The organism is Thioalkalicoccus limnaeus (assembly GCF_041197575.1).
Lineage (GTDB): Bacteria > Pseudomonadota > Gammaproteobacteria > Chromatiales > Chromatiaceae > Thioalkalicoccus > Thioalkalicoccus limnaeus.
Map to the genome: position 1 here is coordinate 1 of NZ_JBDKXB010000010.1, position 115,343 is coordinate 115,343.

The 115,343-nt window shown below is 66.4% G+C and carries 96 protein-coding genes and 2 tRNA genes (1 of these 98 running past the window's edge); 60 read left to right on the forward strand and 38 right to left on the reverse strand.

Translation table 11 applies throughout. From position 1 onward, the window contains the following. Together ABC977_RS09245 and ABC977_RS09250 are read right to left on the reverse strand one after the other, a co-directional pair. The coding region (locus ABC977_RS09245) for a type II toxin-antitoxin system ParD family antitoxin (RefSeq protein ID WP_369666967.1) at window positions 1-238 on the reverse strand (238 nt) is incomplete at its 3' end. Window positions 239-335: 97 nt separating this feature from the next. Then, a complete protein-coding gene (locus ABC977_RS09250) occupies window positions 336-1,166 on the reverse strand; it encodes a type I restriction-modification system subunit M N-terminal domain-containing protein (RefSeq protein ID WP_369666968.1) in 831 nt (276 codons plus the stop codon). A gap of 240 nt (window positions 1,167-1,406) precedes the next feature. Between ABC977_RS09250 and ABC977_RS09255 the strand changes: the two genes are divergently transcribed. From ABC977_RS09255 to rsgA, 6 genes are all read left to right on the forward strand, one after another. After that, complete coding sequence (locus tag ABC977_RS09255; RefSeq protein ID WP_369666969.1) at window positions 1,407-2,105, forward strand: GntR family transcriptional regulator; 699 nt, start codon at window positions 1,407-1,409, stop codon at window positions 2,103-2,105. Then, window positions 2,102-2,986, forward strand: a complete 885-nt coding sequence (prpB, locus tag ABC977_RS09260; protein WP_369666970.1) for a methylisocitrate lyase — start codon at window positions 2,102-2,104, stop codon at window positions 2,984-2,986. The genes ABC977_RS09255 and prpB overlap by 4 nt, the downstream gene beginning before the upstream one ends. A 124-nt stretch (window positions 2,987-3,110) precedes the next feature. Continuing rightward, a complete protein-coding gene (gene prpC, locus ABC977_RS09265) occupies window positions 3,111-4,265 on the forward strand; it encodes a bifunctional 2-methylcitrate synthase/citrate synthase (RefSeq protein WP_369666971.1) in 1,155 nt (384 codons plus the stop codon). Between the two features lie 158 nt (window positions 4,266-4,423). Next, the gene (locus ABC977_RS09270; RefSeq protein WP_369666972.1) at window positions 4,424-5,872 is read left to right on the forward strand and encodes a bifunctional 2-methylcitrate dehydratase/aconitate hydratase; all 1,449 of its coding nucleotides are present in this window, start codon (window positions 4,424-4,426) and stop codon (window positions 5,870-5,872) included. Window positions 5,873-6,092: 220 nt separating this feature from the next. After that, window positions 6,093-6,764: a riboflavin synthase gene (locus ABC977_RS09275; protein ID WP_369666973.1), complete on the forward strand. Its 672-nt coding sequence runs from the start codon at window positions 6,093-6,095 to the stop codon at window positions 6,762-6,764. Between the two features lie 28 nt (window positions 6,765-6,792). Continuing rightward, complete coding sequence (gene rsgA, locus ABC977_RS09280) at window positions 6,793-7,800, forward strand: ribosome small subunit-dependent GTPase A (protein WP_369666974.1); 1,008 nt, start codon at window positions 6,793-6,795, stop codon at window positions 7,798-7,800. A gap of 82 nt (window positions 7,801-7,882) precedes the next feature. On the opposite strand, the gene ABC977_RS09285 is transcribed toward rsgA, so the two are convergent. Then, window positions 7,883-8,887 (reverse strand): SRPBCC family protein, encoded by a 1,005-nt coding sequence (locus ABC977_RS09285; protein WP_369666975.1) that lies wholly within the window; start codon window positions 8,885-8,887, stop codon window positions 7,883-7,885. 220 nt (window positions 8,888-9,107) lie between these two features. On the opposite strand from ABC977_RS09285, the gene ABC977_RS09290 reads away from it, so the two are divergent. From ABC977_RS09290 to ubiD, 3 genes are all read left to right on the forward strand, one after another. Then, window positions 9,108-9,680 carry a CNP1-like family protein gene (locus ABC977_RS09290; protein WP_369666976.1) on the forward strand — a complete coding sequence of 191 codons (573 nt, stop codon included), beginning with the start codon at window positions 9,108-9,110 and terminating at the stop codon, window positions 9,678-9,680. Window positions 9,681-9,836: 156 nt separating this feature from the next. After that, window positions 9,837-11,867 (forward strand): oligopeptidase A, encoded by a 2,031-nt coding sequence (gene prlC / locus ABC977_RS09295; protein WP_369666977.1) that lies wholly within the window; start codon window positions 9,837-9,839, stop codon window positions 11,865-11,867. A gap of 15 nt (window positions 11,868-11,882) precedes the next feature. Continuing rightward, a complete protein-coding gene (gene ubiD / locus ABC977_RS09300; RefSeq protein WP_369666978.1) occupies window positions 11,883-13,346 on the forward strand; it encodes a 4-hydroxy-3-polyprenylbenzoate decarboxylase in 1,464 nt (487 codons plus the stop codon). 54 nt (window positions 13,347-13,400) lie between these two features. Here the strand turns inward: ubiD and ABC977_RS09305 are convergent, their stop codons facing one another. Continuing rightward, entirely contained in the window at window positions 13,401-14,456 is a 1,056-nt protein-coding gene (locus ABC977_RS09305; RefSeq protein WP_369666979.1) for an AI-2E family transporter, read from the reverse strand. 215 nt (window positions 14,457-14,671) lie between these two features. Continuing rightward, window positions 14,672-15,385 carry an N-acetylmuramate alpha-1-phosphate uridylyltransferase MurU gene (gene murU, locus ABC977_RS09310; RefSeq protein ID WP_369666980.1) on the reverse strand — a complete coding sequence of 238 codons (714 nt, stop codon included), beginning with the start codon at window positions 15,383-15,385 and terminating at the stop codon, window positions 14,672-14,674. A gap of 319 nt (window positions 15,386-15,704) precedes the next feature. On the opposite strand from murU, the gene ABC977_RS09315 reads away from it, so the two are divergent. From ABC977_RS09315 to pmbA, 3 genes are all read left to right on the forward strand, one after another. Next, window positions 15,705-16,535, forward strand: coding sequence for a carbon-nitrogen hydrolase family protein (locus tag ABC977_RS09315; protein ID WP_369666981.1), 831 nt, complete (start codon window positions 15,705-15,707; stop codon window positions 16,533-16,535). A 105-nt stretch (window positions 16,536-16,640) separates the two neighbouring features. Then, window positions 16,641-18,083, forward strand: coding sequence for a metalloprotease TldD (tldD, locus tag ABC977_RS09320; RefSeq protein WP_369666982.1), 1,443 nt, complete (start codon window positions 16,641-16,643; stop codon window positions 18,081-18,083). A 94-nt stretch (window positions 18,084-18,177) separates the two neighbouring features. Continuing rightward, window positions 18,178-19,527: a metalloprotease PmbA gene (pmbA, locus tag ABC977_RS09325; protein WP_369666983.1), complete on the forward strand. Its 1,350-nt coding sequence runs from the start codon at window positions 18,178-18,180 to the stop codon at window positions 19,525-19,527. Between the two features lie 156 nt (window positions 19,528-19,683). Here the strand turns inward: pmbA and ABC977_RS09330 are convergent, their stop codons facing one another. The 4 genes from ABC977_RS09330 to ABC977_RS09345 form a co-directional block, all read right to left on the reverse strand. Next, a complete protein-coding gene (locus ABC977_RS09330; protein WP_369666984.1) occupies window positions 19,684-20,097 on the reverse strand; it encodes a CBS domain-containing protein in 414 nt (137 codons plus the stop codon). Window positions 20,098-20,181: 84 nt separating this feature from the next. Further along, on the reverse strand, window positions 20,182-20,529 hold the full coding sequence (locus tag ABC977_RS09335; protein WP_369666985.1) for a P-II family nitrogen regulator: 348 nt from the start codon (window positions 20,527-20,529) through the stop codon (window positions 20,182-20,184). Beyond that, a complete protein-coding gene (locus ABC977_RS09340) occupies window positions 20,526-22,040 on the reverse strand; it encodes a DUF1538 domain-containing protein (RefSeq protein WP_369666986.1) in 1,515 nt (504 codons plus the stop codon). The genes ABC977_RS09335 and ABC977_RS09340 overlap by 4 nt, the downstream gene beginning before the upstream one ends. 58 nt (window positions 22,041-22,098) lie before the next feature. After that, entirely contained in the window at window positions 22,099-22,452 is a 354-nt protein-coding gene (locus ABC977_RS09345; RefSeq protein WP_369666987.1) for a hypothetical protein, read from the reverse strand. 332 nt (window positions 22,453-22,784) lie between these two features. Here ABC977_RS09345 and ABC977_RS09350 point away from each other — a divergent pair, with 332 nt between their 5' ends. After that, complete coding sequence (locus ABC977_RS09350; protein WP_369666988.1) at window positions 22,785-23,060, forward strand: toxin-antitoxin system TumE family protein; 276 nt, start codon at window positions 22,785-22,787, stop codon at window positions 23,058-23,060. A gap of 9 nt (window positions 23,061-23,069) precedes the next feature. Next, window positions 23,070-23,414 (forward strand): HVO_A0114 family putative DNA-binding protein, encoded by a 345-nt coding sequence (locus tag ABC977_RS09355; protein WP_369666989.1) that lies wholly within the window; start codon window positions 23,070-23,072, stop codon window positions 23,412-23,414. Between the two features lie 157 nt (window positions 23,415-23,571). On the opposite strand, the gene ABC977_RS09360 is transcribed toward ABC977_RS09355, so the two are convergent. The 8 genes from ABC977_RS09360 to ABC977_RS09395 all read right to left on the reverse strand — a co-directional run bounded on the left by ABC977_RS09360 (window position 23,572) and on the right by ABC977_RS09395 (window position 30,021). Continuing rightward, window positions 23,572-24,159 carry a DUF3299 domain-containing protein gene (locus ABC977_RS09360; protein WP_369666990.1) on the reverse strand — a complete coding sequence of 196 codons (588 nt, stop codon included), beginning with the start codon at window positions 24,157-24,159 and terminating at the stop codon, window positions 23,572-23,574. 14 nt (window positions 24,160-24,173) lie between these two features. Then, complete coding sequence (locus tag ABC977_RS09365) at window positions 24,174-25,433, reverse strand: ABC transporter permease (RefSeq protein ID WP_369666991.1); 1,260 nt, start codon at window positions 25,431-25,433, stop codon at window positions 24,174-24,176. Window positions 25,434-25,450: 17 nt separating this feature from the next. Next, on the reverse strand, window positions 25,451-26,179 hold the full coding sequence (locus ABC977_RS09370; protein WP_369666992.1) for an ABC transporter ATP-binding protein: 729 nt from the start codon (window positions 26,177-26,179) through the stop codon (window positions 25,451-25,453). 20 nt (window positions 26,180-26,199) lie between these two features. Further along, on the reverse strand, window positions 26,200-26,823 hold the full coding sequence (locus ABC977_RS09375; RefSeq protein ID WP_369666993.1) for a DUF2796 domain-containing protein: 624 nt from the start codon (window positions 26,821-26,823) through the stop codon (window positions 26,200-26,202). A 126-nt stretch (window positions 26,824-26,949) separates the two neighbouring features. Further along, window positions 26,950-27,447 (reverse strand): Fur family transcriptional regulator, encoded by a 498-nt coding sequence (locus tag ABC977_RS09380; protein ID WP_369666994.1) that lies wholly within the window; start codon window positions 27,445-27,447, stop codon window positions 26,950-26,952. Window position 27,448: 1 nt separating this feature from the next. After that, window positions 27,449-28,312 (reverse strand): metal ABC transporter permease, encoded by an 864-nt coding sequence (locus ABC977_RS09385; RefSeq protein ID WP_369667066.1) that lies wholly within the window; start codon window positions 28,310-28,312, stop codon window positions 27,449-27,451. A gap of 6 nt (window positions 28,313-28,318) precedes the next feature. After that, window positions 28,319-29,065: a metal ABC transporter ATP-binding protein gene (locus tag ABC977_RS09390; protein WP_369666995.1), complete on the reverse strand. Its 747-nt coding sequence runs from the start codon at window positions 29,063-29,065 to the stop codon at window positions 28,319-28,321. After that, the gene (locus ABC977_RS09395; protein WP_369666996.1) at window positions 29,062-30,021 is read right to left on the reverse strand and encodes a metal ABC transporter solute-binding protein, Zn/Mn family; all 960 of its coding nucleotides are present in this window, start codon (window positions 30,019-30,021) and stop codon (window positions 29,062-29,064) included. The genes ABC977_RS09390 and ABC977_RS09395 overlap by 4 nt, the downstream gene beginning before the upstream one ends. Before the next feature lie 305 nt (window positions 30,022-30,326). On the opposite strand from ABC977_RS09395, the gene hisF reads away from it, so the two are divergent. The 9 genes from hisF to ilvC all read left to right on the forward strand — a co-directional run bounded on the left by hisF (window position 30,327) and on the right by ilvC (window position 41,712). Further along, window positions 30,327-31,931 (forward strand): imidazole glycerol phosphate synthase subunit HisF, encoded by a 1,605-nt coding sequence (hisF, locus tag ABC977_RS09400; RefSeq protein WP_369666997.1) that lies wholly within the window; start codon window positions 30,327-30,329, stop codon window positions 31,929-31,931. 98 nt (window positions 31,932-32,029) lie between these two features. After that, entirely contained in the window at window positions 32,030-32,983 is a 954-nt protein-coding gene (locus tag ABC977_RS09405) for a hypothetical protein (RefSeq protein WP_369666998.1), read from the forward strand. Window positions 32,984-33,140: 157 nt separating this feature from the next. Next, window positions 33,141-34,421: a serine--tRNA ligase gene (gene serS, locus ABC977_RS09410; RefSeq protein WP_369666999.1), complete on the forward strand. Its 1,281-nt coding sequence runs from the start codon at window positions 33,141-33,143 to the stop codon at window positions 34,419-34,421. A gap of 24 nt (window positions 34,422-34,445) precedes the next feature. After that, window positions 34,446-35,936 (forward strand): sensor histidine kinase, encoded by a 1,491-nt coding sequence (locus ABC977_RS09415; protein WP_369667000.1) that lies wholly within the window; start codon window positions 34,446-34,448, stop codon window positions 35,934-35,936. Next, a complete protein-coding gene (locus tag ABC977_RS09420) occupies window positions 35,920-37,317 on the forward strand; it encodes a sigma-54-dependent transcriptional regulator (protein ID WP_439849180.1) in 1,398 nt (465 codons plus the stop codon). The genes ABC977_RS09415 and ABC977_RS09420 overlap by 17 nt, the downstream gene beginning before the upstream one ends. 206 nt (window positions 37,318-37,523) lie before the next feature. Further along, complete coding sequence (locus tag ABC977_RS09425; RefSeq protein WP_369667001.1) at window positions 37,524-37,937, forward strand: DUF4168 domain-containing protein; 414 nt, start codon at window positions 37,524-37,526, stop codon at window positions 37,935-37,937. 381 nt (window positions 37,938-38,318) lie between these two features. Continuing rightward, a complete protein-coding gene (locus ABC977_RS09430; RefSeq protein ID WP_369667002.1) occupies window positions 38,319-40,037 on the forward strand; it encodes an acetolactate synthase 3 large subunit in 1,719 nt (572 codons plus the stop codon). Then, on the forward strand, window positions 40,037-40,528 hold the full coding sequence (gene ilvN, locus ABC977_RS09435) for an acetolactate synthase small subunit (RefSeq protein ID WP_369667003.1): 492 nt from the start codon (window positions 40,037-40,039) through the stop codon (window positions 40,526-40,528). Before ABC977_RS09430 ends, ilvN begins: the two co-directional genes overlap by 1 nt. Before the next feature lie 167 nt (window positions 40,529-40,695). Next, complete coding sequence (gene ilvC / locus ABC977_RS09440) at window positions 40,696-41,712, forward strand: ketol-acid reductoisomerase (RefSeq protein ID WP_369667068.1); 1,017 nt, start codon at window positions 40,696-40,698, stop codon at window positions 41,710-41,712. A gap of 219 nt (window positions 41,713-41,931) precedes the next feature. On the opposite strand, the gene ABC977_RS09445 is transcribed toward ilvC, so the two are convergent. Both ABC977_RS09445 and ABC977_RS09450 read right to left on the reverse strand, forming a co-directional pair. Then, a complete protein-coding gene (locus ABC977_RS09445) occupies window positions 41,932-43,356 on the reverse strand; it encodes an RtcB family protein (RefSeq protein WP_369667004.1) in 1,425 nt (474 codons plus the stop codon). Between the two features lie 11 nt (window positions 43,357-43,367). After that, a complete protein-coding gene (locus ABC977_RS09450; protein WP_369667005.1) occupies window positions 43,368-43,850 on the reverse strand; it encodes a DUF2939 domain-containing protein in 483 nt (160 codons plus the stop codon). Window positions 43,851-44,082: 232 nt separating this feature from the next. On the opposite strand from ABC977_RS09450, the gene ABC977_RS09455 reads away from it, so the two are divergent. Both ABC977_RS09455 and ABC977_RS09460 read left to right on the forward strand, forming a co-directional pair. Beyond that, on the forward strand, window positions 44,083-44,766 hold the full coding sequence (locus ABC977_RS09455; protein WP_369667006.1) for a DUF4126 domain-containing protein: 684 nt from the start codon (window positions 44,083-44,085) through the stop codon (window positions 44,764-44,766). Continuing rightward, window positions 44,763-45,989 carry a multifunctional CCA addition/repair protein gene (locus tag ABC977_RS09460; RefSeq protein WP_369667007.1) on the forward strand — a complete coding sequence of 409 codons (1,227 nt, stop codon included), beginning with the start codon at window positions 44,763-44,765 and terminating at the stop codon, window positions 45,987-45,989. Before ABC977_RS09455 ends, ABC977_RS09460 begins: the two co-directional genes overlap by 4 nt. A gap of 78 nt (window positions 45,990-46,067) precedes the next feature. Here the strand turns inward: ABC977_RS09460 and ABC977_RS09465 are convergent, their stop codons facing one another. Then, the gene (locus ABC977_RS09465; RefSeq protein WP_369667008.1) at window positions 46,068-47,786 is read right to left on the reverse strand and encodes a potassium/proton antiporter; all 1,719 of its coding nucleotides are present in this window, start codon (window positions 47,784-47,786) and stop codon (window positions 46,068-46,070) included. Window positions 47,787-48,458: 672 nt separating this feature from the next. Here ABC977_RS09465 and ABC977_RS09470 point away from each other — a divergent pair. Beyond that, on the forward strand, window positions 48,459-49,307 hold the full coding sequence (locus ABC977_RS09470) for a metallophosphoesterase (RefSeq protein WP_369667009.1): 849 nt from the start codon (window positions 48,459-48,461) through the stop codon (window positions 49,305-49,307). Window positions 49,308-49,500: 193 nt separating this feature from the next. Here ABC977_RS09470 and ABC977_RS09475 read toward each other — a convergent pair whose 3' ends face one another. Next, a complete protein-coding gene (locus ABC977_RS09475; RefSeq protein ID WP_369667010.1) occupies window positions 49,501-49,800 on the reverse strand; it encodes an acylphosphatase in 300 nt (99 codons plus the stop codon). 339 nt (window positions 49,801-50,139) lie between these two features. Between ABC977_RS09475 and wrbA the strand changes: the two genes are divergently transcribed. Both wrbA and hda read left to right on the forward strand, forming a co-directional pair. After that, complete coding sequence (wrbA, locus tag ABC977_RS09480) at window positions 50,140-50,739, forward strand: NAD(P)H:quinone oxidoreductase (protein WP_369667011.1); 600 nt, start codon at window positions 50,140-50,142, stop codon at window positions 50,737-50,739. Further along, window positions 50,732-51,481 carry a DnaA regulatory inactivator Hda gene (gene hda, locus ABC977_RS09485; RefSeq protein WP_369667012.1) on the forward strand — a complete coding sequence of 250 codons (750 nt, stop codon included), beginning with the start codon at window positions 50,732-50,734 and terminating at the stop codon, window positions 51,479-51,481. Before wrbA ends, hda begins: the two co-directional genes overlap by 8 nt. A 26-nt stretch (window positions 51,482-51,507) precedes the next feature. Here hda and ABC977_RS09490 read toward each other — a convergent pair whose 3' ends face one another. Beyond that, entirely contained in the window at window positions 51,508-52,071 is a 564-nt protein-coding gene (locus tag ABC977_RS09490) for a CDP-alcohol phosphatidyltransferase family protein (protein WP_369667013.1), read from the reverse strand. 148 nt (window positions 52,072-52,219) lie between these two features. On the opposite strand from ABC977_RS09490, the gene purM reads away from it, so the two are divergent. From purM to ABC977_RS09510, 4 genes are all read left to right on the forward strand, one after another. Then, window positions 52,220-53,281, forward strand: a complete 1,062-nt coding sequence (gene purM / locus ABC977_RS09495) for a phosphoribosylformylglycinamidine cyclo-ligase (RefSeq protein WP_369667014.1) — start codon at window positions 52,220-52,222, stop codon at window positions 53,279-53,281. A gap of 4 nt (window positions 53,282-53,285) precedes the next feature. Next, window positions 53,286-53,963, forward strand: a complete 678-nt coding sequence (purN, locus tag ABC977_RS09500) for a phosphoribosylglycinamide formyltransferase (RefSeq protein ID WP_369667015.1) — start codon at window positions 53,286-53,288, stop codon at window positions 53,961-53,963. A gap of 63 nt (window positions 53,964-54,026) precedes the next feature. Next, the gene (locus ABC977_RS09505; RefSeq protein WP_369667016.1) at window positions 54,027-54,908 is read left to right on the forward strand and encodes an alpha/beta fold hydrolase; all 882 of its coding nucleotides are present in this window, start codon (window positions 54,027-54,029) and stop codon (window positions 54,906-54,908) included. A 134-nt stretch (window positions 54,909-55,042) separates the two neighbouring features. After that, entirely contained in the window at window positions 55,043-55,636 is a 594-nt protein-coding gene (locus tag ABC977_RS09510) for a bacteriohemerythrin (protein WP_369667017.1), read from the forward strand. Window positions 55,637-55,646: 10 nt separating this feature from the next. On the opposite strand, the gene ABC977_RS09515 is transcribed toward ABC977_RS09510, so the two are convergent. Continuing rightward, a complete protein-coding gene (locus tag ABC977_RS09515; protein ID WP_369667018.1) occupies window positions 55,647-57,590 on the reverse strand; it encodes a polysaccharide biosynthesis protein in 1,944 nt (647 codons plus the stop codon). A 130-nt stretch (window positions 57,591-57,720) separates the two neighbouring features. After that, window positions 57,721-58,398 carry a VanZ family protein gene (locus ABC977_RS09520; RefSeq protein ID WP_369667019.1) on the reverse strand — a complete coding sequence of 226 codons (678 nt, stop codon included), beginning with the start codon at window positions 58,396-58,398 and terminating at the stop codon, window positions 57,721-57,723. Window positions 58,399-58,525: 127 nt separating this feature from the next. On the opposite strand from ABC977_RS09520, the gene ABC977_RS09525 reads away from it, so the two are divergent. The 5 genes from ABC977_RS09525 to ABC977_RS09545 all read left to right on the forward strand — a co-directional run bounded on the left by ABC977_RS09525 (window position 58,526) and on the right by ABC977_RS09545 (window position 63,936). After that, entirely contained in the window at window positions 58,526-59,938 is a 1,413-nt protein-coding gene (locus ABC977_RS09525) for an NAD(P)H-binding protein (protein WP_369667020.1), read from the forward strand. Between the two features lie 60 nt (window positions 59,939-59,998). Further along, window positions 59,999-61,534 carry an NAD(P)H-hydrate dehydratase gene (locus ABC977_RS09530; RefSeq protein WP_369667021.1) on the forward strand — a complete coding sequence of 512 codons (1,536 nt, stop codon included), beginning with the start codon at window positions 59,999-60,001 and terminating at the stop codon, window positions 61,532-61,534. Further along, window positions 61,531-62,022, forward strand: a complete 492-nt coding sequence (gene tsaE, locus ABC977_RS09535; protein WP_369667022.1) for a tRNA (adenosine(37)-N6)-threonylcarbamoyltransferase complex ATPase subunit type 1 TsaE — start codon at window positions 61,531-61,533, stop codon at window positions 62,020-62,022. Before ABC977_RS09530 ends, tsaE begins: the two co-directional genes overlap by 4 nt. 94 nt (window positions 62,023-62,116) lie before the next feature. Next, window positions 62,117-63,454, forward strand: coding sequence for an N-acetylmuramoyl-L-alanine amidase (locus ABC977_RS09540; protein WP_369667023.1), 1,338 nt, complete (start codon window positions 62,117-62,119; stop codon window positions 63,452-63,454). 95 nt (window positions 63,455-63,549) lie between these two features. Then, window positions 63,550-63,936, forward strand: coding sequence for a thiol-disulfide oxidoreductase DCC family protein (locus ABC977_RS09545; protein ID WP_369667024.1), 387 nt, complete (start codon window positions 63,550-63,552; stop codon window positions 63,934-63,936). Window positions 63,937-64,016: 80 nt separating this feature from the next. On the opposite strand, the gene ABC977_RS09550 is transcribed toward ABC977_RS09545, so the two are convergent. The 4 genes from ABC977_RS09550 to ABC977_RS09565 form a co-directional block, all read right to left on the reverse strand. After that, window positions 64,017-65,462 carry a TrkH family potassium uptake protein gene (locus ABC977_RS09550; protein ID WP_369667025.1) on the reverse strand — a complete coding sequence of 482 codons (1,446 nt, stop codon included), beginning with the start codon at window positions 65,460-65,462 and terminating at the stop codon, window positions 64,017-64,019. Between the two features lie 285 nt (window positions 65,463-65,747). Continuing rightward, window positions 65,748-69,653: an ATP-dependent RNA helicase HrpA gene (hrpA, locus tag ABC977_RS09555; RefSeq protein WP_369667026.1), complete on the reverse strand. Its 3,906-nt coding sequence runs from the start codon at window positions 69,651-69,653 to the stop codon at window positions 65,748-65,750. Between the two features lie 132 nt (window positions 69,654-69,785). Beyond that, window positions 69,786-71,153, reverse strand: a complete 1,368-nt coding sequence (gene gorA / locus ABC977_RS09560) for a glutathione-disulfide reductase (protein ID WP_369667027.1) — start codon at window positions 71,151-71,153, stop codon at window positions 69,786-69,788. A 272-nt stretch (window positions 71,154-71,425) separates the two neighbouring features. After that, window positions 71,426-72,166, reverse strand: coding sequence for a glutathione peroxidase (locus tag ABC977_RS09565; protein WP_369667028.1), 741 nt, complete (start codon window positions 72,164-72,166; stop codon window positions 71,426-71,428). Window positions 72,167-72,377: 211 nt separating this feature from the next. Here ABC977_RS09565 and mltB point away from each other — a divergent pair, with 211 nt between their 5' ends. The 3 genes from mltB to ubiA all read left to right on the forward strand — a co-directional run bounded on the left by mltB (window position 72,378) and on the right by ubiA (window position 76,731). Next, window positions 72,378-73,493 (forward strand): lytic murein transglycosylase B, encoded by a 1,116-nt coding sequence (gene mltB, locus ABC977_RS09570; RefSeq protein ID WP_369667029.1) that lies wholly within the window; start codon window positions 72,378-72,380, stop codon window positions 73,491-73,493. 12 nt (window positions 73,494-73,505) lie between these two features. Continuing rightward, the gene (gene recG, locus ABC977_RS09575) at window positions 73,506-75,728 is read left to right on the forward strand and encodes an ATP-dependent DNA helicase RecG (RefSeq protein WP_369667030.1); all 2,223 of its coding nucleotides are present in this window, start codon (window positions 73,506-73,508) and stop codon (window positions 75,726-75,728) included. Between the two features lie 97 nt (window positions 75,729-75,825). Then, window positions 75,826-76,731 carry a 4-hydroxybenzoate octaprenyltransferase gene (gene ubiA, locus ABC977_RS09580; RefSeq protein ID WP_369667031.1) on the forward strand — a complete coding sequence of 302 codons (906 nt, stop codon included), beginning with the start codon at window positions 75,826-75,828 and terminating at the stop codon, window positions 76,729-76,731. A 109-nt stretch (window positions 76,732-76,840) separates the two neighbouring features. Here ubiA and ABC977_RS09585 read toward each other — a convergent pair whose 3' ends face one another. Then, complete coding sequence (locus ABC977_RS09585) at window positions 76,841-77,119, reverse strand: hypothetical protein (protein WP_369667032.1); 279 nt, start codon at window positions 77,117-77,119, stop codon at window positions 76,841-76,843. A gap of 231 nt (window positions 77,120-77,350) precedes the next feature. On the opposite strand from ABC977_RS09585, the gene ABC977_RS09590 reads away from it, so the two are divergent. The 11 genes from ABC977_RS09590 to ABC977_RS09640 all read left to right on the forward strand — a co-directional run bounded on the left by ABC977_RS09590 (window position 77,351) and on the right by ABC977_RS09640 (window position 95,322). Further along, window positions 77,351-79,726 carry a DEAD/DEAH box helicase gene (locus ABC977_RS09590; RefSeq protein ID WP_369667033.1) on the forward strand — a complete coding sequence of 792 codons (2,376 nt, stop codon included), beginning with the start codon at window positions 77,351-77,353 and terminating at the stop codon, window positions 79,724-79,726. A gap of 74 nt (window positions 79,727-79,800) precedes the next feature. Further along, complete coding sequence (locus ABC977_RS09595; protein ID WP_369667034.1) at window positions 79,801-81,003, forward strand: ribonuclease H-like domain-containing protein; 1,203 nt, start codon at window positions 79,801-79,803, stop codon at window positions 81,001-81,003. Window positions 81,004-81,168: 165 nt separating this feature from the next. Beyond that, window positions 81,169-81,750, forward strand: coding sequence for an electron transport complex subunit RsxA (gene rsxA, locus ABC977_RS09600; RefSeq protein WP_369667035.1), 582 nt, complete (start codon window positions 81,169-81,171; stop codon window positions 81,748-81,750). Between the two features lie 15 nt (window positions 81,751-81,765). After that, window positions 81,766-82,311 (forward strand): electron transport complex subunit RsxB, encoded by a 546-nt coding sequence (gene rsxB / locus ABC977_RS09605; RefSeq protein ID WP_369667036.1) that lies wholly within the window; start codon window positions 81,766-81,768, stop codon window positions 82,309-82,311. 36 nt (window positions 82,312-82,347) lie between these two features. Beyond that, window positions 82,348-84,000, forward strand: coding sequence for an electron transport complex subunit RsxC (gene rsxC / locus ABC977_RS09610; RefSeq protein ID WP_369667037.1), 1,653 nt, complete (start codon window positions 82,348-82,350; stop codon window positions 83,998-84,000). 9 nt (window positions 84,001-84,009) lie between these two features. Continuing rightward, window positions 84,010-85,050, forward strand: coding sequence for an electron transport complex subunit RsxD (rsxD, locus tag ABC977_RS09615; RefSeq protein WP_369667038.1), 1,041 nt, complete (start codon window positions 84,010-84,012; stop codon window positions 85,048-85,050). Continuing rightward, window positions 85,047-86,210: an electron transport complex subunit RsxG gene (gene rsxG / locus ABC977_RS09620; RefSeq protein ID WP_369667039.1), complete on the forward strand. Its 1,164-nt coding sequence runs from the start codon at window positions 85,047-85,049 to the stop codon at window positions 86,208-86,210. The genes rsxD and rsxG overlap by 4 nt, the downstream gene beginning before the upstream one ends. After that, a complete protein-coding gene (locus ABC977_RS09625; RefSeq protein WP_369667040.1) occupies window positions 86,210-86,929 on the forward strand; it encodes an electron transport complex subunit E in 720 nt (239 codons plus the stop codon). Before rsxG ends, ABC977_RS09625 begins: the two co-directional genes overlap by 1 nt. 472 nt (window positions 86,930-87,401) lie before the next feature. Continuing rightward, entirely contained in the window at window positions 87,402-89,951 is a 2,550-nt protein-coding gene (locus tag ABC977_RS09630; RefSeq protein WP_369667041.1) for an AAA family ATPase, read from the forward strand. Window positions 89,952-90,545: 594 nt separating this feature from the next. Further along, window positions 90,546-94,799: a hypothetical protein gene (locus tag ABC977_RS09635; RefSeq protein ID WP_369667042.1), complete on the forward strand. Its 4,254-nt coding sequence runs from the start codon at window positions 90,546-90,548 to the stop codon at window positions 94,797-94,799. 376 nt (window positions 94,800-95,175) lie between these two features. Next, the gene (locus tag ABC977_RS09640) at window positions 95,176-95,322 is read left to right on the forward strand and encodes a hypothetical protein (RefSeq protein WP_369667043.1); all 147 of its coding nucleotides are present in this window, start codon (window positions 95,176-95,178) and stop codon (window positions 95,320-95,322) included. 175 nt (window positions 95,323-95,497) lie between these two features. Here the strand turns inward: ABC977_RS09640 and ABC977_RS09645 are convergent, their stop codons facing one another. The 3 genes from ABC977_RS09645 to ABC977_RS09655 are packed head-to-tail and all read right to left on the reverse strand — an operon-like array spanning window position 95,498 to window position 98,825. After that, a complete protein-coding gene (locus tag ABC977_RS09645) occupies window positions 95,498-96,730 on the reverse strand; it encodes a class I SAM-dependent methyltransferase (RefSeq protein ID WP_439849181.1) in 1,233 nt (410 codons plus the stop codon). A 2-nt stretch (window positions 96,731-96,732) separates the two neighbouring features. Then, a complete protein-coding gene (locus ABC977_RS09650) occupies window positions 96,733-97,491 on the reverse strand; it encodes a DUF1365 domain-containing protein (protein ID WP_369667045.1) in 759 nt (252 codons plus the stop codon). Continuing rightward, window positions 97,488-98,825: an NAD(P)/FAD-dependent oxidoreductase gene (locus ABC977_RS09655; protein ID WP_369667046.1), complete on the reverse strand. Its 1,338-nt coding sequence runs from the start codon at window positions 98,823-98,825 to the stop codon at window positions 97,488-97,490. The genes ABC977_RS09650 and ABC977_RS09655 overlap by 4 nt, the downstream gene beginning before the upstream one ends. Before the next feature lie 567 nt (window positions 98,826-99,392). Here ABC977_RS09655 and ABC977_RS09660 point away from each other — a divergent pair. Then, entirely contained in the window at window positions 99,393-100,226 is an 834-nt protein-coding gene (locus ABC977_RS09660) for a transglycosylase SLT domain-containing protein (RefSeq protein WP_369667047.1), read from the forward strand. A 154-nt stretch (window positions 100,227-100,380) separates the two neighbouring features. Here the strand turns inward: ABC977_RS09660 and ABC977_RS09665 are convergent, their stop codons facing one another. From ABC977_RS09665 to thiS, 3 genes are all read right to left on the reverse strand, one after another. Then, a complete protein-coding gene (locus tag ABC977_RS09665) occupies window positions 100,381-101,157 on the reverse strand; it encodes an alpha/beta hydrolase (protein ID WP_369667048.1) in 777 nt (258 codons plus the stop codon). Then, window positions 101,154-101,327 carry a hypothetical protein gene (locus ABC977_RS09670; RefSeq protein ID WP_369667049.1) on the reverse strand — a complete coding sequence of 58 codons (174 nt, stop codon included), beginning with the start codon at window positions 101,325-101,327 and terminating at the stop codon, window positions 101,154-101,156. The genes ABC977_RS09665 and ABC977_RS09670 overlap by 4 nt, the downstream gene beginning before the upstream one ends. 89 nt (window positions 101,328-101,416) lie before the next feature. Continuing rightward, window positions 101,417-101,617 carry a sulfur carrier protein ThiS gene (gene thiS, locus ABC977_RS09675; RefSeq protein WP_369667050.1) on the reverse strand — a complete coding sequence of 67 codons (201 nt, stop codon included), beginning with the start codon at window positions 101,615-101,617 and terminating at the stop codon, window positions 101,417-101,419. Window positions 101,618-101,799: 182 nt separating this feature from the next. Between thiS and ABC977_RS09680 the strand changes: the two genes are divergently transcribed. From ABC977_RS09680 to ABC977_RS09710, 7 genes are all read left to right on the forward strand, one after another. Then, window positions 101,800-103,620: an AMP-dependent synthetase/ligase gene (locus ABC977_RS09680; protein WP_369667051.1), complete on the forward strand. Its 1,821-nt coding sequence runs from the start codon at window positions 101,800-101,802 to the stop codon at window positions 103,618-103,620. Window positions 103,621-103,702: 82 nt separating this feature from the next. After that, window positions 103,703-103,776, forward strand: a tRNA-Gly gene (locus tag ABC977_RS09685). Between the two features lie 150 nt (window positions 103,777-103,926). Then, complete coding sequence (locus ABC977_RS09690; protein WP_369667052.1) at window positions 103,927-105,741, forward strand: AsmA family protein; 1,815 nt, start codon at window positions 103,927-103,929, stop codon at window positions 105,739-105,741. 5 nt (window positions 105,742-105,746) lie between these two features. Next, window positions 105,747-106,892 carry an A/G-specific adenine glycosylase gene (gene mutY / locus ABC977_RS09695; protein WP_369667053.1) on the forward strand — a complete coding sequence of 382 codons (1,146 nt, stop codon included), beginning with the start codon at window positions 105,747-105,749 and terminating at the stop codon, window positions 106,890-106,892. Beyond that, entirely contained in the window at window positions 106,889-107,161 is a 273-nt protein-coding gene (locus ABC977_RS09700; RefSeq protein WP_369667054.1) for an oxidative damage protection protein, read from the forward strand. The genes mutY and ABC977_RS09700 overlap by 4 nt, the downstream gene beginning before the upstream one ends. Before the next feature lie 69 nt (window positions 107,162-107,230). Further along, a tRNA-Phe gene (locus ABC977_RS09705) sits at window positions 107,231-107,306 on the forward strand. Between the two features lie 190 nt (window positions 107,307-107,496). Continuing rightward, window positions 107,497-108,000, forward strand: coding sequence for a TIGR00645 family protein (locus ABC977_RS09710; RefSeq protein ID WP_369667055.1), 504 nt, complete (start codon window positions 107,497-107,499; stop codon window positions 107,998-108,000). A gap of 295 nt (window positions 108,001-108,295) precedes the next feature. On the opposite strand, the gene ABC977_RS09715 is transcribed toward ABC977_RS09710, so the two are convergent. The 3 genes from ABC977_RS09715 to ABC977_RS09725 all read right to left on the reverse strand — a co-directional run bounded on the left by ABC977_RS09715 (window position 108,296) and on the right by ABC977_RS09725 (window position 112,168). Further along, complete coding sequence (locus tag ABC977_RS09715) at window positions 108,296-108,490, reverse strand: YgaP family membrane protein (RefSeq protein WP_369667056.1); 195 nt, start codon at window positions 108,488-108,490, stop codon at window positions 108,296-108,298. A gap of 100 nt (window positions 108,491-108,590) precedes the next feature. Beyond that, window positions 108,591-109,298, reverse strand: coding sequence for a Crp/Fnr family transcriptional regulator (locus tag ABC977_RS09720; protein ID WP_369667057.1), 708 nt, complete (start codon window positions 109,296-109,298; stop codon window positions 108,591-108,593). 41 nt (window positions 109,299-109,339) lie between these two features. Then, a complete protein-coding gene (locus tag ABC977_RS09725) occupies window positions 109,340-112,168 on the reverse strand; it encodes a valine--tRNA ligase (protein WP_369667058.1) in 2,829 nt (942 codons plus the stop codon). A gap of 628 nt (window positions 112,169-112,796) precedes the next feature. Here ABC977_RS09725 and ppdK point away from each other — a divergent pair. Further along, a protein-coding gene (gene ppdK / locus ABC977_RS09730) for a pyruvate, phosphate dikinase (RefSeq protein ID WP_369667059.1) crosses the window boundary here: on the forward strand, window positions 112,797-115,343 show its 5' portion. Its footprint extends 240 nt past the window's final position; only the first 2,547 of its 2,787 coding nucleotides appear in the window; the start codon lies at window positions 112,797-112,799; its stop codon lies beyond the right edge, outside the window.

Below are 115,343 nucleotides of genomic sequence, written 5' to 3' on the forward strand. Positions count from 1 at the left end.
TGTACTTGGCCTCCAGCCGTGCGAACACCTCATCGGCAGGCTTGGGCACGCCACTGGCCTTGCCGGCCGCGATGTCGGTGCGCAGGGCTTGCAGCTCCGCCTGATGACGTTGTTCGTGCTCCTCCAGCAGACGCAGGCCGGCGCGGACGACTTCGCTGGCGTTGTTGAAGCGGCCACTTTGCAGTTGCTCGCGGATGAAGGTCTCGAAGTGGCTGCCCAGGGCGACACTGGTTGGCATGGCGCATCTCCTATCTGTTAATAACAGTTATTAAATTAGCGCCTGCCGCGTTCGTCAACGCCGGAGCAAGATCGAGGGAGGTGAGCATTCCCGATGTTCACCCTAGCCCGCCACCAGGTCGAGGTAGCGCCCGGTCTCGCCCCGGTAGAGCCAGACGATGCCAAGCAGGTTCTGCTCTTGCTCGGGGGAAAAGTTGTCGATCTTGCAGGTGACTTTTCGATAGAAGTCGGAGCGGATGGCGACCGTGACATCCACGTCGCCGGTCTCGACCAGCTTCTGGCGCACCTTGGCCTCGTCGCGGGAGGCAGAGGAGGCCTGGGACGACATGACGAACCCGGCTCGGCCCTTGTTCGTTCAGATAGCTGTAGAAGCAGCTGATCCAGACGTAGTTGCCGTTGCTGACCTTGCCCTTCTTGTTGACGCCGGGCAGGCCGAGGGGCAGGCGCGGGTCGCTCTCGACCTTGTCGGCGTCGATCTCGTCGACGTTGAAGGGGGGATTGACCATGACGAAGTCGGCCTTGCGCAGCAGCTGGCCGAGCACGGCGTTGTCGAGTTCCTGATTCTCGCTCTTGGGCAGCACGCCGCGCAGGTTCTCGTAGTCGGCCTCTATGGACTCCATGGCGTCGATGATCGCCTTCGCGCGGTCGGCACTGTCGGGCAGGGCCACCAGGGTGTCGAACTGGGCCTTGGGCCGCAGGAAGATGGCGCTCTTCGGCGAGAAATCCTCTTTGGTCAGCGGCCGGGTCTTGCCAGCGCGTGTTGGCAGGGCCGCCTCGATGGCATCCTTGACGCTCAGAAAGCGGCTGTAGGCGTGGCGCAGAAAAACCAGGCCCATGACCGGCAGAAAATACTCGTTGCTGGCGTAATTGGAGTCGGCCCGCAGGGTGTCCGCCGCACTCCAGAGCCGCCTTCGCGCGGCAAACGTCAAGCGCGACCTTGACATCCGTCGGGAAATTCCCGTTCGCCACGGAACCTTCGGATTCCCTCCGACACACCCTGCCGCCACTCGGCAAGTGAGCCATCGGAAGGCCAGTACGAAAGAACCAACCGCAGCGCGGCACTGAAATCGGGCTTGGCTCGGCGCGAAGTGAAAGTGTCGACATGCCAAACTTGACATCAGGGAGTTATCAGCTAAAGTTGGCTCAATTCCGGTTTGAGTGTCGACACTATGCCGAAGGCGCAGCGCTCGTTTCCGACGATGACCATTGCCGACGAGGTCTTCGCGAAGATCCGTCAGGCGATCGTCGCCGGCGAGATCGCGAGCGGCAGCAAGATCAGCGAACCGGAGATGGCGGCCCGTTATGGCATCAGCCGCGGACCACTGCGCGAGGCGATGCGCCGGCTCGAGGCGTCGAACCTCGTCGAGCGCCGGGCGAACTGCGGGGCGCGGGTGGTCGGCTTGTCGTTCGCTGGGCTGATCGAGATCTATCAGTTGCGCGAGGCCCTCGAAGGCCTGGCCGCGCGCCTGGCGGCCGAATCGATGCAACCGGCCGAGGTCGCCGAGCTGCGCGCGCTGTTGGCGCGTCACTGCGATCAGGTGGCCGAGGATCCGACCGGCGCCTATTTCCAGAAGGAAGGGGATCTGGATTTTCACTTTCGCATCGCGCAAGGTAGCCGGAACGAGCGCCTGATCGCGATGCTCTGCAACGATCTCTATTTTCTGGCCCGGATGTACCGCTACCAGTTCGGCATGAGCGGTGACCGTTCCCAGGCGGCGCTCGATGAGCACGGCCTCATCGTCGAGGCGATCGCCGATCGCGACGGCGAGTCGGCCGAATGGCTGACCCGCCGCCATATCCGCGCCTCGCGCCGCCATGCCGAGCAGCGTCTGGGCGGCGTCCATCAACCAGCGAGACGAACCATATGACCGAAGCACGCACCCCGGGCGCCCGGTTGCGCCAGGCCGTCGCCGACGAGCACCCACTACAGGTGGTCGGGACGATCAACGCCTACCATGCGATGATGGCCGAGCGCACCGGCTATCGCGCCCTGTACCTGTCCGGAGGCGGTGTCGCGGCGGCCTCGTACGGTTTGCCGGACCTTGGCATGACGAGCCTCGACGACGTCTTGGAGGATGTGCGGCGCATCACCTATGCGACCGATCGGCCACTGCTGGTCGACGCCGACACCGGTTGGGGTGGGGCCTTCAACATCGCCCGCACTGTGCGTCAGTTGATCCGCGCCGGGGCCGCGGGCTGCCACATCGAGGACCAGGTGGCGGCCAAACGCTGCGGGCATCGGCCCGGCAAGGCGATCGTCCCGCAGTCCGAGATGGTCGACCGGATCAAGGCCGCGGTCGATGCCCGTGACCAGGATTTCGTGATCATGGCGCGCACCGATGCGTTGGCCGTCGAGGGCCTCGATGCGGCGATCGATCGCGCGGCGGCCTGTGTCGAGGCCGGGGCCGACATGATCTTCCCCGAGGCCATGGTCGAGCTCGACCAGTACCGGCGTTTCGCCGCGGCCGTTCAGGTGCCGATCCTGGCCAACATCACCGAGTTCGGGGCCACGCCGCTGTTCACGACGCAAGAGCTCGCCGAGGCCGGCGTGGCGCTGGTGCTCTATCCTTTGTCGGCGTTCCGGGCGATGAACAAGGCGGCGCTGAACGTCTATCAGGCGATTCGCCGCGACGGGACTCAGGCCGGCGTCGTCGAGACGATGCAGACGCGCCAAGAGCTCTACGATTACTTGAACTATCACGGCTTCGAACAAAAGCTCGACGCCCTGTTCGCCGAGGGTCAGGCGTGACGCGCGCGCGGGCCTAGCCGTTTCTTCCACGGGCGGCCGGTTCCACGGGACCATTTGCCGCGTCCGACCTCGCGGTCGGACCGGTGCAGGGGCCGCCTCACGACACCGCACGAGGAGCAAGACCATGGCCGAAGAGCAACAGACTCAGGCACCCAAGCCGAAGAAATCGGTGGCCCTGTCCGGCACCGTCGCCGGCAACACCGCGATCTGCACCGTGGGCCGAACCGGCAACGACCTGCACTACCGCGGCTACGATATCCTGGACTTCGCCGATCAGGCCGAATTCGAGGAGATCGCCTACCTGTTGATCCACGAACACCTGCCGACGCATGCGGAGCTGGTCGCGTACAAGCGCCGCCTGAAGGCGTTGCGCGGTTTGCCGGCGGCCTTGAAGAAGGCGTTGGAACAGATCCCGCCGTCGGCCCATCCGATGGACGTGATGCGCACCGGCGTGTCCTTGCTCGGTACGATGGAGCCGGAAAAGGATGACATGCCGGTCGCGGGGGCCAAGGCGATCGGTGACCGCTTGATGTCGTGCCTCGGCTCGATGCTGCTCTACTGGCACCACTACAGCCACAACGGGCGGCGGATCGAGGTCGAGACCGACGACGATTCGATCGGCGGGCATTTCCTGCACCTGCTGCACGGCCGGCCCCCGTCCGCCGAGTGGGTGCGCGCGATGCACACCTCGCTGATCCTGTATGCGGAACACGAGTTCAATGCCTCGACCTTTACCGGACGCGTCGTCGCCGGTACCAATTCGGACATCTATTCGGCGATCACCGGGGCCATCGGCGCGCTGCGTGGCCCCAAGCACGGTGGTGCCAACGAGGCCGCGTGCGAGATCCAGAGCCGCTATGTCAGTGCCGACGAGGCCGAGGCCGATATCCGTGAACGGGTCGCGCGCAAGGAGATCGTGATCGGTTTCGGCCATCCGGTCTATACCGTGTCCGACCCGCGCAACGAGGTGATCAAGACGGTCGCGCGCCGCCTGTCGGTGAACAACGACGACCTGCTGATGTTTCAGGTGGCCGAGCGCCTCGAGACGGTGATGTGGGACCTCAAGCGGATGTTCCCGAACCTCGATTGGTTCTCCGCCGTGTCCTACGCCCAGATGGGCATCCCGACGCCGCTGTTCACGCCGATCTTCGTGATCTCGCGGACGACCGGCTGGGTGGCCCATGTCATCGAGCAACGGCGCGACGGCAAGATCATCCGACCGAGCGCGAACTACACCGGTCCCGAGAACCGGCGCTGGGTCCCGATGGAGCGGCGCTGAACCTGAGTTGGCAGCGCTCGTCGCGAGCGCGCGGCGGTCGCTGAGCCCGATCCTTCGCCTACGGCGCCCAGCCAGGTGGGTGGGCGTCTCATTCGCGTCAGCTGCTCGTTTCAAGGACAAGCCTTAATCCACCTCTGAATGATCCCAAGGAGACCCCTATGAGTTCCCATATCGCCGATACCAATGTTCGGCCGGATCCGGATCCGGAACTGGTCGCGATCGCCGACTACGTCTGCGATCACGAGGTCCAGTCGCAGGAGGCGCTGACTACGGCACGCCACTGCCTGATGGATTCGCTCGGCTGCGCGATGCTCGCGCTCCAGTACCCCGAAGCGATTAAGCATCTGGGGCCGATCGTGCCCGGCACCCAGGTCCCGAACGGCGCCCGAGTGCCGGGGACCCAATTCGTTCTCGACCCGGTGAAGGCCGCCTGGGACATCGGCGCGCTGGTGCGCTGGCTCGATTTCAACGACACCTGGCTCGCCGCCGAGTGGGGTCATCCGTCGGACAACCTGGCCGCGATCCTGGGACTCGGCGACTACCTGGCCCGCAGGGCGGTCGCCGAAGGCCGCGCGCCGATGACGATGGCCGAGGTGCTGCGCTACATGGTCAAGGCGCACGAGATCCAGGGTGTCCTGGCGCTCGAGAACAGCTTCAACCGGGTCGGTCTCGACCACGTGGTGCTGGTCAAGGTCGCGTCGGCGGCGGTCGCGGCGCGGATGCTCGGCGCGAGCAAGGAGCAGGTCGTCGATACGCTGAGCCAGGCCTGGGTCGATGGCCAGTCGCTGCGCACCTATCGTCATGCCCCGAACACGGGTTCGCGCAAGTCCTGGGCGGCGGGCGATGCCGCCTCGCGCGCAGTGCGCCTGGCGATGATCGTCGACAAAGGCGAGATGGGTCTGCCGAGTGTCCTGTCGGCGCCGCGCTGGGGCTTCTATGACGTGCTGTTCGGTGGCAACCGATTCGCGTTCCAGCGCGACTACGGGACCTATGTGATGGAGAACGTCCTGTTCAAGATCAGCTTCCCGGCGGAATTTCATGCGCAGACCGCGGTCGAGTGCGCGATGCAGCTGCATCCGCAGGTCAAGGACAGCATCGACCGGATCGACCGGATCGAACTCGCGACGCAGGAATCGGCGGTGCGCATCATCAGCAAGGACGGCCCGCTGCACAACCCGGCCGATCGCGACCACTGCTTGCAGTACATGGTCGCCGTGGCCCTGATCTTCGGCCGCCTGACGGCGGCCGATTACGAGGACGCGATTGCCACGGATCCGCGCATCGATGCGCTGCGCGAGCGGATGGAAGTCCGCGAGGAACCGCGTTACACGCGCGATTACCTGGATCCGGAGAAGCGTTCGATCGCGAACTCGGTGCAGATCTTCTTCACCGATGGCACCAGCACCGACCGGGTCGAGATCGAATACCCGATCGGCCACCGTCGCCGCCGCGCCGAGGGCATCCCAGTGCTCGAGCGCAAGTTCATGGCCGCGCTGCGCACCCGGTTCCCGAAGGGTCAGGCGCAACGGATCTTCGATCTGTGCCAGGATCCGGGCCGTCTCGCCGCGACCCCGGTCAACCAGTTCATGGACCTCTTCGTGATCTGACCGCGAAACGGTTTGTCTGGTGAAGGCTGCGGTCGGTCCGCCGGCCGCAGCCACCCGGGCTTCCGCATGGGGCCATGACCGCTCCGGCGGTCGTCGGGTCATCTCCGGCGGCGGAAATCAGGGTATCCTTAGTGCCCAGGTCGCTTGGGAGGCACTGCCAGGTGTCGGCGTCGCCCCGGGCGTTTCGGCCATTCCCGGCGTGCCATCATGGGGTCGCGATATGTTTACGGGCATCATCCAGGCGGTGGGCGAGGTGCACCGGCTCGAGCCGCGCGGTGGCGATCTGCGTCTCGTCGTCGGGACCGGTGCACTGCCGATGACCGACGTCGCGATCGGCGACAGTATCGCGGTCAATGGTGTGTGCCTGACCACGGTGCACCTCGAAGGGCCGGCCTTCGCCGCCGACGTCTCGCGCGAGACCCTGTCGCAGACGACCTTGGGTGGACTGCGCAGCGGATCTCCGGTCAATCTCGAGAAGGCGCTGACGTTGGCGACGCCACTCGGCGGGCACCTGGTCAGCGGCCATGTCGACGGGGTCGGCGAGGTGCTCGAGCGTCGCGAGGAGGCGCGGGCTTGGCGATTGCGCGTGCAGGCCCCGGACGACCTGGCGCGGTACATCGCGCCGAAGGGGTCGATCTGCGTCGATGGCACGAGCTTGACCGTCAATCGCGTCAGCGGGGCTTGCTTCGAGCTGACGATCGTGCCGCACACCTGGCAAGCGACGATCATCGCCGGCTATCGACCCGGCACCCGGGTGAATCTCGAGGTCGATCTGATCGCCCGCTATCTCGAGCGCCTGTTGCTCGGCGAACGGGCCGCGGATCCGCAGGCCGGGTCCGGCCTCACCGAGGCCTTCCTGGCCCGCCACGGCTTCATTCCGTCCGCCTCCTGATGGTCAGGGCCGGCCGGCCTGCCCGAACATGACCCGGCGGCGTTTGTCCGAACGGCAGATCGAGCGGATCCGCACCATCCAGGAGCGGCGTCGGCGGCGACTCGAAGAACGCACCACCGACATCTTGAGCGAACTCGACGAGCCCGCGGCGCCAGCGGTCGGGTGGGTCGTGGCCCGACACGGCGCGAACCTGGCCGTCGAGGATGAAGGCGGGCGGGTCTGGCATTGCCTGTCACGCCAGAATATCGGCGATCCGGTCTGCGGCGACCAGGTGTGCTGGCAGTCAGCCGGTCCCGGGCAGGGTGTCGTGACGGCGCTGTTGGCGCGTCGCACCCTGCTCGAACGGCCCGATCAGAGCGGCCGGGCGCGGCCGCTGGCCGCGAACATCGATCAACTGGTCGTGGTGTTGGCGCCGCGGCCGGAACCGAGCACCTATCTGCTCGATCAATACCTGGTCGCCGCCGAACGCATGGGTGTCGCGGCGCTGATCGCCGGGGCCAAGATGGACCTGCTGAGCGACGCGGAACGACGGCTGTTCCAGCCGCGCTTCGAGCACTACGCGCGGATCGGCTACCCCGTGATCTGGTTCAGTCTGCGCGAGGACCAATCGCTGGCGGGGTTGAATGATCACTTGCGTGGGCACACCAGCATCCTCGTCGGGCAGTCCGGTGTCGGCAAGTCCTCGCTGGTCAAGGCCCTGCTGCCGGATCGCGAGATCCAGATCGGTCGGCTGTCGCAGGCCACGGGTCTCGGTCGTCACACGACGTCGGCAACGACCCGCTATCGCCTCGCCGACAACAGCTTCCTGGTCGATTCGCCCGGCGTGCGCAGCTTTCGGCTCGGGGCGATCGATGCGGGCGACCTCGCGCGGGGATTTCGCGAATTCCGCCCGTACCTCGGCCGCTGCCGTTTCGGCGATTGCGGTCATGATCAGGAACCGGGTTGTGCGCTCAAGCAGGCGGTCGCGGCCGGTGCGATTCATCCAGATCGGCTCGCGACCTTCCTCGCGTTGGCCCGGGGCGCGCATCCCGGCTGATTGGGCTCCTGTTTCGCTCGCCGGCGGTCGGCGAACCGAATCGGACGCGACGACGCGAGCCACGTCCGAATCCGCGCACCTCTCAGCGCACGGCGACGAAGATCTGAGTCAGGATCTCGTTGCCGTGCGCCGCCTTGTCGGGTCCTACCTTGTAGATCTCCAGCGATGGGCGGGTCTTGTCCTGCGCGACACGGACCAGGCGCAGGTGGCTGGTCAGGCTGTACCAGGTCGCCTCCAGGTAGTCGTAACTGCCCTGGAGGTCGGTCTGGTAATAGCGGCCACCGTCGAAGGTCTTGATCTGGAACTCGCCGGGGTCGGTGCCGTCGGGAATCGGGATGCCGAAATCACAGTCGAAGTTCAAGCCTTGCTCGTCGACCTTGCGATACGCAGTGAAAGGGGCACCGGCCGGCTTGACGCCGATCGCGTCCAGATGGGCCGCCAGCCGCGGGAAGTCCGCGCGCATCTGTTCGACCATCTCGTGGATGCTGCCGTGGAAGGGAACGGTGATTGCCGTCAGTGGCTTGCGCTCCATTTGCCCGATGAACCGGATGCGCGGATGGTCGGCCTTGGGGTCGAGGTGGCCGCGCAGCATCGCGAGGCCCAGGTCGTAGTCCTTGCGCAGCAGCCGCGACAGCATCGGTCCCATGGCCCGGAACGCGAACGGCATCACGCCATTGAGGGTCCAGGTCACCTCGGTCCCGCCGTCGACCTTCGTGAACTCCCACTGGATGGTCCCGCGGTAGCGGAACGGGCGGCTCGAGACGATGCGCTGCTCGATTCGAACGGGCTCCTCGAAGCGCACGTTGGTCAGGTGGCCGAGCCCGATGTGGTGGCCGTGCCAGCGGTAGCTTCCGCCCTCCCGATTGGGCTTCGGGTCCTCGCTGTAGGTCAACCGGGCGTTCGGCTCGTGCAGCAACCAGGGGCTCCAGTCCTTCCAGGTCTTCAAATTGCGGACGGCGTCGAAGATGGCCTGGCGATCGCGATCGATGACCAGCGACCGGCGGACCAGGAAGTCCTTGGGCTTGCTCGCGAGAAAGAGGAAGACGACGGCGAAGACGATCAGTGGTGGCAATAGCAGATACAGCATCAGGGTCTCCGATTTGGCTCTGAAAACGGGCGGCGACAAGCCTAGTCGCTTCCGCCAAGCAAAGCGAGTCGCCGGTGGCCGGATCCGCTCGGTGGCTCGGCCTCAGGCCCGGCGGGGATACCGGCGAACCGCCCTGGCGCCTCGCTCGGATCGGCGTCCGAAGGGCGGATTCTGTTATCCTAATCAGTCCGGTCGACTCACCCAAGCCGCCGTTCCCCGAATGATCACACCGCGCCTGTTACCGCTGTTGTTCTTGTTGGTTGCCGCCCAAGCCGCCGCCCGCGACGACGCCTTCGTGCCGGATGCGGCGCCGGCGCCACCGGCCAGTATCCGCGAGACAGCGCCGTCTTGGGACGAGGGGCCGGTCATCCTGCCGCCCTGGCCCGCGGAGGCGGACCTGATCCGGTTCCCGGTCGATGGACCGGACCGTGGTTTCCACTTCGCGATCGATGGTCGCAATCTGGCGATCGGTGACGACGGTGTCGTGCGTTATACGCTCGTTGCCGAATCGGCCAGCGGGGTGCGCAATGTCTCGTTCGAGGGGATTCGCTGCACACCGCGTGGCCAGCATCGAATCTACGCGTACGGCTCGGGCGGCCGCTTCCATCCGGTTGCCGGCAGCGATTGGCAACCGATCTCGGCCACCGGCCCGGACGGGTATCGCTATGACCTGTGGCGGACCTATCTATGTGTCTTTCGCCAGTTCGTGCCCCGTTCGCGAAGTGCGATGCTGAGTGCCCTTCAGCGCGGCCGCGTCCATCCCATGGAGGGGACGGGTTTCTTGCCGGATTGATCGGATTCCCGCCGCCACCATCTTTGCGTTTACGACCCCGTGAGGCCAGATTCAAGCCCGTACCTGGGGTCGATCGGCGTCAGCCGGCGCAGCATCCGTGCGTGCCTGTGTCGGCCGCCGGCACCGGATCAACCTACCGAGAGGTCTGTTCGCAGCATGGATAACCCTTTGCTTTCGATGACCGGGCTGCCGCCCTTCTCGAGGATCGAGCCCGAACACGTCGAGCCGGCGATCGATCGGTTGCTGGCCGACTGCCGCGCGCGGATCGCCGAGCTGACGGGTCCGGATCGGTTGCCGACCTGGGAGTCGTTCGTCGAGCCCCTGGAGATCCTCGATGACCGCCTGAGTCGCGCCTGGTCGCCGGTGAGCCACTTGAACGGCGTCGTCAATGGCGAGGCCCTGCGCGCGGCCTACAATGCCTGTCTGCCGAAACTGACCGACTACGGCACCGAGGTTGGGCAGAACGAGGCCTTGTTTCGTGCCTATCAGGCGGTCGCCGCGCAGGAGCATCTGAACCCGGCCCAACGCAAGCTGCTCGCCAACGCACTACGGGATTTCCACCTGTCAGGTGTGGATCTGCCGGCCGACAAGAAGGCGCGCTACCGGGAGATCAGCCAGGAACTGTCGCAGCTGACGAGCCGTTACTCGGACAACCTGCTCGATGCGACCAACGCCTGGAGCCTACTGTTGCCCGATGACTCGCGGCTCGCTGGCTTGCCGGAGTCGGCCATGGGGCTTGCGGCCCAAACGGCGAGCGAACGCGGTGAGACGGGGTTCATGCTGACCCTCGACCTGCCGTCGTACATCCCGGTCATGACCTATGCCGAAGATCGGGCGCTGCGCCGCGAACTCTACGAGGCCTATGGCACGCGGGCGTCGGACCAGGGGCCGCATGCCGGCCGCTGGGACAATGGCGCGATCATCGAGCGGATCCTCGCGCTGCGTCATGAACTCGCGCAATTGTTGGGCTTTGCCAACTTTGCCGAGCGCTCGCTGGCGACCAAGATGGCGCGCTCGGCCGGCGAGGTCATCGCTTTCCTCGAGGATCTCGCGGCCCGCTCCGTCGCCCAGGCGCGCGCGGAGCTCTCCGAGGTCGCGGCCTTTGCCCGCGACCACCATGGCCTCGAGCAGCTCGAGCCCTGGGATCTGGCCTACTACTCGGAGCGGTTGAGGATGCACCGTTACGCGATCGGCCAGGAGGAGCTGCGTCCGTATTTCCCGCTGCCGGGCGTGCTGAACGGGCTTTTCGGTGTCGTCGAACGGCTCTTCGATCTGCGCATCGAGGAAGTGACCGGCGTCGATACCTGGCACCCGGATGTGCGCTTCTTCGAGATCCGCGATGGCCAGGGGGTGCTCCGCGGCCAGTTCTACCTCGATGCGTTCGCGCGGCAACGCAAGCGCGGCGGGGCCTGGATGGACGTCTGCACGAATCGGATCCACACCCCGACCTACGACCAACTGCCGGTCGCCTATCTGGTCTGCAACTTCACGCCGCCGGTCGGCGACATGCCGTCGCTGTTGACGCACGGCGAGGTCGAGACGTTGTTCCACGAGTTCGGGCATGGCCTGCACCACAATTTGACGAAGGTCGACTACCCGGCCGTCGCCGGCATCAATGGCGTGCCCTGGGACGCCGTCGAGCTGCCGAGCCAGTTCCTCGAGAACTGGTGTTGGGAGCGCGCGTCGCTGGACTTGTTCGCCGCGCACTGGCAGACGGGCGCGCCGCTGCCCGAGGACCTGTACGAGCGGATGATCGCGGCGAAGAACTTCCAGTCCGGGATGCAGATGGTCCGGCAGCTCGAATTCGCGCTCTTCGATTTTCGCGTCCACCTCGAGTACGACCCGGCGCGCGGCGGGCGCGTTTACGAGATTCTCGACCAGGTTCGCGACCAGGTCGCCGTCATGAAGCCGCCGGCCTTCCATCGCTTCGCGCATGGCTTTTCGCACATCTTCTCGGGTGGCTACGCGGCCGGCTATTACAGCTACAAGTGGGCCGAGGTGCTGTCGGCCGACGCCTTCTCGCTGTTCGAGGAGCGCGGCGTCTTCGATACCGAGACCGGACGGTCGTTTCGCGAGCAGATCCTCGAACAGGGCGGATCGGCCGACGCGATGGACCTCTACGTGCGGTTTCGTGGTCGCGAACCGACCGTCGATGCGCTGCTGCGCCACAGCGGCATCGCGGCCTGAGGGCAGGGACGATCGATGGTCTATCGTGATCTGCGGGACTTCATCGCCCAACTCGAGCAGCGCGGCGAGCTCAGACGGATCGAGCTGCCGGTCGACCCCTACCTCGAGATCACCGAGATCTGCGATCGCACGCTGCGAGCCGGTGGACCGGCCTTGCTGTTCGAGCACCCGAAGGGCTCGGAGATCCCGTTGCTCGGCAACCTGTTCGGGACACCGACGCGGGTCGCGTTGGGCATGGGCGAGGAGTCGGTCGCGGCGTTGCGCGAGGTGGGCCGGCTGCTCGCCTTCCTGAAGGAGCCGGATCCGCCGCGGGGCATGAAACAGGCTTGGCAGAGCCTGCCGATCTTCAAGAAGGTGCTCGACATGGCACCGAAGGTCGTGCGCGGCGCGCCCTGCCAGCAGGTCGTCGTCGAGGGCGAAGAGGTCGACCTGGGCCGGTTGCCGATCCAGACCTGTTGGCCCGGCGACGCCGGGCCGCTGATCACCTGGGGGTTGGTCGTGACCCGCGGGCCGGAGAAGCCGCGGCAGAACCTGGGGATCTACCGGATGCAGGTGCTCGGGCGCAACCGGGTCATCATGCGTTGGCTCGCCCACCGCGGTGGGGCGCTCGATTTCCGCGATTGGCAACGCCACCATCCAGGCCAACCCTTCCCAGTCGCGGTCGCGCTCGGCGCGGACCCGGCGACCATTTTGGGTGCCGTGACGCCGGTCCCGGATAGCCTGTCCGAATACGCCTTCGCCGGCCTGCTGCGTGGCTCCCGCACCGAGTTGACCGCCGGCGTCGGCGTCGAGCTGCAAGTGCCGGCGAGCGCCGAGTTCGTGCTCGAGGGGCATATCCACCCGGACGACATGGCGCCCGAGGGGCCGTTCGGCGACCACACCGGTTACTACAACGAGATCGACCGGTTCCCGGTCTTCACGATTGATCGCCTGACCCATCGCCGCGACCCGATCTATCACAGCACCTACACCGGCCGCCCGCCGGACGAGCCGGCGATCCTCGGTGTGGCCTTGAACGAGGTCTTCGTTCCGATCCTGCAGAAGCAGTTTCCGGAGATCCAGGATTTCTATCTGCCGCCCGAGGGCTGTTCGTACCGGCTCGCGGTCGTCAGTATCAAGAAACAATACGCCGGCCACGCGAAGCGCGTGATGATGGGGGTCTGGTCCTTCCTGCGGCAGTTCATGTACACCAAGTTCGTCATCGTCGTCGATGACGATGTCGACACGCGCGACTGGCACGACGTGATTTGGGCCATGACGACGCGGATGGACCCGGCGCGCGACACGGTGCTGATCGAGAACACGCCGATCGATTATCTCGACTTCGCGTCGCCGGTCTCGGGGCTCGGCTCGAAGATCGGCCTCGATGCGACCAACAAGTGGCCCGGCGAGACGACCCGCGAGTGGGGCCGCCCGATCGAGATGGATGCGGCGGTCCGGCAGCGTGTCGACCGGATCTGGGAGCAATTGGGCCTCTGAGTGTGGTTTTTCGAGACCACGCGAGTTGTCCTTTGAAGCGAGAGACCCGCGAACTCAACGACGTTTCGCGGTGTCACTGAGCAGGATCCCGGCCCAGCGCGTCTCAGGGGAAGAATCGAGGGCGATTTTCGCGATCATCGTCAGCGGGATCGACAGGAGCATCCCGACCGGGCCGAAGACATAGCCCCACAGTAGCAGAGACACCAGCACGACGACCGGGGAAAGCCCAAGGCTGCGCCCCATCAGTCGCGGTTCGATGATGCTACCGATCGCCTGGTTGACCACGACGAATAGGGCCAACACCAGGGCGGCCTCGGTCAGGCCGAGGCCGAGCAGCGCGATCGCGAAGGCCGGCACGGTCGCGATGATCGAGCCGATCGTCGGAATGAAGTTCAGCAGGCCCGCGACGATGCCCCACAGCACTGCGAAATCGACCCCGATCGCGGCGAGCCCGATCCCGACCAATAGGCCGGTCGCGACGCTGGCCGCGGTCTTGATCAGCAGGTACCGTAAGACCGAGCGCAGAAATCGCCGCGCCCGAACCCGTGCTCGACGCCGATTGGGGAAGGCCGCGCTCAACTTGTCCGACAGCGTGCGCTCCTCGAGCAACAGAAACATGAAAGCGAGCAACACGAGCAGTGTGCTGGCCGTGAACTGACCGAGCCCTGTGGCGATCTCCCGCGCGAGCCAGGTGATGGTCGCCGTGGCCGGCCATGGCAACTCGGTCGGCAGCATCTCCTCGGGCAATCCGCGCGTCTTGGCCCAGGCCTCCAGCTCCACGAACCAACCGCTGAGGCGGGCTTGATACACCGGCGCCTGGGACGCAAGGCTCTCGGCGGCGCCCTTGAGCGCGAGGAACAACAGGAAGAAGGTCAGCCCGACGACCGAGAACAGCAACAGCACGGACAGGGGCCCAGGCACCCCGCGACGCTGCATCCAGCCCAACGGCGGGGCACAGATGATGGCCAGGAAGCCGGCCAGCAGAAACGGAGTGACGATGTGGCTGATCGCCTTCAAACCACCCAGGACGATCACCAGCGCCGCCGCGGCGAACAGCCAATGAAACAGGGTGGAATAAGGTGCGTTGGGCGAGGAATTCAGGAGTCGCATTAGGTCGCCCCGCTGCACGCCAGGGGATCCATCGATGGTTCGCGATCAGGCGACGTTACCAGAGTCTCTCCCGGTTGGACAGATCGGCCGGTGCCGGTCGAACGGCGTATGTTCTCAGCGATGCTTGCGGTGCAGGTCCTGCTGGTGGTGCGCCTGTTCCGTCCCGCTTTGCACGGGAAGAGACGTCGCGCCTTCGGCGCGAGAGCAAGGCGCGATCAAGGGGTCGACGGGGTGGAGTCGCTGTGTCTCTCGAGTGGGGCGTCGTCATCGGAAATCCGCAGCATCCGGTCGAGCGCGTGCAAGCGTTCGGGTGTGCCGATGTCGAACCAACGTCCCGCGTGGAGCTCGCCTTCGACCTGGCCCCGGTCCATCGCAGCGCGCAGCAGCGGCGCGAGCGGAAAGGCCCCCGGGCGGCAGCCGGCGAAGAGCTCGGGGCGGTAGAGGCCGATGCCGCTGAAGGTGTAGCGAGGCGTGCCGTCGTATCGGACCCGGCCAGCGCTTAGCGCGAAGTCGCCCTGCGGGTGTTGGCTCGGGTTCGGGACCAGGACCAGGTGAGCGAGCCCGGCAGGCGCGCGGCGCAGCCGGCGAAAATCGAAATCGGTCCAGATGTCGGCGTTGACGACGACGAACGGGCCCGGTCCGAGCCAGCGCAGAGCCCGAAAGATGCCGCCACCGGTCTCGAGGGCCTGTTCCTCGGGCGAGTAGCGGATGCGGATGCCCCAGCGGCGGCCGTTACCGAGCGCGGCCGCGATCTGGGCCCCGAGGTGGGCATGGTTGATGACGAGATCCTCGAACCCGGCCGCCGCGAGCCGCTCGATCCGATGTTCGATCAGCGATTTTCCGCCGGCCTTCAGCAGGGGCTTCGGGGTCTTGTCGGTCAGCGGTCGCATGCGTTCGCCGCGACCGGCGGCGAGGATCATCGCCTTCATCTGGGGTCCGTGGTCTCAGCCGAGGTTGGTCATGGCCGCGTCGGCGGTGGCCCTGACGGGGCCGTCGGACGGCCGCGGCCTGGTAACGATACCATGGTCGCTTGGTGGCTGCCGGGTTTCGCCGTGCTCCGACCGAACGACGGCGGCCGGCCCCGGGCCGACGAGCCGGTGTGCGGCCGCGTTCGGCCGACGCCCGGGGTTCGGGTTTGCTTCTGCGCTCTCTCGGCTGGTGGTATCGTTGGCAAGAATTCAATCACACACATGTCGAGCAGCCAGCCCTTCGGGAACGACCAGCGGGTGCGGCCGGATGAGAACTGATATGAAGACGAAAAGAATGGTGGCCGCAATCCAGATGGCCAGTGGTCCGAATGTGACCGCCAATCTGCTGGAAGCGGAACGGCTGATTCGGGAGGCCGTCGAGGACGGCGCCGGGCTGGTGGTTTTGCCCGAGACCTTCGCTTTCAAGGGCAAACGCGACCATGACCAACTGGCGCTGCGCGAGGAACCCGGCGAGGGACCCCTTCAGGCCTTCTTGACGCGGGTCGCGGCCAGGTATGGCACTTGGCTGGTCGGTGGCACCATCCCGATCTTCGCCGAGGATCCAAACCGGTTGCGCGCGGCCACGCTGGTCTTCGACGATCACGGTCGCCTCGTGGGCCGCTATGACAAGATCCACCTGTTCGATGTCAGCGTGCCCGGTTCCCATGATCGCTACGAAGAATCCGCGACCATCGAACCCGGGGATCGGATCCTGGTCCTCGACAGCCCGTTCGGTCGTCTTGGCGTCGCCGTCTGCTACGATCTGCGGTTCCCGGAAATCTTTCGCAGCATGCTCGACGAGGGCATGGACCTGCTGGCGATCCCGTCGTCCTTCACGGCGATCACTGGCAAGGCCCATTGGGAAACGCTGGTGCGTGCCCGCGCGATCGAGAATCTGGCCTATGTCATCGCGGCCGCACAGGGTGGGTACCACATGGACGGTCGCGAGACCCATGGTCACAGCATGATCGTCGATCCCTGGGGAACGATACTCGCTCAGATCCCGCGCGGGACCGGTCACATCTGCGCGACACTCGATCAGGAGTATCAAGCCTCGGTGCGGCGTACCTTCCCGAGCACCCATCATCGCCGTTTGAAATGCCGGCTCTGAAGGCGCATCTTGTGGGCAGCACTCATGCAGTGGGCGCGGTGCCGTCGGCTAGTGGCCGACCGTCGCCGTGTCGCCGCGAATCACAGAACGCTGAAACCTGAGACCATGAACGATTCCATCCTGATCGCACGTCGCGCCATCCTGGAACCAGCCGGCTTGACCGATAGCGACCTCGAACGACTGCTCGGCGAGTTGCGTGGTCCGGCCATCGATGCCGCCGACCTGTACTTTCAAACGAGTCGCCTCGAATCCTGGGTGCTGGAGGATGGCATCATCAAGGACGGCGGCTTCAACCTGGAGCAGGGCGTGGGCATCCGCGCGGTCAGTGGCGAGAAGACCGGTTTTGCGTATTCCGACGAGCTGCATTATCCGGCGTTGGAGCAGGCGGCGCGCGCGGCGCGTTCGATCGCGGGTCGCGGGCGTGACGGCCGGACGCGGATCGCCGTCGATGTGCAACCGAGATGTCTCTACGATCCGTCGAATCCGGTGGAGAGCCTCGCCAACGAAGACAAGATCGGACTCTTGCAACGGGTCGATCGGGAGGCCCGGCGGGCCGATCCGCGGGTGCGCGAGGTCGTCGCCAGTCTGGTCGCGGCGCAAGATATCATGCTGGTCGTCGCTGACGACGGGACCGTGGCAGCCGATGTCCGGCCGTTGGTGCGGCTCAACGTCAGCGTGATCGCCGAGCAGGGCGGGCGGCGCGAACAGGGCTCGAGCGGCGGCGGTGCACGCGCCGACCTGGGCTACTTCCTGGTCGCGGATCTCGCCTTGGAATTGGCCCGCGAGGCGGTCCGTCAGGCCCTGGTCAATCTCGAGGCCGACGAGGCCCCGGCGGGTACCATGACCGTCGTCCTCGGTCCAGGGTGGCCGGGCGTGTTGTTGCACGAGGCGATTGGCCATGGCCTGGAAGGGGATTTCAATCGCAAGGGAACCTCGGCCTTCGCCGGCCGCATCGGCCAGCGGGTGGCCGCGCCCGGTGTCACGGTCGTCGACGACGGAACCCTGCCCGGGCGGCGCGGCTCGCTGAACATCGATGACGAGGGCACGGCGAGTCAGAACACCGTCCTGATCGAGGACGGCATCCTGCGCGGCTACATGCAGGACAAGCTGAATGCGCGACTGACCGGCGCGGTGTCGACCGGCAACGGCCGCCGCGAGTCCTATGCCCACCTGCCGATGCCGCGCATGACCAATACCTATATGCTGGCCGGCGACAAGGATCCCGCCGAGATCATCGCGTCGGTCGATCGCGGTCTGTACGCCGTGAATTTCGGCGGCGGTCAGGTCGACATCACGTCCGGCAAGTTCGTCTTCTCGGCGAGCGAGGCCTATCTGATCGAGGGCGGGCGAATCGGCCGTCCGGTCAAGGGCGCGACCCTGATCGGCAACGGACCCGAGGTGCTGACCCGGGTCAGCCTGATCGGTAACGATCTGGCGCTCGATCGCGGTGTCGGCACCTGCGGCAAGGAGGGGCAGAGCGTGCCGGTCGGGGTCGGCCAGCCAACCTTGCGCGTCGATGGTCTCACCGTCGGGGGTACCTCGACCTGAACGGTCTTGTATTCGCCGGATCGGCCCGGCGCTGCGAGGCGACCGGGTCGCCGAAGCCGATCGGCAACCATCTCGAAACCTGAAGGAAGTCCCAATGGCCCATCATGCCAGCGACGACCCGCCGCGCCGTTTGGCGCCGTTGCGGGAAACGGTTCAAATGATCCTGGACGAGGCCGAGCGCCAGGGCGCGACGGCCGCCGAGGCCGGAGCCAGCTCGCGCGCCGGGCTCGAGGTCGGTGTCCGTCTCGGCGAGGTCGAGACGGTCGAGCACACGCGAGACAATGGACTCGGCGTCACCGTCTATTTCGGGCACCGCAAAGGGTCGGCAAGCACGTCGGATATGAGCCCGCAGGCGCTGCGCGAGGCGGTCGCGGCGGCCTGCGCGATCGCCCGCTACACGCAAGAGGACCCCTGCGCGGCGTTGGCCGATGCCGGACGCATGTGCCGCGAGGTGTCGGACCTGGACCTGTATCACCCGTGGCCGATCACGCCGGAGCAGGCGATCGAGTTGGCGATCGCCTGCGAGGACGCGGCCCGTCATTGCGATCCACGCATCACCAACTCCGAGGGCGCTAGCCTGTCGTCCTACTGGGGTCTTCAGGTGTATGGCAACAGCCATGGCTTCATCGGCGGCTATCCGACGACGCGCCATGGACTCAGTTGCTCGGTGATCGGCGAGGACGGCCACGGCATGCAGCGCGATCATTGGTGGTCGAGCGCGCGCGCGCCGCAGGATCTGGACGAGGCCGCGGCGATCGGCCGGCGCGCCGCCGAGCGCACGCTGGCTCGGCTCGGCGCGCGGCCGATCACGACGCGGCAGGCGCCGGTCCTGTTCCAGGCCGAGGTGGCCTCGGGGCTGATGCGGCACCTGATCGGCGCGATCCAGGGAGCGAGTCTCTACCGGCGGGCGAGCTTCCTCGTCGATCGCCTCGGGGAGCGCATCTTTCCGTCCTTTGTGAGGATCCACGAGGAACCCCACCGTCCGCGCGGCCTGTCTAGCGCGCCATTCGATGGTGATGGGGTCGCCACCGCCGCGAAGGACCTGGTGCGCGATGGCGTCCTGCAGAGCTACGTGCTCGACAGCTACGCGGCCCGCAAGCTGGGTATGGAGACCACCGGCAATGCCGGCGGTGTGCGCAACCTGATGATCGACATGGGTAGCCGAGATCGGAACGCCTTGCTCGCCGAGATGGGGAGCGGCCTCCTGGTCACCGAGTTGATGGGGCAGGGCGTGAATACGGTGACCGGCGACTACTCGCGCGGTGCGGCCGGTTTCTGGGTCGAGAACGGGACCATTCAGTTCCCGGTCGAGGAGATCACGATCGCGGGCAACCTCGAGACCATGTTTGCCGGGCTGGTCGCGGTCGGCAACGACTGCGATTACAGTGGTAGCACGCGCACCGGATCCTGGCTGATCGACCGGATGACGATTGCCGGGCAGTAGCCTGAACCGCGGCTCGAATGGCGATTCATCGGGCCGGTCGTTGACCGGCTGCCGATAGGCGATATCCGTTCACTTGAGCCGGTCCTGGCGCTCATCGAGCAGGCAGGCGGCGCGGTCGTGACGGCGCTGCGCGATGCGCAGGCCCCGCGGCGACCCTTATTCCCCCCCGTCATCGATACGGCCGTCCTCGGCCATCGCGAGCACCTCGCCGACAATGTCGTTCATGGTCACCAGCCCAACGAGCTTGCCGCTCTCCAGCACCAATACCCGCCGCTTGAACTGCGAAATCATCATTCGGGCCACGTACTTCACGTCCATCATCTGCGGCACCATCAGCGCGGGTTTGGTGTACACGTCGTACACGTTGATCAGGTCGATGTCGCCTTCCTCCGACACGATCGTACGAAGAATCGCCGAGTAGGTGATCATACCGTACGCATCGTGTTCGTCGCGTCGCTCGACCACCAGCGACTTCACCTTGTGGCGCCGCATCTTGGCCATGGCCTCGCGCAGCGTGGCGAGCGGCGAGATGGTGATCACCTCGGTCTGCATGATGTCCTTGACCAGCATGTTGCCTCCGAGAAAAAGAATCGATGCGAAAAGGGGGTCGTGCGGGGCGCTCGCGATCCGACGGCAGGCCAGCGGATGCGAGAATCAGATCTCGCCCTTGATGTGCTCCTCGAAGCTCTTGACCTGCCGGGTGTCGATGCCGGCGATATGATCCAGCGGCACAGTGAAGACCACCCCCTTCGAGTGCTTGGCCAACTCGAGTTCCACCGTCAGTGCCTTCATCACCTGCAGCGACAGCTTCTTCTCCAGCACGCAGATCAGCACCGTCTGCGACCCCTCGTAGGTGAGGCCAAAAAAGGTCTTCTTTTCCTTCGCGCCGATCCCGCGGGCATCGAGCAGGGTGACCCCACCGGCACCCGCCTGCTTGGCGCAGTCGATGGCCCTTTCCTCGAGCTCCTCGGCGACGATCGCGACGAGCACCGCAAATTTCATGATTCAGTTCCCCTCCATCGGTTGGCGAGTTCAACCGCGATGGCGTAGAGCATCACGGATATTATCGGAAAGATCGAGGCAAACGCGATCAGACCGAAGCCGTCGATCATCACGTTACGCCCCTCGATGTTCGTGGCCAGGCCGATGCCCAGCGCGGTCACCAGCGGCACGGTCACTTCCGATGTGGTCACGCCGCCCAGATCGTAGGCTAGGGCCACGATGTATTTCGGCGACAGGAAGGTCAGCAGGATCACCACCGCATAACCGCCCATGATGTAATAGTGGATCGAATCCCCGGCGATGATGCGGTGCACGCCGATGGTAATCCCGACCGCCACGCCCACCGCGACCAGCATGCGGATCAGATTGCCATCGAGCCGGCCCTTCGCCGCCTCCTGTGCCTTCTGGCCGATCGCGATCAGCGCGGGCTCGGCCATCGTCGTCGCGAAGCCGATCGCGAACGCAAACAGGTACACGAAAAGCCAGCCATCCAACCCGATCAACTGCTCGGCCATGGCTTGGCCGATCGGGAACAGGCCCATCTTCAAGCCCACGACGAACGCGTACAGGCCAACGATCACCAGCAGGAAACCGCCCATGACCTTGTGCAGGTGGGCGATGTGCTTGCGAATCACCAAGTACTGGAAGACCAACACGACAGCGATGATCGGCAGCACGTCCCGGAACATGATCATCAGGTCCCGCAGCATGCCGAGCAGAACACTTCCGGCGACCTCCTGAATCACGTCCGTGACCTCCGGATCCACCGCCTCCGCGATGCCCTGTGCCACCTCCCGGACTTCGCCGAAGCTGTACACGATGATCCCGTAGATCTGCACCGAAATCATCGGGACCATCACCGCAAGCCCGACCAGTCCAAAGCCGTGAAGCAGGGGATTGCGGCCGCGTACCGATACCGCGAGGCCGATCCCCAACGCCGCGATCAGCGGCACGGTGACGATGTTCGTGGTCACGCCACCGGAGTCGTAGGCGAGCCCGACGATCTCCTCCGGCGCGAAGAAGGTCACGATGACCACCAGGAGATAGCCGATGATCATGTACCAGTGCAGGCTGTGTCCCAGCAGGATGCGCACGATGCCGAGCGCGACCACCAGGCCAACGGACATCGCGACAAGCACCCGCAATATCAGCGCGCTGATCCGACCCTCGCTGATGATCTCGGCTTGGCCGGCCACCGCGATCAAGGCCGGTTCCGCAATCACCGCCGCGAAGCCCAGGCAGAAGCCGAAAACCATCAGCAGCGGCAATGAACCCTTGCGCGCGAACTCGTTGGACAAGTTCTTGCCGATCGGAAAGATCGCGAGCTCGAGCCCCTGAAGGAACAGCGCGACGCCCAGCACGACGATCAGTAGCCCAACCGCCATCGGCAGCCACGCGTCCGGCACTTGGCGGATGATCACGAACTGGAAGAGGCCGACGACCAGAATGATCGGCAGCAGATTGCGGAACGCGTGGTTCAGCCGTTGCAGGAAGTCCCTTAGCTGGGTCACTGGCGCGGTCTTGTCTGGTGAAGGGATCGGTCAGGCGAAAATTTCAGCGACGGTTCTCTCATAGCCGATCGACCGGGGCGTGCTTGGTGATGTGCCGGTGCAGCGCGCCGATGTCGATCCCGCCGGTCCCGTCCACCGGGACGCAGAAGGCGAGACCTTGGAACGGCTCCAGCAGTTTCAGCTCGAGGTTCATCCGCTCCGCGATCCGGACCGCCGTGCCTTCGTCCAAAAGCGCCACGAGGACCGTCTCGATGCCGAGGTAGGTCAGACCGAAGAAGGTGATGTGTTCGGGGAAATTCATCCCCCGCGCGTCCAGCAGCGTCATCCCGCGCGCGCCCTCCTCGCGGGCGATTTCGCGCGCCGCCTCCTCGAGTTCGTGCGCCACCACGGCGACCAGAAGCTTCGCCTTCATAGCGGATCTCCCCTGCCTGTCGAACCTGGGACCCAAGATAGCACAGCCCAGCAGCCGATCTGCACGCCCTGCTACGGGGCCATCCCATCCGCAAGGAAAGCTCCTGAACGGTCCATCACCAGGGCCATCTGGCGCCCCCAAACGCTCCTCGCCCAGGTCAGCGCGATCGATCAGTCGCGCCTGGTCGGGCGGCCGGGCGTTTGGCCCGAAACCCGCGTCTGCGAGGTGGCGGGCGTCCTGCAAGAGATGTTCGCGACGCTTGGGACTGGCGTTCGGATCGCCGAGTCGTGATGTTCTATTGACAGCACTTATGCTGATGTCATACTTACATCATGCGGCCGATTCTAATCCAAAAACGCCGTTATGATCTCGCCGATGATCGTTTTGTCAGCGTCTCGGTGTTCGAGTTGCCGGCACCATTGCCCGGCAGTACACACCGTTTCAAATACCGTCTGGCGTTGGTGGTCGCAGGCGTTTGCGTATTGCGCTACGACAACGAATCCGGCAAGGGCGACCACAAGCATCTTGGGAGCCGCGAGGTGCCCTATTCATTTGTTAGTCTGGATCGCCTGCTCGAAGATTTTTGGGCCGATGTCAGCCGACCGTAGGAGGCCATCATGACCACGCTCACCATTGACGTTGCGGATTTGGAGACCGTCAAAGCCAGTGTGAAGGCCGCGTTTCGCGGTGAACTGCAAGGCTGTCGGTATTCGTTTCGTACCGAAGAGCGCTTGCTGGCCACGCTCAGCCCTAATCGCTGGGCCATCCTTTGCGCGCTCACTGGCGCTGGCCCTTTGGGCGCGCGCGAAGTCGCGCGGCGCGTGGAACGGGATATCAAGGGCGTCCACAGTGATCTTCAGGTGTTACTGACCTGTGGACTCATCGACAAGACGCCCGAGGGAAGGCTGTCGTTTCCGTATGACGCGGTTCAAGTCGAGCTCGGACACCGCGCGGTGGCCTAACGCGACATCTCGGGCCCGACCGGCTGTGACCCAATAGCCTGGCCGCGGCTGGAACGGCGATTTATCGGCCCGGTCTTTGGCCGGCTGGCCGTGCTTTGAATTTGTCCACTTTCCTGCTCTCGCTTCAGGTCGGGCGGGGACCCGATTCCCACGTGAGCTAATCGTCACGGACGCCCGGCGCCACGTAAGGCGTGACGCGCATCGCGTCGATCCGGTAGCCGGCTTCGGCGAGTTCGGTGGCACCCGTGACGACGCGGATCGTTCCGGCGACCCAGACGGTGTCGAAGAGTGCCCCGCGGTAGCCGCGCTCCGGTTCGGTCACCACATGCACGGTCTGGTTCGCCGGGGGCGGCGGCACGTGGATGCAGGCGCCGAAGTAGGGCACCAGCAGGAATTCCCAGATGCGCACGCCGTCTCCTTCGAGCGGCACGACGAACCCGGGCAGCCGGATTCGGCGCCCGTCGAGCTCTGGCACGATCGGGGCCTCGCGCCACAGCGCCAGCAGTTTGTCCATCAGGGTCTGGGCCAGCGGATCCTCGTCGTCGATCTCATCGATGTCATAGCCGGCGAAGAGGGTCTCGGGCCGCCAGTCCTCCGGGATCAGCGCATCCCAATCGATCGTCTCGACCGTCTCGTCGATGTCGCCGGCTGGCTCGCCGCGGCCCATCTGCCCGCCATCGCGATCACCGCAGGCGGCAAGCATCAGTAGCGTTGCGGCGAAGAGCAGAAGCCGTCGTGTCGTCATCGGTCACCTCCGGGTCAGAGCCGCATCGTCAGGCCGTCGGCCAGTGACGTCCGGTAGGCGCGGTAGGCCGGGATCAGGCCCGTCGCCAGACCGGCGGTCAGGATCAGCGCGAGCCACGCCGCTTCGCGCGCGGCCGGCCAGCCGATGGCCAGGTGCAGGCCCAGGTGCGCCGCGACCAGCGGCTGGGCGATGAACAGTAGTCCGTACAGCAGGGCCATGCCGAGTAGCGTGCCGAGCAGCGTCACCAGACCCGCTTCGCCGACGATCAGCGCGAAGACATGGCCGGGGCGGGCGCCGACCGAGCGCAGGATCGCCATCTCGCGGCGGCGTTCGTTGAGGCTGGTCAAGAGCACCGTGAGCAGGCCGAATAGCCCGACCAGGACGACGAAGCCGGCGACCACGAGGAGCGCCCGCTCGCCCACGCCGATCACCGTCCAGAGTTCGGCGAGCGCGACGCCGGGCAGGATCGCGAGCAAGGGTTCCTGACGGTATTCGTTGACGAAGCGCTGCACCCGGAAAGTCGCGATCCGCGAGTCGAGACCAACCAGCACGGCAGTGATCGCGCGCGGCGTCAGGTCCATTGCGCGCGCCTCCTCCGCCGAGATGGTCAGCCCCGGGATCGGGGCGCCGCCTTGCCAATCGATGTGGATCGCCTCGATCGCCTCGAGGCTGACATGAACCGTCTGGTCGACCGGGGTCCCGGTGCGGGCCAAGATGCCGACGACGCGGAACGGCTTGTCGTCGTGGCGGGCGAAGACCGCCTCGCCCAGCCCGTGCGCGACGATGATCTCGTCGCCGAGCCCGTAGCCGAGCGCACGCGCGACCTCGGCGCCGAGGACGGCGTCGTAGAGGTCGGCGAAGGGTTTCCCCGCGGCGAAGGCCAGGGGTCGGCCGTGGCCATATCGATAATGCGTGAAGTAATCCTGGTTGGTTCCGAGGACCGGATGACCGCGGTGCGAATCACCGAGCGACAGCGGGATGGTCCAGGCGACCCGCGGATGGTCGGCCAGATCCAGGTAGCTTTCCCAGGACAGGTTGTTGGTCGGCTGGCCGATGCGGAAGACCGAGTAGAGCAGCAGCGGCAGTGAGCCACCACGCGCCCCGACGATCAGATCGATGCCGGATACCGTCTGCGTGAAACTGGTTCGGGTCTCGATGCGCAGACGTTCGATACCGATCAGCAAGGCCACGCTCAGCGCGATCGAGCACAGGGTCACGAACAGGGTCGCGCGCCGGTTCAGCAGGCTTTTCCAAGCGAGTGACAGGATGGCCATGTTGGCGTCTCCCGGTGTCAGGTCGCCGCGGCGGCCGGCGCCACGTCCTGCAGCGCGATCGCACGATCGAAGCGCGAGGCCAGGGTGTGATCATGGCTGGCCAGGATCAGCGTCAGGTTGGTCGCGGCGCATTCGTCGAACAGCAGCGTGAGAAAGGCCTCGCGCCGATCCGCGTCGAGCGCCGAGGTCGGCTCGTCGGCGAGCAGGATCTCCGGTGAGCCCATCAGGGCTCGGGCCACCGCGACCCGCTGTTGCTGGCCGACGCTGAGCTGGGTCACTGGGCGTCGCACCAGGCCGTCGTCGCCCAGGTCCAGATGCGCGAGCAGCCTTCGCGCCTCGGCCTCCGGCGAGCCGGTGCGGGTCGCCGCCCGCGTGCGTCGGCGGCGCGAGAATCGACCGGGCAGCGTGACGTTGTCGATGACCGACAGGTAGGGGATCAGATTGAAGAGCTGAAAGACATAACCGATATGGTCGGCACGGAGACGGTCGCGCCGTGCCCCGCTGAGCCGCTCCATGCGTTGGCCGAGTACCTCGACGGTCCCCTCGGTCGGTGCGATGACCCCGGCCAGCAGGCCGAGCAGCGTCGTCTTGCCGCCGCCGCTCGGGGCACTGACGAAGACCCGCTCGCCGCGACGGATCTCGAGTCGGTCCAGGCGCAGAACCGCAGCGGTGCCGGTGCGCCAGCGAAACGCGAGCTTCGCCAGACGAATCACCGGATCGGCTGTCGTGTCGACGGCTGTGCGCACCGGCTCGCCCTGGCGGGCGCTCAGAAGGACAGCCGGTTGCGGGCTGGAGTCAGGTCGCCCGCGCCTTGGCCGGCGGCCGTCACGTACTGGACCCGCAACCCTTCCAGGCTGGGGAAGGGCGTGAAGAGATTCACGTCGAGCCGGTCGATCGCGGCCGGTTCGGCGCAGGCGAACAGGTAATGGACGACGACATCGCTGTGGACCGAGGCGTCGTCCGAGGTCGTGGTGCCCTCGTGATCGCCATGCGCATGACCGTAACCATGATCATGTCTGTGTTCGGCGTCGGCATCGCCCAGACCAGTCGGGATCTCGACATGGCGCAGCCGGCAATCGGCGGCGCTCGGCAAGTCGAACAGGCGTTCCCCGTCACGCAACAGGGTCACGGCGGCGGCCACCGCCTGGTGTTGCTCCTCGGTGCGGGGCACGTGTTCGAAACCGACGATGTCGAACGCCGGGATGATCAGCTCGATCTCGACAGCCCCCTCGTCGATGGCCAAATTCAGGTGGCCGATGCCGTGGACATGGGCGCCGAGTTGTCGGTGGTCGTCGTCCTCATGCGCGAGGAGCGTCGGCGCCGTGAGGACGCCGGATAGGGTCAAGATCAGCCCGATCGCCGGGCCGCGCGCGAGTGTGGTTCGGAACATGGGTTGCCTCCTGTCTCGAGTGTCGAGGCCCAGGCATCACGAGGACGCGAGGGGCGATCAAATCATGTTCAAAGCTGGTGTCGTAAAACCCCGCCCGAGGCACACCTCGAGGTGGCGGGCGGCACCTCAGGGGGATCCGACCCCGGGCTGGCCGATGGGTTCAGACGCGCTGATGGGTCGGGCGCGGCAGTCGGCGCACAGGCCGATCAGTTCGACGACCGGTCGTTCGGATTTGAATCCGCTGTCCTGCGCCGTTTGCCCGAGGCTGTCCTGGATGCGGTCGTCTTCCTTCTCCTCGACCAGGCCGCAGCCGCGACAGATCAGGAATTGACCGGCATGCGGGTGCTCTGGATGCGTGCAGCCGATGAAGGCGTGCAGGCTTTCGATGCGATGGATGAGTCCGTGCTCGAGCAGGAACTCGAGCGCTCGGTAGACGGTCGGCGGCGCGGTCGAGCGCGCCGATTGATCACGGAGCGCGTCGAGGATCGCGTAGGCGCCCAGTGGGCGTCGCGTGCGACCGAGGATTGCCAGGACCCGGCGGCGCTGCGCGGTCAGGCGCGCGCCGCGCCGTCGGCACAGGGCGTCCGCCTGGTTCAGCCATTGCTCGAGTCCGGGTTCGGTCATCTCACCCACCCTGTCGGTTCGGGTCGCTGGTCACGCGCCTGGCCCGCCGCTGAGCCAGGAATCGGCTGAGCAGGGCCGAGACGAGATAAAGGGCGCCGGCCAGCAGGATGATGGTCGGGCCGACCGGGAGATCGGGGCCGTAGGCGAGGGTCAGACCGAGACTCGTCAAGAGCGCGCTGAGGAGTGTCGCCAGCACCATCATCGCGCCCAGGGATTGGACATAATGGCCCGCGACGGCCGCTGGCAGGGTCAGCAGCGCCATCACGAGGATCAGCCCCACGACCTGGATCAGCAGCACGACGGTGACCGCGACCAGCACCAGCAGCAGCAGGTAATGCAGGGTGACGTGGACGCCGCGCAGGCGCGCGAACTCCTCGTCGAAACTGACCGCCAGGAGCTGCCGGTAGAAGAGGCCGATGACCGTCAACAGCAGCAGGTCCAAGGCCGCCATGAACCAGAGTTCGCGGGTCGGCACGAGCAGGATGTTGCCGAACAGATAGCTCATCAGATCGCTCGTGTAGCCGGGCGTCTTGGCGATGAACAGGATCCCGATGGCCATGCCGATCGCCCATAGGGCGCCGATCAGCGTGTCCTCCTGGGCCTGCCAGGCGAGCCGCACCCAGCCGATCAGCAGTGCCGACAGGATCGCGGCCCCCAGCGCACCGAGAAAGGGGTCGAAGCCGAAGTAAACGGCCGCGCCCATCCCGCCGAGCACCGAGTGCGCGATCCCGCCGGCGAGGAAGGTGAGCCGCTTGACGACAACGAAGGCGCCGACGACACCGGTCCCGATGCTGGCCAGCAGGCCGGCCACGAGCGCCGTCTGCAGAAACGTCTGTTGACTGAACGCGGTCAGGAATTCGCCGATCATCGGTCAGTGCCGGTGTGCGATACGGCGTACCGAATCGCCGTACAGGGACTGGATCAGCGGTCCGTCGATCGCGTCGGTGCGATGGCAGATCAGGGTCCGGTTCAGGCAGGCGACCCGCGTGATGTAGCGCGAGATGAAGGCCACGTCATGCGAGACCAGCAGGATCGTCAGGCGTTCGTTGAGCGCCCGCAGCAGGTCGAAGATGTCGTCTTCGAGGCGCATATCGATGTTTGCCGTGGGTTCATCGAGGATCAGGATCCGCGGTTCGCCGACCAGCGCGCGTGCCAGCAGGACCCGTTGCAGCTGTCCGCCGGACAGGGTGCCGATCGGGCGTCGCGCGAGATCGGTTGCTTCGACCTCGGCTAACGCGGCCCCGGCCGCGTCACGGTCGCTCGGTCGATAGCGACCGAACGACCGGCCGAGCCCGAGCCGACCCATCAGCACGACATCCTGCACCTGGATCGGAAAGTCGCGTGCGAAGGCCGGGTATTGCGGGACATAGCCGATCAGCGTGCTCGCGTGTCGCGGCGGCCGGCCGAGGACCCGGATCCGCCCGGTCTGGGGCTCGAGCAAGCCGAGGATCAGCTTCAGCAGCGTGCTCTTGCCGCCGGCGTTCGGGCCGACCAGCCCCAGGAACTCGCCGGCCGTCACGGTCAGATCGACATCCTCGAGGACCGGTTCGCCGCCGTAAGAGAAGGACAGGCCATCGATCTCGATGGCCGGCTCCATGACCCGCGCGGTCGCGCTCATCGAGTGCCCGCCGAGCCGATCAAGCGGGCGACACGCAGCAGGTTCTCGGCATAATCCGCGGCCAGCGGGTCGATCGACTCGACGCGTCCGCCGATGGCCCGCGCGACCTGCTCGGCCGCCTTCGGGCTGAATTGGGGCTGGACGAAGACGACCTGGACGCCCTCGGTGCGCGCCTGGTCGATCAGCGCGGCCAGCGAACGAGCACCGGGCTCCTTGCCCTGATACTCGATCGGGACCTGCACCAGGCCATAGGTGTCGGCGAAGTAACCCCAGGCCGGGTGATAGACGAGGAACCGGCGGCCGGCGGCATCGGCCAGTTCGGTGCGAATCGCCCGGTCGAGGGCTTCGAGCTCGGCCGCGAAGGCGCGCTGATTGACGGCGTAATCGGCCGCCCGCTGTGGGTCGATCCGCGACAGGGCGTCGCGCAATTGCTCGGACATGGCCTTCACCAAGGGCGGGCTGGTCCAGATGTGCGGATCCAGTTCGTCGGGGTCGTGGCTTTGATGCGCGGTCTCGTGGTCAGGGTCCGCGTGGTGATCATGGCCGTGATGGTGTTCGTGATCGTGGCCGTGATCCTCGCCGGGGCCGTGAGCATGGGCCTCAAGCCGGCGCAGCGGCAGGCCATCGCGGGCATCGATCACGACCAGCTCGGGATTCGTCGCGAGGATTCGCCGCATCCAAGCCTCTTCGAAGGGCATTCCGATGCGCACGAACAGGGCGGCCTCGGTGAGGGCGACGACCTGGCGCGGGGTCGGCTCGAAGGTATGCGGATCGTTGCCCGGGCGGATCAGCGCTTCGACCTGGACATGATCGCCGCCGACCTTTTCGACGAAGGTCTTCTGCGGCAGGACGCTGACGAAGACCCTGACGGGGTCGTCGGCCAAGGCGGGTGCGACCAGCCAGGTGGCGAGGAGGAAGCACCAGACCGGGGGGGCGAGGAGTCTCGAGCGGGCCATGGCGTCGGATCTCTGATGATTGAGAATTGGTACATTATAACGTTGGTCCGCGGGATGCGAATGCAACGGCTCGGCCCGACGGCTGTCGGATCAGCCCGGCCGCGTCGCGACCGGCACCGCTGGTGCCCGGTCCGTCGCTTCGGCTGGGGCATTATGCCACCTCGGCGGCGGGTGTCTCGGGCGACGAGCTCGGTCCACGAAGACCGGGGACGCGTTACAATGGCCCTCTTTTGGTCAGCCCGGGCGCTGAGACCGCGTCGCTGAATGGTCCCGATCGCGGTGTCCGGTCTCGAATCGGTGGTGTCATGATCTCCCTCCTCGACTATGGTGCGGGCAATGTCCGCAGCGTTCGCAATGCGATCCACAAACTCGGCTTCCAGCTCACGGAGATCACCAAGCCGGACGATATCCTCGCGGCCGAACGGCTGATCTTTCCCGGTGTCGGTGCCTTCGGAGCCGCCATGAGCCGCCTCGCGGCGCTCGGCTATCTGGAGCCGCTACGGGCCTATCTGGCCGCTGGCCGGCCCTTTCTCGGCATCTGTATCGGTCTGCAATGCCTGTTCGAAGGCAGCGACGAGTCCCCCGATGTACCGGGATTGGGACTGATCCCTGGTCGGATCCGCCGTTTCGATGACGGGCGCCTGTCGGTTCCGCACATGGGATGGAACGGGATCCGCCGCGAACGGGACGTGCCGCTCTTGGCCGACTATGACGGCGAGAAGCTCTACTTCGTTCACTCGTATCATGCCGAACCGACCCCGGCGAACGACGAGTGGATTCTGGCGACGACCGACTATGGGGTTCGCTTCGTCAGCGCCGTGCAGCGCGGCCAGGTGGCGGCCGTGCAGTTCCATCCGGAGAAGAGCGGTGCGGCCGGCCTGCGCCTGATCGAGCGATTTCTGACCGGGGATCGGGGCCCTTCTCGGCCGTCGCCGGGAGTGGCCGCGCGCCGCGCGAGCGACTCGCCGACCACCCGGTTCGCGAAACGGATCATCGCCTGCCTCGATGTGCGGGCCAACGATGCCGGCGACCTGGTCGTCACCAAAGGCGACCAATACGACGTGCGCGAGGCTGGCGAGGTGCGCAACCTCGGTAAACCCGTCGAGTTGGCGCAGCGTTACTACGATGAGGGGGCCGACGAGATCGCCTTCCTGAACATCACCGGCTTTCGCGACTTCCCGCTGGCCGACCAGCCGATGCTTGAGGTCTTGCGGCGCACGTCGGAAAATGTGTTCGTCCCGCTGACCATCGGCGGCGGGATTCGCGCCTTCACCGATGCCGACGGGCGGCACTACAGCGCGCTCGACGTCGCGGACGAGTATTTCCGCTCCGGGGCCGATAAGATCTCGATCGGCAGCGATGCCGTGGCGACCGTCGAGCAGGTCTTGGCGCGTGGCGGTCCCGATGGGACCAGTGCCATCGAACAGATCGCGACCGTCTATGGCAATCAGGCCGTCGTGATCTCGATCGATCCGCGCCGTGTTTATGTGGACGCGAGCGAGGCCTCGCGGCCCGGAGTCATCGAGACCGCGCTGCCAGGTCCCGGCGGCGAGCGGCATTGCTGGTTCCAATGCACGGTCAAGGGCGGGCGCGAGGGCCGCCCCGTCGATGCCGTGACGCTCGCGCGGATCTGCGAGTGGCTGGGCGCCGGCGAGATCCTGCTCAATTCGATCGATCGGGATGGGACCGGGTCGGGATTCGATCTGGAACTGGTCAAGGCCGTCAGCGACGCGGTGTCGATCCCGGTCATCGCGTCGAGCGGCGCCGGCGGTGTCGAGCACTTCGCCGAGGTCTTCGCTCGCACCGACGTCGAGGCCGCCTTGGCTGCCGGCATCTTTCATCGGCGCGAGGTGCCGATCGCTGCGGTGAAGGCCCACCTGCGGAGCCTCGGCATCGAGGTGCGGCACTAGCGATCGGCCTCGCCCCCCGGCCTGGTCGACCGAGCGAACCCCTCCGCGGGTCGCCGGGGCCGCTGCCGGCGACTCCTCAAAACAACCAAGGAGCCTTTATGCATTCTTACACCCGGCGCCTAACCGGTCGCCCTCTGTTGCTGGCGGCCGCGGCTGCGGCCCTGCTCGGCTCGTCGAATCTTCTCGCCGAAAAGCCGGTGTTCGACTGGCCGGCACCGGCGCAAGCCCAAATCACCGTGGAGCAGGAGAAGGCCGGTCGGACCTTCGCGATCGAGATGCAGCTCGATGTGTCGCGCGTCGCGGATAGCAGTCAGTGGCGGATGGATTTCACCGGCGTGCGCCTCCTTCGTATCAATGAACAGGACGTGACCTCGCCGGAAGAACGGGCCGAGGTGCCGCCCTCGTTTCTGGCGATGACCGAGGCCGAGCCTTCGTTCATCGTCGACGAGCACGGCCATCTGGTCGATGTGCCCGGTGTCGAGGGGCTGCTCGACGAGATCATCGAGCAGATGCCGGAACGGCCTCCGGAGGTGACTCGGGACGGCCTGCGTTTGGTGCTGCTGGATCCGGCGATGATCGATCTGGTCGAGGCCAAGGCCGATCGTCATTGGCACCTGTGGGTCGGGTTGTGGCTCGACAAGGAGTTCGAGCCGGGCCGACGTCTGGAATTCGATGCCGAGTCCGACTACTTCGGCATCACGGTGCCCTCGCGCGGCTATTTCGAGGTGCTCGGCGATGTCGACGGGCGACCGGGAGTTTCGCGATTGGTGTTCGAGCTGGTGTCGCGCGACGACGCCTTGCGGGAGGCGGTCGTGCAGTCGTTGAAGGCGGCGGCCGAACAGGCCCAGCAGGCCGGGGAGCCGGAACCCCAGCTCGCGTACGACGCGATCAGGGCCGCCGAGCGCCGTGAACGGGTCACCGTTTTGACGGAACTCGCGACGATGCGGCCGCACGAGGTTCAGGCATCGACGCGGATCACGTTGGACATCGAAGGCCACGGCGTGCACACGCAGTCCGAGGAACACCTGTACCGCTTCGACTGGCGTCAGTGAACGCGGCGCGTCCCCGGTGGGACGCAGGTGACGCGCGCAGCCGTGCGCGGCTGCGCGCCGAGCCGAGCGCACGACCGCCGGGCCATTCCTGTCAATCATCCGGGTCAGGCACGCGATTTCCTGCGCCGCGCCCGGTTTAGCCACGGCGAAGAAGACGATGCTGGATCCGAAACTGTTGCGAACGGAAACGATGCTGGTGGCGCGCGGTCTCGCCCGTCGCGGCCTGACATTGGACACGGATGGATTGGCCGCGCTCGAAGCTCGGCGCAAGGACCTTCAGGTGACGGTGCAGGGTCTGCAGAGCCAGCGCAACCAAAGCGCGAAGGCGATCGGCCAGGCCAAGGCCCGGGGTCAAGACATCGAGCCTCTGTTGGCCGAGGTCGCGGACCTCGGGGAACGCCTGAAGGTGGCCAATGACGCGCTGCGCGCGCTACAGGACGAGCTCGATCAGCTCGGATGGGGTCTGCCGAATCTGCCGCATGACAGCGTCCCCGACGGTCGGGACGAGACCCACAACCGCGAAGTCCGGCGCTGGGGCGAGCCGCGGTCATTCGCGTTCGCACCGCGCGATCACGTGGATCTCGGCACTGCCCTTGGCTGGATGGACTTCGATGCCGCCGCCAAGCTGACTGGCTCGCGCTTCGTCGTGTTGGAGGGACCGCTGGCGAGCCTGCAGCGGGCGCTGATCCAGTTGATGCTCGACACGCACACGCGTGAGCACGGGTACACGGAGGTCTATGTCCCCTTCCTGGTCAACGCCGACAGCCTGCGCGGCACAGGCCAACTGCCGAAGTTCGAGAGCGATCTGTTCCGGCTCGCCGGGGACGCGCCCTATTATCTGATCCCGACGGCCGAGGTGCCGGTGACGAACCTGGTTCGGGACCGGATCCTCGAGGATGCCGAGCTGCCGTGCCGCTGGGTGGCTCACACGCCCTGTTTTCGCAGCGAGGCGGGCTCCTACGGCAAAGATACGCGGGGGATGATCCGTCAGCACCAGTTCGAGAAGGTCGAGCTGGTGCAGGTTGTGCGCCCGGAAGACTCCTATCGGGCACTCGACGACCTGACCGGACACGCCGAGGTGATCTTGCAGCGCCTCGGGCTGCCCTATCGGGTCGTCGCCCTGTGCGCCGGCGATCTGGGGTTCGCGGCCACCAAGACTTACGATCTCGAGGTCTGGCTCCCGGGTCAGCAGTGCTATCGCGAGATCTCCTCGTGCAGTAACTTCGAGTCGTTCCAGGCGCGCCGTCTGCAAGCGCGCTGGCGCAACCCGGCGACCGGCAAGCCGGAGCTGGCGCATACGCTGAACGGCTCGGGCCTCGCGGTCGGGCGGACCCTGGTGGCGCTGCTCGAGAACTATCAGGAGGCCGACGGTCGCATCCGGATCCCCGACGCGTTGCGGCCTTATCTCGGCGGCCATGAGTGGCTCGGTCACACCTAGGGGTCGGTGTTCGGGGCACTTGGATTGACTTCGAGCAGCCTGCGCAACGCCGTCATCCTGTTCGTCCTGCTGCCGTTGCTGGCGGTCCTTATTCTGCTGGGGGCGTTGGGCCTGCGGGAGTTCGAGCAACAAACGACGATCCGTCTCCAGGACGACATCGAACTGGTGGCCCGCTCGATCCGCCTGCCGATCGCCTCGGCGATGGCGCGTCGGGATATCGGTGCCGTTCGCGACGGGGTGGACTCGGTGTTCGCGATCGACCAGGTCGTCGGTATCTATGTTTACGACGCTGCCGGTGAATTGGTGGCCACGAACGGGCCGCAAAGTCCGTCGTTGGAGCGCCGTCGCGAGGCGCGCGCGATCGCCGAGCAGGGAGGGTTGGGCAGTTTCGAGGAGCGACGCGGGCACGAGGTCTTCTCTTTCTTTCTGCCGCTGAACGATGCCGGCGGTCGGGTCGTCGGTCTGCTTCAGATCACCCGTGATATCGCGCCGTTTCGTGCCTATCTCGCCGAGATGCGCTGGCGCGGTGGCGTTGCGATCGGTGCGCTGGCCCTGGTGTTCTTGCTGGTGGTGCTGATTGGGCACCATCGCGCGGTCGGTCGCCACGTACGCGGTTTGACGCGGGCCATGCACCGTATCGGGATCAGTCAGCAAGGTCAGCGGGTCCCAGTCGGGGGGCCGCAGGAGATTCGGGTGCTGGGTCGAGGCATCAACGAGATGATCGCCCGCTGGGAGGGGTCGGAACGGTGCCTGGAGCGCCAGCGCGCTCAGCAACTCCGGCTGGAAGCAGATCTTCGGCAAGCGGAGAAGCTCGCAGCCATCGGCCGTCTCGCGGCGGGTGTCGCGCATGAACTGGGGACACCTTTGGGGCTGATCGCCGGTCGTGCGCAGCGGGCGTTGCGTGTCGTTCCCGGCGGATCCCGTGCGCACACCGAGTTGACCGACCTCCTGGGCGAGGTCAACCGGGTCGAAACCATCGTGCGCCAGTTGTTGGATTTCGCCCGTTGCAATCCGTTGTACATGAGGCGCATCGAGCTTGCCGATCTCCTGGCCTTGACGGTCGAGCGCGCCACGCGCACCGCTGAGCGCCCAGAGATCCGGATACGGCTATCGAACCCCTTAGAACCGGCTGAATGCGCGATCCAGGGTGATCCGATGCGCCTACAACAGGCGCTGGGCAACTTGTTGGAGAATGCCCTGCATGCCGCCAACCGAGAGATTCGGCTGACCTGTCAGGTAACCCGTGACGAATTGGAGATCGCCGTTTCCGACGATGGTCCGGGCGTGCCGGCTGCGGACGCCGAGAGGCTCTTCGAACCCTTTTTCACGACCAAACCAGTGGGCCAGGGAACCGGTTTGGGTCTTGCCGTCGCCCGTGCGGCGATCGAGGCGCACGGTGGTCGTTTGGTGCTCGTGCTGTCCGCGCAGCGCGGTGCGCGATTCGTGATCGGCTTGCCGCGATCGTTGCTCCAACTAACCCGCGATGCGGGCGCTCGCGATGATGATGAACGCTGACTGCGCTATCCGGCCCGGCGAAACGGGGCCGATCCTGATCGTCGAAGACGATGTCGGTTATCGTCGACTTCTGCAACAGGAGCTCGAGGATATCGGCTATTCGGCCCTCGGGGCGGCCTCTGCCGAGGAGGCTCGAACCCTGTTGGCGGCCAAGACCTTTGCGCTCGTCATCAGCGACTTGCGGCTTCCGGGTGCGGATGGTTTGGCGGTCCTCGAAGCGACTCGTTCACTCGTTCCCGTGCCGGGCTTCATCATGCTCACGGGCTTCGGTACGATCGACCAGGCGGTGCAGGCGTTGAAGGTCGGTGCCGATGACTTCCTGACCAAACCGGTCGATCTCGACCATCTCCAGCTTACAACGAAACGTGTTCTAGAGACGCGGCAGTTGCGGGCGGAGGTTGCGCAGTACCGGGCCGTGCTGGCCGAGCAGGGCTTCCATGGCATGTACGGTAAGAGCCCGCCGATGCTGAGGCTGTTCGATCTGATTCGGCGTGTCGCTCAATCGGACAGCAGTGTGCTGATCACAGGGGAGTCGGGTACCGGCAAGGAGTTGGTTGCCCGTGCCTTGCACGCGGAGAGCGCTCGGGCTGGCGGCCCCTTCGTGGCCATGAATTGTGCTGGAATCCCAGAAGCCCTGCTCGAGTCCGAACTGCTCGGGCATGTGGCAGGAGCCTTCAGCGGTGCCCGGGCAGCGCGTCGGGGGCTCTTTGCGGAGGCCGATGGCGGGACCTTGTTTCTCGACGAGATCGCCGAGATGGCCCCGTCGCTCCAGTCCAAACTCTTGCGGTTGCTTCAGGACGGGCGTGTCAGGCCCATCGGCTCCAACGAGGAGTTCCCGACCGATGTGCGGGTCCTCGCGGCGACCCACCGCGATCCGGTCGAGGAGGTTCGCGAGGGACGCCTGCGTGAGGATCTCTTCTATCGGATCGAGACCTTTCGCATCCGGGTGCCGCCGCTGCGCGAACGCGGTGAGGATATCGCCGGGATGCTCGGGTACTTCCTCGAATACCATGTCGCGACGAAATCCTTGCCGGTTCGCCGCTTCTCCGCCCGCGCGTGGCGTAGCCTGTTGCGCTACCCGTTTCCCGGCAATGTCCGTGAGATGGCGAGTCTGGTCGAGCGGGCCGTGACGCTCGCGTCCGCGGAGTTGATCGATTTCGACGATCTGCCCGAGCGGGTGCGGTCGGCGACCGAGTCGGCCGAGGTCCGCGCAGGGGGCGCGTCTGATGGGCTGATCACAGATGACGATTGGGAGACTTTGGCCGAGCGCGAGGCCCACTACATCCGGCAAGTCTTGGATTTCACCGGGGGGAACAAACGACGCGCGGCCAGGATTCTCGGGGTTGGGCGAAAGACCTTGTACCGCAAGCTCGGCGAGTGACTGTGACCTGTTGCCACGCGCCATCCTGACGCATGTGTCATTGTGATACCCTTTTTACCCGTCTGACAGACCGGGCCGCATTGCGTAAAGCGGCTCTAAAGTGCTGATAGGGAAAGTGGTGTCTGGCGGTCTTTGGTATTTGGCGCGGGGTTTGTTAGGTGAAAGGCTCCATTCACAGAATACCCGCTGAGGGTTGGAGCATCACTATGACCAGCACCAAAACAACGATGACTAACGGGACCCCGCTCGCGCTTGCTTTTGCCGCGCTGTTTGGGCTGTCCGGCTCCGCCGTGGCGCAGGGTATGCCGGAGCCGGGATCCGCTGCCGCGCCAGGCATGGAGGCGCCAGCGAGTGCGGCAGTCGATGATGCCAAGTTCGACGACTTCGTCGAAGCCTTCGTCGCCGTTCAGGAAATCAACGACGAGTTGTCCGGACAGCTCATGGAAGCCCCGGATCCCGAGAGGGCTCATGAACTGCAGCAACAGGCCCAGCAGGAGATGGTCGTCGCGATCGAAGAGCAGGGTATCAGCGTCGAGCAGTACAACGAGATCGTCATGGCGTTGCGTCATGATCAAGGACTGAACGAGCGTTTGCACCAGAGCTTGAGCACGCGCCAGTAGGGCGCCGTCAAGAATCACAAGGTGCCTGCGCGGCAGGGATGCCGCGCCATTTTCAGTCGCCCAAGCGACTGAGAACGAAGCAAAGCGAGAATCGCATTTTCGCTTTGCGTCTCGAAAAATTGCCCGGATGGCAATTTTTCAAGGTCCCCAGTAGTTTGCCGAAGGGCCGGCTGGGGTTCGGCCCCATTGCGGGTCCGGCTGCTGCGCCGTGCCTCGAAAAGAAGCCGACGGCGACCGATTCAAGGAACGGCCCGCCGCTACTATATCTTGACCACTGTGCCGCGTCTCCTGTAATTTCGGAGACTTTTCTAACGTCTTTGTGTTGTCCAGCTTGACGGGCGGCGATGATTTCGCGGGCAAGGTGGGCAGGAGGTCGCGGCGGTGGAATTGAGCGGTGGCGAGATCGTCGTGCAGGCGTTGCAGGATGAAGGGGCCGAATACGTGTTCGGCTATCCGGGCGGCGCCGTGCTGCACATCTATGATGCGCTGTTTCAGCAGGACAAGGTCAAACACATCCTGGTGCGTCATGAGCAGGGGGCGACCCATGCAGCCGATGGGTATGCGCGGGCGACAGGCCGCTGCGGGGTTTGTTTGGTCACGTCCGGTCCCGGTGCCACCAATGCGGTGACGGGCATCGCCACGGCCTACATGGATTCGATCCCGCTGGTCGTGCTGACCGGGCAGGTACCGACCCCGGTCATCGGCAGTGACGCCTTCCAAGAGGTCGACACGGTCGGCATCACGCGGCCGTGCGTCAAGCACAATTTCCTGGTCAAGGATGTGCGGGATCTCGCGTCGACCATCCGCAAGGCCTTTTTCATCGCGACCTCGGGTCGACCGGGTCCGGTCGTCGTGGATATCCCGAAGGATGTCACGGATCCGACGATCAAGGTCCCCTACGAGTACCCGCGCGAGATCCGGATGCGGTCCTATAGCCCGTTGGAAACCGGTCATCCGGGGCAGATCCGCAAAGCCGTCGATGCCCTGCTCGCGGCCAAACGCCCGGTCATCTATACCGGCGGTGGTGTCGTGCTCGGCGAGGCATCGGGGGAACTGACCGAGTTGGTCCGTCTCCTCGGCTTTCCGATCACCAGCACCCTGATGGGGTTGGGCGCCTACCCGATGACGGACCGGCAGTTCTTAGGGATGCTCGGCATGCATGGCACCTACGAGGCCAACATGGCGATGCACGAGTGCGACACCCTGATCGCGATCGGCGCCCGCTTCGACGATCGCGTGACCGGCAAGATCGAGCACTTCTGCCCGCATGCGAAGATCGTCCACATCGATGTGGATCCTTCGTCGATCTCGAAGAACGTGCGCGTCGATATCCCGATCGTCGGGCAGGTCGCGGCCGTGCTGAAGGACATGCGGCGCCTGATCGAGGATCAGGGTCGGGCTGTCGATCAGCAGGTGCTCGCCGATTGGTGGAGTCAGATCGAGGTTTGGCGAGGTCTCGATTGTCTGCGTTACGACCGACAGAGCGAACGGATCAAACCGCAGTTCGCGGTCGAGACCCTGTACCGGGTCACCGAGGGCGATCTCTATTTGACCTCCGATGTGGGCCAGCATCAGATGTTTGCGGCCCAGTTCTATCCGTTCGATCGGCCTCGTCGCTGGATCAATTCCGGCGGTCTCGGCACGATGGGCTTCGGTTTGCCGGCCGCCATGGGTGTCCAGTTGGCCTTCCCCGATGCGCCCGTTGCCTGCATCTCCGGCGAGGCGAGCATCCTGATGTGCATCCAGGAGCTCGCGACCTGCCGGCAGTATGGTCTGCCGATCAAGGTGATCCTGCTCAACAACGGTTACATGGGCATGGTTCGTCAGTGGCAGGAGTTCTTCTACGAGGGGCGCTACTCGCACTCGTACGTCGATGCCCTGCCGGATTTCGTCAAGCTGGCCGAGAGCTTCGGTCATGTCGGGATGCGCGTCGAGCGGCCCGGGGAACTCGAAGGGGCGTTGCGCGAAGCCTTTGCGATGCGTGATCGGCTGGTCTTCGTCGACGTCGTCGTCGATCCGACCGAGAACGTCTATCCGATGATTGCGGCCGGGAAGGGGCAACACGAGATGCACCTGTCGCCGGAACGGGAGCTGGCCTGATGAGACACATAATTTCGGTTTTGGTGGAGAACGAAGCCGGCGCCCTGTCGCGGGTCGCGGGGCTGTTCTCGGCGCGCGGCTACAACATCGAATCCTTGACCGTGGCGCCGACCGAAGATCCGACCCTGTCGCGGATGACGCTGGTGACCGTCGGCAGCGATGAGATCGTCGAACAGATCAAGAAACAGCTGAACAAGCTGATCGATGTCGTCAAGCTGATGGATCTGACCGAAGGCGATCACATCGAACGCGAGATGATGCTGATCAAGGTCAAGGCCCAAGCCAATGACCGGGAAGAGTTGAAGCGGCTGACCGACATCTTTCGCGCCAAGATCATCGACGTCACAGATGTTAGTTATGTCATTGAATTGACAGGTGCAACAAAGAAACTCGATGCCTTCGTCGGTGCGGTGCCGGAGGGCCGGATCATCGAGGTCGTGCGCTCGGGACCGACCGGCATCGCGCGCGGCGCGAAGGGCCTGACGCTTTAACCGGCGCCATCGATTCGCGATCTCGACGGACCGCGTCGAGGTTGCCCGCGCGGGCGGCGGCCGAGTCCGGCCCCGGCCGTGTCGTCCGATCGCCAACCCCACGCGCCCCGGCGGACTCGCGGGGCCGCGACCATCGTCTACTGACAAGACTAGGACCACTCATGACCATCAACGTGTATTACGACAAAGACGCCGACCTGTCGCTGCTTCGCGGCAAGCAGGTGGCGATCATCGGCTACGGTTCGCAGGGCCACGCCCATGCCAATAACCTGAAGGATTCCGGCGTATCCGTCACGGTCGGTTTGCGTCCGGGCTCCGCCTCGGCGGCGAAGGCCGAGAATGCTGGACTGACCGTCCAGCCGATCGAGGAGGCCGTGGCCGCCAGCGATCTCGTGATGGTCCTGGCCCCGGACGAGCACCAGGCGCGTCTCTACCGCGACCAGATCGCGCCCCACATCAAGGGTGGCGCGGCCCTGGCCTTCGCTCACGGCTTCAACATCCATTTCGGTCAAATCGAGCCGCGGGAAGACCTGGATGTCATCATGATCGCCCCGAAGGGCCCGGGACATCTGGTTCGTTCGACCTATACGCAGGGTGGTGGTGTGCCCAGCCTGATCGCGGTCTTCCAGGACGCGACCGGGCGCGCGCGCGATATCGCGATGGCCTACGCCAGCGCCAACGGCGGTGGACGCGCGGGGATCATCGAGACGACCTTCCGCGAGGAGTGCGAGACCGACCTGTTCGGTGAACAGGTCGTTCTGTGCGGGGGCCTGACGGCGCTGATCCAGAACGGCTTCGAGACGCTGGTCGAGGCCGGGTACGCGCCCGAGATGGCCTACTTCGAGTGCCTCCACGAGGTCAAGCTGATCGTCGATCTGATTTACGAGGGTGGGATCGCGAACATGCGCTACTCGATCTCGAATACGGCCGAGTATGGCGACATGACCCGCGGTCCCCGGATCGTCAACGCCGACACCAAGGCCGAGATGAAGCGCATCCTCGCCGAGATCCAGTCCGGCGCGTTCGCGAAGGAGTTCATCCTCGAGAACCAGGCTGGAGCGCCGATGATGAAGGCGCTGCGGCGGCTCGGCTCCGAGCATCAGATCGAGGAGGTCGGTGCCCGGCTCCGCGACATGATGCCCTGGATCAAGGCCTCGCGCCTGGTCGACAAGACCAAGAACTGATCCGCCCAGCGCGGGACCGTCCTGCCAGGCAGCGCCGGCATCGGCTGGCGAGGCGTCGGGCGCTGGCGCCGATGGCCGATTCGATAACCGATATCGCGAACGAATCGGCCGGCTCGTCGATGCGATAGGTCTCCGAAAGAACCCAGCTCGCGTGACCGCCGCTCTGCGGCGTCGCGCGTCTTCTGTGGCGTTCTGCGTCGAGCGCCGGCCCAGCCGGAGTTACCCCTTGATCACGATCAGCGGTTCGAGTCGGGCGACCTTTTTGGCTAATCCATTGACCTCGGCCGCGGTGACGACGGCTTCGACATCTTTATAGGCGCCCGGGGCTTCCTCGGCGATCCCGCTCAGTGTCGGGCTGCGGATCAGGATGCTGCGGCCGGCCAGTTCCTCGATCACGGCTCGGCCGGTCCAGCGGCGTTTCGCCTGCTGGCGGCTCATGCGGCGGCCGGCCCCGTGGCACGCGGACGCGAACGCCTGTTCGGCGCCGCGACCGGCGAGGATGTAGGAGCTGGTGCCCATGCTGCCGCCGATGATCACAGGTTGTCCGGCCGGGCGCAGCGCCTCCGGCAGCGAAGGATGACCGGGGCCATAGGCCCGGGTCGCCCCTTTGCGATGGACAAAGAGCCGGCGGCGCCGACCCTCCACGGCATGCTCTTCCTCCTTGCAGGTATTGTGCGAGACGTCGTAGAGCAGCGATAGGCGCGCCGCGGGTTCGATCTCGGCGAAGACCTCCCGGGTCAGATGGGTCAGGATCTGGCGGTTGGCCAACGCGCAGTTGATCCCGGCGCGCAGTGCGCCCAAATACGCGCGCCCGAGGTCGGAAGCGAGCGGTGCGCAGGCCAATTCCCGATCGGGAAGCCGCAGGCCGTGGCCCGGCGCCTCGGCGAGCATGCGTTTCAGGTAATCGGTACCGATCTGGTGGCCGAGTCCGCGCGACCCGCAGTGCAGACTGACCAGAATGTCGTCCTCGGCCAGCCCATAGAGCGAAGCGATGACCGGGTCGTCGATCGCGGCCACCCGCTGGACCTCGAGGTAATGGTTGCCGGACCCCAGGGTGCCCATCTCGCCGCGTTGGCGGGTCTTGGCCAGGGTCGAGACCTGATCTGGATCGGCACCGGTCATGACGCCGCCTTCCTCGATCCGGTCCAGATCGGCCGCTTCGCCGTAGCCTTGCTCGATGGCCCAGCGGGCGCCACCGACCAGCATCGCGTCGATCTCGCGCGTATTGAGGCGCAGGTGGCCTTCGCGACCGAGTCCGGCCGGGATCTTCTGTCCGAGCCGATCGGCCAGCGCGGTCCTGATCTCGGCGAGCTGCAGGGTTTTGAGTCCGGTATGGAGGGTCCGGACGCCGCACGAGATGTCGAAGCCGACGCCCCCGGCCGACAGGATGCCCCCCGCGTCGGGGTCGAAGGCCGCGACGCCGCCGATCGGGAAGCCATAGCCCGAGTGGGCGTCGGGCATGGCCAAGGCCGCACCGACGATCCCCGGCAGACTGGCCACGTGGCGGACCTGCTCGTAGACCTTGTCGTCCATGTCTCGCAGCAGTTCTTCGTTGGCGAACAGCCGACCGGGGACGCGCATCGCCCCGGACGGCGGGATCTGCCACAGGGTCTCGGTGACTCGGTCGAGGCGGTTCAAGTCCATCGGAAACCTCGTCAATCGATGATGTCGGTAACCCGCCAGGTTGCCCCCTGGCGGTCCATCCGGATGTGCGTGGCCCCGCCGCCGAGTTCGCCGATGCGGATCAGGAAGCGATTCGGGGATTCGAAGAAGGCGAAGCGGATCCCGCTGATCAGGTACGGTGGGTCCCGCTCGGTCGCGGCGCGAGTCGCCTCGCGCAACCTGTGCTGAACCCAGGTCGGCGTGATCAACTGTTCGAGCGTTGCGTCGCCGAGGCGTGCCAGTCCCTGCGAGAGGCGGCCAAGCGCATCGTTCCCCTCCTGGGGGCGGGGCAGTCCGAGCCCGGTCGTCAACCGCTGCTTGTAATTCCGCTGAATCGCCTGCAAATCCACGAGAGGTTCGAGGGCTGCCGGGTCGTCTCGGCTCAACGCGGTATCCATCTGAAGAATATGATAGTAGGGCCAAAGACCGTAACCGATCAGGGCGAACAAAAGCAGAGAAGCGAACAGCCGCATCATCGCGTGTGTCCCGAGTGGAATCTCTGTCGACGTCGAATCGTCAGCATAGATCAATTGTAATCCTTCCGTTACGATCCGCAGCGCCGGGGGCTTGCCCCGTGCCCTCGTCCGCGCACTCGGCCTGTCTCGCTCGTGGTCGGGGCTACCTGTGGGCACCGCCTCTCGCGCATCGGACAGGGCTTTGGGCGTTCGGCAGGGTATTTCGCGTCAACCAGACCAAAAGAACGGCTCCGTGGATGACATCGTTTCAACCCTTGCATTGACCTTCGGGGTCGGCTGGGCGGCCGGGATCAACCTGTACGCGGTCATCCTCGTCCTCGGCCTCCTGGGTGCGACCGGATACCTCGAACTGCCGGCCGGTCTCGCCCTGCTGGCCGATCCGCTGGTCATCGCCGCCGCCGGGTTCATGTACCTGGTCGAGTTCTTCGCCGACAAGGTGCCTGGTGTCGACACAGGCTGGGACACGCTACATACCTTCGTCCGCATCCCGGCCGGAGCGCTGTTGGCCGCCGGTGCCGTCGGCGATGTCGGACCCGCGGTCGAGATCGCCGCCGCGGTCGTCGGCGGCAGTCTGGCGGCGGCGACGCACGCGGCCAAGGCCGGCACGCGGGTGCTGATCAATACCTCGCCGGAGCCCTTCACGAACTGGGGGGCGTCGGTTGCCGAGGATCTCGGCGTCTTCGGCGGCCTGCTGCTGGCGCTGACCCATCCGGGTGTCTTCCTGGTCGCGTTAGCGCTGTTCGTGGTGCTGCTGGTCTGGCTGTTGCCGAAGCTATGGCGTGGTCTTCGCCAGCTCTTTCGGTCGCTGGGTCGACTGTTCGGTCTGGGCCGGGACCGACCGGCGGAGGCCGACGAGTCCGCTGGATCGGTCGCTGCTGGGCCCGGCGAACGGCCGTCGCACCGGGGGCAGCGATGAAAGCCTATCTGGTCGGGGGGGCGGTCCGCGATCGGCTGTTGGGCCGACCGGTCACCGAGCGTGATTACGTGGTCGTCGGTGCCACGCCGGATCAGTTGACGGCGCTCGGGTTCCAACAGGTCGGCCGCGATTTTCCGGTCTTCCTGCATCCGGAGACGAAGGACGAGTACGCGCTGGCACGGACCGAGCGCAAGATCGGCCCCGGCTACCACGGCTTCGTCGTCCATGCCGCGCCCGATGTCACGCTGGAGCAGGACCTGGCGCGCCGGGATCTGACGATCAATGCGCTGGCCGAGGACGAGCAAGGCCGTCTGATCGATCCTCATGGGGGGCAGGCCGACCTGGCGGCACGCATCCTGCGGCATGTCTCGCCGGCCTTCGCCGAGGATCCGCTGCGGATCCTGCGCGTGGCGCGCTTCGCCGCGCGTTTCGCCTCGCTCGGCTTCCAGGTCGCCGATGAGTCGATGGACCTGATGCGGGACATGGTCGCGGCCGGCGAGGTCGAGGCCCTGGTCCCCGAACGGGTCTGGCAGGAGCTGGCCAAGGCCCTGGGCGAGCCAAGGCCGTCGGTCTTCTTCACGACCTTGCGGGCCTGCGGGGCGCTGGCGCGCCTGTGGCCGGAAATCGACCGGCTCTTCGGTGTCCCGCAGCCGGCCAAGTGGCACCCGGAGATCGACACGGGTCTACATACGATGATGGTCGTCGACCAGGCCGCCCGGCTTTCCGACGACATCGGCGTGCGTTTCGCGGCCCTGACCCATGACTTGGGCAAGGGCTCGACGCCGGCCGAGATGCTGCCCAGCCACCACGGACATGAGGCGCGCAGTCACGCGTTGGTGTGGGCCTTGTGCGAGCGCTTTCGCGTCCCGCATCGGATCCGCGATCTGGCGCTGATCACCGCACGCCTTCATGGCAAGGTCCACAAGCTCGACGAACTGCGCCCGGCGACCGTCGTCGATCTGCTCGAGGAGGCCGATGCCTTCCGCCGACCGGAGCGCTTCGCTCAGATGCTGATCGCGTGCGAGGCCGACTACCGCGGCCGAACGGGCTTCAGTGAGCGCGATTACCCGCCGGCGCGGACCCTGCGGCGGCTGCTCGAGGTGCTCACCGAACTCGACCTCGGCGCGATCGCTGCCAGTGCACCGACCCCCGCGCAGATCCCCGAACAGATCCGCCAGACCCGTATCGCCGTCACCCGCACCGCACTCGCCGCGCCGCCGTAGGGCGGGAAAGCGCAGCGCATCCCGCCGTTCCCCGGCGCCCAATTCCGGCTCGCTTTCGCGCTTTCCCACCCTCCAGGGTCAGCGGGACAGTTTGAGTCCGACCTTGGTCACGCGGTCTTCGTTGACCTCGCGGACGACCAGCTCGATGCCGTCCAATTGCACACGGTCGCCGACGACGGGATGGGCATGACGGCCGCGGCGCACCAGTTGATCGAGGGTCAGCGTCAGGGTGTCGGCGGGCAAGGCGAGGCCGTAGGCCGTGGCCAAATCGCCGACCCGGGCCTCGCCATTGAGGACGAATTCCCCGAAGAAGGCCAGGTCGGACAAGCGCTCGGGCGTCGCGCGCGCGACGAAGAGCCGATCGAGGCTGGTCAGGACACTGGGTTCGGCCAGCAGGTACAAGTAGTCGCCGGGGCGCAGGTCGCGCAGGTCCAGCGGGTCGAGGAGCTGTTCGAACCGCAAGATCGCGACGACCCGGGCGCCCTTTGGCAGCGCCAATTGATGTAGGCGCTCGCGCAGCACTGGTGTGTCCTCGGCGAGGCGGTATCCGACCAGTTCCAGTTCGCGTTGGCCGGGGATATCCAGCTCCACGCGTTGCACCAGGTGGGTCGTCGGCGGCACCTCCAGCTTCAACCAGCGCGCCGAGGAGGCGACGGTCCAGCCTTGGATCAGCAGCGATAGCAGCACGACGAAGAAGACGATGTTGAAATACATCTGGGCCTGTTCGAGCCCGGCGAGCAGCGGGAACAATGCGAGAATGATCGGGACGGCGCCGCGCAGGCCGACCCAGCCGATGTAGACCTGCTCGCGCCATGGAAAGCGGAACGGTAATAGGCAGAGCCAGACGGCGATCGGTCGGGCGACCAGCATCAGCACCGCGGCGAAGATCAGTGCGTCGACGGCGACTGGCAGCAGCTCGGAGGGTGTGACCAGAAGCCCGAGCATCAGGAACATGCCGATCTGCGATAGGCTTGCGAAGCCGTCGTGGAAGCGTTTGATGTTCTGGCTCGATTGCACCGGCCGGTTGCCGACGATCAGCCCGGCAAGATAGATGGCCAGAAAGCCGCTGCCCTGCAGCACCGCGGTGACGCCGAAGATGACCAGGCCCCCTGCCATCACGGCCAGCGCATAGAGCCCGGGGGGCATCTCGAGCCGGTTGACGAGCCACACGAGGCCGAGTCCGCCGAGGATCCCGATCAGTCCGCCCAACCCCATCTGGCGGACGAACTCCCACAGCATGACCCAGCCCAAGTTGTCCGAGCCGGCGAGGATCAGTTCGATCAAGACGATCGTCAGGAAGATGGCCATCGGGTCATTGCTGCCGGACTCGATCTCGAGCGTTGCGCCGACCCGCTGCTTGAGTTCCAGGCCGCGCGATCGCAACAGCGAGAAGACCGCCGCGGCGTCGGTCGAGCCGACGATGGCCCCGAGCAGCAGGCCCTCGAGCCAGTGCAGGCCCAGCCACCAAGCGGCGAAGATGCCAGTGATCGCGGCCGTGATCACGACGCCGACCGTGGCCAGGCCGATCGCTGGCTTCAGACCGACGCGAAAGTTCTTGAAGGGCGTCGACATGCCGCCGTCGAACAGGATGATCGCGAGGGCGAGACTGCCGATCAGATGGGCCAGTTGCACGTCGTCGAACTGGATGCCGCCCGGGCCCTGCTCGCCGAGCAGCATGCCGATGACCAGGAAGACCAACAGCAAGGGCGCACCGACACGGTTGGAGATGACCCCGGCCAAGATGCTGAGGAGCAGCACGAGCCCGCCGACGAGGATGATCTGGTTGGTCAGGTCCATGATGTTGCTGAGTGCCTCCTTCAGGCCGTTGCAGGTCCGGTGCCTCGTCCGTACTGCTCAGTGGATGCCATCGGCGATTGGAGCCGACCCGGCGCGAAATCGTTCCGTGTCCGCGCTGGTCGGACACGGCGGGCCGCACCGCCTGACCTGACCAGGGAAGATCCGGCGACCTGCTCCGCGTCGGACAGCGTGCTTCGCGAAAGCCGCCCCATGGCATCGGCGCGACCGTCGGCGAGCGGGATCTTGTCGTCGCGCCGCCTGGGAGTGGGTCACGGCGGGCTCCGACGAGGCGATGGTAGCGATTATACGACCAGCGACGGCTGGTCCGGCGTCACGCGGCCTTCGTGCTGGTGCAGCGGTTGTCGACGGTCGTTGCGGAAGGGTCGCGGCCGGCAAAGTCGTCAGTCCTCGTCGGGCTCAGTGCGGCAGAATCCGTAACGAAAGGTATCGGGCAGCGCGGGCAGGTCGTAGCGATCGTCTGTACAGAGCCTCCTACCTCGATTGCAGGTGTTTGGCCCGAACGCCGCGCGAAACGTAACGACGAGGTTGGGATTCTGCGATCGAGGTCGCGAACTGGCGACCTCGTCATTGCCCTTGTCAGGTCAGGGTGTTAGAAGAAAAACACAGTCGCCATGTCCTGTCTCATCCGCTGCGCGAAGCGAGGTCCGTCCGATGTCCCTTGGCCAACCGACCACCGGGTCCCGTGCCATCCCCGTTCCTTCCACCGGCGGTCTGGCCCTCCTGCGTGTCGTGCAAGTCACCGACACGCATCTGTTGGCCGACCCGAACGGAGGTCTGTTGGGGCTGTGCACGCGGACGGCGTTCGAGTCGGTGCTGGACTTGATGCTGTCCCGTTTTGGCTTGCCGGACATCCTGCTGTTGAGCGGTGATCTGGTGCATGACGAGAGTCTGGCAGGGTATCGCTATCTGGCCGGGCGGTTGCGAGCTCTGGGTGTCCCGTTCTACGCCATTCCGGGCAACCACGATGATGCGGATCGGATGGCGGCGGTTCTAGATGCGGACGCGGCCTCTCCGATGCGGGCGTTGGAGATCGGTGGCTGGCAATGGTTGTTGCTCGATTCGGCGGTGTCCGGGTGCGCCGGGGGCCGGCTCGATCCGGGTCAGGTCGGTGCGCTCGACGAGGCGCTGAGTCGGTGTGCGCTCCCGGCGCTGATCGGCCTGCATCACCATCCGGTGCCGGTCGGCAGTCGCTGGTTGGACGACATCGGCTTGGCGAACGGATCGGAACTGATGGCGCTCATCGAACGACACCGGCACGTCAAGGCGGTCCTGTGGGGCCATGTCCACCAGGAGTTTCGAGGTCGGCAAGGCGATTGTTTGTTGCTCGGTTCGCCGTCGACCTGCGTTCAGTTCGCGCCCGGAACCGAGCGGTTCGCGCTCGATCGGTCCTCACCCGGGTTTCGGTGGTTGGTCCTGTACGCTGACGGCCGTATCGAAACCGGGGTCGAGCGCCTCCCAGGCCGGCCGGACAGCCTGAATCTGGCCGCGCCGGGGTATTGATCAGGCTAGCGCGTACGTCGCCAACCGTGCCCGGTATGCTGGCCAGGGCTCGGGCTGTTGCGGCGGCACGGGCGGCCGCCGAGGGACCGCCTCGGCGAATGCCGCTCGCGGTCGACATCGGCTTCAGCATGGCGGCAACGTCTGGATCCCACCGGCTCCCGACGCCGCGCGCCAGGCGGTGGCACGACCCGGATCAGGATGTGACGAAGGCCGTCAACGCTTGATAGGCCACCGGTTCGCAGGCGACACCCGTTACCTCCGCCCGCGGTGGACCGGTTCTGAGCCAATCACGCATGGCCGCCACCGCCTGAGCGTCGCCGCAGACCAGCACCTCGACCCGCCCGTCGGGGAGGTTGCGGGCGTGCCCGGTCACCCCGAGCCTCAGCGCCTGTTCTCGGGCCGAGGCGCGAAAGAAGACCCCTTGTACCCGTCCTCCGACCAGGCACCGGAAACAGACCTGGTGACTGGTCGACTGGTCTGGATGCTGCGCCATCTCGATTTCCCCCAAGGAACTTGAATCACAAGCGCGGCACCTTCCCGGTTCGGGGCGTGTGATTGATCGCGTGTCGAATCTGATCGGTCATTGTCGAATGCTTTGGCGTCCGATTCAACGTGGCGGCCACGCCCGAGCGGGATCGGTCTACCCTTGCCGGTCTGGAGAGTCTTGGTCGGGTGCCGGTGCGTCGGCCGGCGCGGGCGTCGTCGCCGAGTCCGCGCGGAGACCTTCACGGCGAACCGGGCACCTTGCCGATAACCGGTAGAATGGCGGTGGAAGCTGGGCGGTCCGTCGACACCGGAGCGGGCCGACAACGCGAAACGGAGCCTGAAGGGTATGAGCTACATCCTGGTCCTCTATTACAGCCGCTATGGTGCTACGGCGGCGATGGCCCATCAGATCGCGCGCGGGATCGAGGAGGTCCCCGGACTCGAGGCGCGGTTGCGGACGGTCCCGGCCGTCTCGGCCACGTGCGAGGCGGTCGAGGACAGTATCCCGCCGAGCGGGCCGCCGTTCGCCCAGATCGATGACCTGAGGCATTGCGCGGGCTTGGCCTTGGGGAGTCCAACACGGTTTGGAAATATGGCCGCCCCGTTGAAATATTTCCTCGATGGGACCAGCTCCTTGTGGCTGTCGGGGGCCTTGACGGGCAAGCCCGCCGCCGTGTTCACGTCGACTGGCACGCTGCACGGCGGGCAGGAGTCGACGCTGTTGACGATGATGCTGCCCTTGTTGCATCACGGGATGTTGCTGCTGGGCCTGCCGTACAGTGAGCCGGATCTGATTCATACGACGACGGGTGGTTCGCCCTATGGGGCTTCCCATGTCGCCGGACCGGATAGCAATCGCCCGCTGAGCGATGAGGAGACGCGGCTGTGCCGAGCACTAGGGCGGCGCCTCGCGCGGACCGCGGCCGCGCTCGGTGGCGGTGCCTGACTTGGTGCCGGACGCCGAGCCGGTGCCTGGCCGGGGGCAGCTGCCATTGCCTGTGCAGCTGCGACCGGAGGCCTCCTTCGATGAGTTCGTTGCCGGCCCCAATGAACTCGCCGTCGCCGCGGCGCGGGCCTTCGTCGAGCCGGGCTCCGAGCTGTACCTGTACCTGTTCGGCGCCGCCGGAACCGGCAAGACGCACCTGCTCCATGCCGTGTGTCGGGCGGCCTCGGCCGGTCGCCGGCCGGTGTCGTACCTGCCCCTTGGAGATCCTGGTTTGACGCCGGCGATCCTCGATGGCTTGGATCAGATGTGGCTGGTTGCCCTCGACGACGTCCAGCGCATCGCTGGGGATCGGGCCTGGGAACGCGGGCTGTTTGGTCTGTTCAATCGTCTGCGCGAAGGGAAACGACGCTTGCTCGTGAGCGCCGACTGTCCGGCCGCCGAACTGCCGCTGGACCTCGCGGACTTGCGGTCCCGTTTGAGCTGGGGGCCCGGTTTCCGGCTGCGGGCGCTCGATGACAGCGACTGCGAGACCCTGTTGCGTCACGCGGCACGGAGGCGCGGGCTCGAGCTCGGCGATAGCGCGATCAGCTATATCATGCGCCGCTCGCCGCGGGACGTGCGGGCGCTGATCGCGGTGCTCGACGATCTCGATCAGGCGAGCTTACGCGAACAGCGCCGGCCTACGGTGCCCTTCATCCGTGCCTTGCTCGAAGGGGGCGACTCCGACCAGTCCCGCCGGTGATCGGCGGGAGGTCGGCCGTCGCGCCGTCATGGCTGACGCCAGGGCTTACGGGTTGCCTTGCGGCTCCACAGATAGACGTATTGGGCGCCGCTGGCGATGATCGAAGCCAGGCACGCATAGATCAGGAACTGGATAAGGACACCCGGAAGGGGCAATGGGCCGGCGTTCGCGATCACCGTGATGACGAGCAGGATCTGGAACAGGGTATTGACCTTGCTCGCGAGGAGTGGGGCGGCATCGATGTCCTCGACCAGTAGATGGTAGACGAGCGCGCCGCCGACGATGATGAGGTCGCGCAGGATCGCGGCAATCACGAGCCATAGCGGGATCAGGCCCAGGGCGCCGAGGATCAGGAAGGACGCGACCAGCAGCACCTTGTCGGCGAGCGGATCGAGGATCCCGCCGAGCCAACTGGTCCAGCCGAAGTGCTTGGCAAGGAAGCCGTCGAGCGCGTCCGAGACCCCGGCCAGCGCAAACAGGGCCAAGGCCCAGCCGAACTCCTCGATCCACAACAGGTACAGCAGGGGTACGACGATCAACAGCCGCAGCAGCGTGATGATATTGGGTATGTCTTGCAACCGAACGATCATGTCATTGGCGGCGCCCGGCGCCGATTCCGGTTCGATAATGGCCAGGATAGCGATTCTTTGAGGTTCCCTAAGGTCGATAAGATAGCCTCATTGACCGCGATCAGGCCACTGTTAGAATGGGGCCTTGCCCGTTGCAGTGGAACCGATCGTGGCTCAGGACCCCAACGCCCCGTCCTCAAACCCCTTGAGTTACCGCGCCGCTGGCGTCGACATCGATGCCGGCAACCGCTTGGTCGAGCGAATCAAGCCGTTGGCCGCCGCGACCTTCCGTCCCGGGGTCCTCTCCGGCCTCGGCGGGTTCGGCGCACTGTTCGAACTACCTCCGAATCAGTATCGGCATCCGGTGCTGGTCTCCGGTACCGACGGTGTCGGCACCAAGCTGAAACTCGCGATCGAGCTCGATCGGCTCGATCAGATCGGCATCGACCTCGTCGCCATGTGTGTTAACGATATCCTGGTGACGGGCGCCGAACCCCTGTTCTTTCTCGACTATTACGCGACCGGGCGGCTCGATGTCGATAGCGCGAGCCGGGTCGTCGCCGGCATCGCCGAGGGCTGTCGGTTGGCCGGTTGTGCGCTGACCGGAGGCGAGACCGCCGAGATGCCCGGGATGTACTCCGACGGAGAGTTCGACCTCGCTGGCTTCTGCGTCGGCGTCGTCGAAAAGTCGGAGCTGATCCTGGCCGAGCGCGTTCACCCGGGCGATCGCCTGATTGGCTTGGCCTCGTCCGGGCCGCACTCGAACGGATACTCGCTGATTCGCAAGCTCATCGCGACGCGGGCGGTCGATCTGACGCAGGAACTCGAGGGGGTCGCGCTTGCGACCGCGCTGCTCGCGCCGACGCGAATCTATGTCCGGTCCTTGCTGCCGGTCATCCGCCGCTGGTCGATTCATGGACTGGCCCATATCACCGGCGGCGGCCTGACCGAGAATCTGCCGCGGATGCTGCCGGACGGCGCGCGGGCCGTCGTGGATCTCGAGGCTTGGCAGCGACCGGCCCTATTTCGCTGGTTGCAGCGCACCGGCGATATCGACGAGCAGGAGATGCGGCGGACCTTCAACTGCGGTCTCGGCATGGTCGTCTGCGTGGCCGATGAGGAGGCGGACGCGGTGTGCGAGGCGTTGAACGCAGCCGGCGAACAGGCCTGGATCATCGGTCACATCGAGGCCGGGGCTCCCGCCGTGTGCTTCGTCGGCGGCGGGGATTGATTCGATGGTTCGGCAAACCCCGGTCTCGACGCTGGTCTTGATCTCCGGTGGCGGAAGCAACCTGCAAGCGTTGATCGATGAATCCCGCCGTGGTCTGCCGATCGCGATCGATGCCGTGATCAGCAATGAACCCCAGGCCTATGGTCTGGTCCGGGCGCGCGACGCCGGGGTCGCGACGCGGGTCCTATGTCATCGTGGCTTCCCCGATCGCCAGGGCTTCGACCGCGCCCTGATGCGTCTGATCGACGAGTTCCGACCGGGCCTGATCCTCCTGGCGGGGTTCATGCGGATCCTGACACCGGCCTTCGTGGCGCGGTATCGCGGGCGCTTGTTCAATATTCACCCGTCGTTGCTGCCCGACTTCCGCGGGCTCGATACGCACCGCCGAGCCTTGGCGGCCGGGGTGCGGGTGCACGGGGCCAGTGTCCATTACGTGACCGCCGATCTCGACGGGGGGCCAGTCGTCCTGCAGGCGCGCGTGCCGGTGCTGCCCGGTGACAGCCCGGAGGTCCTTTCCGAACGCGTCCTGCGGCAGGAGCATGTCATCTACCCGTTGGCTGTTCGCTGGTTCGCCGAGGGCCGTCTGGTCCTCGGCGACGACGGGCGGCCCTATCTCGACGGTCAGGTCCTGGATCGGCCGCGTTTGCTCGAGGACCTCACAGACCGCAACCAGGTCGTCTGACCCGGCTGTATAAGGTCCGGGGCCGGGCGTGATGCCGCGTCGCGCGTGGAGGTCGCCGCAACCATGTTCGATATCTCGCCATCCAGCGCCGCGGCTGCCAGGCCGCGCTGCCTGACCTGGAATCACGATGGGGGGCCGTTGGTCGTCGATCTCTGGGAACCGCCCACGCCCACCGCGCGGCCCCCGGTGCTGCTGATCCACGGCTGGGGTGCAGCGGGTGGCTATTGGCGATCGACCGCGCGGGACCTGTCCGAGAGTCGGTGCGTTTTGGTGCCGGATCTACCCGGGACGGGTCGGTCGCAGCCGGTGCAGCGACCCCAGGGATTGTTCGAACAGAGCGCTTCACTGGTGCGGGTCCTCGACGAACTGGGACTCGATCGCGTCGCCCTCGTCGGCCATTCGATGGGTGCCGCGATGGCGCTGCTGGTTGCCGAGCGTTGTCCGGAACGGGTCGAGCGACTCGTGTTGACCTCGCTGTGTCTCTTCACCTCGGAGGCCGAGAAGCGTCTCTTTCGCTTGATCTCGCTCGGCTTCTCTTTATCGCTTGGTGTGCGCCGGCTGTCGTTTGCGAAGTCGCGCTGGTTCGGCAACAGGCTGGCCTCTCGTTACTTCCATCGGCCGCCGGCGGACCCGAGCGTCATCGATCAGATCCATCGTGACTTCCTGGCCCTCGATGCGGCGTCGGCCGTCGCTTGCGCGCGCGGTGCGACCGACCATGCGATCGATCGCGCCGCGGCGCTGGTTCGGGCGCCGACCTTGTTGATTGCCGGGCGGCAGGATGATCTGATGCCGATCGCGAATGTCGGCTACACCGCTCGGACCATCGTCGGCTGTCAGGTGCAGTGGGTCGACCGGTGCGGGCATCTGCCGATGGTCGAGCGGCCCGGCGAATACCTGGGCATTCTGCGCGGATTTCTGGACTCGCCGGATATCACGGCGTCTTGATCTGTCAACTACCGTCGGTCTGGGTTTTGATGCAGGTCAAGTATGTCGCCGATAGAAGAGTTTCCAGACCCGCATCGGGGAAATCTTCTGGCTAGACTTTGTCCGACCGTAAACATGGGACAAGACGCGAGGACATGACGATGGCATCTCTGTTGGTATGGCGGGATAGGTGGTTCCTGGGGATCGAGGATCTCGATGCGGACCATCGCGAGATCCTGACGTTGGTCAACGGTCTGATCGAGGTCGGAGCGGGTCATGGCTCGCCATTGCGGAATGCGGAGGAACCACCCCTGGAAGGACCCCTCGAGCGCCTCCAACGCTTGATCGATCGCTTGCGTCGCCATTGTCGAGTCGAAGATGCCTTCTTGAAGTCGATCGCGTATCCGGATTTTGCCGCCCACAAGTGCGAACACGCGCTTCATCTCGCGGAACTGGTCGCCTTGCGGCGGCGTCTCGCGGCGCATGGCGCCCAGGAGATCGACGAGGGAAGCCTGAATTACGTCAAGGAGTGGTTCTTGAATCACCTGTCCGACGATCGGCAGTTCGTCCGGTATTACTTCGAGCGCTTCGGTGGGGCGGGAGCCGATCGGGTGCTGGGTCTTCAACGGCCATTGTGGGGCAACAAGGTGCTTGGACCTGTGTCGACACCGGTTCCCGGCTATCTTCCGCCGGTGTCGCTGAGCCGGCCGAGGCCTGGTGCCACGCGGCGAGCCCGAGCCGCTTCCTGATAAGGATCACTCAGCGGGTCGATGCGGCCGTTCGTGCTCGGCTCGAGCTGGGCAGTTCAGTCGAACGGGAATCGATCCGCGCACCATCCGTACCGGTGCCGTTCGATGCCAGGGGCCTCGCCCGCCAGGACGGCACCATCTGGTTCAGTGTTTCGGTGACCGCACTGTCATCCAGTCTCTGCACGGTGTGACGCAGCCTGTCCATCAGTGCGCGCACCCGTTCGGCGTCGATATCGATGGCACTCGACGCGATTCGAATCTTCGGATGGGGCGTCTCGAGCAGATCCTCGGACGTGTAGAAAAGCTCTTCGTGGAGCTTTTCGCCGGGTCGTAGACCTATGTATTCGATCGCGATGTCCTGACCGGGTCGCTTCCCCGATAGTTGGATCATCTGCTCGGCCAGGTATCGAATCTTGATCGGATCTCCCATCTCCAGGACGAAGGTCTCGCCACCGCGGCCGAGGACGGCTGCCTGCATGATCAATTGGCAGGCCTCGGGGATCGTCATGAAGAAGCGTTCGATGTCCGGGTGGGTCACGGTGACCGGGCCGCCTTGTTCGATCTGTCGCCGAAATCGTGGCACGACGCTGCCGGCCGAGCCCAGGACATTGCCGAACCGAACCACGATGAAGCGGCATCTGGACCGCCGGTCGAGGTCTTGACAGAGGAGCTCGGCCGCGCGCTTGCTGGCCCCCATCACGTTGGTCGGGTTCACGGCCTTGTCGGTCGATATCAGCACGAATCGCTCACAGCCCGAGGCGGCAGCGGCCGCGGCGACGATTTCGGTCCCGAGCGTATTGTTCAGCACGGCCGCGCAGACCTGATCCTCGAGCATGGGCACATGCTTGTAAGCGGCCGCATGAAACACGATGTCCGGCGGCGTTTCGCGAAACAGGCGCGTGATCGCGCCCGGGTCCGTGATGTCGAGCAAATGACGGGAAAAGGGTACCGACACGCTGCTATCGGACAGGGCCATCTCGATTCGGTACAGGTTGTGCTCGCTGTGATCGACCAAGATCAGACGCTTGGGTCGACACGGCATCAGTTGGCGGCATAACTCCGACCCGATCGAACCGCCCGCCCCGGTCACGAGGATGGTCCGTCCCGCCAACCCCTCGTGGATCGTCGGCCAGTCCAAGGTCACCGGGTTGCGGCCGAGGAGATCCTCGATCGAAACCGACCGCAGTTGCCGGACGGTGACTTGCCCGGACATCATCGCGTTGAGCTCCGGCACGGTGCGGAACGGGCGGCTGGCTGCCTCGCAAAGGTTCACCAGGCGTCGCATCTGGCTGGCCGACGCGCTGGGGACGGCCAGCACGATCAGATCGATCGCGAGGCGCTCGACCAGTGTCGGTATCTGGTCGCTGGTGCCGCGGATCGGGACGCCATGGACGTCGCCGCCCTGGCGACGCAGCTTGTCATCGACGAAGGCCACCGGATTGTAGGCGCGCCCAGTGTCGCGGAGCATGTCCCGCGCCAGCATCTCGCCGGCGCGCCCGGCCCCGACGATCAGAACCCGCTGACCGGCATCCCAATCGAAATGCCGATCCTTGATCAGGCGGTAGAATAGCCGCGGCCCGGCCAAGAGCAGCAGCTGAAAGATCACGAACAGCACCGGGACCGATCGTGGCATGTAGGCCAAGCGGTTCAACGCAAAGAGCAGAAACAGCAGCAGCGTGGTCCCGACCAAGACGGCCTTGGCGATCCGGACCAGGTCGGTCATCGACGCAAACCGCCAGACACCGCGATACAGGCCGAAAAGCCAATAGACGAGGCCGAGTACCAGGATCACGATGGGCAGGGTATCGACCGCGGCCTCGATGAATTCCGGGGGGACGTAGCCGAGGTTGAAACGCATCCAGTAGGCCAGGAACCAGGCCACCGGGATCATCGCGACATCATGCAAAAGCACGACGAACCGCGACCGAAGGCGTTCGATCCAAGGGGCGCTCATGGCTTCGTTGTCATCTCGTTCGCGTCGGGAGCGACCGCTGGCGTCGCTGCGAGGTCCAGGGCGTCGCGGTGACCCGAACGGTCGTCCGTCAGAGATCGCGCCGAGCGCTCGAGGCGGGTGGCGGATCCAGTCATGACCCGCGTTCGATGCGATGGAGCCCGCGGCCGTCTGCCGGCTGTGGTGCGCGCGGAGGGCGCAGCCAGGGGGTCGAGGCGATCAGCAGCGCCCCGCACAGGATCCCGAGCAGATCGATCAAGACGTCGAGCGCGCTGGGATGGCGTCCGTCGACGAAGAACTGCAGCAGTTCGCTGATGATCGCCAATCCGGTGAGGATGCCGAACAGACGCCACCAACCCAGATCGAGGCGGGCGGCGAAGACCAGTGTCGCGATGACCAGGAAGAGCCCGAAATGACCCAGCGCGGCGGTATTCACCGGACCCTGCCGGGGCGGCTCGAAGGGTACGATATCGCCGAGCCATGCGCTGAGGGCGGCCAACGCCGACGGGGGCAGGAGGAGCGCGGTCAGCAGCAGGGCCAGGGTCGCCAGGGACAGCCCCCGCATCAGGGCACGGGCCGGCCGGGTCAGCCACCATCCGGCCCCGAGGATCAAGGTGACCCAGGTGGCGAGCAGGGTCCAACGGAGCCAGCTCAGCCAGGGGTCGGCAATGGCTCCGGGCGGCGCGAGCCATCCCAGACCGGGATCGTCCGGCGGATTCACCCACAGGGTCGCGAGCACGAGCGACAGCAGAACCGCCGTCCACGCCAGGTGCCTGCGGATACCCGTTTCCGCGACGCGATGATCGTACATAATAGGTTACCAAAACCGTCATCTGCATCCACCGGCGGTCCGTCGCGATGCGTTCGGACGGCCGGATCGAACCCGAATTCTAAACCGAATGACGAATCCTGACCTGTTTGATGGGGCGGAGCGCCTGATGACGAGGCCGCGTGTGGCCATCGCCGGGGCCGATGGCTTCATCGGCAGTGCTCTGTGTGCGGCGCTGGCCCAGGACCATCGAGTCTTTGCGCTGACCCGGTCGCCAACCTGGGCGCGGATGCCGCCGGACCGTGCTGGCGTGGTTCGGCGAGTGTGCGATCTGTTCTCGCTCGACGCGGTCCGGACGGGTCTCGATGGGATCGACTATGCCGTCTATCTCGCGCATTCGCAGGCGCCCTCATCGCGTCTGACGCAGGCGCGGCCGGCCGACATGGACCTGGTCATGGCGGACAATTTCGCGCAGGCCGCGGCCGAGAGCGGCGTCAAACAGATCGTCTTCGTCGGTGGTTTGATCCCGGAAGGATTCCATATCTCCCCTTTGCTCTGGAGTCGCCGCGAGGTCGAGATGGTGCTGGCGTCGCGCGGCACGCCGGTCACGGCACTGCGCGCGGGGCTCGTCGTCGGGGCGGGTGGCTCGGCGGTCGGGTTCTTGGTCGACCTGGTACGGCGTCTACCCCTGATCCCGCTGCCCGGCGCGGCCCAGTCGGTGACCCGTCCGATCGCGCTGGCGGACCTGATTCGAGCGATACGCCAGTGCCTCGGCCGACCCGAAATCTATCGCGGTTCGTTCGATCTCGGTGGCCCGGACTGCCTGAGCTACGAGCAGATGGCGCGCGAGACTGCCGCGATCCTCGGGCTGCGACGGGTGATCATCCGGATACCCTTCATTCCATTGGGGTTGGCGGCCTGGGCCGCGCGCCTGGTCAGTGGCGCGCCGGCGTCACTGATTGGTCCGGTGATCGAAAGCCTGCCACAGGATACCCGGATGCGCGACAATCCGTTGCAGCAGATCGTCGGTGTCGCTTCGATTCCGTTCTGCCAGGCGCTCGCGGCGGCACTCGATGCGCGCCGGCGTCGCTTGCCGAGCCCGCGGCAGCCGACTCGACGGCGTGACCGGATCCTCTTGCGTCGAGCCAGTCTGGTCCGATCGATTCAGCGCATCATCCTGCCCCCTGGCCAGGATGCGGCCTGGGTCGCCGGCAACTACTTTCGCTGGCTCGAACGTGGCGGGGTCTGGCCGTTGATCTGCAGTCACTGCGATCAGGACGGCAGTTGGACCCTGTGTCTGCGTTGGCCACGCCTCAGGCTCCTGACGCTCAGGCATGCGGCCGCGCAAAGCTCCCGGCAGCGTCAGGTCTACCGGGTCGGTGGCGGCCTCCTGTGTCGCACTGACGCGCCCGGCCAGGCCCGATTCGAGTTCCAGACGCTGCTGGGTGACCGCTACACGATGGCCGCGATCCATGACTATGCCCCGGCGCTACCCTGGTACCTCTATCGCTGGACCCAGGCACCCTTTCATCGCTGGGTCATGCGGCGCTATCAGCGCCATCTCGCCCGGCTGGCGCGCTAGGTGTCGGATCGGGCCGGGCACGGTCAGCATTCCGGATTTCCGACCGAGAGGGTTAGACCTATGCATCCGCCAGCCGGTGACAAGACCTATCGTGCGCTCCCCGCTGTGCGCCATCTGCCTTATGCCCTGTACCGAGCCGATGAGCTGCGGGCACTCGATCGCGCCGCGCTCGATGAATCGGATCTGACCGGCGCCGACTTGATGGAGCGGGCGGGTCAGGCCGCCTATCGGCTGATCCGCTCGCGATGGTCGTCCGCGCGCTCCTTGACGGTGCTCTGCGGCGGCGGAAACAACGCCGGCGACGGCTATGTCGTCGCCCGTGCCGCGGTCGGTCACGGTGATCAGGTGCGCGTCCTGACGCTCGTAGATCCGGCCCGCCTGCGCGGTGATGCCTTGGCGATGGCACAGGTCTATCGTGCCGCGGGCGGGGCGATCGAGCCCTTCGCGGGGTTGCCCCAGCGCACCGATCTGATCGTCGATGCCTTGCTCGGGATCGGCCTTGCTCGTGATCTCGAGGGTCCCTGGCTCGCGGCGGTCCAAGCCGTCAACGCGCACCGAGCGCCGGTGTTGGCCCTCGATGTGCCGTCGGGGCTCGACGCCGACACCGGTGCCATGCGCGGTGACGCGGTCCGCGCGAGTGCGACCATCAGTTTCATAGGCCTTAAGGTCGGCTTCTTCACCGGTGAGGGACCGGAGCGCTGCGGGCGGATCCACTTCGCCGGGCTCGAGATCCCGGCCACGACCCTCGCGCGGGTCCTGCCGTCGGCGCGGCGTATCGATTGGCGGCGAGTGGCCGATCGGCTCGGGCCGCGACCGCGGACCGCGCACAAGGGGACCTTTGGTCACGTGTTGATCATCGGCGGGGCGCCGGGCTTCTCCGGGGCGGTCCGTCTGGCCGGCGAGGCGGCCCTGCGGGCCGGTGCCGGGCTGGTCTCGATCGCGACCCATCCCGATCACGCGCGCTGCTTGAACCTGACCCGGCCCGAGCTGATGGTCCACGCGGTCGACACGGCGGCCGATCTGGCCCCGTTGCTCGAGCGGGCCACGGTCGTCGCGATCGGCCCGGGATTGGGGCAGGGGGCCTGGGGGCGCGATCTGTGGTTGGCGGTCGTGTCGCTTCCGCGTCCGCTGATCGTCGATGCGGATGCCTTGAACCTGTTGGCCGAGGCGCCGGCCGCGCGCGCGGACTGGGTCTTGACACCGCACCCGGGCGAGGCGGCGCGCTTGCTCGGCGAGTCGACGGTGCAGGTCCAGCGCGACCGCCCCGGCGCCGTCAGTCGGTTGCAACGGCGCTACCTTGGTGTCGTCGTCCTCAAGGGGGCCGGGACCCTGATCGATGCCGGGCCGCCACGACCGCCGGCGATCTGTAGCGACGGCAACCCGGGTCTCGCCAGCGGCGGCACCGGTGACGCCTTGACAGGTATCATTGCCGCACTGGTCGCGCAGGGTCTGGATCCCGACGAGGCGGCATCGGTCGGCGTCTGTGTGCACGCCCGGGCCGCTGATGTCGCGGCGCGTGACGGTGAGCGGGGCATGCTGGCCGGTGACCTGATCGCGCGATTGCGCGCCGTTCTCGATGGGCAGGATAGGCGATGATACGTGTCGAGTTGAACAGTCCGGAGCAGCAGTTGGATTTCGGGCGCGCCCTGGCACAGTGGTTGACCGGTCCGGCCTTGGTCTTCCTCCACGGTGACCTTGGGACCGGCAAGACGACGCTGGTGCGAGGCCTGTTGCAGGGCCTCGGCCATCCGGGTCCGGTCCGCAGTCCGACCTTCACGCTGATCGAGCCGTATGAGCTCGGGGGTCGAACCGTCTTCCATCTGGATCTCTACCGACTCGGCGCACCGGAAGAGCTCGAGTACCTCGGGCTGCGCGACCTGCTCGACGAACGCGATCTGATGCTCGTCGAATGGGCCGAGCGTGGCCAAGCGGCGTTGCCAGTGCCCGATCTGGTCATCTGCCTGGAGCACCGGGGCGACGGCCGCCTGCTCCTGCTGACCGGTCGAACCCCGCGCGGGCAGGCCGTGGTCGCGGCAATGGCTTCCGAAACAACCTCAAATCAAGGATTTGGAAAACCCGACTAATCATTGATTATTATTGTAAAAGGTGACGGCGCCTGCTATCTTCTTAAAGGTCGAGGTGGTGGCCGCGCAAAGAACCCGGCTCTGGGGCAGGACCATGTTCAAGGTTATCGGTTTACTCCTGTTGTTCGTCTCACTGCCTGCCTGTTCGCAGCAGGTCGAGGTCGAGAGTGCGCGCGTGTGGACGGCGCCCGATCACACGCGCCTGATCATCGATGTCGCCGGCCCGGTCTCGCATCAGATCCGGCCGCTGATCGACCCGGATCGGCTATTGATCGATATCGCCGGGGTGACGCTCCCCAGCAAGCTGCCGAAGGTCGATGCGGCGGATCCGCTGATCGTTCGTCTGCGCGGTGGGTCGCCGGATGGACGCAACCTGCGGCTGGTGCTCGACCTCAAACAACCGGTGCGCGTCAAGAGCACACTGGCACCGCCGAACGAGCGTTACGGCTATCGTCTGGTCGTCGACCTGCAACCGAAAGAGGCGGACGAGGCCGTTCGGCTGGCCGAGCGGGCGGGCGATGTCCGGCACGCTCGCGCCGGGACAACGGCGGGATCCGGTGTCGCCGGCCTGCGCGAGCTCGTAGTCGCGATCGATGCCGGACACGGTGGCGAGGATCCGGGGGCCATCGGGCCGGCCGGGACGCGGGAGAAGGACATCACGCTGGCGATCGCGCGACGTCTGGAGGTGCTGGTCGAGGCGGCGCCCGGCCTGCGGCCGGTGATGATTCGCGACGGTGATTACTTCGTTCGTCTCCGTGATCGTGTTCAGCTGGCTCGGCAACACCAGGCGGACCTCTTCGTGTCGATCCATGCCGATGCCTACCATGATCCGCGGGTCAGTGGGTCGTCGGTCTACACCCTGTCCTTCAGTGGGGCCACCAGCGATGCTGCGAAATGGCTCGCCGAGCGTGAAAACAAGGCGGATCTGATCGGCGGTGTCGAATTGACGGGCGTCGACAGCGATCTCGATCGCGTGCTCTTCGAGCTGGCTCAGAACGGCTCGCTGGAGCATAGCCGGTATGCGGCCGAGCATGTGCTGACGCGCCTGAAGGGGACCGGGCCGGTTCACCGTGCGTCGGTACAGCAGGCCCGTTTCGTCGTGTTGAAGTCACCGGATATCCCGTCGATGCTGGTCGAAACAGCCTTCATCTCGAATCCGGACGATGAGCGGCGTTTGCGCGATTCGGCCCATCAGCAGCGGATCGCGCAGGCGATCTTCGAGGGCGTCCAGGCCTACTTTCTCCAGCACTCGCCGCCGGACACTCGGTTGGCCGGAGCGACCAATGGTCGGCAGCATGTCATCGATCGGGGCGATACGCTGGGCGCGATCGCGAAGCGCTATGCGATCGATGTCAAGGCCCTGCGCTTGGCGAACGGGATCGATGGCGATCGGATCCGCGTCGGCGATGTCTTGAGGATCCCAGAGGGTTGAACCCGGCGATGTGCGGTCCCCGATATTATTGACTTCGCCATCGGCGCACCGCACCTGACAGGTATCAGGTGTCTCACCGTTCCGCTTGGGATCAGATGACTATGAAGGTATCGCCGAACCGGCCGACCGTGTTCTTCGACGGCGGTTGCCCCCTGTGCCGACGGGAGATCGCGCACTATCGACGCCTGGATCGGCACGGGCGCATCCATTGGTTCGATGTGGCCGAACCCGGTGTGCAGCTCGATCAGTTCGGGCTCGACCGGACGGCCGTGATGGCCCGCTTTCACGTGCGCGACGCCGACGGCCGGATGCTGACCGGCGCCGCGGCCTTCGTCGCCCTCTGGCGCTGCCTGCCCGGTTACCGGCACCTGGCGCGGCTCGTCTCCGCGCTGCACTTGACCGGCCTGCTCGAATGGGGCTATCGCCGGTTCGCCGTCTGGCGATTGCGGCGGCGCTGCGACGATGGCCTGTGCACCCGCTAGTCAGTGGTCGGGGCAGGCTCGTTGATGCGCCGATCGTCTCCTCCGCATTCCCGGCGCGACGCTCCGCCGGTGTCGGGTGGTTATTGGCGCCAAAAGGCGTATGTGAACAGAATCAACAATGTAAAGACCTCGAGCCGGCCGATCAACATGGCAAAGATCGCGAGCCACTTGACAGGCGCATTGACGGTCGCGAACGAGCTGGCGACTTCGCCCAATCCAGGTCCGAGCAGGTTCAGCGAAGCCGTCGTCGCTCCGAAGGCCGATTCCAGATCGAGGCCAGCCGCCATCATGCCACCGGTCAAGATGACGGCGACCATCAGATAGAGGGTGTAATAGCCCCACACCGAGTAGACCACTTCTTCCGGCACCGGTCGCGGACCAAGCCTGATCAGCACCGTGGCCCGAGGATGGGCGAGCGCGAACATCTGACGACTGCCCATCTTGGCCAGCAGGATCACCCTGACGACCTTGATGCCGCCCGCGGTCGAACCGGCGCAACCGCCGACATAGGCGAGCATCGCGAGGAAAAAGGGCACGTGTCGCGGCCACTCGGAGAAATCGGCCGTGCCGAAACCCGTCGTCGTCATGACCGAGACAACCTGGAACAGCGCCCGACGGAGGGATTCGCCCAGACCCAGATAGGCGCCGGCAACGAAGAGACTGAGGCCGACGAATAGGCCGCTCGCCGCCAGGATCAGCAGAAAGGCCCGCGCCTCTGGGTCCTTCAGATAGCGGCGAGGGTCGCGACGTTGCCAGACCGCGAAATGGATCGCGAAGTTGATGCCCCCCAAGATCATGAAGGTGATGCAGATCGCCTCGACGGCCAGGCTGTCGAAATGGCCGATGCTCGCATCGTGGGTCGAGAAGCCAGCGGTCGAGACCGTCGCGAAGGCATGGCCAACGGCGTCGAACAGGTCCATGCCTGCCGCCAGGTAAGCTAGCGCGCAGGCGACTGTCAGCGAAAAGTAGATGCCCCACAGGATCTGCGCCGTGTGCATGATCCGTGGCGAGAGTTTTTCGTCCTTCGTGACGCCGGAGGTTTCGGCCCGGTAGAGCTGCATCCCACCGACGCCGAGCAGCGGAAGGATGGCCACAGCGAGCACGATCACCCCCATCCCGCCCAACCACTGGATCTGCTGGCGATGATAGAGGATGGAGGGGGGCAGTGCGTCGAGCCCTTGGATCACGGTGGCCCCGGTTGTCGTGAACCCGGAGATGGCCTCGAAGATCGCATCCGTGAAATCCAGATGGAGGCCGATGATGAAGGGAATGGCTCCGACGACTCCGAGAACGGCCCAGAAGAGGGCCACCACGAAGTAGCCGTCGCGGACTCGCAGCTCACTCTGATCACGGCGCACCGGTAACCACAGCACGACGCCGAGCATCCCGGTGATGAACGAGGCGATCGCGAAATGGACGGCTTCGCCGTCGGCGTAGAAGATCGACAAGCCCAATGAGGGGATGAAACTCAGGCTATAGAAACCCAGCAGGAGACCGATCAACCGTTGGATTCCACGCCAGTTCATCGTTTTTTCCCAGGATGGGCAGACGGTTGCAGGGGGGCGATGCGACGCGGCTGCCCGACAGAGACTGGCCAATGGGTCCTGGCTGACGCGCCCGGGATTCGCTTCAAGGCGCAGGACAGCGGGGCCATCTGGGCCATTTCCCCTTGACGCGAAGTGACCTCCGCTCTCCGTGTGGCACGATCCTCACGCGCCTAGAGGCAACTGTAAACGGGGCATCCGCGCCGAGCACGGCGATCTCGAGTCGTTCCAAAGTGTTTTGAGTATGGCGTGTTGGATCGCCGGGTGCTACAAACCGAGCTCACGCCAGCGCGCCTCGATCCGCTTGACCGACACCGGATAGGCCGTGCCGACCTGCTGCGCGAACAGCGAGACGCGCAGCTCTTCGAGCATCCAGCGGATCTCTTCGAGTCGCAGGTCGCTGCGGCCGGCGGCGCGCGCGGCCGCGGCGCGCTCGTTCCAGCGTCGTTGCAGGCCGGCCATCTCGTGCATCCACTCGCGATCCTTCGCCGCGCCGTACGAGAGCCGCTCGGCGCGGTACTCGGCGGCGCGCAGGAACCGCGGGTAGCTCTGCAAGCGTTGGTACGGGATCCCGAGCAAGAAGCCCTTGAAGATCAGCCCGTCGAGCTGGCCTCGCAGATCCTGAACCGACGCCATCCAGTTGATCTGGCTCACGCTCGCCAGCCGTTGGCGCAAGCCCTGGTAGCGATCGAGGGTCTCGCGTACCAGTGTGCAGACCTCATCGAGGGTCGCCGGTAAGAAGGGCCGCCGCTCGGTGAGTCGTTGCAGGAAAGCGGCCTGATCACGCAAGGGTGCCTGTTCATCGACGAAGGTCCGCTCGAGGATCAGCGCGATCAGGTCGTCGGCAAGATCCGGTGCGCGGGTCCGCTCCGCTTCGCCGCTGGGCCAAGGCGCCTTCGCGTACTGAAGACGCATCCGGTCGAGCCCGGGCAGCCGCGCGCGCAGCGATCGAACCTCGCTGGCCAGATGCAGCGCGATCAGCCGCCGCACACCGGCGCGCGTGGCCTGCTCGGCGCGCTCGGCGGCGTCCAGCACCCTGAGCGCGACCTGGTCCCCTTCATCGATCAAGGCCGGGTAGCCGCGCATCCGGATGCCGGCACGGGTCAGCTCGATCGATTCGGGCAGGTCGCCGAAGTCCCAGCGGGTCAGCCCATCCCGCTCCAGGTCGGCGGTCGGGATCCTGGCGAAGGACGCCCGGCCGGCACCGCCATGCTCGCGTTTGATCGCGTTCAGGTCTTCGCCGTGCGCGAGCGTTCGCCCCTCGTGATCGACGAGTCGGTAGTGCATCCTCAGGTGCGGCGGGATCGCGTCGAGATCCCAGGCGTCCTCGGGGATCGCGACCCCCTTGAGCTCTTGGAGCGCCTCGCCGAGTGCCTGGATCAAGGGCCGGTCGGACGCCGTCAGTCGCCGCGCCAACTGGGTCGCGGTGTCCGGGATCGGCACCAGCGAGCGGCGCCAGGTCTTCGGCAGGCCGCGCAGCAGCGCCGTGATGCGCTCGACGAGCAGGCCCGGCACCAGCCATTCGCCCCGCTCGACCGCGACCTGACCGAGCAGCGGCAGGGGGACCACCAGCGTCACGCCGTCACCGGGCTCGCCGGGTTCGAACCGGTATTCGAGCGGCAGCGCGCTGCCGCTGACCGGCAAATGGTCCGGGAAGGCCGCCGCGCTGAGCTCGCTGGTCTCGCGGCGCATCAGATCGCCGATGCCCATGTGCAGACGCTTCGGGTCGCTGGCGCGGATCTGGCGCAGCCAGCGCTCGAACTGGGGCGTCGAGTAGAGGCCGGTCGGGATCCGTTCCGCGTAGAAGGCGTAGATCGCTTCCTCGTCGACCAGGATGTCGCGCCGGCGGGACTTGGCCTCCAGGTGCCGGACGTAGGCGATCAGCTCCTGATTGTGGCGCCAGAACGGGGCACGGGTCGTGAAATCACCGTCGACCAGCGCCGACCGCAGGAAGATCTCGCGCGCCTCGGCCGGATTGATCGGGCCGTAGTTGATGCGCCGCCGCGCGATCAGCGTGATCCCATAGAGGGTGACCTTCTCGTACGCGGCGACCTGGCCGGCACGGGCCTGCCAGTGTGGTTCGGAATAGCTCCTCTGAACCAGATGGCGGCCGACCTCCTCGATCCAGGCCGGTTGGATCCGCGCGACGATGCGCCCATAAGGCCGGGTCGTTTCGACACGTTCGGCGGCCATGATCCATTTCGGGGGCTTCGCGAACAGGGCGGAACTCGGGTGGATCTGAAAACGGCTGCCGCGTGCGCCGAGGTAGCTGCGCGACTCGTCCTTGAAACCGATGTGGCTCAGCAGACCGGCCAGCAGTGCACGATGGACCTCGTCGTAGCCGGCCTCGCTCCGGTTCTCGATGAAACCGGCCGTATGCAGTTGCTCGCGCAACTGCGCATGGGTATCGCGCCATTCCTGGACCCGATTCCAGGACAGGAAATGGCGTTGGCAGAGTTGCCGGAACTTGGCCTTCGACAAATGCTGCCGCTCGCGTTCGAGAAAACGCCACAGGTTCAGAAAGGTCAGGAAATCCGACTCCGGGTGCTGGAAGGTCGCGTGGATCTCGTCGGCGGCCTGTTGTCGGTCCACCGGTCGTTCGCGGGGATCCTGGATGCTGAGCGCCGCGGCGATGATCAAGACCTCGGCCAGGCAGCGCTGATCGATCGCCGCGAACAGCATCCTTGCGATCCGCGGGTCGACGGGCAGGCGCGCGAGCTGGCGGCCGAGCGGTGTCAGCCGGCCGGCTTGGTCCAAGGCCGCGAGTTCTTCGAGCGTGCGATAGCCGTCCTGGATCAGCCGCCCGTCCGGCGGCTCGAGGAACGGGAAGCCCTCGATTGCACCGAAGCCCAGTTGCTTCATGCGCAGGATCACCGCGGCCAGGTTCGTGCGCACCACCTCGGGCTCGGTGAAGGGGGCGCGCGCGGCGAAGTTGTCCTCGGAGTAGAGCCGGATGCAGACCCCGGCGGCGACCCGGCCGCAGCGGCCGCGGCGTTGGTCGGCCGAGGCCTGACTGACCCGCTCGACCGGCAGCCGTTGGACCCGGCTGCGGTGGCTGTAGCGGCTGATCCGCGCAAAGCCCGGGTCGACCACGTAATGGATGCCCGGGACCGTCAGGGAAGTCTCGGCGACATTGGTCGCCAAGACCACTCGGCGGGTCCCGTGGGGCTCGAAGACCCGCGTCTGTTCGCGCGGTCCCAGCCGGGCGTACAGGGGCAGGATCTCGGTCGACGGCGGGTGGCGTTTGCGCAGGGTCTCGGCCGTCTCGCGGATCTCGCGCTCCCCGGACAGGAACACCAGGACATCACCGCGGCCCTCGCGGGCCAGCTCGGCGACGGCCTCGGAGATCGCCGTCTGCATCGCCTCGTCGCGTTCACCGGCGCTATCGTCGTCGGGCGGGCGATAGCGGACCTCGACCGGAAAGGTGCGCCCGGACACCTCGATGATCGGTGCGCCGCCGAAATGCGCGGAGAAGCGCTGCGGATCGATCGTCGCTGACGTGACGATCAGCTTGAGATCCGGTCGGTGCGGCAGCAGGCCCTTCAGATAGCCGAGCAGGAAGTCGATGTTCAGGCTGCGCTCGTGGGCCTCGTCGATGATCAGCGTGTCGTATTCGGTCAGCGATCGGTCGGACTGGATCTCGGCGAGCAGGATGCCGTCGGTCATCAGCTTGACCGCGGTTTCGGGTCGCACCCGATCCTGAAACCGCACCTTGTAGCCGACCAGCGGGCCGGTCTCGCCGCCGAGCTCGGCGGCGATCCGGGTCGCCAGCGTACGCGCGGCAAGGCGGCGCGGCTGGGTGTGACCAATGCGCCCGGTGAGGCCGCGTCCGAGGTCGAGGCAGATCTTCGGCAGCTGGGTCGATTTGCCCGAACCGGTCTCGCCGCACAGGATCACGACCGGATGGCGTTCGATCAAGGCCGCGATCTCGCCGCGCCGGTCGCTGATCGGCAGGTCCGCCGGGTAGTCGATGGTTGGCACCTGGGCACGGCGTCGCGCGAGCACCGCTTGCGACGCGCGCAGGTCCCGCCATAGATGGATCAGGCCCTGCTCGAACGCCTGCCCCCGTCGTTGTCGCTGCTGGAGGCCATGCAGGCGCCGGCGCAGTGCGTCGCGGTCGACCAGAAGGCAGGCGTCGATCTCGGCCGGGTGCGGAAAGTCGGAGGCGTTCAACGGGGCACGGGGTCGGACAGGGGACGGGGTCGTTCGGCCGGCGGCAGCGCGGACTGCCGCGCAGACCCTGGATCGGCCCATGGTAATCGGCGGCTTCGTGCGCGTCGAGCCGCCGAGCCACGGGGCCTTCGGTCATTCGCGCGCTGGGTCCGGGGTCTTCAGCGTCACCAGCTCCTCGGCACTGGTCGGGTGCAGCGCGACCGTCGCGTCGAGATCGGCCTTGGTGCCGCCCATCTTCACGACGACGGCGAACCCTTGCAACATCTCGTCGGTTCCCTCGCCGGCCAAGTGGATTCCGACGACCTGTTGCTGCGGTCCGGCGCAGACGAGTTTCATAGCCGTCTTCATCGGATGTTCGCTGAGCGCGTAGCGCATCGGTGTGAACTCGGTCCTGTATACGGTCACCGCCGGGCCGAATCGCTCGCGCGCCTCGCGCTCGGTGAGGCCGACCTTGCCGACCGGCGGATGGGCGAAGACCAGGGTCGGGATGTTCGTGTAATCGAGGCGCGCGTCGGGACGGTCGCCGAACAGGCGCTCGGCGAGTCGGCGACCCGCGGCGATCGCGACCGGTGTCAAGGGCTCGCGGCCCGTCACATCGCCGATCGCGTAGAGGCCCGGGACATTGGTGTTCTGGTAGTCGTCGACGGGGATCAAGCCGTTCTTGTGGCACTCGACACCGGCCCTGGCGAGCTCGAGACCGGCGCTGTTCGGGCGCCGCCCGACGGCCCAAATGATCGTATCGAAGCCATCGAGGCGTTCACCGTTGCTGCGCAGCAGGGCGCGGCCGTTCGCACCTTGCTCGAGACCGGCGACCTCGAACTCGAGATGGATGTCGATGCCCTGGCGGGTCATGTTGTCGGCCAGCGTCTCGCTGACCAGGTCGTCGAAGGTGAATAGCAAGCGATCTTCCAGCGCGACCAGCGTGACCTCGCTGCCGAGCGCGCGCAGCACACCGGCCAGTTCGACGCCGATGTATCCGCCACCGACGATCGCGACGCGGCGCGGCTGCTCCGTCAATCCAAAGAAGCCATCCGACGTGATGCCGAGATCGGCGCCGGGCATCGGCGGGACGATCGGCGCACCGCCGGTCGCGATCACGATATGCTCGGCGCGGTAGTGCTCCCCCTCGACGGCGATCGTACGCTCGTCGACGAACTGGCCGAGGCCACGGAGGCGTGTGATGCCCAGGTCGGCGGCATAGCCGTCCCAGTAGTCGTTGATTCGATCGATGTAACGGTCGCGGCCGGCGACCAGCGCCGCCCAGTCCAGTCCGTCGAGACGCGACCGCACGCCGAAGCCCGGGGCATCGGCGAGGGCGTGCGCGAGGTTGGCCGCATACCACATGACCTTTTTCGGGACGCATCCGGCGTTGACGCAGGTCCCGCCGAGTTTATGGCCCTCGACGATGGCGACGCGGCGCCCGAGTTGGGCGGCCCGTTCCGCGACGGCCAGTCCGCCGCTGCCGCCGCCGATCGCGATGAGATCGAAGTGCTTCTCCATTGGAAATTCCTATTGAGACGGTCTGTTCGCGGCCGCACGCAACGGCTGCGATGAGGGCGATAGGCCCGACACGGGAAATGTGGGCCGCGCTCGGATCCGGTGGTCGTTCCGGCGCCTCGACGCTTCCAGGTCCGACCCACGGCACAGACGCAGGGACGGCCCCGCGAGGGGGCCGTCAAGTCACGCGCGCTCGGATCGGCACATCAGACGCTCGATGGCCGCTCCCTTGTCTCGGTCCTCGGGCGCGCTAGAATGGCCCGGCGCCGAGGATATCAAGCGGCCTGAGACCCGAGCCAGGCCTCGAGGTCGTCGGACCCACCGATGCGACGTCCGCCGACGAAGATCTGCGGAACCGTCTTGGCGCCGGCCACCGCGCGCAGCGTTTGCTCGGTGTAGTCGCGGTTCAGGACCAGTTCCTCGAATTCCATCTTCGCCTGCTGCAGCATCTCCTTCGCCTTGACGCAGAAGGGGCAGCCGTTGCGCGTGAAGATGGTCACGTCGGCCGGCTTGCTCGCCTGCGGGGCCAGATAACCGAGCATGGTGTCGGCGTCGGAGACCTCGTAGGGGTCGCCTTCGACCTCGGCCTCGATGAACATCTTCTCGATGACCCCGTCGCGCACCAGCATCGAATAACGCCAACTGCGCTGGCCGAAGCCCAGGTGCCCCTTGTCGACCAGCATGCCCATGCCAGCCGTGAATTCCCCGTTGCCGTCCGGCAGGAAGCGAATCGCGTGGGCGTTCAGCGCCTCTTGCCATTCGTTCATGACGAAGGTGTCATTGACGGACACGCAGACCACCTCGTCGACCCCCTGGGCTTGGAAGGTCGGGACCAACTGGTTGTAACGCGGCACATGCGAAGATGAGCAGGTCGGCGTGAAGGCGCCGGGCAGCGAGAAGACGATCACGGATTTGTTGCGGAAGATCTCCTCGCTGGTCAGGTCGACCCATTCATGACCACGGCGGGTCTTGAAGGTGACCTGGGGGATGCGTTGGCCTGTGCGGTCTTCGATCATCGGTACACTCCTATTGTCGTTTGTTGCGCTTTTTCCGGATTCTGTGTCTCGCGGACGGCGATATCCTGATGCCCAACATGGCTATCAGTAAAATGGAATATACTGATTGAGTCAATCGGTTTGCTCGATCGCAGGTGAGCGAGGTCTGTGTTCTCGGCCGGGATTCATCGTACCATCGACATCCGTGGCAACCTTCGATACAGGCAGGACGATGCGCTTGATCCTTCAACCTCTGGCCCTGTTATGCGGTCTCGTCTGGCTGGTCGGGTGCGGCTCGACCGGGACGTCCTCGGGCTCTGGCTCCCCGGTGGTTTCGCCGGCCTCGGCGCAGATCGGGGGTCCCTCTGGGGCCTTCAGCGGATCGGCCGCGCAACAGGCGATGTTCGACCGCCTGGTATACGGCGAGGGTTTCGACCGCGGCGAGCTCGAGCGCCTATTCGCCCGGGTCGAACGGCAGCCTTGGATCATCGAGTTGATGGATCGTCAGGTCCGCCCGGCACCGCCGGGACCGACCGGCGTCTGGACCCGTTACCGTGCCCGTTTCGTGACCCCGGACAACATCAGCAACGGCACCGCCTTCTGGCGGCGCCATGCGACGACCTTGGAGCGGGCCTACCAGCGCTACGGCGTGCCGCCGGAGTACATCGTCGCGATCATCGGCGTCGAGACCCGCTACGGCGGCTATCTCGGCAACACACGGATCATAGACGCACTGGCCACACTCGCGTTCGACTATCCGCGCCGCGCCGACTACTTCACGCGCGAGCTCGAGGCCTTCCTGATCATGGCGCGGGATGAAGGTTTCGATCCCTTGACGCCGCGGGGATCCTATGCCGGTGCGATGGGGCTCGGGCAGTTCATGCCGAGCAGCTTCCACGGCTACGCGGTCGATTTCGATGGCGATGGGCACCGCGACCTGTGGAATCCGGTCGATGCGATCGGCAGCGTCGCGAATTACCTGAAGGGTCATGGCTGGCGTCGCGGGGAGCCGGTCGTGGTGCGCGCGCGGGCCACCGGTTACGCGCCGAGATCGCAGCCCGTCGGGTTCAACACCGGCTACTCGCTGGACCGCTTGCGGGGCATGGGGATCGTCCCGACCGGGCCGGTGGCCGGACAACGGGAGGTCAGCCTGCTGGAGCTTGACATCGGCACCGGCTATGAATACTGGCTGGGCTTCGGCAATTTCTACGTGATCACGCGCTACAACCACAGCACCCACTATGCGATGGCTGTGCATCAGCTCGCCCAGGCGTTGCGGGACGCTCAGGAGGCCGCCGGTCGGCGGGTCAGCCAGCGGTTCGATGAGGCCTCGGTCGAGCGGGGCTGACGGGTCCGGGACATGACGACGGGGCCGGCGTCCGATCGCGCTCGCCGATCGCCAGCCTCGCCCTCCCTTGCCGCGGCGACCCCGACCGCCGGTGCCCGGATCGATGCGCGTTCGAGCCCATGCGCGACCTTTGGGGAGACGGCCTCGTCGCGACCGACGCTGGACCGGCTGCCCGTCGATCGTCTGCGCGGCGTCGGGACCAGGCTCGCGGAGCGGTTGGCCCGCCTGGGGGTCCTGAGCGTTCAAGACCTGCTGTTGCACCTGCCGGTGCGTTATCAGGATCGCACCCGCGTGGTGCCGATCGACCGCCTGCACGACGGTGTCGATGCGCTGATCGAGGGCGTCATCGAATCGTCCGAGCTCAGAACCGCGCGGCGTCGGACCCTGCGCCTGCGATTGTACGATGGATCGGCCCATCTGAACCTGTGTTTCTTCCATTTCTCGCCCCGTCAGGCAGCGGCTCTGACCCCCGGCACCCGCCTACGGTGCTATGGCCAGGTCCGCGCGGGGCTGGGCTCGCTGGAGATGATCCACCCGGAATACCAGCGCCTTGGCGTGGACGAACCCGGTTACTCGGCCGGTGATCTGACCGCTGTCTATCCGATCGTCGATGGCCTGACGCAGTCGAGTCTTCGGTCCCTGATCGCCCAGGCCCTGGAGTGGCTCGAACGGGAACCCGAGATGTTGCCCGAATGGCTTCCGGAGGGGCTGGTCCGCGACCTGAGCTGGCTCTCGCTCACCGATGCGTTGCGGTTCCTTCACCGCCCGCCCCGCGACATCGCGGTCGCGGAGCTGCTCGAGCGGCGCCACCCGGCCCATCGGCGCTTGGCGATCGAAGAGCTCATCGCGCATCAACTGAGCCTGCGGCGCTTTCGCCGACGTCGTCGACAGGGGGTCGCGCCCCGGCTGCGCGCGCAGGATGCGCTGCGACAGCGGCTGATCGAGGGCTTGCCGTTCGCACTGACCGACGCGCAACGGCGTGTCGCGGCCGAGATCGCGCAGGACTTGAGCCAGCCGCAACCGATGCAGCGGCTGCTGCAAGGGGATGTGGGCTCGGGCAAGACGCTGGTCGCGGTCCTGGCGGCGCTGCAAGCGGTCGAGGCCGGCTATCAGGTCGCGCTGATGGCCCCGACCGAGTTGTTGTCGGAACAGCACGCCCGCAATCTGACGGCTTGGCTCGAACCCCTGGGTGTCACCCCGCTGCTTCTGGTCGGCCGCCACAAGGGGCGCGAGCGCGCCAGGTTGCTCGAGCGGATCGCCGCCGGCGATGTCCCGATCCTGGTCGGAACCCATGCTTTGTTCCAGTCCGATGTCCGGTTCGAGCGGCTCGGGCTCGTGATCATCGACGAGCAGCATCGGTTCGGCGTCGAGCAACGGATGAAACTGCTCGAGAAGGGCGCGCGGGCCGGCCTGGTGCCCCATCAGTTGATCATGACGGCGACGCCGATCCCGCGCTCGTTGGCGATGACCCTGTATGCGGATCTCGACCTGTCGGTCATCGACCAGAGTCCGCCCGGGCGGCAGCCGGTGCGGACCGTGGCGATCCCCGACGAGCGGCGCGAGCAGGTCATCGAGCGGGTTCGGCAGGCTTGTCGCGCCGGGCGCCAGGCCTATTGGGTCTGCACGCTGATCGATGAGTCCGAGGTGCTCCAGTGTCAGGCCGCCGAGGAGACCGCGCGGGTGCTCGAGGCGCGGCTGGCCGATCTGCGGGTCGGCTTGATCCACGGAAGGATGAAGGGTCCGGAGCGCGATCGGGTCATGCGTGCGTTCGCCGCCGGGGCCCTCGACCTGCTGGTGGCGACGACCGTGATCGAGGTCGGTGTCGATGTGCCCAACGCGAGCCTGATGATCATCGAAAACCCGGAACGCCTCGGTTTGGCGCAACTGCACCAGCTGCGCGGGCGCGTCGGCCGGGGAGGGGGCGAGAGCCACTGCGTGCTGCTGTACCATGCCCCCTTGTCCGAACTGGCCCGCGGCCGGCTCGGCCTGCTGCGCGAGTGCTCGGATGGATTCGCGATCGCGCGCAAGGATCTGGAGATGCGCGGCCCCGGCGAGGTCCTGGGGACCAGGCAGACCGGGACGATGCGCTTTCGGGTCGCCGACCCGCTCGGCGACGAACCCTTGCTCGCGCAGGCGCAGCAGATCGCCGATCGCCTGCTCGAGGCCCAGGACCATCGGATCGATGCGCTGATTCGGCGTTGGGTCGGCGACCGAGAGCTCCTCGGGCGGGTCTGATGCCTGCAGCCCCGGTGCCGGCTATGTCATAATCGCGTGTGTGCCTGGCCTGCGGATCCGGCCCAATCGTCCTGCCTTTTGCGAGTCATCCGACCAGATGAAGCTTCCCGAAACCCATGTCGGCCAGCGTCCCGCGCCCTTCTGGCGTGACCGGTTGAACGCCTACAGCCGGCTGATCCGCTTGAACCGTCCGATCGGTATCTTCCTGTTGATGTGGCCGGCGCTATGGGCGCTGTGGCTGGCCGGCGAAGGCGACCCGCCTTGGACGGTGGTCGCGATCTTCGTCGCCGGCGTCGTGCTGATGCGCTCGGCCGGTTGCGCGATCAACGATTTTGCCGATCGCGACTTCGACGGTCATGTGACGCGCACCCGAGCGCGCCCGATCGCGGCGGGCGAGGTCTCTCCGGCCGAGGCCGTCGGCGTCTTCGCGCTATTGAGCCTGCTCGCGTTCGCGTTGGTGCTCTTCCTGAACTGGCAGACCATTGCGCTGTCGGTGGTCGCATTGGTCCTCGCCGTCGTCTATCCGTTCATGAAGCGGTTCACGCACCTGCCGCAGCTGTTCCTCGGCGCGGCCTTCGGCTGGGCCATTCCGATGGCCTTCACGGCCATCACCGGGGAGATCCCGGCTTTCGCCTGGCTGCTCTTCGTCGCGACGCTGATCTGGGCGCTGATCTACGACACCCAGTATGCGATGGTCGACCGCGACGATGATCTGAAGATCGGGATCAAGTCCACCGCGATCCTGTTCGGACGGCACGATCGGTTGGCGATCGCGCTGCTGCAACTGCTGATGCTGGCGTTGCTGGTGCTGATCGGGCAATGGGCCGGTCTCGGCGTCGTCTATTTCGCCGGCCTGGTGGTTGCCGCGGCCCTGGCCCTTTATCAGCAGTATCTGACCTGGCACCGGGTCCCGTCGGACTGCTTCAAGGCCTTCCTGAACAACAACTACTTCGGTATGGCCATCTTCGTCGGCTTGGCGTTGGACTACCTGTTGGTCGGTTGAGCGCGCGAGCGGCGCCGGCCTGTTAGGCGATACGGCGGGGCATCCGTGCCCCGCCTCGGCGCCCAGCCGTCCTTGTAGAGCGCCTCGAGCCCGGTCCAGCGTGGCCTGGTTACCGTTGCTGGACGACGCGCCCCTCGTCTGGCATCGCCTCGCGCTGTTCCCTCGCTTGTCGGTTGCCCGTGTTTCGGGTACGGCAATAGCCGGCGACTTCGCGGCCATCGCTCCGCGTATAGCCGCGTGTCCAGCCGCAACCGTCGGTGTCGACGCAAAGGCTTTGCTCCAGGCCCCGGCAAGCGGATTGGGCACCGGCAAAGGAGGGGATGAGGACGAGCCCGGCGGTGAGAAGACCGCCGATGAGGGTGGGGTACAGACGCTTTCCGTCGCGCATGATCGAGTCTCCCTGATTGATCCATCAAAACCCGCCGATTCCATACGATCCTCCGGCGGGCAACTCGACTATAGTCGAAGCTGGGCAACGGGGCAAGACCCATTCGGACCGCCAGGCGCCGGCCTGGAGCCCCGGCCAGGGATCGCCAGCCGACCCCGAAGTCCGCGAGATGGCGTGGCGCAGCCGTGCTAATCTGCGTCTCTTGTGAGTTTGCGAGCGAAGGAGAATCCATTGGCGTCCGCCAGCCCGGGCGAACCGGTCGAACGGCTGGTCGCGCGTCTGCAACGGCGTTATGCGGGGCGCATCACCGGGCAGTTGGTGCAGCCGGCGATCGCGGCGCGCCAGCGGCCCTTGCCGGCCGAGCTGGATCCGCGGCTCGCGCAGGCGCTGGCGGCGCGCGGGATCGGGCAGCTCTACAGTCACCAGCGCGAGGCCTGGGACCGGGTCGCCGAGGGGCGGCACCTGGTCATCGCGACGCCGACGGCCTCGGGCAAGACGCTGTGTTACAACCTGCCGGTGCTCGATGCGGTCCTGACGCGCGGCGTCAAGGCGCTCTATCTGTTCCCGACCAAGGCCCTGGCGCAGGATCAGGTCGCCGAGCTCAATGCGCTGAACCAGGCCGCGGCGCTCGGCATCAAGGCATTCACGTTCGACGGCGATACGCCGGGCGATGCGCGCCGCGCGGTGCGCACGCGCGGCGACATCGTCGTGTCGAACCCGGACATGCTGCACCAGGCGATCCTGCCGCATCACACCAAGTGGGCCCAGTTCTTCGAGGGGCTTGCCTTCGTCGTCGTCGATGAATTGCACAGTTATCGAGGCGTGTTCGGGTCGCATGTCGCCAACCTGTTTCGCCGGCTGCGACGGATCTGCCGCTTCTACGGGGTTGCGCCGCGCTTCCTGTTCGCGTCCGCGACCATCGGGAATCCGGCGGGGCTCGCCGAGGCCCTGATCGGTGACTCGGTCGCGGCCATCACCGACAGCGGCGCGCCGGCGGGTCCGCGGCACCTGCTCCTGTGGAACCCGCCGGTCGTGAATCCGGACCTGGGGCTGCGCGCGTCGGCCCGCTCGCAGACGACGCGGATCGCGCGGCTCGCGGCCAAGGCCGGCCTGAAGGCGATCGTCTTCACGCGCTCGCGGCTGATGGTCGAGGTCATCACCAAGTACCTGAAGGATGTCTTCGATCGCGATCCGCGCCGCCCGCCGCGGGTGCTCGCCTATCGCGGGGGCTATCTGCCGAGCGAGCGGCGCGCAGCCGAGACCGCGATGCGGGCCGGGCGGGTCGATCTGGTCGTCAGTACATCGGCGTTGGAGCTCGGCGTCGACATCGGCGCGCTCGACGTCGCCGTGCTGAACGGGTATCCGGGGACCGTCGCCGCGACCTGGCAGCGCCTCGGGCGCGCCGGTCGGCGGCTGCGCCCAAGCCTCGGCGTGCTGGTCGCGACCAGCGAGCCCCTCGATCAGTACCTGGTCCGGCATCCGGAGTTCTTCTTCGGCGCCTCGCCCGAGCAGGCGCGGATCCATCCCGATCAGCTGTTGATCCTGCTCGACCATGTGCGTTGCGCGGCCTTCGAGCTGCCGTTCGAGGACGGTGAGACCTTCGGCGGCGAGGACCTGCCCGAGATGCTGCGCTATCTGCGCGATCAGGGTCTGCTCCAGCATCAGGGTGGGCGCTGGTACTGGATCGCCGACAGCTATCCGGCCCAGTCCGTCTCGCTGCGTTCGGTCGCCGAGGGCAACTTCGTCGTCATCGATAGCGGCGAGGGCGCCCAGCGGGTGATCGCCGAGGTCGATTACACGGGCGCCCCGGGCACCCTGTACGAGGGCGCGATCTACATGGTGCAGGCGCGGCCCTACCAGGTCGAGCGCCTCGATTGGGTCGGGCGCAAGGCGTACGTGCGCGCGACGCGGGCCGACTATTACACGGACGCGATCGACTACACGCGTCTGAAGATCCTCGACTGCTTCGAGTCGCGCCAGCAGGGGGCCACGACCAGCGCCCACGGCGAGGTCCATCTGGTGCGCCGCTATCCCGGCTACAAGAAGATCCGCTACTACAGCCACGACAACATCGGCTACGGTCGCATCGAGCTGCCGGATCAGGAGCTGCACACGACCGCGGTCTGGTGGCAGGTGCGGCCGGCGGCGCTCGAGGCCCTGCTGCCGGATCGCCAGCAGGCGATCGAAGGCTTCCTCGGCGCCACCTACGCGCTGCATCATGTCGCGGTGCTGCGTGCGATGGCCGAGCTGCGGGATTTGGGCCGCGCCGTCGGCGACGGGCAGGGGACCTGGTTTGCGACGCTCGGCTCCGACGGTCGCGGGCAGTGCCGCGGGGCCGACAACGAGGCGCTCGAGCCGACGGCACTCGGCCGCTTCATCCCGACCCTGTTCCTCTACGACAACTACCCAGGGGGCGTCGGCCTGTCGGCGCCGCTGTTCGACGACGCCCAGATCCTGGTGCGCGATGCCCGGGCGCTGGTCGCGGCCTGTTCCTGTCCAGCCGGCTGCCCGGCGTGCATCGGACCCGTGCTGCCCGGCGACGAGGACCGGGCGCTGACGCCGAAGGCCGCGGCCCTGGCCGTGCTGGGTTTGCTCGATGGGACTTGACGTGAAATTCACAGCCGAACGCCAGGTGATTGACCCCCGGTCGACGGATTTCATGCTTTGGGGTGGCCTCGGCCATGGGGCTTAGGGAACGGCTCGATCGCCTGACCGGCGCGCCGCCACCACCGGTGCCGGAGGAGGGCACGCCGCTGGTCGCGCGGCTGGCGCGGTTGCGGGCTCGTTCGGTGGCAGGATCAGAGGTGCGCGTCGCCGATGAGCAGGGGTTGGCCGAGCATCTGGCGGCCGAGCGGTTGGCCCCCGGGGTCCTGTGCCGCGAGCAGCAGCTGCCCGGCGCCGAAACTTGGGGCTCATCCACGCTCGATCAGGGCCGTGCGGCCTTGCCCGAGCTCTGCGACGGGCCGGCCGGCGACCCGACCGGTTGGCGGTTCCTCGATACCGAGACTAGCGGCCTGGCCGGTGGCACCGGCACCTGGGTCTTCCAGGTCGGCATCCTGCGGCCCATGGCCGGGGGCTGGCGGCTGCGCCAGTTCCTGCTCGCGCGGCTCGATGCCGAGGCCGCGTTTCTCGCCGCGATTGCCGAGGAACTGGCCGGCGTGAGCCGGCTCGTGACCTACAACGGCAAGAGCTTCGATCGGCCCTTGCTCGCGACCCGCTTCCGCCTTGTTGGGATTGCGGACCCCTTGGCCGAGGCCCCGCACCTGGATCTGCTCGCGTGGGTGCGGCGGGCCTTCGCCGAGGTCTGGGGCGATTGTCGCTTGGTGAGCGCCGAGGAACGGCTGCTCGGTCTGCGACGATTCGACGATCTGCCAGGTGCCGCCGCCCCGCAGGCCTGGCTCGACTGGCTGCGCCAGGGCCGCGTCGCGCCGCTCGAGGCCGTGCTGCGCCACAACCGCCGCGATCTCTTGTCGCTCGCGGTGTTGCCGGTGCCGCTAGCCCTTACCTATCGCGATCCGGCCGCGACCGGTGCCGCGCCCCAGTCGATCGCGGGCCATCATGTCGCGCGCGGGGCGCCGCATCATGCCTTGGCGATTCTCGAGGCCAACGCGGCACGGCTGACCCCGGCGGCGCGGCTGCTCCAGGCGACACTCTACCGGCGCCGCGGCGACTGGGACGCTGCGAGCCGGATCTGGGCCGCGCTCGCCGAGCAGCAGGAGCCAGCGGCCCTGCTCGCGTTGGCCAAATTCCACGAACACAGCCGCGCCGATCCGGTCGCCGCGCTCGCCGTCGCCGAGCGCCTGCCCCCAGGCCCGGACCGCGACCGCCGTTGTGCCCGCCTCGCGGCCAAGCTCGGCCGCGCCCGCAACGGCGGAGCCTCGTAGGGCGGGATGCGCTGCGCTTTCCCGCCCTACGGCGCTTTCCCCTGGCGGGGCCGGTTGTAATCGAATCGCAATCCGGCGTAAGCTTCGCGCTTTGTGCAGTTGCAGCATTTTGCCCGAGGGGATTGGATCGCCCTCGGCGCGGACCCAGCGAGGCGGCCCCTTCAGATGACCGAATACGCGCTGATCCTGGTCGGCACGGTACTTGTCAACAACTTCGTGCTGGTCAAGTTCCTTGGCCTGTGCCCCTTCATGGGGGTGTCGAAGAAGCTCGAGACGGCGATGGGCATGGGGCTTGCCACGACCTTCGTCCTGACGCTGTCATCGGTCTCTTCGTGGATCGTCAACGAGTTCCTGCTGATACCTCTCGGCGTCGAGTACCTGCGCACGATCGCCTTCATCCTGGTGATCGCGGTCGTCGTCCAGTTCACCGAGACGGTGATGCAAAAGACCAGCCCGATGCTCTATCAGGTCCTCGGCATCTTCCTGCCCCTGATCACGACCAATTGCGCCGTGCTCGGTGTCGCGCTGCTCAACTTGCAGGAGCAGCATACCTTCGTCGAGTCGGCCCTGTATGGGTTCGGCGCAGCGGTCGGTTTCTCGCTGGTGCTGGCCCTGTTCGCCGCGATCCGCGAGCGCGTCGCGGTTGCCGATGTGCCGGAGCCCTTCCAGGGCAGCGCGATCGCGATGGTCACCGCGGGACTGATGTCGCTGGCCTTCATGGGCTTCCTCGGCCTGGTCTCGAACTGATCGAGGACCCCTGTCATGTTTGCCCCAGTCTTGGCCCTTGCTACCCTGGCCGCCGCGTTCGGACTGCTGCTGGGCTACTCCGCGATTCGTTTTCGCGTCGAGGGCGACCCGATCGCCGACCAGATCGACTCTCTTCTGCCGCAGACCCAATGCGGCCAATGCGGTTACCCGGGTTGCCGGCCCTATGCCGAGGCCCTGGCCAAGGGCGAAACCGAGATCGATCAATGCACTCCGGGCGGCGAGGCCACGATGCTCGCGCTGGCCGATCTGCTTGGGCGCGAGCCCGTGGTCGGCGAGGGCCGGGAGGAGGTTCAGCGGATGGTGGCCGTGATCGATGAACAGGCCTGCATCGGCTGCACCCTGTGCCAACAAGCCTGTCCGGTCGATGCGATCGTCGGCGCGGCGAGGAACCTGCACGGCGTCATCGAGCGCGAGTGCACCGGCTGCGGGCTGTGCGTGAGTCCCTGTCCGGTCGAATGCGTTCGCATGGTGCCGATCCCGACCGACACGCGCGCGTGGAAATGGCCCTACCCCGCGCGGGTGGTGTCGGCGAGCCGTTAGCCAGCCAAGCCCAGCCAAGCGGAGAAGCGCACGCCCATGAGCCCGGTGGCATTGCTGAATTACAAGAGCCGCGAACGCCAGCTTTGGCGTTTTCATGGCGGCATCCATATCCCGGACGAAAAGGCCCTGTCGAAGGAACGGCCCGCCGCGCAGGCACCGATCCCCCGGTTCCTGGTCCTGCCGTTGCAGCAGCACATCGGCGCGATCGCGAAACCGAAGGTCGCGGTCGGCGATCGGGTGTTGGCGGGACAGAGGATCGCCGACCCCGTCGGCTATGTCAGCGCCGCGATCCACGCATCGAGCTCCGGTGTCGTGGTCGCGATCGAGGACCGGCCGGTCGCGCACCCGTCGGGCCTGCCAGCGCCCTGCATCGTCATCGAGACCGACGGCGAGGATGCCGCGGTCGAACAATTGCCCCCGATCGTCGATTACCGACATGTCGAACGGGCCCTGCTGCGCGAGCGGATCCGTGAATGCGGCATCGTCGGCCTGGGCGGGGCGACCTTCCCGACGAGCGTCAAGGTGAATCCTGGCCACGATCAGCCGATCGAGACGTTGGTCATCAATGGCGTCGAGTGCGAGCCGTACATCACCTGTGATGACCTGCTGATGCAGACGCGCGCCGTCGACGTCATCGAAGGTGTGCGGATCCTGCACCACCTGCTCGGTGTCCGCGCGTGTCTGATCGGCGTCGAGGACAACAAGCCCGAAGCCCTGGCGGCACTGCGCATGGCCCTCGCCGACAGCGACATGGCCGACTGCACCGAGGTCGTCACGATCCCGACCCGTTATCCGAGCGGCGGCGAGCGTCAGCTGATCAGGATTCTGACCGGCAAGGAGGTCCCGACCGATGGCATCCCGGCGCAGATCGGCGTCGTGTGCCAGAACGTCAGCACGACGGTCGCCATCGCCGAGGCGGTCCTCGACGGCAAGCCGCTGATCTCCCGTCTCGTTACCGTGACCGGTCGGGCGATCAGCGAGCCGCGCAACCTGCTGGTGCGGATCGGCACGCCGGCGAACGAGCTGATCGATTTCTGCGGCGGGTATCGCGAGGCACCGCGCAAACTCATCAGCGGTGGCCCGATGATGGGTGTGCAACTGGCGAGCGACCAGGTGCCGGTCACCAAAGGCGTGAACTGCCTGCTCGCCCTGACCGCCGACGAGGCCCCCGACCCCGGGCCGCCGCTGGCCTGCATCCGCTGCGGGCGCTGCGCCGAGGTCTGCCCCGCCAACCTGCTGCCGCAGCAGATCTATTGGCATGCGCGGGCCAAGGACCTCGACAAGGTCCAGGACTACAACCTGTTCGATTGCATCGAGTGCGGCTGTTGTGCCCATGTTTGCCCGTCGCACATCCCGCTCGTTCAGTATTATCGCTTCGCGAAGACGGCGAGCTGGGCGCGCGATCAGGAGGCGCGGCAGGCCGAACATGCGCGCGCCCGTCACGCGGCGAAGCAGGCGCGGCTCGAACGCGTCGAGCGCGAAAGGCAGGCCAAGCTGCGCCAGAAGGCCGAGGCGGTGCGCGACAAGCCTGCCGGGGCCGGGACGGCCCCCTGCACCGAGCCGAAGGCGGCGATCGAGGCGGCCAAGCAACGCGCCGCGGCCAAGCGGGCCGCCGCTGGCCAGGATGCCGCGGCGCCGGCGCAAGCAGGCGCGGTGCGGCCGGAAAAGGAACGACTTACACAGGACTGAGATCCAACGATGCCAGGAACCATCATCTCGTCGCCCCACGGCGCGCGCGTCAATCGCGTCGACTGGATCATGCTTCAGGTCATCGCGGCCCTGATTCCGGGTATCGCGGTCATGATCTGGTTCTTCGGTTGGGGCCTTTTGATCAACATCGCGTTGGCGATCGTCGTGGCCGTTGCGGCCGAGGCCTTGGTCATGAAGCTGCGCGGCCGGCCCGCCTGGCCGGCGGTCCGCGACCTGAGCGCCGTCGTGACCGCGATCCTGCTCGCGCTCGCACTGCCGCCGTCGCTGCCCTGGTGGTTGACGGTGCTCGGCGTCTTGTTTGCGATCGTCATCGTCAAGCAGCTCTATGGCGGTCTCGGGTACAACCCGTTCAATCCGGCGATGGCCGGTTATGTCTTTCTGCTGATCTCGTACCCGGTGGCCGTGACCTCCTGGCTGCCGCCGCTGGTCGCGGTCGAGCACCATCTGACCTTCATCGATTCGGCCCGGATGATCTTCCTCGGTCTGCCGCCGCCGGGGCTCGCCTGGGATGCGGTGACGATGGCGACGCCGCTCGACACGATGCGCGCGGCCCTCGGCGAGGGCCAGACCATCGACCAGATCCAGCGCAGTCCGCTGTGGGGCGAGTACGGCGGCCTCGGCTGGGAGTGGGTCGCCGTCGCCTTCCTGCTCGGCGGCCTGTTCCTGCTGTGGCGGCGCGTCATCACCTGGCACATTCCCGTATCCATGCTCGGTGCGCTGGCCCTGATGGCGGGGCTTTTCTGGCTGATCGACCCGCAGACGCACCCATCGCCGCTGTTTCATCTGCTGAGCGGGGCCGCGATCGTCGGGGCCTTCTTCATCGCGACGGATCCAGTCACCGCCTGCACGACCAAGCGCGGCCAGTTGATCTTCGGCGCCTGCATCGGGGTGCTGGTGTTCGTGATCCGCACCTGGGGCGGTTATCCGGACGCCGTCGCCTTCGCCGTGCTGCTGATGAACATCGGCGCGCCGATGATCGAGCATTTCACGCAGCCAAGGGCCTTTGGCCATGAGAGGGGTCGCGGATGAAACGATCGCGGATCTTCATTGCGGGCTTCATCCTCTGGGCCTTCGCGATCGTCGGCGTCGGCCTGGTCGCGATCACCCAGGCGATGACGGTCGATCGGATCGCCGTGAACGAGCGCGAGGCCTTGCTCAGCAAGCTGCGCGCGATCATCCCGGCAGTGCCGATCGAAAACGACCCCTTGAGCGATGTCATCGAGGTCAGCGCCCCGGAACTGCTAGGAGGGGCCACAACCCGCGTCTATCGGGTCGTTAGCGCCGGTGAACCCGTTGCGGTGATCCTGGATCCGAAGGTTCCGGATGGCTACGCCGGCCCGATCCGGCTCCTGGTCTCGGTGCTCGCCGATGGCCGTCTTGGCGGTGTGCGGGTCGTCTCGCACCACGAGACGCCGGGACTCGGTGACAAGATCGAGGAACGCAAGTCCGACTGGGTTCACGACTTCGCCGGTCGGTCGCTGGGCGACCCGGCGCCGGAACTCTGGGCCGTCAAGCGCGATGGCGGAATCTTCGATCAGTTCACCGGGGCGACCATCACGCCCCGCTCGATCGTCCGAGCGGTCAAGAAGACCCTCGACTATGTCGACGCCGAAGCCGAACACCTGTTCGCGATGATCTCCGATGACGAACCCCCGGCGCCACCCAAGGACGCCTCGGGCGAGTCGATGTCTGACGAGGCGGCCGGGTCGCCCCAGCCCGCGATTCCCGCCTCGAGCGCCGACGAAGACGGCGGACTCGAACACGAGATCCTGGACGAGCCGGCCTCGGCGCCGCGCGACGCCGCTGCCGAGCCGGCCCCGTACCCGATCCCCGAGCCATTCGAGGCCGAGCGCGAACCCGCGGAAGGCCCGGCCCAGAAGGAGCCGGCCTCCCCGACGCAGGAGCCCGCCACCGATCCACCCGGGCACCCGACCGCCGAACCGATCGACACGGACCGCGAAAGTGAAGGCGCGGGAGGCCCGGTTCAGCAGGGGCAAGCCTCTGCGCTGCGTGACGATGCCGCCGAACCGCCGGCGCAGCCGCCGACCATCGCGAGCCAAGAACCGATCGCCAGCGACCCGATCCCACCCGCCGAACCGGCCCTTGAGACGCCGGTCTCCGCGCCGATCTCATCCGATCAACCTGAGCCCGAGACGCCGATCTCCGCGACCGGCCCGGAGACCGACTGATGCCGACGCGTGATCGCTACCGCAACCTGTTCCGCGATGGGCTCTGGGGCAACAACCAGGCCCTCGTCGCGCTCCTCGGGCTCTGCCCACTGCTGGCCGTCACCACGACCGCGACCAATGGCCTGGGCATGGGGCTGGCCACGATGGCCGTGCTGATCCTGTCGAACGCCACCGTCTCGCTGATCCGCAACCTGGTGCGGCCCGAAGTGCGTCTGCCGGTGTTCGTGCTAGTCATCGCCTCGTTCGTCACGATCGTCGAGTTGACGATGAAGGCCTACTTCTTCGAGCTGTATCATGTCCTCGGACTCTTCATCCCGCTGATCGTGACCAATTGCCTGATCATCGGCCGGGCCGAGGCCTTCGCCTCGAAGAACCACCTGGACCGCGCGGTGCTCGATGGCGTCGCGATGGGGCTCGGCTTCCTGCTGGTGTTGACGCTGCTCGGCGGGATCCGCGAGTTGGCCGGGCAGGGGACGCTTTTCTACCAGGCCGACTTGATGTTCGGGGAGCTCGCGAAGGATTTCGACCTGAGTCTGGGCCCGGATTTCCAGGGCGCGCTGATCGCGATCCTGCCGCCGGGGGCCTTCCTGTTCCTCGGTTTCATGATCGCGCTGAAGAATCTGTTCGACCAACGCGCCCGGCGCCGTCGCGCCGCCCGCACGTCAGAGGTCGTGCCCGGCGGCGCAGTCGGTGCGGAGAAACCCCAGGTCTTGGCGTGACGTGTTGTGGGGGCCATACGTGCCGGTGGGATCGATGGGTGCCGAAGCGCTCGCACGGTATCGGCACGACACCCCGCGAACGCATCCTCGTCGGCTCTGCGGCGAGATCCCTTTCGGCGACGGCCGCTGAGCGCCTCGGTGAACTCGATTGATCGCGTCTGGCCCTGCTTCAAGCCCTATGGCTCGATCCCGAATCGATGCGAGCCCTGAGACGTTGATGCGCATCCCGGTCTCGCCGGGATCCTTCGCTGCGGCAGGGTTGTGAATTCATCAGGTCATTGCGATCCACGGCGGCACTCATCCGTGTGTCATGCTGCTTGAGGCCAAATGGGTTGCGGCCCGAGGAGACTCGGCGAGGGGATTTGCCCGATCTGCGTGACTAGGTCCGATCGCGCGACGTAGCAGTTGTTGATGGCGATGCCGAATGATGCCCCTTCGGGCCTGCATCGCCGCCTTGAGTTCCGCGGAGGTCATGGACACCTTAGCGACGGTGTTGCCGCGTAACGAAGATGTGCGCGAGGCGCGGCGTGTGATCATCAAGCTCGCACTGAACGCCGCGCCGAATAATGGTACGCTGAGGCTTTGCCGCACGACAGTATCTGGGCAGGGCGACAAGTCCGCGTTGGCTGCGCGAGCTTTGGAGCGTGCGGTGGAGGAGGGCCGGCAAGGTCCCTCGTCCGTCGCTTGGTCTGCGGTGAGGGCCGGCTGCGCGACCGCCATGATTCTTCGTCCGCTACTCAACGTGCTTTGGCTGACTGGCCCTAAGGACTTGAGAAACTCCATGTATGAACGCTTTTTCGGACTGACCCGCGACCCCTTTCGGCTGACGCCGGATCCAAAGTGTTGTTTTGGACACCGACACTACGCGAAGGCTCGGGTCTACATCGACTATGCGCTGCATCGCGGCGAAGGTTTCGTGATGATTACCGGTCGGCCTGGCACCGGGAAGACAACCTTGGCGATGGATCTGATCGACAAGACCGCCGGAAGCAACGTGAAGGTCGTGCTGGTGGTCAGTTCGCAGTTGGATGCGGAAGATTTGCTGCGTATGACGGCCTTCATGTCTGATTTGGATGTGCAATCCCCACATAAGGCGGACATCTTGCAGCGACTGATCGACTTCCTGGTGCGGCATAGGCAGCAGGGGCGGCGGGTTTTGCTGGTTATCGATGAGGCGCAGGATCTGTCGGTCGCCGCGTTGGAGGAGCTGCGATTGCTGACCAACCTTCAGCATCGCGGCGAGCCGCTGGTGCCGGTCGTTCTCCTGGGCCAGGAGTCCCTGCGCGACCTCGTCCGACGGCCGGGGATGGAGCAGGTGCATCAGCGTATCGTCGCGGCCTGGCATCTGGCGCCGCTCGATCCGTCAGAGACTGTTGAGTACGTGCGTTTTCGTTTGGAACGTGCCGGCTGGCGCGGTGAACCCTCGTTCGATCCCGGTGTGCTGCGGTCCGTCTACGAGTTCAGCCAAGGTGTGCCGCGACGGATCAACCTTGTCTGCGGCCGGCTCCTGCTGCACGCCTTCGGCGAGGAGCGGCGGCTGGTGACCGCCGCCGACGTGGAGGTGGTCCTTGCAGAACTGGCAGAGGAGGGGTTGGGGCCGCCGGAGGCTGCGACGGCCTCTAATCGCCCGCCCGCGGCCACTGAGGAGCACCCCGAGGGCAGTATCGATTGGAGCCAGATCGATCAAGGTCTCGCGTGGGCCGAGCCGATTTCCACCGCATCATGCGCAGGTGTGTCCGAATCACCGGCGTTCGCCGAGCGGGCCGATACACCTGTACCGCAACAGGTCGAGGATTTCATGAGGTCTCAGGCGGCGGCGCCAGCCGAGAAGGAGCTCGGATCGTCAGGGATCGTAGCGGCTGAGCACGTCGCCGAGGCTGGCAACGACCCGCCGCGCGCGAAGAAGAACCCGCACTACTGGGCGTGGGCTACGCTCGGGCTCGTTGTGCTGACTACCGTAGGTCTTGGCGCGCTCTTGGATCCCGCTGTGTGGGTGGATGTCCGGAACAGGGCTGAAACGGGAGCGCGGAACCTGACGGGCGAGGGGGCTGAGGGATGGGAGCTGGGCGCCCCGCGGCTCATCGGTGAATCGGATCTGCTGGAAGCGGAGCGTTTGCCCCTGGAGCCGGCGCCCTCTCCTTCGGCCGCCAGACAGTGGGTCGCAGAGGCAGTCGGCTCACCGCCGATTGCGAAGGAGACGGAGACCCTGGCGACGGACCCTGCGCCGGCGGTGGATCCGGGTCTCCTCGTGGGCGCCGTGTCGGCACCGGATCGTGCTCCACGCTCGCCGGGTAGCGATGATACACCCTTGATGTCGGTCGTCGATGTAGCCGATGCCGATGGGCCGTTTGCGTTAAGCGAACCGAATGACCGGGGTGCTGACCCCGTGGCGATCCTCCACGAGGATTCTCGAGTGACAAGCGAGTCGCACGAGACAAGCGGGTCGCGGACCACGGTCGATGACCGATTTTTGGACCAGGTGCCCGAATCACCGGCCGTTTTGGAGTCGGATCGTGCGGATTGGATGGTCGAAGAGTCGGTGGTCGAAGGGGCAGCGGTGTCGGGGGCTTCTGCCGAAGATGAGCCCCAACTCTCTGTGCCCCCGGATGCGGTGGCCGAATCGGCCGCTGATCTTCGCCCGGATGATGAGGGCGCTGCCACTATCGGCGAGGGCCAGATCGTGCGGGTCCTGTTCGGCTGGAACAGCGCCCGCATCGAGCCGGACTTCGAGCCGGATCTCGCATCGGTCATTGACGCGGCGATGCGCTCCGATGCCAGCCTCATCAAGATTGTTGGTTACACGGATCGGCAGGGGGATCCTCTCTACAACCAATTGCTGTCGCAGCAACGAGCCCAGGCCGTTTCCGATTACCTGGCGGAGCATGGCATTTCGCGCGACCGGCACCGGGTCGAAGGGCGTGGCCCCCGTGAATCCAATGGCGATACGGTGGCTCCAAGCTCGGAGATCGAACCGCAGGATCGTATGGTAGAGGTCTCGGTGCTTCCGAAGCTGTCCATGTGATGCCCAAACCGCGACCTGGCATCGGCGTGATTGCTGGTCCGTGCCACCGTTGGACGGAAACTCAGACGGCCGCACGAACAGATATCGAGGGCCGGGTATATCTTGATCTGGGCGGGTTTGGCCTGACTGGCTGTGCGCATGAGCAGAGCGCGCCGGTCCGAACGACGGAAAGTTTCAGTAAAGGTGGCATCGACCGGGGAGGGTCGCTCACAGCTACCACCAGTTGTCGGTGATGCCCCGGCGGCACAGCCGTGGACAGGCCAGCTGCGCAAACAGGGGGGCGAGCAGGCTTGAATGCCCACCGACACCTTCTCCTCTGTGGTGAACGACTGGGTGCATGCCGAGGTCGGATTTCGACAAGCGGAGGAGCGCGTCAAGTCCGGTTAGCGGGATGTTGGTGGACTACAGCTCCTTGCCGTTCCAGCCGAGTTCATTGGGGCGCGGGCAGTCGACGCCGGGGTGCGTGAGCCGGGTGCCGCCGGTGGATTGCCAGTGCTTGGGTTCTGCTTGTGTCCTAGATGGCCTCGATTCTGCAGTCTTGGCCTGCCTCGAGGCTCTTCTCTTTCAGCCGCCCGATCACGGGGGACCGACTTGATGCTTCAGATCATGAAGCGGATGTCATCGCGGTGGTTTCTGCTCCTGTTCGGCATGCTGGTCGCCCTGGCGATCGGGCGCGAGGCCTGGCCGGCTTCGCTGGATCCGGCCGAGGTGCCCGATGCGTTGCAGCCTTGGATCCCGTGGGTCCTCGATGAGCCGGATGAGCGCCTGTGTCCGCGGCGCGACGACGGTCAGGCCTTGTGCGCCTGGCCGGGACAACTGCATCTCGAGATCGATCGCGACGGCGGTCGTTTCGCCCAGCGCTGGCACCTGCTGGCCGATGCCTGGGTGACGCTGCCCGGCGATGCGGCGGCCTGGCCGCAGTCGGTCACAGTCGAAGGTACGCTACATCCGGTCGTCGAGCAGGACGGTCGACCGGCGCTCTGGCTGGCCGCCGGTGACCATGAGCTGGCCGGTGCCTTCGATTGGCCGCGTCGGCCGCCGGGCCTGGCCTTGTCACCGAGCACGGCCGTGGTCGCGCTGCACCTTGATGGCATCGCGGTCCCCACGCCGCGGATCGATGCCGATGGGCGCCTGTGGCTTGCGGCGGAGCCGGCCGAGGTGGTGGTGGACCCAGAGCGGCCGGCGATCGACGCGGACCGCTTGACGCTCGATGTGGTGCGGCGGATCGATGATCAGATCCCGTTGCGTGTGACGACCCGCCTCGAGCTCGAGGTCGCGGGTGCCGCGCGCGAGATCCAGCTCGGCCCCGTCGCGCTCGCCGGTGGTCTGCCGCTGCGACTCGAGAGCCCGCTGCCGGCGCGGCTCGAGGATCGCGGCCGGCTGGTCGTGCAGGCGCGGCCGGGCCGCTGGACCCTGACGCTCGAGACCCAGCATCCGGGGCCGGTGACGGCGTTGCCACTCGATGGGCGGCCGGCACCCTGGCCGGATCACGAGGTCTGGGTCTTCGCCGCGGATCCGGGCCTGCGTCAGGTCGAGATCCAGGGCGCCGACACGATCGACCCGCGCCAAACGCGGCTGCCGCCGGACTGGCAGCGGTTGCCGGCCTATCGGATGCAGCCGGGTATGACGTTGGAACTGGTGCCGCTGCGCCGCGGTGCCGTCGGCGAGGATCGCCTGCGGTTGACGCGCGACCTGTGGCTCGATTTCGCCGGCGGCGGCGTCAGTCTGCGTGACCGGATCAGCGGTGAACTGCGCACCAGCTGGCGGCTCGATGCCGAGCCACCGCTCGCGCTTGGGCAGGTGACGGTCGATGGCGAGCCCCGGCTGATCACCCGGCAGCCGGGCGCCGCCGGTTCCGAGGCGCCGAGCGGCGTCGAGGTGCGTGCGGGGCAGCTGGAGCTGCTCGCCGACGGGCGCCTTGCCCCGATCTCGATCGGCCTGACCGCGCGTGTCCCGGCGTCGGGATGGGACCTGACCTTCGACTCGGTCGCCATGCGGCTGCACTTGCCGCCGGGCTGGGATCTGTTGGCGGCCGAAGGGGTCGACAACCTGCCGGATTCCTGGGTCGCGCGCTGGTCGCTGCTCGATCTCTTCATGGTGCTGATCGCGGCCCTCGCGGTGGCCCGTCTCTGGGGCGTCGGTTGGGGGCTGCTGGCGCTCGCGGCGCTGGTTCTGACCTGGACCGAGCCGCAGGCACCGCGGACCCTGTGGCTGCATGGGCTGGCGGCGGTGGCCCTGTTGCGTGTGTTGCCGCACGAGGCCACCCGGCCGGCCCTGGCCCGGCTTCGCGCGCTGGTGCGCTTCTACGCGCTGGTCGTCGCGCTCCTGTTCGCCGCGGTCACGCTGCCTTTCCTGGTGACCGAGATGCGCGATGGGCTCTTCCCGCAACTGGATCGGCCCGATGGGCGGGCGGATCTGGTGACGCTGGTGCGTGACCAACTGGCCGAGGATGCGGTCCGCGACGGGGCCATGGCTTCGCCCGCGGCGGACCGAGCGCGATCGGTGTTCGCGACGGTTCCGAGCGCGGCCCCGAAGATCTTGCCGCGTCTCGATCCGGACGCGCGCGTGCAGACCGGCTTCGGTGTGCCGGCCTGGCAATGGCGCGCCTTCGACCTCCAGTTCAACGGTCCGGTGATGGCTGGCCAGGAGGCGCGCCTCTGGTTGCGGCCGCCGGTGGCCGCGCTGCCGCTCGCCATCCTGCAGGTCCTGTTGGTCCTGGCCTTGGCGCTGCGGATCGCCTCGGGGATGCGCCGGGCCCCGCCAGCGGGCGGATCCGGATCCGGTCGCGACCGGCTGGCGGCGGCAACGTTGTCGACCGCGGTCCTGCTCATGCTGGCTGGCCTCCTGGTCACGATCGTCCCAAGCGAGGTCCGGGCCGAGTCGGCGTCGATCGAGGTGTCCGCGATGGCGCATCGCGAGGCACCGCCGCTGCCGACCGGGGCCTTCCCGCCGCCCGAGTTGTTGGGCGACCTGCGTCAGAGGTTGCTCGCGCCGCCCCGTTGCTGGCCCTCCTGCGCGACCTTGACCCGCATGGACCTGCGCGTCTCCGCCACCGGGCTCGACCTGGAACTGGTCATCGATGCAGCGGCCGCCTCGGCCGTGCCGATCCCGGGTCATGTCGAGGGCTGGTACCCGACCAGGATCGACCGGAACGGCACACCCGTCGACGGCCTGCGCCGCGAGGCGGGCGGTACCTTGCTGGTGCCGGTTCCGCCCGGGCGTCACCGGCTGCGTTTGACGGGCCCATTGCCGGCGAGCGGTCAAGTCGAGTTGCCGTTGCCGCTGCGCCCGAAGCGGGTGACGGCTGCCGTCGGCGCCGATTGGCGCATCGAGGGGCTCGATCGCGATGGGCGGCCGGGCGAGCAGCTGCGCTTGCTGCGGCGCTCCGCAGAGCCTGCGTCGCAGGAGCCGGCGGTAACGACAGGCCGCGAAGACGCGCCGCAGGCCCTGTCGCCGTTGCTGAGGGTGACCCGCACCCTGCGATTGGGCATCGATTGGACGGTCACGACCGAGGTCGAGCGTCTGTCGCCGACCGGCACCTCGATCTCGCTGCGGGTGCCCCTGTGGTCGGGGGAATCGGTGATCACCCCGGCGCGCGAGATCGACGGCGACGGCCTGCTGGTGTCCCTCCCACCCGAACGTGTTCGCGATGGCTGGGTGGCGACGCTCGAGCCGGTCGAGCGCCTGAGGCTCGAAGCGACGACCGATCCGCATCTGGTCGAGGCCTGGCGAATCGAGGCGGATCCGCTCTGGCATCTGACGACCAGCGGCTTTCCACCGATGCAGAACCCGGCGGGTGTCGATCGCTGGCCACCGGTGTGGCGGCCCTGGCCCGGCGAACATCTAATCTTGTCGGTCACACGACCTGTCGCGACCCCCGGGCCGACGCTGACACTGGACCGGAGCCGGTACGAACTGAACCCGGGTCGCCGTGCGACCGATGCGCGCCTGGTGCTTACGCTGCGCTCGAGTCAGGGTGGCTCGCACCGGCTGCACCTGCCTGAACAGGCCGAGTTGACAGAGGTCCTGATCGATCGACAGCCGCGCGTTCTGCTGTTTCGGGATGGGGTCTTGGAGTTACCGTTGGTGCCGGGTACGCAGCAGGTCGAGATCGCATGGCGCGAGCCGATTGGGCTGGACTGGCTGTATCGGCCGTCGGTCGTGAATCTGGGGGCGGTCGGGGTCAACGCCGAGACCCGTGTGACGCCGGCCCCGGACCGCTGGGTGCTGTGGGTCAGCGGATCGGGGCTCGGTCCGGCGGTGCAGTTCTGGGCGCTGTTGCCGGTGCTCGCGCTGTTGGCCCTGGTGCTGGCGCGTTGGCGCCAGACACCGCTGACGGCGGCCGACTGGTTCCTGCTCGGCGTCGGTCTGAGCCAGGCCGGGATCTGGGTCGCGCTGCTGGTCGTGCTCTGGCTGTTCGCGTTGGCATGGCGGCGTCAGGTGGCAGCGGACATCCCGCCTTGGCGGTTCAACCTGATCCAGATTGGATTGGTCGGTCTGACGATCGCGGCCCTGGTCGGTCTGTTGGTCGCGGTGCAACAGGGGCTGCTCGGTCACCCGGCGATGCAGATCGCCGGCAACGATTCGACGGCGCGGGTCTTGAACTGGTACCTGGACCGCGGCCTGGCCGAGAGCGCGACGCCGACGCTGATCTCGGCGCCGATCTGGATTTATCGGGTGCTGATGCTGGTCTGGGCGCTGTGGCTCGCGTGGCGGCTGCTGCAATGGCTGCGCTGGGGTTGGGAGGGGTTTGCGGCGCCGGTGCTGTGGCGCGAATCGCGCCGCAGGGACAAGGATCCGTCATCGCGCGGCGCGGCGCCAGACGGGTCGCGCACGAGGGATCCGTGATTCGGGCCGATGCAATCAGGCCGCACGGACAGGCGGGGCAGGCCGTTACTCTCGAGCGCTTGCCCCGCCAGCAGCGCATTGGCCGCGCCTTGGCCGATCCGGGTGCGACTCGGCCGCTGCGGGCGACCAGTGGGTGCGGCCTCGTGCTTCAGACCGCAGTCACCCAAACCTTCATCGACTCGGGACACCCGCCCTGCCGTGGCATGCGCGCCCCGTGGCGGGAAACATCAGGCCCTTTTCGTGGTCGAATCCAACGGACGATGAGGCAGACCGGACGAGACCGTCAACGAGTGGTTTTATCAGGCCCTGGCCCTATATCGTCAGACAGGACCGCGCCCAGCGGTGTTTTCAACCAGCGGCCTAGTTGGAGGCAGCCATGACGTTCTTGATCCTTGCCCTCGCCGTGATTGTCGCCGGTACGGCCGTGGCCTACCTGGTCGGTGAAACGAATCGCCGCCGGGCCTTGCGGCCGGTCCCGATCCGCGTTCGGCATCAAGCGGGTCCGACGCGCCGTCGACCCTGACCAAGCACCAAGACCCTCCCAGCCAGCGGCCCCGCCGGGATTACCCGAGCGGGGCCTCTTCATTTGGGTCTGCTTGGGGGAGCTGGTTGCTCGTCGCGTTCACAGGGAGCGGGTCGCGATATGACGCGACCACGCGACGCGCAGGTGGATTCGCGGATCGATCACACCGCCCCGATCAAACACCCGCCCGTTCGAGACGCACTTGCATCAGATCGATTCGACCATCGCGGAACCCGGCCTCGCAATAGGCCAGGTAATAGCGCCACAGGCGGATGAAGGGCTCGTCGTAACCCAGGGCGCGGATCTCGGCGAGCCGTTCGTCGAATGTCTGGTGCCAGGTCGCGAGCGTGCAGGCGTAATCGGCGCCGTGAAAGCTCTGCGCCGTGACCTCGAGACCGGCGCGCCGGGCGGCCTGCGCGAACCGCTCCGGGGTTGGCAGCATGCCGCCGGGGAAGATGTAGCGCTGGATGAAGTCCGGGCGGTCCCGGTAATAGACGAAGGTTGGTTCGTCGATCGTGATCACCTGCAGCGCTGCGCGTCCGCCGGGCCGCAGGCAACGGCGCAGTGTCTGCATGTACTGATCCCAGTAGGCCTCGCCGACGGCCTCGAACATCTCGATCGACACGATGTGGTCGTAGGTTCCATCGAGATCCCGGTAGTCCTGGAGCCGTAACGAGACCTGTTCGGCGAGCCCAGCGCGCTCGGCACGCTCACGCGCCCAGGCGAGCTGTTCCTCGGACAATGTGATGCCGGTCACCTGTAGTCCGGCCGCGGCGGCCTGTTCGGCGAAACCGCCCCACCCGCAGCCGATCTCGAGGATGCGTTGCCCGGGTCGGGCCTCGAGCAGGTCGAGCAACCGCTGGTTCTTGTTTCGTTGCGCCTGTTCCAGCGACTCGGTCCCGGTCGTGAACAGGCCGCTCGAATAGGTCATCGTCGGATCGAGCCAGAGCCGATAAAAGTCGTTACCGAGGTCGTAGTGGTACGAGATGTTGTGCCGGCTGCCGCGGCGCGTGTTCGCGTGGCGCTGGTGGTGGAGGCGGACCCTGAGCCGGTGCAGCCAAGAGCCCGTTTCGAGACTTGCGATCGCCGGTTCGTTGACCGCAAACAGATACATCAGATCCTGGAGGTCCGAGGTGTCCCAGTCGCCAGCGAAGTAACCGCGGGCGAAGCCCATGTCGCCGCCGAACAGGGTCCTTGCGATCAGCCGCAGCGGGCGGTGCAACCTGACCTCGACGGTCGGGCCGGGCTGGTCTCCGATCATCGAATAGAGCCGGCGGTCAGCGCGGATGTCGATGCGACCCTGCAGCAGACGAATGCGCGCGAGTCGGCGCAAGAGCCGTCTGGTCGGATGCCAGCTGAAATCGCCAGCCGGCGGCCACTCGACGTCGGCAGTATTGTCCTTGGCCATCATCAGCTTACCTCATGACTCGGTGGGGCCGGTTTGGGGTGGAAGGGGGCGCCGCGCAGCCAGATCTTCAAGGCTTGCCAGTGGATTCCGGCGAGCACCTTCGCGGTCAGCAGCGGCGTCCGTAGCATGGCCCTAAGCAGCGCGCGGTCGCTCACGGGTTCGCCGCGCCCGGTCTGGCTCGCGACCAGCATCAGGCGCTCGTCCTGGAATTCGCGGATCAGTACTGACAGCCGCTCATCCGGCTCGGCGAGCCGAAAGTGATAGCGTGCCTGCATGCCGATCAACGGCGAGACATGGAAACACTTGTCGGCGGTGTCGACCAAAGGTCGATCCTCGGGCACGCCGTGCCGTCCAAGCAGATAGAAATGGTGCTCGCCGAAGGTGTTGTGGACCTCGGCCAGGATCACGCGCAAGCGGCCGCTCTGGTGAAAGCCGTACCACAGGGTCAGCGGATTGAAGCCCAGGCCGAGCACCCGCGGAAAGCACAAGAGCTTGACGGTGCCACCCTCCAGGTCGATGCCCTGTTCGGCCAACAGCCGATCGAACCAGGGCCGCAGCGGTGACCCGTCCATCGGGCCGTGGTCCTGCGGATAGAAGCTCAGCAGATTGAACCGGCCGATCGACAGCAGACGGCTGCCGGTGCGATCGAGCGCGTCGAGATCGAGCAGCAGGCTGAAGACCCGGTAGACGAATCGGTAACGCACCGGAAACAGGCGCCGGTGCATCACCTGCGTCAGATAGAGGCGGTGTGGAGATGTCACTGGGTCGCTTCGACCAGTCGTCTCTGCCCGGCGGGCCCAGGTTGACGCAGCGGGGCCGGGTCCGTCAACCAGCCGACGTCGACGTCGAGGTCGTCGGCGACCCAGACCGCGGCGCGCAGCGCGTCTTCATGGAAGCCATAGCCGAAGTAGCTGCCGCAGTACCAGATCCGGTCCTGCCCCTGGATCTCGTCGAGTCGCGCCTGGGCTCGCATCGCGCCCTGATCGAAGACCGGGTGTTCGTAGGTCATCTTGGCCAGGATCCGGTCCGGCCGGGGCCCGGCGAACGGGTTCAGACTGACGAAGTAAGGTTGGTCGGTGTCGAGTGCCTGAAGCCGGTTCATCCAATAGGTCACCGACACCGCGGCCTGGCCGTCCTCGGCATGGCGGGCGAGATGGTTCCACGACGACCAGACCCGGCGCGAGCGTGGCATCAGGTAGTCGTCCGTGTGCACGAAGACCTGGTTCGGCTGGTACGAGAAGGCGCCGAGCAGGCGCTGTTCCGCATCGGTCGGCTGTTCGAGCAGTCGCAGGGCCTGATCGCCGTGACAGGCGAGCACGACGCCGTCGAAGGTCTCGACGCGACCCGATGCCAGTTCGACGCGGACGCCGCGTTCCTCGCGTCGCACCGCACGCGCACCGTCACCGACGATACGTTCCCCAGGCGCCAGATCCGCGACCATGCGCTTGACGTACTCGCGACTGCCGCCGACGACGGTCTTCCACTGGGGCCGCTCGGTCAGGTTCAGAAGCCCGTGATTGGCGTAGAAGCGCGCCAGGCTCGCGGCCGGGAATTGCATCATCGTCGCCTTCGGACAGGACCAGATGGCCGCGGCCATCGGCAGCAGGTAATGCTCGCGGAAGGCCTTGCCGAGCCCCTCTTGGTCGAGAAACTCGCCGAGGCTTTCGTCGCCGAACGCGCTCTGGGCAAGCCGCGCCTTGCAACGCTGATTGAAGCGTAGGATGTCGCGGCACATGCGCAGGAAGGACGGGCTGAACAGGTTGCGGCGCTGCGCGAACAGGCTGTTGAGGTCGCTGCCGGCATACTCGAGATCCCAGGGGCCGATCGAGGCGGCGAACGACATGTCGGTGTCGCGGGTCCGGATGCCCAGCCGCTGGAACAGCCGTGTCAACAGCGGGTAGTTGATCTCGTTGTAGACGATGAAGCCGGTGTCGATCGGGATCCTACGCCCGTTCTCGTCGATTTCGATGGTGTTCGTATGGCCACCGATGTAGTCGTTGTGCTCGATCAACGTGACCCGGTGGCGCCCGGTCAACAGCCAGGCGGCGGCCAGCCCGGCGATTCCGCTGCCGACGACGGCGTAGTGTTGTCCCATGAGACCCGCTCCAATGAATGATGGTGGCACGCCTCGTCAATGTTTGTACTCGCGCCGCGGATTCCAATGACCCGGCGGCGATGCGGCGTGCCGGTCGGTTGGGCCCGGCGTCGCCCGCGGCTCGGCGGTCGGCGACCGGGCTGGTCTGCTTCGTGAGCTCGAATCGGTTCGGATCCTACCCGAACGGGTGCCGCCTGTCCCTCTAGGCGGCGGTCGGTTTCCGCAGGCGGAGGACGGGCACGGGCGTGAGTCGGCCCTAAGATGGGCCGCGGGCTTGGCAGCGGCGCCCGTTATCGCCGACACTTACCGCTTTTGGGGAGGCGCTGGTCGATCGGCCGTACTGGCCGAAAACCGGCACGGAAGTCGACAGCGCGGTTTCCGACTTCCTGCGTGTTCGGTCGCTTACCGTGGCAGAACGCGGCGGGGCCGGAGCCCCGCGTGGGAAGCGCTGCATCGTTCAGCGCTTCGCGAGGGGCCGTTGCGGGGCGTGCGGGGGGCCTCATCTGGTCATCGCCAACGCTCGGCGGCCGCGATCGAGTGTCGAGTGCAATCGATAATGGGAATACGATGAGACCAAGACACGGGGCGATCTTGTCATGGATTTTCGCGATCCTGTTTCTACTGTGGTTCCCGGCGATTGGTGCGGCTCAATCACTGCCGGCGTTCGAGCAGATCATCAGTGCCACCGATGCCGATGAGCTGACGGCCTGGGGACGACGTTACGAACGAGGGGTCGGCGTCGCGCAGGACAGCGAGAAGGCCGTTCGGCTCTATTGCCGGGCCGCTCGACTGGGGGCTGTCGACGCGAAGTTCTATCTCGGGCAGGTGCTGGCCTTTGGTCGCGGCCTCGAGCGCGACCCGGCACTGGCTGCGGCCTGGCTTCGGGAGGCAGCCAACCAGGGCGAGCGGCGAGCGCGCAACATGCTGATGCTGCTCGATGGTGACGGCCAGCCGACGCGCCGCGCGACCTGCCCGACCGGCGAGGACCGTGCCCGAATCGCTCAGCGCGTCCATCCGGCCCAGGGCGAGATCGCCGAACTGGTGCGCCGCTTGGCGCCGAATTACCGGTTGGATCCGGAACTGGTCCTCGCGGTCATCGAGACCGAATCGAACTTCAACCCGAAGGCCCTGTCGCCGAAGAACGCGCAAGGGCTGATGCAGTTGATCCCGGCGACGGCCGCGCGGTTCGGTGTCCGGGATGTCTGGGACCCCGAGCAGAACATCCGTGGCGGCATGGCCTACCTGAGTTGGCTGCTCGATCACTTCGACGGCGATGTATCACTTGCGTTGGCCGGTTATAACGCCGGCGAGGGCGCGGTCAGCCGTCATGGCGGTATCCCGCCGTACCGCGAGACGCAGGCCTATGTGAGTCGGATCATCGAGCGGATCGACGGGTCCTGATGGGTTTTCTGGGCGCGCTCGGGGCCTAGTAGCGACGGCGGTGCGAGCGACCTTGCCGCCGAACTGACGAGGGTCGGTCTACCGCGCGTCGCGACCAGGCCGCGCGAGGGCGCATGCCGATCTCGGCGCTAGGCCTTCGGAGATTGGCACCGAGTCAGCGCTCGGGGTCGGCGTAAAACCAGCCCCGTGGCCCGCGGCGGTCGAAAGGCCGCCAGCCACCCTCCGGCTGGGCCAAGCGATCCGCGATCGCGTAGAGTACGAGCGGGTTCACGGCCAGGCCGAGATGGCTGGATTCGATTTCGATGTTTTCAGTCGTCGGTCCGGGCCGCTCGACGCTGCACCGCCAGGGCACGATGCCGTCGCTGCGGCTGTAGATCGAGGTCGTCGGCACCGGCGGTGTCCGCTCGAACGGACCGTGGCGCTCGGTCAAGCCCATTGGCTCGCCGGTCAAACGCGCGGACATCTGCCAGATCTCGGCCGGTGACGGCTTGCCGGTGAAGGGTGTGCCGAGCGTGATGACCAGGCGCACTGCTGCCGGCGAGGCCTTCGCGATCTCACGGGCATAGAGCCCGCCGAGGCTCCAACCGACCAAACTGACCCGGCGGCGGTGTTCGCGATGAAGCTCTTGGAGCCGTGCCTGACAGGCCTCGAGCAGTTGGTCGCTGGGCCCCGGGTTGACGCCGAGGCGCCAGGGTTCGGCGCGATAGCCAAGCCCCTGGAGGTAGGCGCGCAGCGGCTGGGTCGTCAGATCGCCGCCGAACATCTGTGGAAACACCAGCACCGGGTGGCCATCGCCGCGCGGGGCCAGATCGAGCAGGGGTCTCGCCGCGAGCATGGCGCCGCATTCCCAGCCAACGCGACCCTCCAGCGCGAGCCGCACCGGTGCGGTCAGCTTGAACCACCAGTGGTCATCGGGAGTCGCGGGCATCATCCTTCCTCGCAGACGAAGCGGTCGTCCGCCCGCGGCTGCCCGGCGTTTTGGCGCGGTTCGGCGAGCCAGCCGGTGCGGACCGGTTGCGGACAATCGAAGGCTGGCTGGACCGGCATCCCGGCCAGGCGTGTTAGAGGCGAATGGATTACCTCGATCGGTTCGATCTGCATCGTCGTCTCGCGCTCGTAGCCCCGGCGTGGTCGATCATCCGGACGGATGCCGGCGGAGGTGTTGGCCGCCCCGAGGCGCCACCAGCTGTTCAGCCGCCGCCGACGGCATGGATGATCTCGACACGGTCACCTCGGGCCAAGCGCTGCTGTCCGAACTGGCTGCGTGGCACCAGGTCTTCGTTGACCTCGATGGCCAGGCGGCGCCCGCCAAGGTCGAGATGCTCGATCAAATCCGCGAGCGACAAGTCCTCGGCGACCTCGGTCAGTGCGCCATTGATGACGATCTGCATTGGTACCTCGTAAAACGGGGGCCGGTCGGCCGCATTCTATCCGATTCCCGGCGGAGTGCGGCGGTGGTCCTTTCGTATCTTTCGGCCGCGGTTCCTCGATTGGATCGGCAAGCCATTGTATGATCGCGGCGCCTTGTGCCTACCGGTGCAGCTGACCCCACCGACAACTGGAGGAACGAGTCGTGAGTCTTTGGTCGGAGGATCTCATCGCGGTCGAACAGGCCGTCACGCTGGATGGTCTGTTCCTCCAGCGCGTGCACCGTTCTCCGGAGCGCGTCGCCTATCGCCACTATGACCGGGGTGCGGCCGAATGGCGCGCCCTGACCTGGCACGAGATGGCGCGGCAGGTGGCCCGCTGGCGCGACGCGTTGGCCGGGGAGTCGGTGGCGGCCGGGGATCGGGTCGCGTTGGTGCTGCGCAACTGCCCCGAATGGGTCATCTTCGATCAGGCGGCGCTGGCTTTGGGCCTGGTCACGGTGCCGCTCTACACCGACGATCGCCCGGAGAGCGCCTGCTATATCCTCCAGGACGCGGCAGTCAAGATCCTGATGGTTCAGGATGTCATTCGCTGGAAGCGTCTCGCTGCCGCGCTCGGGGAGCGTCCCTATCCGGCTCGTGTCGTCTTGTTGGAATCGAGTGACGAGGCCTATGAGGTCGCGCGTCGCGATCCGCGGGTCGTGGTCGCCGATGCTTGGCTGCCGGCGGTCGGTATGGGTCTCGAGCCGCGCGCGGGGCGGCCGGATGAGCTCGCGACCATCGTCTATACCTCCGGCACCACGGGTCGGCCGAAGGGCGTGATGCTCAGCCATCGCAATATCCTGAGCAATACCCACGCGAGCCTGACCGTCATCGACTGTTATCAGCAGGATGTCTTCCTGTCCTTCCTGCCGCTGTCCCACATGCTCGAGCGCACCGGCGGCTACTATCTGCCGATGATGGCTGGTGCCTGCGTCGCTTACGCGCGCTCCATCGCCCAACTGGCGGAGGATCTGCAAACGATCCGGCCGACCGCGCTGATCGCGGTGCCGCGCATCTTCGAGCGGATATACCAACGTGTGCAAGAACAGGTCGCCACGCGCGGCCGATTGGCCCGGTCGCTCTTCGGGTTGGCGGTGGCGGTCGGTTGGATCGCGTTCGAGCACGGGCAGCGGCGCCGCGGCTGGCATCCGGCGTTGCTGTTGTGGCCGTTCCTACGCCGCAAGGTTGCGGTCGCCGTGCTGGCCAAGCTGGGTGGGCAGCTGCGGCTCGCGGTCAGTGGCGGAGCGCCGTTGCCGAAGGATGTCGCGCGCCTGTTCATCAGTCTCGGGCTGCCGTTGATCCAGGGCTACGGGCTCACCGAGACCAGCCCCGTCGTCAGTGTCAACCCGTTGCATGACAATCGCCCTGACGGTGTCGGTGTGCCGGTGCGCGGCGTTCAGGTCCGCGTCGGCGACGACGACGAGCTCCTGGTCAAGGGGCCGAATGTCATGCTCGGTTACTGGAACAACCATGCCGCGAGCGCGAACATGTTCGATCGGGACGGCTGGCTGCGCACCGGCGATCAAGCGCGAATCGACAGCGGTCACATCTATATCACGGGCCGTATCAAGGACATCCTGGTCCTGTCGAACGGCGAAAAGGTGCCGCCGGCCGACATGGAGATGGCCATCGCGATGGATCCGCTGATCGAACAGGCCATCGTGATCGGCGAGGGGCGTTCCTTCCTCAGCGCCTTGTTGGTGCTCAATGCCGATCTCTGGGCCGGACTCGCGCGCGAATACGCTCTCAATCCGGCGGCGACCGAGAGCCTCGAGGATCCCGCGCTGATCCGCGATATGCTAAAGCGGTTGCGCGATGCGCTGCGGGATTTCCCCGGTTACGCGAAGATCCGTCGTGTCGTCTTGTCGCTCGAGCCTTGGTCGGTCGAGAACGGGATGCTGACGCCGACGATGAAGGTCAAGCGCAACGAGGTGCTCAGGTACCACGCCGAACAGATCGAGCGGCTTTACCGGATGGAAGCCTGACGCCGGTCCAGTGCGTGGATCCGCGCGGGCGACGACCGACCCTTGCACCAGTCGGGTCGGAGCCACTAAACTAGCGAGCAGCGCGGGTGTAGTTCAATGGTAGAACCTCAGCTTCCCAAGCTGATGGCGTGGGTTCGATTCCCATCACCCGCTCCAATGCGCTCCACGGCCTCCGCCGATCCCGTCCGCGTCCTGTTCGAGACTGCGCCCTACTTCTCGTTGCCGTCGTTCGATCGGCGGATGTCCCGCTCCTGTCGCTGACCTGGCCCGCGTCGGGTCGGTGCGCATTGTCCCGGTATCCCTGACATGACGAAGACCGCCAAAAGATCGCTGATCCTGTCGATCCCGTTCGTCTTGCTGATCCTTTCCGCCGGCTGGCTCTGGTCACCGTTCGGTCGCGATCAGTTGAGCGCGCTCGTGGGCGACTGGGTCATGACCGAGACCGGCCGCGAGCTGACCATCGGCGGCGGGGTCTCGGTGCGGGTCTGGCCCGGCATCGGGGTCGCGGTGCGCGAGGCGGTGCTGGGCAATCCACCCGGCTTCGGTGATGGCCCCTTCGCCGAGATGGACCTGGTCGATCTGCGCATCCGGGCTCGATCCCTGCTGCGCGGGCAGATCGAGGTGATCGCCGTGCGAATCGATGGCGTGCGTGTCTATCTGGAGCGCGACGAGGCCGGCTACGGCAATTGGGATGACCTTCTGGAATTGGGCTGGGGCGGATCATCGCACGCCCCGGGTGTTGGGGTCGCTCGGCCCCATACCGGGTGGCTGGGGTTCGCCGGGATCCCACCCGTGCGGGCCGGGGCTGGTGACGACCCTTATCTTGCGGTCTACGAGGGGCTGATCGACTGGCGTGATCGCGCCTCGGGCGGAGCCGGGCAGGTCACCGAGGTTTCGTTGACGCTCGCCGCTCCGCCGGCGCCCGGGGCGCGTGTCGGTTGGCGCCTGCAGCAGGCGCTGATCGAATCGCCGCCGACCCCGTGGCGGCGCCTCACGGGGCAGGGAACCCTGACCTTCGATGCCTTCGGAAGTTGGACAGGTCCGGATCCCTGGCATCTGCGGCTCGACCCGCCGACGACGGCCGAGGGTGTGGCGCTGGAACTGGACGCGACTGTGACGGCCCAACGGGCGCTTGGCCTCTATCGGTTCGACGACCTGGTCGGCACCGTTCGGGATCTGTCGGATCCGGCCGGCGCGATGCCGCTGATCGGGCGGCTCGACGGGCACATCGAGATCGAATGGCCACCGATGATGCCGGCGACGCCGTTACCCGCGGCGGATCCGGCGATCTCCGGCCGTTTCACGGTTGCGGATTGGCGGCTGGCTGGATTGCGGTTGGCCCCCGCCGAGCTGGAATTGACCGGCCGCGATGGGGTCTTGCAGCTGGTGCCGCGCCTCGATCACTTCTATGGCGGGCGTTTGGCGGGTCGGTTGGCGATCGATGTCCGCGACGGGCCGCCGAAGCTCGCGCTGCGTGTCGATGGGAACGGGCTCCAAATCGGTCCCCTGATCGCTGATCTGGCCGGCACCGGCTGGCTCGCGGGCACCGGGGACTTGAGCGCCGACCTGACCGCGGCCGGCGACACGGCGGCGCTGATCCGCTCGACGCTCAACGGCGAGGTCGCATTCGCCGTGCGCGACGGGGCCTTGCAGGGCATCGATGTGATCGGCTTGATCGCCGATGCCCGGGCGCGGTTCGAGGGTCGCGCCGTGCCGGTGCCCGACGAGCCACGGACGCTGTTTCGAGAGCTCACGGCGAGCGGTCGGATCCAGGATGGCCTGCTGACGAATCAGGATCTCGTCGCGCATGCCGATCACCTCGACGTCACCGGTCGCGGTCGACTCGATCTGGTGGCCGAGCGGATCGATTACCGGCTCGAGGCGGTCCTCGTCGATCCGCCGGCCGGGTCGCGGCTCACCGAGTTGGCCGGGATCCCCGTGCCGATTCGTGTGCGCGGATCCGTGATGGACCCGGCCTGGTCGGTCGATTTGGCCCCGGTCGTGCGGGAGATCGCCCGCCGGCGGCTCGACGAGCGCGGCGGCGATCTGCTAAAGGACCTCGAGGGGCGTCTGCGTCTCGACGGCCTCGAGCGTGGGCTGCGCGACCTGATCGGGCGCTGACCCGGATGGATCGCCGACCCGCCGACTCGGATTCGGCCGCGGCACGCGGCTGGACGCCGGAGGAGCTCGCCGCGCCGCTGCTGGCCTGGTTCGATCGGCATGGCCGGACGGATCTGCCCTGGCAGCGTCCGGCGACACCCTATCGCGTCTGGGTCTCCGAGATCATGCTGCAGCAGACCCAGGTCGCGGTCGTGATCCCCTATTTCGACCGTTTCATGGCGCGTTTCCCGACGCTCGCGGAGCTGGCCGCCGCGCCGCTCGACGAGGTGCTGCATCTGTGGTCCGGTCTCGGTTACTACGCGCGGGCGCGCAATCTGCACCGGGCCGCACGATGGCTTCGCGACGAACAGGGCAGCGCATTCCCCGAGGATCTGGACCTCGTGCAGGCCCTGCCGGGCGTCGGTCGCTCGACGGCCGGGGCCATCCTGTCGTTGGCCCTGGGCCAGCGTCATCCGATCCTCGATGGTAATGTCAAACGGGTTCTGGCGCGTTGTTTCGCCGTCCCCGGATGGCCGGGCCGGCGCCCGGTGCTCGATCGCCTGTGGGCGCTCGCCGAGGCCGGCACGCCGTCGCGCCGGGTCGCGGCCTATAACCAGGGGATCATGGATCTTGGCGCAACCGTCTGCACCCGGAGCGCTCCGGCCTGTGATCTCTGTCCGTTGGCCGATCGGTGTCGGGCGCGGCTCCTAGGGCAGCCGACCACCTTCCCGATGCCGAAGCCGCGCCGGTCACGCCCGGGCCGGTCCTGTCAGCTGCTGGTCATCCGTGATCCCGGGGGCCGAATCCTGCTCGAACGGCGCCCCCCGATTGGCCTGTGGGGCGGCCTTTGGAGCCTGCCGGAGGCCGAGCCCGGCGTGGATCCGGACCTCTGGTGCCGAACGCGGCTCGGGGTTGGCATCGCGCTGGTTGAAACGGGTGCGACGCGCTACCATGACTTCTCGCACTTTCGTCTCGAGATTCGTCCATTGCTGACGGTCTTGCGTGACGAGCCGGCGACCCTGGCCGATGACGATCGCTATGGTTGGTACGATCCGCTCGATCCACCGCGCCTCGGGCTCGCGGCCCCGATTGCCCGGATCCTCGCCGACTGGTCCGCGATTCGTGATCCCGCCGAACCATCTGTCGATAACGAACGAGGAGCACACCGATGAGCCGAACGGTTCAATGCGTCAAGCTCGGGCACGAGGCCGAGGGTCTCGACCGGCCGCCGTACCCGGGGGATCTTGGTCGGCGCATCTTCGATCAGGTCTCCAAGCAAGCCTGGTCCGAATGGCTCAGGCATCAGACGATGCTGATCAACGAGAACCGCTTGACCCCGATGGATCCGAAGGCGCGCCGTTTCCTCGAAGAGCAGATGCACAACTTCTTCTTCGGCCCCGGATCGGATCTACCGCCGGATTACAGGCCGCCACAGGCTTGACGCTGAGCGGAAAAACCGCTCTAATTATGCGCTTCGCGGCGCATACGAAGCAGCGTCGGCGAAGCCGAGGCCCAGGTAGCTCAGTTGGTAGAGCAGAGGACTGAAAATCCTCGTGTCGGTGGTTCGATTCCGCCCCTGGGCACCAATAAACGCTGCCGTTTCTTCCAATAACGGCGAGCAGGCCGCTTCTTGGCCCCCTTCTCGATCCTTTCGGCGGGAGACCTCCTGCCTCCCCGAGTTCGATTCGACTCCCGCTGCTCGGCGGAGCCCGCGGCGCACGGGCTATCCGGCGGGCGGCCTTCCCCTTTTCGTATCCTTCTCCGAGGTGCCTTGTCGTGGAGCGTCTAATCGAGAGGCTGCTGTTCGCCAGCCGCTGGATCCTGGCCCCGATCTATCTTGGCTTGTCGCTGGTGCTGGTCGCACTGGGCATCAAGTTCTTTCAGGAGGCCTATCATGTCCTGGGCCATATCTGGGTCATGAAGGAAACGGATGTCGTGCTGATGGTGCTCGCGATGATCGATCTGGTCCTGGTCGCCAGTCTGGTCATCATGGTGATGTTCTCGGGCTACGAGAACTTCGTCTCGCGGATCGACGTCGAGGGCAAAGACAAGGAGATCGGCTGGATGGGCAAGCTCGACGCCGGAAGCCTGAAGCTCAAGGTTGCGGCCTCGATCGTCGCCATCTCGTCGATTCATCTGCTCAAGGTCTTCATGAACGCGGCCGAGATCCCGAACGACAAGATCCTATGGTACGTGGTCCTGCACTTGACCTTCGTCATCTCGGCCCTGTTGATGGGGGTTCTCGACCGGATCACGTCCGCTTCGCACAAGGAGCATTGACGCGCCAGCGGATGGCTGGAACCAGGACCGATTCGGTCGTGGTTCTCCCCCTCTGGCCGACGAGGCACGATCAGGTCACGCGGCCGCCGTCACCCGTCACCGGGCGATCCGTGACTGCCCCTCTCGGATGTGGTCGGCTGTAGGTGCGGCTTCAGCCGCACGCGCAGCAATTGCGTGGCATCCGGTGCGCCTATGCGGCTGAAGCCGCACCTACATGCACCTTCGTCTGGTCTCGCGGGGGGCGGCCGAACGAAAGGGTGCGGATGCGCTGGTTGCTGCGCATCCGCCACTTTCGTCACTTGCCCTTGTTGGTGTTCATCTTCAGCGGCAGGTAGGCCGGGCACCAGGCCATTGCCGAGGTGGCGAGCAGGACGACGCCGATGATGCCGAGGATCCAGCTCGAGGCGTAAAAGGCCCAGGCGATGAAGCCGATGCCGACGACCAGGCGGATGGTGCGGTCGGTGCTGCCCATGTTTTTCGTGAAGTCCATAGTGGTCTCTCCGGTTGGTTTCAGGCCGGCACTCAGCGCCGGTCGTTACATGATGACCCGGTCAGTCTAGCCCTCCGGCCGTCCGTCGTCTGTGACTTTATCACGCTGGACCGCCTGGGTTGCCGGCGCGGGCCTTGGCTTCCAGCGCCGGGCGGTCGAGCAGATCGATACGGCCGCGGCTGGTGCGGACCAGGCTGGCGCCCTCGAGGTCTTTGAGGAGCCGCGTCACGACCTCGCGTGACGAGCCGATCTCGACCGCCAGTTCCTGGTGCGTGATCGCGATGCTGGCCGTTTTCGGCTGGTCTTCGGCGCGGCGCAGTAGGAAGGCGGCAAGGCGCTGATCGAGCCGCTGGAAGAGCACGGCGTCGATGACACCGAAGATCTCGTCGAGCCGATCGGCGATCAGCGCGAAGATGAACTGACGCCATGGTCCGCAATCGCCGATCCAACGCCCGACCTGACCGGCGCTGACGAGCGCCGCGACGACCGGCGTCTCGCATTCGGCGAAGGCCGGAAACAGGCGCTGCCCGAGCAGGCACGAGGCGGTCAGGACGCAGCTCTCGCCGGCGGCGATTCGGTACAGGGTGATCTCGCGGCCGTTTTCGCCGACCTTGTAGATCCGCCCAGTGCCCTCGATGACGAGTGGCAGATGCGAGCACTGGGCCCCGTCACGGCAGATCAGTTGCCCGGCGGGCAGCGTCGCGAGCGAGACGCCACCGAAGAAGTCGTCGCGAAAAGCCGGTGCGGCCTGTCGCAGGAACGCGAACCGCTCGATCAAGCGTTCACGCTGCACGGGGTCGGTGATCATCGGCCGGGTCCGGGAGCGCCCATCGGTTGCTCAGGTGTCGCTCAGAGCGCGCCGATGCGCGCCGCCTGCTCTTGCAGCCTGGCCAGCGCGGCGCCCTGGCTCGCGAGCCGCTCGCGTTCCTTGGCGACGACGGCGGCCGGTGCCCGGTCGACGAAGTTCGGGTTGGCGAGTTTCTGCTCGATGCCGGTCAGATCGGCCTCGATCCGCGCGATCTCCTTGGCAAGACGCTTGAGTTCGGCGTCCTTGTCGATCAGTCCGGCCATCGGGATCAGGATCCGCATGTCGCCGACCAGCGCGATCGCCGATTCGGGCGCGCGCTCGTCATCGGCGAGCAGGGTCACGGACGCGGTGCGCGCGAGGAAATCCAGATAGGGGCGGGCAGCGATGAGCCAGGCGCGGTCCTGGTCGCTCGCGTTCGCGATCAAGACCGGCAGCGGACGGGCCGGCGGGATGTTCATCTCGCCCTTGATGCGGCGCACGCCGAGGATGAACTGTTGCACCCACTCGATCTCGCGGCACGCGTCCGGATCAGTCGCGCTCGGGTCGACGACCGGGTAGGGGGCCATCATGATGGTGTCGCCGTTGACGCCGGCGAGCGGTTTGAGCTTCTGCCAGATCTCCTCGGTGATGAAGGGCATGATGGGATGCGCGAGCCGCAGCAGGGTCTCGAGCGTCCCGGCCAGCGTCGCGCGGGTGCCGAGTTTCGCGGCCGCCGGGGCGTCGGCGGCGGTCAAGACCGGTTTGCACAGCTCCAGGTACCAGTCGCAGAACTGATTCCATGTGAATTCGTAGATGGCCTGCGCGGCCAGATCGAAACGGTAGGCCGCGAGCGCCTCGTGGACGCTGGCGACGGTCGTGTTCAGCCGGTCGCGAATCCAGCGGTCGGCGGCGCTTAAGGTCATCGGCGCGTCGTCGGCCGGGGGCGCGTCGGCGAGATTCATCAGCACGTAGCGCGACGCATTCCACAACTTGTTGCAGAAGTTGCGGTAGCCCTCGATGCGGTTCAGGTCGAACTTGATGTCGCGGCCGGTCGTCGCGAGCGCCGCGAAGGTGAAACGCAGCGCGTCGGTGCCGAAGGCCGGGATGCCATTCGGGAAGTCCTGGCGGGTCTGCACGGCGATGCGCTCCGCGAGGTGCGGTTGCATCAGGCCGCGCGTGCGTTTCTCGACGAGGGCCTCGAGGCCGATGCCGTCGATCAGGTCGATCGGGTCGAGCACGTTGCCCTTGGATTTCGACATCTTGTCGCCGTGGGCATCGCGCACCAGGCCGTGGATGTAGACGTCGCGGAAGGGCACGTCGCCGGCGAACTCGAGCCCCATCATGATCATCCGGGCGACCCAGAAGAAGATGATGTCGAAGCCGGTGACCAGCACCGACGACGGATAGAAATCGCGCAAGCGGTCGGTCGGCTGCGGCCAACCGAGCGTACTGAAGGGCCAGAGCGCCGAACTGAACCAGGTGTCGAGGACATCTGGATCCTGGGTCAATGCGACATCGGGTCCGAGGCCGTGGCGGGTGCGGATCGCGTCCTCGCTGCGCCCGACGTAGACATTGCCCTGTTCGTCATACCAGGCCGGGATGCGATGGCCCCACCAGATCTGCCGGGAGATGCACCAGTCCTGGATGTTGCGCATCCAGTCGAAATAGGTGTTCTTCCAGTTGTCCGGCACGAAACGGATGCGGCCGTCCTCGACCGCGGCGATCGCGGGACCGGCCAAGGGGCCGACGCGCACATACCACTGGTCGGTCAAGTAGGGCTCGATGATGGCGCCGGAGCGGTCGCCGCGCGGCACCATCAGGCGATGGTCCTTGACCGACGCCAACAGCCCCTGGGCCTCGAGATCGGCGACGATCCGCTGGCGCGCGGCGAACCGATCCAATCCGACGTAGGCCGTTGGAATCAGATCGCCGTCCTCGATCTGATTAGCGCGCAGGCAGGCGTCCGGCGTGAAGATATTGATCAGGCCGCCGTGCGGCTGATCGGCGATCGAGCTTTCGTCGCGGTGGCGGAGCCACACCTGGTAGTCGTTGAAGTCATGGGCGGGCGTGATCTTGACGCAGCCGGTGCCGAACTCGGGGTCGGCGTAGTCGTCGGCGATGATCGGGATTCGCCGCCCGGTCAGCGGCAGGGCGACGAACTCTCCGATCAGATGTCGATAGCGTTCGTCGTGCGGATTGACGGCCACCGCGCAGTCGCCGAGCAAGGTCTCCGGGCGCGTCGTCGCGACGACCAGATGGCCGGTGCCATTGGTCAGTGGGTAGCGCATCTCCCACATCTGGCCCGCCTCTTCCTCGGACAGGACCTCGAGATCCGAGACCGCCGTGTGCAGGACCGGGTCCCAGTTCACGAGCCGCTTGCCGCGGTAGATCAGCCCCTTCTCGTAGAGGCGCACGAAGACCTCGCGCACCGCCTCGGACAGTCCCTCATCCATCGTGAAGCGTTCGTGTTCCCAGTCGAGCGACGAACCCAGGCGCCGCAGCTGGCGCGTGATGGTGCCGCCGGACTCGCCCTTCCAGGTCCAAACCCGCTCGATGAAGGCCTCGCGGCCCAGATCGTGGCGGGTGCGGCCCTCGGCCTCGAGCTGGCGCTCGACGACCATCTGGGTCGCGATCCCGGCGTGATCGGTGCCGGGTTGCCACAGGGTTCGCTTGCCGCACATCCGGTGGTAACGGATCAGTGCGTCCATGATGGTGTTGTTGAACCCATGGCCCATGTGCAGGCTGCCGGTGACGTTCGGCGGCGGGATCATGATGCAGTAGGTCCCGGTTTGCGATGGTTCGCCGCCGGCCGGGGCAAAGTAGCCCCGGGACTCCCAGGCTTCGTACCATTTACGTTCCAGCGTCTGGGGGTCGTAGTTCTTATCCAGCATGGTTGCGGTGGCTCGTTCGGAAGCGGATCCAGTAAAAACACTCAAGTATAACCGACGGCTGCATTGACTGGTGTCCGAAACGCCGCGTTTCGGGCGTGCCGATCCCCCATGCGTCAGCGGGCGATTTCTTGCGCCGCCCAGCGACCAAGGCGAACCCTGATATGACGGGTACGGACTGGGCTGACCGAGGAGCGGCGCGATCGGTCGCCATTTTGATGTGCCTCAAGAAGGTCGCCTTCTGTCAATTTTATCCATTGCCGAAAGCCGCGATCGGGTTACCATTGCGAGTCGGGCCGGTTGCCGGAACTCATCGCCGCCAGCTCGATCTAAAGGCGCAAAATCCTTAGAGATAATAAGCCTTTGAACAAGGCTGGCGGGGCCGGTTGGCCATGGCCGTGGTCTCGTTCGCAATAGCCTTGATGGGATCGTTGAACTCAGTCACGGATCAGAACAAGACCCTCAGTGAATGCAAGAATCCGTGTCGATCCGTGTGCATCCGTGGCTAGCAGCCAGACCCAGCGTGATGCGCACCGATCCCGATCGGCTCGGCGAAACCCCATTTCCCGACCCCCCATTCATGACCTTCTTACCAGTTAGCGCAACTCAACCGACAGAGGTATACCCGAGCGTGGATACAGCAACCTATGCGACGAAGCATGTCTTCGCCTTCGAGGAAGGCAACGGCAAGGACAAGAAACTGCTTGGCGGAAAGGGGGCGAATCTCTGCGAGATGACGCAGATCGGCCTGAACGTGCCACCCGGTTTCGTGATCTCGACGGCGGCCTGCCTCGAGTACCTCGACTCGCCGACCCGCGCGCTGCCAGCTGGGCTGATCGACGAGGTCCATGCGCAGATGAAGGCGCTCGAGGTCAAGACCGGCAAGGGCTTCGGCAATCCGGAGGACCCGCTGTTGGTCTCGGTCCGATCCGGCTCGGCGATGTCGATGCCGGGCATGATGGACACCATCCTGAACCTCGGGCTCAACACGGCGACCTTGCAGGGCTTGATCCGCCAGACCGGCGACCCGCGCTTCGGGTATGACGCCTACCGCCGGTTCATTCAGCTCTTCGGCAAGGTTGCCCTAGGCGTTGCCGACAGCCTGTTCGACGCCGAGTTCGAGGCCGTCAAGGAGCAGGCCCATGTCAAGGACGACGTCGGTCTGTCGGCCGCCGATCTCGAGGAGATCAGCGAGCGTTTCCTGAAGGTCATCGAGGCCCACACCGGCAAACCCTTCCCCGAAGACCCGTTCGATCAGCTCGAGATCGCGATCAAGGCCGTGTTCAACTCCTGGATGGGCAAGCGCGCGGTCGATTATCGGCGCCAGTTCAATATCACGACCGACATGGCCCACGGCACCGCGGTCAATGTCGTGACCATGGTCTTCGGTAACCGGGGCAATGATTCGGGCACCGGCGTGGCCTTCACGCGCAATCCAGCGAACGGCGAGAACAAACTGTTCGGCGAGTATCTGACCAATGCCCAAGGCGAGGACGTTGTCGCCGGCATCCGCACGCCCAAGCCGATCGACCGGCTCAAGAACGAGATGCCGGAGATGGCCCGTCAGCTCGATGAACTGCGCGACAAGCTCGAAAGCCATTACCGGGAGATCCAGGATTTCGAGTTCACGATCGAGCGCGGCCAGCTCTATTGCCTGCAGACCCGTAACGGCAAGATGAACGCCCAGGCGATGGTGCGTACCTCGGTCGAGATGGAGCGCGAGGGGCTGATCTCGAAGCAGGAGGCGCTGCTGCGGATCAAGCCGGATCTGCTCGAGCAGATGTTGTTCCCGCGACTCGACCCGACCATCCGTGCCGAGGCCGTCGCGCAGGGCCTTCCGGCCTCGCCGGGCGCGGCGTCGGGCATCGCGGTGTTCGACGCCGATCGCGCCGAGCAGATGGGCAAGGAGCTTGGCCAGAAGGTGATCCTGGTCCGCGAAGAGACCAAGCCCGAGGACATCCACGGTTTCTTCGCGTCCGAGGGCATCCTGACGTCGCGCGGCGGCAAGACCTCGCACGCGGCCGTCGTTGCCCGGGGCATGGGCAAACCCTGTGTCGCTGGCGCCGAGGGCATCGTCGTCGATGTCAATCGCCGCGAGGCCTACGTCGGCGAGTCCAGCTTCCGCGAGGGCCAGGTGATCACGATCGACGGCACCACCGGCAAGGTCTATCTCGGGGCCATCCCGACCGTCGAACCGGACTTCACGCCGGAACTCAACACGCTGCTGTCGTGGGCTGACGAGGTGGCCCGGCTCAAGGTCCTGGCCAACGCCGACACGCCCGACGATGCGCGTCGCGCGCTCAAGTACGGTGCCCGCGGGATCGGTTTGGCGCGGACCGAACGGATGTTCAACGACCCGGCGCGGTTGCCGATCGTGATCGAGATGATCGTGGCCGACACGCCAGAGCAGCGTCAGGCGGCGCTCGATCTTTTGTTGCCGCTGCAGCGGGCCGATTTCCGCGAGCTGTTCGAGGTCATGTCGCCGAACCCGGTGACGATTCGCCTGCTCGATCCGCCGATCCACGAGTTCCTGCCCGACGAGCACCAGTTGGAGCGCGAGCTGGCCGAGCTTCACCGGCTCGGGGAGACCACCCGCGGCATGGTCGTGCTTGCCGGTACCATGAGCCTGATCCATGCGTCCGACCGCGCCCGCGTCGAGCTCGACACGATGCGCCGGATGGTCGACCCGGCGCTGGTCGAGGAGGCGATCGCGAAGAAGGAGACGATGCTGCGCAAGGTCCGCGTGCTCTACGAGACCAACCCGATGCTCGGTCACCGCGGCGTTCGGCTCGGGATCACCTTCCCCGAGATCTACCAGATGCAGATCCGCGCGATCCTCGAGGCCGCCGCCGAATGCGGTCGCAGGGGGATCGAGGTGCATCCGCAGATGATGGTGCCGCAGGTCTGTACGGTCGAGGAGCTGAAGAAGGTCAAGAGCTACGTCGACACCATCCACGAAGAGATACAGCAGCGTTACGGCCATCCGGTTCCGTTCAAGTTCGGCACCATGATCGAGGTCGTGCGGGCGTGCATGCGCGCCGAGTCGCTGGCCGAGGTGGCCGAGTTCTTCTCGTTCGGGACCAATGACCTGACGCAGGCGACCTTCTCGTTCTCGCGCGAGGACGCCGAGAACAAGTTCCTGCCGCTGTACAATCAGTCGACGATCCTGCACGACAAC

Bases quoted from the DNA above. Each gene is read 5' to 3' on its own strand.
- ABC977_RS09255 (WP_369666969.1), top strand. From the start codon at position 1,407: ATGCCGAAGGCGCAGCGCTCGTTTCCGACGATGACCATTGCCGACGAG.
- prpB (WP_369666970.1), top strand. From the start codon at position 2,102: ATGACCGAAGCACGCACCCCGGGCGCCCGGTTGCGCCAGGCCGTCGCC.
- prpC (WP_369666971.1), top strand. From the start codon at position 3,111: ATGGCCGAAGAGCAACAGACTCAGGCACCCAAGCCGAAGAAATCGGTG.
- ABC977_RS09270 (WP_369666972.1), top strand. From the start codon at position 4,424: ATGAGTTCCCATATCGCCGATACCAATGTTCGGCCGGATCCGGATCCG.
- ABC977_RS09275 (WP_369666973.1), top strand. From the start codon at position 6,093: ATGTTTACGGGCATCATCCAGGCGGTGGGCGAGGTGCACCGGCTCGAG.
- rsgA (WP_369666974.1), top strand. From the start codon at position 6,793: ATGACCCGGCGGCGTTTGTCCGAACGGCAGATCGAGCGGATCCGCACC.
- ABC977_RS09285 (WP_369666975.1), bottom strand. From the start codon at position 8,887: ATGCTGTATCTGCTATTGCCACCACTGATCGTCTTCGCCGTCGTCTTC.
- ABC977_RS09290 (WP_369666976.1), top strand. From the start codon at position 9,108: ATGATCACACCGCGCCTGTTACCGCTGTTGTTCTTGTTGGTTGCCGCC.
- prlC (WP_369666977.1), top strand. From the start codon at position 9,837: ATGGATAACCCTTTGCTTTCGATGACCGGGCTGCCGCCCTTCTCGAGG.
- ubiD (WP_369666978.1), top strand. From the start codon at position 11,883: ATGGTCTATCGTGATCTGCGGGACTTCATCGCCCAACTCGAGCAGCGC.
- ABC977_RS09305 (WP_369666979.1), bottom strand. From the start codon at position 14,456: ATGCGACTCCTGAATTCCTCGCCCAACGCACCTTATTCCACCCTGTTT.
- murU (WP_369666980.1), bottom strand. From the start codon at position 15,385: ATGAAGGCGATGATCCTCGCCGCCGGTCGCGGCGAACGCATGCGACCG.
- ABC977_RS09315 (WP_369666981.1), top strand. From the start codon at position 15,705: ATGAAGACGAAAAGAATGGTGGCCGCAATCCAGATGGCCAGTGGTCCG.
- tldD (WP_369666982.1), top strand. From the start codon at position 16,641: ATGAACGATTCCATCCTGATCGCACGTCGCGCCATCCTGGAACCAGCC.
- pmbA (WP_369666983.1), top strand. From the start codon at position 18,178: ATGGCCCATCATGCCAGCGACGACCCGCCGCGCCGTTTGGCGCCGTTG.
- ABC977_RS09330 (WP_369666984.1), bottom strand. From the start codon at position 20,097: ATGCTGGTCAAGGACATCATGCAGACCGAGGTGATCACCATCTCGCCG.
- ABC977_RS09335 (WP_369666985.1), bottom strand. From the start codon at position 20,529: ATGAAATTTGCGGTGCTCGTCGCGATCGTCGCCGAGGAGCTCGAGGAA.
- ABC977_RS09345 (WP_369666987.1), bottom strand. From the start codon at position 22,452: ATGAAGGCGAAGCTTCTGGTCGCCGTGGTGGCGCACGAACTCGAGGAG.
- ABC977_RS09350 (WP_369666988.1), top strand. From the start codon at position 22,785: ATGCGGCCGATTCTAATCCAAAAACGCCGTTATGATCTCGCCGATGAT.
- ABC977_RS09355 (WP_369666989.1), top strand. From the start codon at position 23,070: ATGACCACGCTCACCATTGACGTTGCGGATTTGGAGACCGTCAAAGCC.
- ABC977_RS09360 (WP_369666990.1), bottom strand. From the start codon at position 24,159: ATGACGACACGACGGCTTCTGCTCTTCGCCGCAACGCTACTGATGCTT.
- ABC977_RS09365 (WP_369666991.1), bottom strand. From the start codon at position 25,433: ATGGCCATCCTGTCACTCGCTTGGAAAAGCCTGCTGAACCGGCGCGCG.
- ABC977_RS09375 (WP_369666993.1), bottom strand. From the start codon at position 26,823: ATGTTCCGAACCACACTCGCGCGCGGCCCGGCGATCGGGCTGATCTTG.
- ABC977_RS09380 (WP_369666994.1), bottom strand. From the start codon at position 27,447: ATGACCGAACCCGGACTCGAGCAATGGCTGAACCAGGCGGACGCCCTG.
- ABC977_RS09390 (WP_369666995.1), bottom strand. From the start codon at position 29,065: ATGAGCGCGACCGCGCGGGTCATGGAGCCGGCCATCGAGATCGATGGC.
- ABC977_RS09395 (WP_369666996.1), bottom strand. From the start codon at position 30,021: ATGGCCCGCTCGAGACTCCTCGCCCCCCCGGTCTGGTGCTTCCTCCTC.
- hisF (WP_369666997.1), top strand. From the start codon at position 30,327: ATGATCTCCCTCCTCGACTATGGTGCGGGCAATGTCCGCAGCGTTCGC.
- ABC977_RS09405 (WP_369666998.1), top strand. From the start codon at position 32,030: ATGCATTCTTACACCCGGCGCCTAACCGGTCGCCCTCTGTTGCTGGCG.
- serS (WP_369666999.1), top strand. From the start codon at position 33,141: ATGCTGGATCCGAAACTGTTGCGAACGGAAACGATGCTGGTGGCGCGC.
- ABC977_RS09420 (WP_439849180.1), top strand. From the start codon at position 35,920: ATGATGATGAACGCTGACTGCGCTATCCGGCCCGGCGAAACGGGGCCG.
- ABC977_RS09425 (WP_369667001.1), top strand. From the start codon at position 37,524: ATGACCAGCACCAAAACAACGATGACTAACGGGACCCCGCTCGCGCTT.
- ilvN (WP_369667003.1), top strand. From the start codon at position 40,037: ATGAGACACATAATTTCGGTTTTGGTGGAGAACGAAGCCGGCGCCCTG.
- ABC977_RS09445 (WP_369667004.1), bottom strand. From the start codon at position 43,356: ATGGACTTGAACCGCCTCGACCGAGTCACCGAGACCCTGTGGCAGATC.
- ABC977_RS09450 (WP_369667005.1), bottom strand. From the start codon at position 43,850: ATGATGCGGCTGTTCGCTTCTCTGCTTTTGTTCGCCCTGATCGGTTAC.
- ABC977_RS09460 (WP_369667007.1), top strand. From the start codon at position 44,763: ATGAAAGCCTATCTGGTCGGGGGGGCGGTCCGCGATCGGCTGTTGGGC.
- ABC977_RS09465 (WP_369667008.1), bottom strand. From the start codon at position 47,786: ATGGACCTGACCAACCAGATCATCCTCGTCGGCGGGCTCGTGCTGCTC.
- ABC977_RS09470 (WP_369667009.1), top strand. From the start codon at position 48,459: ATGTCCCTTGGCCAACCGACCACCGGGTCCCGTGCCATCCCCGTTCCT.
- ABC977_RS09475 (WP_369667010.1), bottom strand. From the start codon at position 49,800: ATGGCGCAGCATCCAGACCAGTCGACCAGTCACCAGGTCTGTTTCCGG.
- wrbA (WP_369667011.1), top strand. From the start codon at position 50,140: ATGAGCTACATCCTGGTCCTCTATTACAGCCGCTATGGTGCTACGGCG.
- ABC977_RS09490 (WP_369667013.1), bottom strand. From the start codon at position 52,071: ATGATCGTTCGGTTGCAAGACATACCCAATATCATCACGCTGCTGCGG.
- purN (WP_369667015.1), top strand. From the start codon at position 53,286: ATGGTTCGGCAAACCCCGGTCTCGACGCTGGTCTTGATCTCCGGTGGC.
- ABC977_RS09505 (WP_369667016.1), top strand. From the start codon at position 54,027: ATGTTCGATATCTCGCCATCCAGCGCCGCGGCTGCCAGGCCGCGCTGC.
- ABC977_RS09510 (WP_369667017.1), top strand. From the start codon at position 55,043: ATGACGATGGCATCTCTGTTGGTATGGCGGGATAGGTGGTTCCTGGGG.
- ABC977_RS09515 (WP_369667018.1), bottom strand. From the start codon at position 57,590: ATGAGCGCCCCTTGGATCGAACGCCTTCGGTCGCGGTTCGTCGTGCTT.
- ABC977_RS09520 (WP_369667019.1), bottom strand. From the start codon at position 58,398: ATGTACGATCATCGCGTCGCGGAAACGGGTATCCGCAGGCACCTGGCG.
- ABC977_RS09525 (WP_369667020.1), top strand. From the start codon at position 58,526: ATGACGAGGCCGCGTGTGGCCATCGCCGGGGCCGATGGCTTCATCGGC.
- ABC977_RS09530 (WP_369667021.1), top strand. From the start codon at position 59,999: ATGCATCCGCCAGCCGGTGACAAGACCTATCGTGCGCTCCCCGCTGTG.
- tsaE (WP_369667022.1), top strand. From the start codon at position 61,531: ATGATACGTGTCGAGTTGAACAGTCCGGAGCAGCAGTTGGATTTCGGG.
- ABC977_RS09540 (WP_369667023.1), top strand. From the start codon at position 62,117: ATGTTCAAGGTTATCGGTTTACTCCTGTTGTTCGTCTCACTGCCTGCC.
- ABC977_RS09545 (WP_369667024.1), top strand. From the start codon at position 63,550: ATGACTATGAAGGTATCGCCGAACCGGCCGACCGTGTTCTTCGACGGC.
- ABC977_RS09550 (WP_369667025.1), bottom strand. From the start codon at position 65,462: ATGAACTGGCGTGGAATCCAACGGTTGATCGGTCTCCTGCTGGGTTTC.
- gorA (WP_369667027.1), bottom strand. From the start codon at position 71,153: ATGGAGAAGCACTTCGATCTCATCGCGATCGGCGGCGGCAGCGGCGGA.
- ABC977_RS09565 (WP_369667028.1), bottom strand. From the start codon at position 72,166: ATGATCGAAGACCGCACAGGCCAACGCATCCCCCAGGTCACCTTCAAG.
- mltB (WP_369667029.1), top strand. From the start codon at position 72,378: ATGCGCTTGATCCTTCAACCTCTGGCCCTGTTATGCGGTCTCGTCTGG.
- recG (WP_369667030.1), top strand. From the start codon at position 73,506: ATGACGACGGGGCCGGCGTCCGATCGCGCTCGCCGATCGCCAGCCTCG.
- ubiA (WP_369667031.1), top strand. From the start codon at position 75,826: ATGAAGCTTCCCGAAACCCATGTCGGCCAGCGTCCCGCGCCCTTCTGG.
- ABC977_RS09585 (WP_369667032.1), bottom strand. From the start codon at position 77,119: ATGCGCGACGGAAAGCGTCTGTACCCCACCCTCATCGGCGGTCTTCTC.
- ABC977_RS09595 (WP_369667034.1), top strand. From the start codon at position 79,801: ATGGGGCTTAGGGAACGGCTCGATCGCCTGACCGGCGCGCCGCCACCA.
- rsxA (WP_369667035.1), top strand. From the start codon at position 81,169: ATGACCGAATACGCGCTGATCCTGGTCGGCACGGTACTTGTCAACAAC.
- rsxB (WP_369667036.1), top strand. From the start codon at position 81,766: ATGTTTGCCCCAGTCTTGGCCCTTGCTACCCTGGCCGCCGCGTTCGGA.
- rsxC (WP_369667037.1), top strand. From the start codon at position 82,348: ATGAGCCCGGTGGCATTGCTGAATTACAAGAGCCGCGAACGCCAGCTT.
- rsxD (WP_369667038.1), top strand. From the start codon at position 84,010: ATGCCAGGAACCATCATCTCGTCGCCCCACGGCGCGCGCGTCAATCGC.
- rsxG (WP_369667039.1), top strand. From the start codon at position 85,047: ATGAAACGATCGCGGATCTTCATTGCGGGCTTCATCCTCTGGGCCTTC.
- ABC977_RS09625 (WP_369667040.1), top strand. From the start codon at position 86,210: ATGCCGACGCGTGATCGCTACCGCAACCTGTTCCGCGATGGGCTCTGG.
- ABC977_RS09630 (WP_369667041.1), top strand. From the start codon at position 87,402: ATGGACACCTTAGCGACGGTGTTGCCGCGTAACGAAGATGTGCGCGAG.
- ABC977_RS09635 (WP_369667042.1), top strand. From the start codon at position 90,546: ATGCTTCAGATCATGAAGCGGATGTCATCGCGGTGGTTTCTGCTCCTG.
- ABC977_RS09640 (WP_369667043.1), top strand. From the start codon at position 95,176: ATGACGTTCTTGATCCTTGCCCTCGCCGTGATTGTCGCCGGTACGGCC.
- ABC977_RS09645 (WP_439849181.1), bottom strand. From the start codon at position 96,730: ATGGCCAAGGACAATACTGCCGACGTCGAGTGGCCGCCGGCTGGCGAT.
- ABC977_RS09655 (WP_369667046.1), bottom strand. From the start codon at position 98,825: ATGGGACAACACTACGCCGTCGTCGGCAGCGGAATCGCCGGGCTGGCC.
- ABC977_RS09660 (WP_369667047.1), top strand. From the start codon at position 99,393: ATGAGACCAAGACACGGGGCGATCTTGTCATGGATTTTCGCGATCCTG.
- ABC977_RS09665 (WP_369667048.1), bottom strand. From the start codon at position 101,157: ATGATGCCCGCGACTCCCGATGACCACTGGTGGTTCAAGCTGACCGCA.
- ABC977_RS09670 (WP_369667049.1), bottom strand. From the start codon at position 101,327: ATGCAGATCGAACCGATCGAGGTAATCCATTCGCCTCTAACACGCCTG.
- thiS (WP_369667050.1), bottom strand. From the start codon at position 101,617: ATGCAGATCGTCATCAATGGCGCACTGACCGAGGTCGCCGAGGACTTG.
- ABC977_RS09690 (WP_369667052.1), top strand. From the start codon at position 103,927: ATGACGAAGACCGCCAAAAGATCGCTGATCCTGTCGATCCCGTTCGTC.
- mutY (WP_369667053.1), top strand. From the start codon at position 105,747: ATGGATCGCCGACCCGCCGACTCGGATTCGGCCGCGGCACGCGGCTGG.
- ABC977_RS09700 (WP_369667054.1), top strand. From the start codon at position 106,889: ATGAGCCGAACGGTTCAATGCGTCAAGCTCGGGCACGAGGCCGAGGGT.
- ABC977_RS09715 (WP_369667056.1), bottom strand. From the start codon at position 108,490: ATGGACTTCACGAAAAACATGGGCAGCACCGACCGCACCATCCGCCTG.
- ABC977_RS09720 (WP_369667057.1), bottom strand. From the start codon at position 109,298: ATGATCACCGACCCCGTGCAGCGTGAACGCTTGATCGAGCGGTTCGCG.
- ABC977_RS09725 (WP_369667058.1), bottom strand. From the start codon at position 112,168: ATGCTGGATAAGAACTACGACCCCCAGACGCTGGAACGTAAATGGTAC.